The sequence below is a fragment of the Sphingomonas sp. P4_D12 genome, assembly GCF_056401895.1.
The window spans coordinates 1-113,961 of the sequence record NZ_JBFUIL010000009.1 but is presented as its reverse complement, the minus strand read 5'-3'; the positions used below and the strand labels follow the sequence as shown (position 1 = coordinate 113,961).

At 65.0% G+C, this 113,961-nt stretch carries 103 protein-coding genes and 1 tRNA gene (1 of these 104 only partly in view); 54 read left to right on the top strand and 50 right to left on the bottom strand.

Annotated features, from left to right (window positions below):
• Positions 1-50 carry the start of a hypothetical protein gene (locus AC1DSD_RS17845; protein WP_478031971.1) on the bottom strand. Its footprint begins 625 nt before the window's first position, so the window shows 50 of its 675 coding nt (coding positions 1-50); the start codon lies at positions 48-50; its stop codon lies beyond the left edge, outside the window.
• A 134-nt stretch (positions 51-184) separates the two neighbouring features.
• Between AC1DSD_RS17845 and AC1DSD_RS17840 the strand changes: the two genes are divergently transcribed.
• Positions 185-787: an LmrA/YxaF family transcription factor gene (locus AC1DSD_RS17840; RefSeq protein WP_478031969.1), complete on the top strand. Its 603-nt coding sequence runs from the start codon at positions 185-187 to the stop codon at positions 785-787.
• Positions 788-931: 144 nt separating this feature from the next.
• On the top strand, positions 932-1,312 hold the full coding sequence (locus AC1DSD_RS17835; protein ID WP_478031968.1) for a VOC family protein: 381 nt from the start codon (positions 932-934) through the stop codon (positions 1,310-1,312).
• 9 nt (positions 1,313-1,321) lie between these two features.
• On the opposite strand, the gene AC1DSD_RS17830 is transcribed toward AC1DSD_RS17835, so the two are convergent.
• Positions 1,322-1,474, bottom strand: coding sequence for a hypothetical protein (locus AC1DSD_RS17830; RefSeq protein WP_478031966.1), 153 nt, complete (start codon positions 1,472-1,474; stop codon positions 1,322-1,324).
• Between the two features lie 77 nt (positions 1,475-1,551).
• Between AC1DSD_RS17830 and AC1DSD_RS17825 the strand changes: the two genes are divergently transcribed.
• The 15 genes from AC1DSD_RS17825 to AC1DSD_RS17755 all read left to right on the top strand — a co-directional run bounded on the left by AC1DSD_RS17825 (position 1,552) and on the right by AC1DSD_RS17755 (position 18,720).
• Entirely contained in the window at positions 1,552-2,286 is a 735-nt protein-coding gene (locus tag AC1DSD_RS17825; RefSeq protein WP_478031965.1) for a prolipoprotein diacylglyceryl transferase family protein, read from the top strand.
• Positions 2,231-3,688, top strand: a complete 1,458-nt coding sequence (locus AC1DSD_RS17820) for a radical SAM protein (protein WP_478031964.1) — start codon at positions 2,231-2,233, stop codon at positions 3,686-3,688. The genes AC1DSD_RS17825 and AC1DSD_RS17820 overlap by 56 nt, the downstream gene beginning before the upstream one ends.
• Positions 3,685-3,921 carry a hypothetical protein gene (locus AC1DSD_RS17815; RefSeq protein ID WP_478031963.1) on the top strand — a complete coding sequence of 79 codons (237 nt, stop codon included), beginning with the start codon at positions 3,685-3,687 and terminating at the stop codon, positions 3,919-3,921. The genes AC1DSD_RS17820 and AC1DSD_RS17815 overlap by 4 nt, the downstream gene beginning before the upstream one ends.
• Before the next feature lie 83 nt (positions 3,922-4,004).
• Positions 4,005-6,281 (top strand): bifunctional salicylyl-CoA 5-hydroxylase/oxidoreductase, encoded by a 2,277-nt coding sequence (locus AC1DSD_RS17810; protein ID WP_478031962.1) that lies wholly within the window; start codon positions 4,005-4,007, stop codon positions 6,279-6,281.
• Positions 6,278-7,027 (top strand): SDR family NAD(P)-dependent oxidoreductase, encoded by a 750-nt coding sequence (locus AC1DSD_RS17805; RefSeq protein WP_478031960.1) that lies wholly within the window; start codon positions 6,278-6,280, stop codon positions 7,025-7,027. The genes AC1DSD_RS17810 and AC1DSD_RS17805 overlap by 4 nt, the downstream gene beginning before the upstream one ends.
• Complete coding sequence (locus AC1DSD_RS17800; RefSeq protein ID WP_478031958.1) at positions 7,021-7,488, top strand: MarR family winged helix-turn-helix transcriptional regulator; 468 nt, start codon at positions 7,021-7,023, stop codon at positions 7,486-7,488. Before AC1DSD_RS17805 ends, AC1DSD_RS17800 begins: the two co-directional genes overlap by 7 nt.
• A complete protein-coding gene (locus AC1DSD_RS17795) occupies positions 7,485-8,297 on the top strand; it encodes an enoyl-CoA hydratase family protein (RefSeq protein WP_478031957.1) in 813 nt (270 codons plus the stop codon). Before AC1DSD_RS17800 ends, AC1DSD_RS17795 begins: the two co-directional genes overlap by 4 nt.
• The gene (locus tag AC1DSD_RS17790) at positions 8,297-9,946 is read left to right on the top strand and encodes an AMP-binding protein (protein WP_478031955.1); all 1,650 of its coding nucleotides are present in this window, start codon (positions 8,297-8,299) and stop codon (positions 9,944-9,946) included. Before AC1DSD_RS17795 ends, AC1DSD_RS17790 begins: the two co-directional genes overlap by 1 nt.
• Entirely contained in the window at positions 9,939-10,343 is a 405-nt protein-coding gene (locus tag AC1DSD_RS17785) for a RidA family protein (RefSeq protein ID WP_478031953.1), read from the top strand. Before AC1DSD_RS17790 ends, AC1DSD_RS17785 begins: the two co-directional genes overlap by 8 nt.
• A gap of 87 nt (positions 10,344-10,430) precedes the next feature.
• Entirely contained in the window at positions 10,431-11,111 is a 681-nt protein-coding gene (locus AC1DSD_RS17780; RefSeq protein ID WP_478031951.1) for a response regulator transcription factor, read from the top strand.
• Positions 11,102-12,505 carry a sensor histidine kinase gene (locus AC1DSD_RS17775; RefSeq protein ID WP_478031950.1) on the top strand — a complete coding sequence of 468 codons (1,404 nt, stop codon included), beginning with the start codon at positions 11,102-11,104 and terminating at the stop codon, positions 12,503-12,505. The genes AC1DSD_RS17780 and AC1DSD_RS17775 overlap by 10 nt, the downstream gene beginning before the upstream one ends.
• A 209-nt stretch (positions 12,506-12,714) precedes the next feature.
• Positions 12,715-13,449, top strand: a complete 735-nt coding sequence (locus tag AC1DSD_RS17770) for a phosphatase PAP2 family protein (RefSeq protein ID WP_478031949.1) — start codon at positions 12,715-12,717, stop codon at positions 13,447-13,449.
• A 26-nt stretch (positions 13,450-13,475) separates the two neighbouring features.
• Positions 13,476-16,010 carry a TonB-dependent receptor gene (locus tag AC1DSD_RS17765; protein ID WP_478032036.1) on the top strand — a complete coding sequence of 845 codons (2,535 nt, stop codon included), beginning with the start codon at positions 13,476-13,478 and terminating at the stop codon, positions 16,008-16,010.
• Between the two features lie 333 nt (positions 16,011-16,343).
• Positions 16,344-17,723, top strand: a complete 1,380-nt coding sequence (locus AC1DSD_RS17760; RefSeq protein WP_478031948.1) for a glycoside hydrolase family 28 protein — start codon at positions 16,344-16,346, stop codon at positions 17,721-17,723.
• Positions 17,724-17,940: 217 nt separating this feature from the next.
• Entirely contained in the window at positions 17,941-18,720 is a 780-nt protein-coding gene (locus AC1DSD_RS17755; protein WP_478031947.1) for a helix-turn-helix domain-containing protein, read from the top strand.
• A gap of 46 nt (positions 18,721-18,766) precedes the next feature.
• Here AC1DSD_RS17755 and AC1DSD_RS17750 read toward each other — a convergent pair whose 3' ends face one another.
• Complete coding sequence (locus AC1DSD_RS17750; protein WP_478031946.1) at positions 18,767-19,981, bottom strand: DUF1501 domain-containing protein; 1,215 nt, start codon at positions 19,979-19,981, stop codon at positions 18,767-18,769.
• An 18-nt stretch (positions 19,982-19,999) separates the two neighbouring features.
• Entirely contained in the window at positions 20,000-21,613 is a 1,614-nt protein-coding gene (locus AC1DSD_RS17745; protein WP_478031945.1) for a DUF1800 domain-containing protein, read from the bottom strand.
• Positions 21,614-21,863: 250 nt separating this feature from the next.
• Here AC1DSD_RS17745 and AC1DSD_RS17740 point away from each other — a divergent pair, with 250 nt between their 5' ends.
• The 4 genes from AC1DSD_RS17740 to AC1DSD_RS17725 are packed head-to-tail and all read left to right on the top strand — an operon-like array spanning position 21,864 to position 22,884.
• Positions 21,864-22,082, top strand: a complete 219-nt coding sequence (locus tag AC1DSD_RS17740) for a hypothetical protein (RefSeq protein WP_478031943.1) — start codon at positions 21,864-21,866, stop codon at positions 22,080-22,082.
• A 57-nt stretch (positions 22,083-22,139) separates the two neighbouring features.
• Positions 22,140-22,265, top strand: a complete 126-nt coding sequence (locus AC1DSD_RS17735) for a hypothetical protein (protein WP_478031941.1) — start codon at positions 22,140-22,142, stop codon at positions 22,263-22,265.
• Positions 22,265-22,579, top strand: a complete 315-nt coding sequence (locus AC1DSD_RS17730; protein ID WP_478031940.1) for a hypothetical protein — start codon at positions 22,265-22,267, stop codon at positions 22,577-22,579. The genes AC1DSD_RS17735 and AC1DSD_RS17730 overlap by 1 nt, the downstream gene beginning before the upstream one ends.
• Complete coding sequence (locus AC1DSD_RS17725; protein ID WP_478031939.1) at positions 22,576-22,884, top strand: hypothetical protein; 309 nt, start codon at positions 22,576-22,578, stop codon at positions 22,882-22,884. Before AC1DSD_RS17730 ends, AC1DSD_RS17725 begins: the two co-directional genes overlap by 4 nt.
• Before the next feature lie 54 nt (positions 22,885-22,938).
• Here the strand turns inward: AC1DSD_RS17725 and AC1DSD_RS17720 are convergent, their stop codons facing one another.
• Positions 22,939-23,664, bottom strand: a complete 726-nt coding sequence (locus AC1DSD_RS17720; RefSeq protein WP_478031937.1) for a DUF6629 family protein — start codon at positions 23,662-23,664, stop codon at positions 22,939-22,941.
• 195 nt (positions 23,665-23,859) lie between these two features.
• Between AC1DSD_RS17720 and AC1DSD_RS17715 the strand changes: the two genes are divergently transcribed.
• On the top strand, positions 23,860-25,656 hold the full coding sequence (locus AC1DSD_RS17715; RefSeq protein WP_478031935.1) for a retropepsin-like aspartic protease: 1,797 nt from the start codon (positions 23,860-23,862) through the stop codon (positions 25,654-25,656).
• Between the two features lie 353 nt (positions 25,657-26,009).
• Here AC1DSD_RS17715 and AC1DSD_RS17710 read toward each other — a convergent pair whose 3' ends face one another.
• From AC1DSD_RS17710 to ptsP, 7 genes are all read right to left on the bottom strand, one after another.
• Positions 26,010-29,732 carry an NACHT domain-containing protein gene (locus AC1DSD_RS17710; RefSeq protein WP_478031933.1) on the bottom strand — a complete coding sequence of 1,241 codons (3,723 nt, stop codon included), beginning with the start codon at positions 29,730-29,732 and terminating at the stop codon, positions 26,010-26,012.
• Positions 29,733-29,881: 149 nt separating this feature from the next.
• Positions 29,882-31,300 (bottom strand): AlbA family DNA-binding domain-containing protein, encoded by a 1,419-nt coding sequence (locus AC1DSD_RS17705; RefSeq protein ID WP_478031932.1) that lies wholly within the window; start codon positions 31,298-31,300, stop codon positions 29,882-29,884.
• 405 nt (positions 31,301-31,705) lie between these two features.
• Positions 31,706-33,667 (bottom strand): ATP-dependent zinc metalloprotease FtsH, encoded by a 1,962-nt coding sequence (gene ftsH / locus AC1DSD_RS17700; RefSeq protein ID WP_478031930.1) that lies wholly within the window; start codon positions 33,665-33,667, stop codon positions 31,706-31,708.
• A 69-nt stretch (positions 33,668-33,736) separates the two neighbouring features.
• Positions 33,737-34,726 (bottom strand): tRNA lysidine(34) synthetase TilS, encoded by a 990-nt coding sequence (gene tilS / locus AC1DSD_RS17695; RefSeq protein ID WP_478031928.1) that lies wholly within the window; start codon positions 34,724-34,726, stop codon positions 33,737-33,739.
• Entirely contained in the window at positions 34,704-35,660 is a 957-nt protein-coding gene (locus AC1DSD_RS17690; RefSeq protein ID WP_478031926.1) for a tetratricopeptide repeat protein, read from the bottom strand. Before AC1DSD_RS17690 ends, tilS begins: the two co-directional genes overlap by 23 nt.
• A 121-nt stretch (positions 35,661-35,781) precedes the next feature.
• The gene (locus tag AC1DSD_RS17685; RefSeq protein WP_478031924.1) at positions 35,782-36,768 is read right to left on the bottom strand and encodes a helix-turn-helix domain-containing protein; all 987 of its coding nucleotides are present in this window, start codon (positions 36,766-36,768) and stop codon (positions 35,782-35,784) included.
• Positions 36,769-36,881: 113 nt separating this feature from the next.
• A complete protein-coding gene (ptsP, locus tag AC1DSD_RS17680; RefSeq protein WP_478031923.1) occupies positions 36,882-39,158 on the bottom strand; it encodes a phosphoenolpyruvate--protein phosphotransferase in 2,277 nt (758 codons plus the stop codon).
• 224 nt (positions 39,159-39,382) lie between these two features.
• On the opposite strand from ptsP, the gene AC1DSD_RS17675 reads away from it, so the two are divergent.
• Genes AC1DSD_RS17675 through xth form a run of 3 tightly spaced genes read left to right on the top strand, consistent with a single transcriptional unit; the run spans position 39,383 to position 41,624 of the window.
• Positions 39,383-40,636 (top strand): NRAMP family divalent metal transporter, encoded by a 1,254-nt coding sequence (locus tag AC1DSD_RS17675; RefSeq protein ID WP_478031922.1) that lies wholly within the window; start codon positions 39,383-39,385, stop codon positions 40,634-40,636.
• A gap of 17 nt (positions 40,637-40,653) precedes the next feature.
• Entirely contained in the window at positions 40,654-40,848 is a 195-nt protein-coding gene (locus AC1DSD_RS17670; protein ID WP_478031921.1) for a hypothetical protein, read from the top strand.
• Positions 40,848-41,624: an exodeoxyribonuclease III gene (gene xth, locus AC1DSD_RS17665; protein ID WP_478031919.1), complete on the top strand. Its 777-nt coding sequence runs from the start codon at positions 40,848-40,850 to the stop codon at positions 41,622-41,624. The genes AC1DSD_RS17670 and xth overlap by 1 nt, the downstream gene beginning before the upstream one ends.
• An 18-nt stretch (positions 41,625-41,642) precedes the next feature.
• On the opposite strand, the gene AC1DSD_RS17660 is transcribed toward xth, so the two are convergent.
• Genes AC1DSD_RS17660 through hrpB form a run of 3 tightly spaced genes read right to left on the bottom strand, consistent with a single transcriptional unit; the run spans position 41,643 to position 44,861 of the window.
• A complete protein-coding gene (locus AC1DSD_RS17660; protein ID WP_478031918.1) occupies positions 41,643-42,023 on the bottom strand; it encodes a nuclear transport factor 2 family protein in 381 nt (126 codons plus the stop codon).
• Entirely contained in the window at positions 42,020-42,301 is a 282-nt protein-coding gene (locus AC1DSD_RS17655; RefSeq protein WP_478031917.1) for an NADH dehydrogenase ubiquinone Fe-S protein 4, read from the bottom strand. Before AC1DSD_RS17655 ends, AC1DSD_RS17660 begins: the two co-directional genes overlap by 4 nt.
• Positions 42,302-42,311: 10 nt before the next feature.
• Positions 42,312-44,861 (bottom strand): ATP-dependent helicase HrpB, encoded by a 2,550-nt coding sequence (gene hrpB, locus AC1DSD_RS17650; RefSeq protein ID WP_478031915.1) that lies wholly within the window; start codon positions 44,859-44,861, stop codon positions 42,312-42,314.
• A 90-nt stretch (positions 44,862-44,951) separates the two neighbouring features.
• Here hrpB and AC1DSD_RS17645 point away from each other — a divergent pair, with 90 nt between their 5' ends.
• Complete coding sequence (locus AC1DSD_RS17645; protein ID WP_478031914.1) at positions 44,952-45,986, top strand: cation diffusion facilitator family transporter; 1,035 nt, start codon at positions 44,952-44,954, stop codon at positions 45,984-45,986.
• 211 nt (positions 45,987-46,197) lie between these two features.
• On the opposite strand, the gene AC1DSD_RS17640 is transcribed toward AC1DSD_RS17645, so the two are convergent.
• Complete coding sequence (locus AC1DSD_RS17640) at positions 46,198-46,470, bottom strand: hypothetical protein (RefSeq protein ID WP_478031912.1); 273 nt, start codon at positions 46,468-46,470, stop codon at positions 46,198-46,200.
• A 266-nt stretch (positions 46,471-46,736) separates the two neighbouring features.
• Here AC1DSD_RS17640 and AC1DSD_RS17635 point away from each other — a divergent pair, with 266 nt between their 5' ends.
• Positions 46,737-46,955 carry a hypothetical protein gene (locus AC1DSD_RS17635; RefSeq protein WP_478031911.1) on the top strand — a complete coding sequence of 73 codons (219 nt, stop codon included), beginning with the start codon at positions 46,737-46,739 and terminating at the stop codon, positions 46,953-46,955.
• 248 nt (positions 46,956-47,203) lie between these two features.
• On the opposite strand, the gene AC1DSD_RS17630 is transcribed toward AC1DSD_RS17635, so the two are convergent.
• The gene (locus tag AC1DSD_RS17630; protein ID WP_478031910.1) at positions 47,204-48,220 is read right to left on the bottom strand and encodes a polyprenyl synthetase family protein; all 1,017 of its coding nucleotides are present in this window, start codon (positions 48,218-48,220) and stop codon (positions 47,204-47,206) included.
• Between the two features lie 102 nt (positions 48,221-48,322).
• Between AC1DSD_RS17630 and AC1DSD_RS17625 the strand changes: the two genes are divergently transcribed.
• Positions 48,323-48,607 (top strand): chorismate mutase, encoded by a 285-nt coding sequence (locus AC1DSD_RS17625; RefSeq protein WP_478031909.1) that lies wholly within the window; start codon positions 48,323-48,325, stop codon positions 48,605-48,607.
• A gap of 240 nt (positions 48,608-48,847) precedes the next feature.
• Here the strand turns inward: AC1DSD_RS17625 and AC1DSD_RS17620 are convergent, their stop codons facing one another.
• The 6 genes from AC1DSD_RS17620 to AC1DSD_RS17595 form a co-directional block, all read right to left on the bottom strand.
• Positions 48,848-49,855, bottom strand: a complete 1,008-nt coding sequence (locus AC1DSD_RS17620) for an aldo/keto reductase (protein WP_478031908.1) — start codon at positions 49,853-49,855, stop codon at positions 48,848-48,850.
• A complete protein-coding gene (locus tag AC1DSD_RS17615; RefSeq protein WP_478031906.1) occupies positions 49,852-51,195 on the bottom strand; it encodes an MFS transporter in 1,344 nt (447 codons plus the stop codon). Before AC1DSD_RS17615 ends, AC1DSD_RS17620 begins: the two co-directional genes overlap by 4 nt.
• Positions 51,196-51,316: 121 nt before the next feature.
• Positions 51,317-51,712: a Zn-ribbon domain-containing OB-fold protein gene (locus AC1DSD_RS17610; RefSeq protein WP_478031904.1), complete on the bottom strand. Its 396-nt coding sequence runs from the start codon at positions 51,710-51,712 to the stop codon at positions 51,317-51,319.
• A complete protein-coding gene (locus tag AC1DSD_RS17605) occupies positions 51,709-52,863 on the bottom strand; it encodes a thiolase domain-containing protein (RefSeq protein ID WP_478031903.1) in 1,155 nt (384 codons plus the stop codon). Before AC1DSD_RS17605 ends, AC1DSD_RS17610 begins: the two co-directional genes overlap by 4 nt.
• The gene (locus AC1DSD_RS17600; protein ID WP_478031902.1) at positions 52,860-54,512 is read right to left on the bottom strand and encodes an AMP-binding protein; all 1,653 of its coding nucleotides are present in this window, start codon (positions 54,510-54,512) and stop codon (positions 52,860-52,862) included. The genes AC1DSD_RS17605 and AC1DSD_RS17600 overlap by 4 nt, the downstream gene beginning before the upstream one ends.
• 209 nt (positions 54,513-54,721) lie before the next feature.
• The gene (locus AC1DSD_RS17595; protein ID WP_478031900.1) at positions 54,722-55,876 is read right to left on the bottom strand and encodes an acyl-CoA dehydrogenase family protein; all 1,155 of its coding nucleotides are present in this window, start codon (positions 55,874-55,876) and stop codon (positions 54,722-54,724) included.
• Between the two features lie 168 nt (positions 55,877-56,044).
• Here AC1DSD_RS17595 and AC1DSD_RS17590 point away from each other — a divergent pair, with 168 nt between their 5' ends.
• From AC1DSD_RS17590 to AC1DSD_RS17570, 5 genes are all read left to right on the top strand, one after another.
• Positions 56,045-57,055, top strand: a complete 1,011-nt coding sequence (locus AC1DSD_RS17590; protein WP_478031898.1) for a fumarylacetoacetate hydrolase family protein — start codon at positions 56,045-56,047, stop codon at positions 57,053-57,055.
• 169 nt (positions 57,056-57,224) lie between these two features.
• Complete coding sequence (locus AC1DSD_RS17585; RefSeq protein WP_478031896.1) at positions 57,225-58,511, top strand: thiamine pyrophosphate-dependent enzyme; 1,287 nt, start codon at positions 57,225-57,227, stop codon at positions 58,509-58,511.
• A gap of 166 nt (positions 58,512-58,677) precedes the next feature.
• Positions 58,678-59,682, top strand: a complete 1,005-nt coding sequence (locus AC1DSD_RS17580) for an alpha-ketoacid dehydrogenase subunit beta (protein WP_478032034.1) — start codon at positions 58,678-58,680, stop codon at positions 59,680-59,682.
• A gap of 5 nt (positions 59,683-59,687) precedes the next feature.
• The gene (locus AC1DSD_RS17575) at positions 59,688-61,064 is read left to right on the top strand and encodes a dihydrolipoamide acetyltransferase family protein (RefSeq protein ID WP_478031895.1); all 1,377 of its coding nucleotides are present in this window, start codon (positions 59,688-59,690) and stop codon (positions 61,062-61,064) included.
• Positions 61,065-61,165: 101 nt separating this feature from the next.
• Positions 61,166-62,005 carry an EF-hand domain-containing protein gene (locus AC1DSD_RS17570; protein ID WP_478031893.1) on the top strand — a complete coding sequence of 280 codons (840 nt, stop codon included), beginning with the start codon at positions 61,166-61,168 and terminating at the stop codon, positions 62,003-62,005.
• 8 nt (positions 62,006-62,013) lie between these two features.
• On the opposite strand, the gene AC1DSD_RS17565 is transcribed toward AC1DSD_RS17570, so the two are convergent.
• The gene (locus tag AC1DSD_RS17565) at positions 62,014-62,988 is read right to left on the bottom strand and encodes a hypothetical protein (RefSeq protein WP_478031892.1); all 975 of its coding nucleotides are present in this window, start codon (positions 62,986-62,988) and stop codon (positions 62,014-62,016) included.
• 122 nt (positions 62,989-63,110) lie between these two features.
• On the opposite strand from AC1DSD_RS17565, the gene dapF reads away from it, so the two are divergent.
• Positions 63,111-64,070 (top strand): diaminopimelate epimerase, encoded by a 960-nt coding sequence (dapF, locus tag AC1DSD_RS17560; protein ID WP_478032033.1) that lies wholly within the window; start codon positions 63,111-63,113, stop codon positions 64,068-64,070.
• An 18-nt stretch (positions 64,071-64,088) separates the two neighbouring features.
• Here the strand turns inward: dapF and AC1DSD_RS17555 are convergent, their stop codons facing one another.
• Complete coding sequence (locus AC1DSD_RS17555; RefSeq protein ID WP_478031890.1) at positions 64,089-64,925, bottom strand: J domain-containing protein; 837 nt, start codon at positions 64,923-64,925, stop codon at positions 64,089-64,091.
• Positions 64,926-65,213: 288 nt separating this feature from the next.
• Between AC1DSD_RS17555 and AC1DSD_RS17550 the strand changes: the two genes are divergently transcribed.
• Both AC1DSD_RS17550 and AC1DSD_RS17545 read left to right on the top strand, forming a co-directional pair.
• A complete protein-coding gene (locus tag AC1DSD_RS17550) occupies positions 65,214-66,344 on the top strand; it encodes an OmpA family protein (protein ID WP_478031889.1) in 1,131 nt (376 codons plus the stop codon).
• 434 nt (positions 66,345-66,778) lie between these two features.
• Entirely contained in the window at positions 66,779-68,080 is a 1,302-nt protein-coding gene (locus AC1DSD_RS17545; protein WP_478031887.1) for a UDP-glucose dehydrogenase family protein, read from the top strand.
• 50 nt (positions 68,081-68,130) lie between these two features.
• On the opposite strand, the gene ygfZ is transcribed toward AC1DSD_RS17545, so the two are convergent.
• The gene (gene ygfZ / locus AC1DSD_RS17540; protein WP_478031885.1) at positions 68,131-68,847 is read right to left on the bottom strand and encodes a CAF17-like 4Fe-4S cluster assembly/insertion protein YgfZ; all 717 of its coding nucleotides are present in this window, start codon (positions 68,845-68,847) and stop codon (positions 68,131-68,133) included.
• Between the two features lie 77 nt (positions 68,848-68,924).
• On the opposite strand from ygfZ, the gene pyrC reads away from it, so the two are divergent.
• Positions 68,925-69,950 carry a dihydroorotase gene (gene pyrC, locus AC1DSD_RS17535; protein WP_478031884.1) on the top strand — a complete coding sequence of 342 codons (1,026 nt, stop codon included), beginning with the start codon at positions 68,925-68,927 and terminating at the stop codon, positions 69,948-69,950.
• Between the two features lie 173 nt (positions 69,951-70,123).
• Here pyrC and AC1DSD_RS17530 read toward each other — a convergent pair whose 3' ends face one another.
• Positions 70,124-70,867, bottom strand: coding sequence for a DUF1134 domain-containing protein (locus AC1DSD_RS17530; RefSeq protein ID WP_478031883.1), 744 nt, complete (start codon positions 70,865-70,867; stop codon positions 70,124-70,126).
• Between the two features lie 162 nt (positions 70,868-71,029).
• Between AC1DSD_RS17530 and AC1DSD_RS17525 the strand changes: the two genes are divergently transcribed.
• Positions 71,030-71,119, top strand: a tRNA-Ser gene (locus AC1DSD_RS17525).
• A gap of 76 nt (positions 71,120-71,195) precedes the next feature.
• Here the strand turns inward: AC1DSD_RS17525 and cueR are convergent.
• Complete coding sequence (gene cueR / locus AC1DSD_RS17520) at positions 71,196-71,585, bottom strand: Cu(I)-responsive transcriptional regulator (RefSeq protein WP_478031882.1); 390 nt, start codon at positions 71,583-71,585, stop codon at positions 71,196-71,198.
• The gene (locus AC1DSD_RS17515) at positions 71,582-73,933 is read right to left on the bottom strand and encodes a heavy metal translocating P-type ATPase (protein ID WP_478031881.1); all 2,352 of its coding nucleotides are present in this window, start codon (positions 73,931-73,933) and stop codon (positions 71,582-71,584) included. Before AC1DSD_RS17515 ends, cueR begins: the two co-directional genes overlap by 4 nt.
• Before the next feature lie 332 nt (positions 73,934-74,265).
• On the opposite strand from AC1DSD_RS17515, the gene AC1DSD_RS17510 reads away from it, so the two are divergent.
• The 6 genes from AC1DSD_RS17510 (at position 74,266) to AC1DSD_RS17485 (ending at position 79,397) form a co-directional block, all read left to right on the top strand.
• Entirely contained in the window at positions 74,266-74,547 is a 282-nt protein-coding gene (locus tag AC1DSD_RS17510) for a hypothetical protein (protein ID WP_478031880.1), read from the top strand.
• On the top strand, positions 74,544-74,984 hold the full coding sequence (locus AC1DSD_RS17505) for a periplasmic heavy metal sensor (protein WP_478031878.1): 441 nt from the start codon (positions 74,544-74,546) through the stop codon (positions 74,982-74,984). Before AC1DSD_RS17510 ends, AC1DSD_RS17505 begins: the two co-directional genes overlap by 4 nt.
• Positions 74,981-75,550 (top strand): RNA polymerase sigma factor, encoded by a 570-nt coding sequence (locus AC1DSD_RS17500; RefSeq protein ID WP_478031877.1) that lies wholly within the window; start codon positions 74,981-74,983, stop codon positions 75,548-75,550. Before AC1DSD_RS17505 ends, AC1DSD_RS17500 begins: the two co-directional genes overlap by 4 nt.
• 122 nt (positions 75,551-75,672) lie before the next feature.
• A complete protein-coding gene (locus tag AC1DSD_RS17495) occupies positions 75,673-77,598 on the top strand; it encodes a copper resistance system multicopper oxidase (protein WP_478031875.1) in 1,926 nt (641 codons plus the stop codon).
• Positions 77,595-78,788, top strand: coding sequence for a copper resistance protein B (locus AC1DSD_RS17490; RefSeq protein ID WP_478031874.1), 1,194 nt, complete (start codon positions 77,595-77,597; stop codon positions 78,786-78,788). The genes AC1DSD_RS17495 and AC1DSD_RS17490 overlap by 4 nt, the downstream gene beginning before the upstream one ends.
• Before the next feature lie 33 nt (positions 78,789-78,821).
• Positions 78,822-79,397: a c-type cytochrome gene (locus AC1DSD_RS17485; RefSeq protein ID WP_478031873.1), complete on the top strand. Its 576-nt coding sequence runs from the start codon at positions 78,822-78,824 to the stop codon at positions 79,395-79,397.
• Between the two features lie 180 nt (positions 79,398-79,577).
• Here the strand turns inward: AC1DSD_RS17485 and AC1DSD_RS17480 are convergent, their stop codons facing one another.
• Together AC1DSD_RS17480 and AC1DSD_RS17475 are read right to left on the bottom strand one after the other, a co-directional pair.
• Positions 79,578-80,462, bottom strand: a complete 885-nt coding sequence (locus tag AC1DSD_RS17480; RefSeq protein WP_478031871.1) for a hypothetical protein — start codon at positions 80,460-80,462, stop codon at positions 79,578-79,580.
• 69 nt (positions 80,463-80,531) lie between these two features.
• Positions 80,532-81,761: a S8 family serine peptidase gene (locus AC1DSD_RS17475; protein WP_478031870.1), complete on the bottom strand. Its 1,230-nt coding sequence runs from the start codon at positions 81,759-81,761 to the stop codon at positions 80,532-80,534.
• Between the two features lie 105 nt (positions 81,762-81,866).
• On the opposite strand from AC1DSD_RS17475, the gene AC1DSD_RS17470 reads away from it, so the two are divergent.
• Positions 81,867-82,331: an RNA polymerase sigma factor gene (locus AC1DSD_RS17470; RefSeq protein ID WP_478032031.1), complete on the top strand. Its 465-nt coding sequence runs from the start codon at positions 81,867-81,869 to the stop codon at positions 82,329-82,331.
• Positions 82,328-83,008: an anti-sigma factor family protein gene (locus AC1DSD_RS17465; RefSeq protein ID WP_478031869.1), complete on the top strand. Its 681-nt coding sequence runs from the start codon at positions 82,328-82,330 to the stop codon at positions 83,006-83,008. Before AC1DSD_RS17470 ends, AC1DSD_RS17465 begins: the two co-directional genes overlap by 4 nt.
• Before the next feature lie 30 nt (positions 83,009-83,038).
• On the opposite strand, the gene AC1DSD_RS17460 is transcribed toward AC1DSD_RS17465, so the two are convergent.
• Both AC1DSD_RS17460 and AC1DSD_RS17455 read right to left on the bottom strand, forming a co-directional pair.
• Complete coding sequence (locus AC1DSD_RS17460) at positions 83,039-83,332, bottom strand: hypothetical protein (protein ID WP_478031868.1); 294 nt, start codon at positions 83,330-83,332, stop codon at positions 83,039-83,041.
• A 488-nt stretch (positions 83,333-83,820) separates the two neighbouring features.
• A complete protein-coding gene (locus AC1DSD_RS17455; protein WP_478031866.1) occupies positions 83,821-84,861 on the bottom strand; it encodes a glycosyltransferase family 2 protein in 1,041 nt (346 codons plus the stop codon).
• A 192-nt stretch (positions 84,862-85,053) separates the two neighbouring features.
• Between AC1DSD_RS17455 and AC1DSD_RS17450 the strand changes: the two genes are divergently transcribed.
• The 3 genes from AC1DSD_RS17450 to AC1DSD_RS17440 are packed head-to-tail and all read left to right on the top strand — an operon-like array spanning position 85,054 to position 90,014.
• Positions 85,054-86,205 carry a glycosyltransferase family 2 protein gene (locus AC1DSD_RS17450; RefSeq protein ID WP_478031865.1) on the top strand — a complete coding sequence of 384 codons (1,152 nt, stop codon included), beginning with the start codon at positions 85,054-85,056 and terminating at the stop codon, positions 86,203-86,205.
• Positions 86,202-88,214, top strand: coding sequence for a glycosyltransferase family 2 protein (locus tag AC1DSD_RS17445; RefSeq protein WP_478031864.1), 2,013 nt, complete (start codon positions 86,202-86,204; stop codon positions 88,212-88,214). Before AC1DSD_RS17450 ends, AC1DSD_RS17445 begins: the two co-directional genes overlap by 4 nt.
• Before the next feature lie 6 nt (positions 88,215-88,220).
• Positions 88,221-90,014: an ABC transporter ATP-binding protein gene (locus AC1DSD_RS17440; protein WP_478031863.1), complete on the top strand. Its 1,794-nt coding sequence runs from the start codon at positions 88,221-88,223 to the stop codon at positions 90,012-90,014.
• Here the strand turns inward: AC1DSD_RS17440 and galE are convergent.
• From galE to AC1DSD_RS17425, 3 genes are all read right to left on the bottom strand, one after another.
• On the bottom strand, positions 89,992-90,996 hold the full coding sequence (gene galE / locus AC1DSD_RS17435; RefSeq protein ID WP_478031861.1) for a UDP-glucose 4-epimerase GalE: 1,005 nt from the start codon (positions 90,994-90,996) through the stop codon (positions 89,992-89,994). The genes AC1DSD_RS17440 and galE overlap by 23 nt on opposite strands.
• Positions 90,993-91,994, bottom strand: a complete 1,002-nt coding sequence (locus AC1DSD_RS17430) for a UDP-glucuronic acid decarboxylase family protein (protein WP_478031859.1) — start codon at positions 91,992-91,994, stop codon at positions 90,993-90,995. The genes galE and AC1DSD_RS17430 overlap by 4 nt, the downstream gene beginning before the upstream one ends.
• A gap of 297 nt (positions 91,995-92,291) precedes the next feature.
• Positions 92,292-92,978, bottom strand: coding sequence for a class I SAM-dependent methyltransferase (locus tag AC1DSD_RS17425; protein WP_478031858.1), 687 nt, complete (start codon positions 92,976-92,978; stop codon positions 92,292-92,294).
• Positions 92,979-93,713: 735 nt separating this feature from the next.
• Here AC1DSD_RS17425 and AC1DSD_RS17420 point away from each other — a divergent pair.
• Positions 93,714-93,902, top strand: coding sequence for a hypothetical protein (locus AC1DSD_RS17420; protein ID WP_478031857.1), 189 nt, complete (start codon positions 93,714-93,716; stop codon positions 93,900-93,902).
• 117 nt (positions 93,903-94,019) lie between these two features.
• On the opposite strand, the gene AC1DSD_RS17415 is transcribed toward AC1DSD_RS17420, so the two are convergent.
• The 9 genes from AC1DSD_RS17415 to AC1DSD_RS17375 all read right to left on the bottom strand — a co-directional run bounded on the left by AC1DSD_RS17415 (position 94,020) and on the right by AC1DSD_RS17375 (position 103,788).
• The gene (locus AC1DSD_RS17415; RefSeq protein WP_478031856.1) at positions 94,020-95,285 is read right to left on the bottom strand and encodes a glycoside hydrolase family 5 protein; all 1,266 of its coding nucleotides are present in this window, start codon (positions 95,283-95,285) and stop codon (positions 94,020-94,022) included.
• Between the two features lie 514 nt (positions 95,286-95,799).
• A complete protein-coding gene (locus AC1DSD_RS17410) occupies positions 95,800-96,336 on the bottom strand; it encodes a UDP-N-acetylglucosamine--LPS N-acetylglucosamine transferase (RefSeq protein WP_478031855.1) in 537 nt (178 codons plus the stop codon).
• A gap of 10 nt (positions 96,337-96,346) precedes the next feature.
• Complete coding sequence (locus tag AC1DSD_RS17405) at positions 96,347-96,904, bottom strand: polysaccharide biosynthesis/export family protein (RefSeq protein WP_478031853.1); 558 nt, start codon at positions 96,902-96,904, stop codon at positions 96,347-96,349.
• Positions 96,905-96,948: 44 nt separating this feature from the next.
• The gene (locus AC1DSD_RS17400; protein WP_478031852.1) at positions 96,949-98,076 is read right to left on the bottom strand and encodes a glycosyltransferase family 4 protein; all 1,128 of its coding nucleotides are present in this window, start codon (positions 98,074-98,076) and stop codon (positions 96,949-96,951) included.
• 84 nt (positions 98,077-98,160) lie between these two features.
• Positions 98,161-98,766 (bottom strand): exopolysaccharide biosynthesis polyprenyl glycosylphosphotransferase, encoded by a 606-nt coding sequence (locus tag AC1DSD_RS17395; protein WP_478031851.1) that lies wholly within the window; start codon positions 98,764-98,766, stop codon positions 98,161-98,163.
• Positions 98,767-99,055: 289 nt separating this feature from the next.
• Positions 99,056-99,787, bottom strand: a complete 732-nt coding sequence (locus AC1DSD_RS17390; RefSeq protein WP_478031850.1) for a P-loop NTPase family protein — start codon at positions 99,785-99,787, stop codon at positions 99,056-99,058.
• Position 99,788: 1 nt separating this feature from the next.
• Positions 99,789-101,153 (bottom strand): GNVR domain-containing protein, encoded by a 1,365-nt coding sequence (locus AC1DSD_RS17385; RefSeq protein WP_478031849.1) that lies wholly within the window; start codon positions 101,151-101,153, stop codon positions 99,789-99,791.
• Positions 101,154-101,167: 14 nt separating this feature from the next.
• The gene (locus tag AC1DSD_RS17380; protein WP_478031847.1) at positions 101,168-102,478 is read right to left on the bottom strand and encodes an ATP-binding protein; all 1,311 of its coding nucleotides are present in this window, start codon (positions 102,476-102,478) and stop codon (positions 101,168-101,170) included.
• 59 nt (positions 102,479-102,537) lie between these two features.
• Positions 102,538-103,788, bottom strand: a complete 1,251-nt coding sequence (locus AC1DSD_RS17375; protein WP_478031845.1) for a hypothetical protein — start codon at positions 103,786-103,788, stop codon at positions 102,538-102,540.
• A gap of 427 nt (positions 103,789-104,215) precedes the next feature.
• On the opposite strand from AC1DSD_RS17375, the gene AC1DSD_RS17370 reads away from it, so the two are divergent.
• Genes AC1DSD_RS17370 through AC1DSD_RS17355 form a run of 4 tightly spaced genes read left to right on the top strand, consistent with a single transcriptional unit; the run spans position 104,216 to position 108,167 of the window.
• A complete protein-coding gene (locus AC1DSD_RS17370) occupies positions 104,216-105,391 on the top strand; it encodes a Gfo/Idh/MocA family protein (RefSeq protein WP_478031844.1) in 1,176 nt (391 codons plus the stop codon).
• 4 nt (positions 105,392-105,395) lie between these two features.
• Positions 105,396-105,887: a glycosyltransferase gene (locus AC1DSD_RS17365; protein ID WP_478031843.1), complete on the top strand. Its 492-nt coding sequence runs from the start codon at positions 105,396-105,398 to the stop codon at positions 105,885-105,887.
• 11 nt (positions 105,888-105,898) lie between these two features.
• Positions 105,899-106,777: a hypothetical protein gene (locus AC1DSD_RS17360; protein ID WP_478031842.1), complete on the top strand. Its 879-nt coding sequence runs from the start codon at positions 105,899-105,901 to the stop codon at positions 106,775-106,777.
• Between the two features lie 34 nt (positions 106,778-106,811).
• Positions 106,812-108,167, top strand: coding sequence for an outer membrane beta-barrel protein (locus AC1DSD_RS17355; protein WP_478031841.1), 1,356 nt, complete (start codon positions 106,812-106,814; stop codon positions 108,165-108,167).
• 18 nt (positions 108,168-108,185) lie between these two features.
• On the opposite strand, the gene AC1DSD_RS17350 is transcribed toward AC1DSD_RS17355, so the two are convergent.
• From AC1DSD_RS17350 to AC1DSD_RS17330, 5 genes are all read right to left on the bottom strand, one after another.
• Complete coding sequence (locus tag AC1DSD_RS17350) at positions 108,186-109,646, bottom strand: lipopolysaccharide biosynthesis protein (protein ID WP_478031839.1); 1,461 nt, start codon at positions 109,644-109,646, stop codon at positions 108,186-108,188.
• Between the two features lie 153 nt (positions 109,647-109,799).
• Positions 109,800-110,825, bottom strand: a complete 1,026-nt coding sequence (locus AC1DSD_RS17345) for a hypothetical protein (RefSeq protein WP_478031838.1) — start codon at positions 110,823-110,825, stop codon at positions 109,800-109,802.
• On the bottom strand, positions 110,825-111,073 hold the full coding sequence (locus AC1DSD_RS17340) for an acyl carrier protein (protein ID WP_478031837.1): 249 nt from the start codon (positions 111,071-111,073) through the stop codon (positions 110,825-110,827). Before AC1DSD_RS17340 ends, AC1DSD_RS17345 begins: the two co-directional genes overlap by 1 nt.
• Complete coding sequence (locus AC1DSD_RS17335) at positions 111,070-112,974, bottom strand: HAD-IIIC family phosphatase (protein ID WP_478031835.1); 1,905 nt, start codon at positions 112,972-112,974, stop codon at positions 111,070-111,072. The genes AC1DSD_RS17340 and AC1DSD_RS17335 overlap by 4 nt, the downstream gene beginning before the upstream one ends.
• Positions 112,975-112,988: 14 nt before the next feature.
• Positions 112,989-113,961 (bottom strand): MBOAT family O-acyltransferase (locus AC1DSD_RS17330; protein ID WP_478031833.1); only part of this gene is annotated, 973 nt, incomplete at its 5' end.

Sequence of the window (113,961 nt, the reverse complement as noted above, 5' to 3'; positions counted from 1 at the left end):
GCCGGACGCCGCCTTTGCCTGTCCGAAAACATGATCTTGCGCTCGAACATGCCTTTAATCCGTGATGTCGCGGCAATGATGGACGCCGATAGTTAATCCTTCGCAAAGGTCGGGTGGCGCCTCGAACCGACCGGTTGCCCGGTATCTATCCTGGCGATATGGTCAGCAGAAAGGAAAGGGCGGCATGACTAGATCGAAAATCCGCACCAACGATCCGATCGGGTTGCGCAATCGCGTGCTCGACGTTGCGGCGCGATCGTTCCAGTCGTCGGGTTTCGCCGCGACCAGCACGCATGACCTGGTGCGCATGGCGGGGGTTACCGGCGGAGCGCTCCATCATCATTTCCCGACCAAGAAAGCGCTCGCGCTGGCGGTGATCGGCGAGCGGGTCGCGGCCGAATTGGGCGAAACCTGGGTGGCCACGGTCCGCGATGCGCCGAGCGCCGCCGCCGGCATCCTGCAGGCATTCGACACGGTCGCCGCCGCGCTCGATGCGCAGGGCTCCGTCTCGGGCTGCCCGCTCGGCAATCTCGCGCTCGAATTGTCGCTGGCCGATGCCGATCTACGCGATGCGCTGGCGAGCGAATATCGCGTCTGGCGCGACGCCATCGCCGACCGCATCCGCCGCGACCGTGCGGCGGGGGAGGCGCTCTATGCTCCCGATCCAGAGGCTTTCGCCAACGTCGTCATCGCCCTGTTTACGGGCGCGATGACCATCGCCAAGGCCGAACAGGATAGTACCGCGCTCAAGGCTGCGGCGGATCAGCTGCGGGCGATCATGCGATAGGGGCGAGCGGCGGAGATCGATAAGCTCCGTTTATCCGGATGCTCGCGACGTTGATTTGTAAACCACGGACAGCCATGCCTAAACTGCTCGCGATAATAGGGCAGAGGCGTCTGCCTGCCTCATGCCCGCATTGGAGATGTTGTCGTGCATAGATCGCGCATCAATGGCATTCTGATCGACTGCAACACGGACGATATCGACGCCGCCGCGCACTTCTGGGCGGAAGCGCTGGGCCGGCCGGTCGACCCCGATCATCCCGGTACGCGGGGCAATTACCGGATGCTGGCAACCCCGGAGGGCGAGATCAGCGTGCAGATTCAGCGCGTCGAGCATGACAGCCGGATCCATCTCGATATCGAAACCGACGACATTCCCGCCGAAGTCGAGCGTCTGCAGAAACTCGGCGCGACGATCGATAAGCAATTGGAGCGCTGGGTGGTGATGCGCGCGCCGAGCGGCCAGCGCTTTTGCGTGGTCCGCGTGCAGCGCGACGGGTTTTCGGACGACGCGATCAGTTGGGAGTAATGCCCCCTTCTAAGCCTTCAGCCAGACCACCGCACCGGCGATCAGCGCGATAGGCAGGACGCACATGATAACGGCGACTGCCCACGCCGCCGCACGCCCGAACCTGTCATCGACCTGGTGGATGAGAGTTTCGGCCAACGAGATGAAGACTATGTCTTCCATCAGACAACTATAGCGAGGGTCGTCGCGCCCGCAAATAGGGCTGGCTCTCTCGCCTCTTATGTCGATCATGCTACCCAATGCGCGTGATCCATGTCCTGACCGCGCCTTGGTACCATTATGTCGGCGATCTCGCTGCGTGGGTCGCGGCGTTCCTTGGTGCGCGGTGGGTCTATCGCCACCGTCGCGCCAGCGTTGATGGGCTCGCGAGTCAGACTGCTCCAGGCTATTTCGTCAACCTTGCGGTCGGGGGCGCGCTCGGTGCCTGGTTGCTGGGTTCGCTCAACACGCTTCGCGATACGCGCCCGGTCGTCTCGCATTCGATCGCCGGCGCGCTGGCGGGGGCGATCGTCGCGGTTGAGCTGTGGAAATGGGCGCGCGGGGTGCGCGGGTCGACCGGTGGGCCGTTCGTCATCCCGCTCGCGCTCGGCATCGTCGTCGGCCGCTGGGGGTGCCTGTTCGCGGGGTTAGGCGACCAGACTTATGGTGTGCCGACCGCGCTCCCCTGGGGAGTCGATCTTGGCGACGGCGTATCGCGCCACCCGGTCGAGATCTACGAATCGCTGGCGATGGCGCTGTTCCTCGCACTTTATTGGCGCGCGCTGGTCCGCCATCGCCGCTGGGCGGTCGAGCACGGCTTTCACGCCTTCGTCCTCTTCTATGCCGTCCAGCGATTTGCCTGGGAGTTCCTCAAGCCCTATCCAACATTGATCGGCCCGTTCAACGTGTTCCACTTCGTGATGATCGGACTCAGCGCCTATGCACTCCTCTGGATCGCTCGCGGACGCGCCGCTCCACTCCCCGCCCGACCGTAAGGCGGCGCCCTATATCTTCCACGGCCAGACCACGAGCCTGTGCGAGACCTGCCTCGAGACCGTGCCGGCCAAGGTCATCATCGAGGATGAGTGCGTCTATTACCTCAAGCGCTGCCGAACGCACGGCGTGCAAAAGACGCTGATCAGCGACGACCTGGCCTATTGGCGCTCGCAAAAGGACTGGCTCAAGCCCGGCGACCGCCCCTTGCATACCCAGACAAGGACCGAGGCCGGCTGCCCGTTCGATTGTGGTCTCTGCCCCGACCACGAACAGCATAGCTGCCTGGCGATCGTCGAGATCAATTCAGCCTGCAACCTCGCTTGCCCGGTCTGCTTCGCCGATGCCGAGGACATGCATGGAGGGCATCTGTCGCTCGAGGTGATCGAAGGGATGCTCGACGCGTTGGTCGAGAGCGAAGGCGAGCCGGATCTCGTTCAGCTGTCGGGCGGCGAGCCGACGCTTCACCCGCGCTTCTTCGACATTCTCGACGCGGTGAAGCGTCGCCCGATCCGCCACGTCATGATCAACACCAACGGCCTGCGGATCGCGCAGGAACCGGAATTCGTCGATCGGCTGGCCAGCTACGCGCCGCGGCTCGAAGTCTATCTTCAGTTCGACAGCCTCAATGACGACGCGCTGATGAACCTGCGCGGCGCGCGCCTCTCGCGCATCCGCCAGGCCGCACTCGAGCAGCTCGAGCGCGTCGGGCTGTCGACCACGCTCGTCGCGGTCGTGAAGCGCGGGGTCAACGATCAGGAAGTCGCCGCGATCGTCGACCATGCGCTCGACTGGTCGTGCGTGCGCGGGGTCACCTTTCAGCCGGTCCAGGATGCCGGGCGCAATGAAGGGTTCGACGCCAAGGCCAACCGCGTACTGCTGTCGCAGATCAGGCGCGAAGTGGCCAAGGCGGGTGTGTTCGGGATCGAGGACATGATCCCCTTGCCGTGCAATCCCGACCAGATCTGCATCGGCTACGGCCTGCGCGCCGGGCGCAGCGTGACGCCGATCACCTCGCTCTTGCCGCGCGAGCTGATCCTCAATGGCCCCAACACGATCAGCTACGAAGCCTATCCGGCGCTGCGTCAGGGCGTGCTCGACCTGCTCAGCCTCGCCACCACGCAATGCAATACCGAGGAGAAACTGGCCGGCGTGCTGTGCTGCTTGCCGCAGGCGCTGGTGCCCGAGCAGCTGGGCTATGCAAACAGCTTCCGCGTCGTCATCCTGCAATTCCTCGACCGCTACAATTTCGACCTGGCGACGGTGAAGCGCAGCTGCGTCCATTTCGTCACGCCGAACAAACAGATCATTCCGTTCGACACCTACAACACTTTCTACCGCCCGGGCGCGGAAGGCGCCGCGGTCGTGGCTAGGGCACGGCAAGACGCAAGGAGGGATCGATGAGAGGGTTGTTCGGCGGCCTGCTGCTCGGCGTCGGTATCCTGATCATGACGTGCAGCGGGCTGTGCTCGCTGGTGGTCGTGTTCATGGGGTTCAGCGAAGCGATGCGCGATCCCTCGATCATCATGCTCCCGTTGGTCGTCGGCGGCGTCCCGTTCGCGATCGGCTTCGGCCTGTTCTGGTGGGGACGGTGGTTGTTGCGCACCGATCCATCGAGGACGCCGCCGGAGCCGTAAGCGGCGTTTACCGGCGAATATTTTATACTTGAAACTTTTGCCCGACAGGCCGACCCTCCCGCGATAATCAGGCGAGGAGTCGAATGCGGATCGCGATTGTCGGCGGGGGCCCGGCGGGACTCTATTTCGCGATCAGCATGAAGCTGCGCGATGCGCGCCACGACGTGACCTTGTTCGAGCGCAATCGCGCCGACGATACATTCGGCTGGGGCGTCGTCCTGTCCGAAGAGACGCTCCAGAACCTCGCCGCCAACGATCCGGTCAGCGCCGAAGCGATCCGCGCGCATTTCGCGTACTGGGACGATGTCGCGGTGGTGCATCGCGGCACCCGCACTGTCTCGACCGGGCACGGTTTTTGCGGAATCGGACGGCGGCAATTGCTGTTGTTGCTGCAGGAGCGCGCGCGCGGCCTGGGTGTCGAGCTCGAGTTCGAGAGCGAGGTAGCCGATGTCGCCGCGCTGGCGGCCAACTACGACCTGGTGGTTGCCGCCGACGGGCTCAATTCGCGCGTCCGCGAAGCGTTCGCTGACACGTTCCGCCCCGACGTCCAGCTCTATGCCAACAAGTTCGTCTGGCTCGGCACGCACCAGACGTTCGGCCAGGCCTTCACCTTCATCTTCGAGCCGACCGAGCATGGCTGGATGTGGGCGCATGCCTATCAATTCGAGCCCGGCACCGCGACCTTCATCGTCGAATGCTCGGCCGAGACCTGGGCGCGTGCGGGGTTCGGCGACATGAACCGCGAGCAATCGATCGCGGCATGCGAGAAAGTGTTCGCCGCGCATCTCGGCGGCCATTCGCTCATGTCCAATGCCGGCCATTTGCGTGGTTCGGCCTGGATCAGCTTCCCGCGCGTGCTGTGCGAGACGTGGCGCCGCGGCAACATCGTGCTGATGGGCGATGCCGCGGCGAGCGCGCATTTCTCGATCGGCTCGGGGACCAAGCTCGCGCTCGAAAGCGCGGTGGCGCTGGCCGACCAACTCCATGCCGATCGCGCGCTCGACGACGCGCTGGTGCGCTATGAGGACGCGCGGCGGATCGAAGTGCTGCGGCTGCAATCGGCGGCGCGCAACTCGGCCGAATGGTTCGAGGAAGTCGAACGCTATCTCGACCTCGACCCGGTGCAGTTCACTTATTCGCTGCTCACCCGCTCGCAGCGCATCAGCCACGAGAATCTCCGCCTGCGCGACCATGCCTGGCTCGGCGCTGCCGAAGGCTGGTTCCAGCAACAGGCCGGCGCCGGCAACGCCCCGCGCGCGCCGATGTTCGCGCCGTTCACGCTCCGCGGCATGACGCTCGTCAACCGCGTCGTGGTCTCGCCGATGGCGCAGTATAAGGCCGTCGACGGCTGCCCGACCGACTGGCATTTCGCGCACTACGCCGAGCGCGCGAAAGGCGGCGCGGGGCTGGTCTATACCGAGATGACCTGCGTTAGCGCCGACGGACGGATCACGCCGGGCTGCCCCGGTTTCTACGCCCCCGAGCATGAGGCGGCGTGGAAGCGGCTGGTCGATTTCGTCCACGCGGAGACCGAGGCGAAGATCTGCGCCCAGCTCGGCCATTCGGGCGCCAAGGGCTCGACCCAATTGGGCTGGGAGGAAATGGACGCGCCGTTGGCGTCGGGCAATTGGCCGGTGATCGCGGCATCGGCGATCCCCTGGTCGCCCGCCAACCAGGTCCCCAAGGCGATGGACCGCGCCGACATGGACGCGGTGCGCGACCAGTTCGTCGCCGCCGCGCGCATGGCTGGCCGCGCCGGGTTCGACATGATCGAGCTCCACATGGCGCACGGCTATCTGCTGTCGAGCTTCATCACCCCGCTGACCAACCGCCGCGACGACGACTATGGCGGCAGCCTCGACAACCGCATGCGTTTCCCGCTGGAAGTGTTCGCCGCGGTGCGCGCCGAATGGCCGCAGGACAAACCCATCTCGGTGCGCATCTCGGCGAGCGACTGGGTCGGGGAGGATGGCGTGACGCCGCAGGAAGCGGTGGCGATCGCGCGGATGCTGAAGGCGGCGGGGGTCGATATCGTCGACGTTTCGGCCGGCCAGACCTCGCTCCAGGCACGCCCGGTTTATGGCCGCATGTTCCAGACGCCGTTCTCCGACCGTATCCGCAATGAGGTGGGCATCGCGACGATGGCGGTCGGCAACATCTATTCGCCCGACCACGTCAATTCGATCCTGATGGCGGGGCGTGCCGATCTCGTCTGTCTGGCGCGGCCGCACCTCGCCGATCCCTATTGGACGCTCCACGCCGCCGCGCGGCTCGGCGACCAGGGAACGCGCTGGCCCGACCCGTATCTCGCCGGGCGCGACCAGCTCTATCGCCTTGCTGAGCGCGGAGAAATGTCATGACGATCGCAGGAAGGCATGCGCTGGTCACCGGCGGCGGCAGCGGGATCGGCCGCGCGATCGCGCTGGCGCTGGCCGAAGCGGGCGTCGAGGTGACGATCTGCGGCCGCCGTCAGGACGCGCTCGACGCGGTCGAGCATCCGCGTATCCATGGCGTGGCCGCCGACGTCACTGACCCGGCCTCGATCGCCGCACTGTACGAGACCGCGCCACTGGCGCGCGGGCCGTTCGATATCGTCATCGCCAATGCCGGTGCCGCGATGAGTGCGCCCGCCGCGCGGGTGACGCTGGACGACTGGCAGGCAAGCCTCGCGGTCAATCTCACCGGCGCGTTCCTTTCGGTCCAGCCGGCGATCGCGCCGATGACCAAGGCTGGCAGGGGCCGAATCGTGTTCATCGCCTCGACCGCCGGCTTGAGGGGCTATGCCTATGTCGCGCCTTATGTCGCGGCCAAGCACGGCGTGGTCGGGCTGATGCGCGCGCTCGCCGCCGAGACCGCGAAGAGCGGCGTCACCGTCAATGCGGTATGCCCGGGCTTTGCCGAGACCGAAATGCTGACGCGGTCGCTCGATGCGATCACTGCCAAGACCGGGCGGTCGGAGGAGGAGGCGCGCGCCGCGCTCGCCAATCCGCAGGGCCGTTTCGTCACGCCCGAGGAAGTCGCCGCCGCCGTGCTGTGGCTGGTCAGCGATGGTGCCGGATCGGTCACCGGCCAGGCGATTTCGGTGTCGGGCGGCGAGACATGGTGAGCGCGGTCGCCCGCGTCGCCGACGACGACCGCGCGCGGCTTCGGCTGTGGCTGCGCCTGTTGCGCACGACGCGCGCGATCGAGCGCGAATTGCGCGAACGCCTTGCCAATGTGTTCGACACCACCTTGCCGCGCTTCGACGTCATGGCCGCGCTCGACCGCGCGCCCGAGGGAATGATGATGGGCGAATTGTCGCGCTTCCTGCTCGTCTCCAACGGCAACGTCACCGGGATCGTCGAGCGCCTCGTCGCCGACGGATTGGTTGTACGCAGCCATCGCGACGGTGACCGCCGCGCCGCGATCGTGCGGCTGAGCGATGCCGGCCGCACCGCCTTCGCCGCGATGGCCGCGGCGCATGCGCGCTGGATCGACGAATTGCTCGGCCCGATCGACCCCGATGCCGCGCGCGACCTCAGCACCACGCTCGCCACGTTCCGCAGCCAATGGGAGAATGACGCATGACCGCGATGGCGGAGTTGAAGCCGGCGCATTTCCGCTGGGACGTGGCCGATCGCATCGCGCGCATCCGGCTCGACAATCCGGCGCGCAAGAACCCGCTGACCTTCGACAGCTATGCCGAATTGCGCGACACGTTCCGGTCGCTGGTCGATGCCGACGATGTCGACGCCGTGGTGATCCTGCCCAATGGCGGCAATTTCTGTTCGGGCGGCGACGTCCACGACATTATCGGCCCGCTGGTGGGCATGGACATGAAGGGCCTGCTCCGCTTCACCCGGATGACCGGCGATCTGGTCAAGGCGATGATTGGCTGTGGCAAGCCGGTGATCGCCGCGGTCGACGGCGTCGCGGTCGGCGCCGGGGCGATCATGGCGATGGCGAGCGACCTGCGCCTGGCCACGCCCGCGGCCAAGACCGCGTTCCTGTTCACCCGCGTCGGGCTCGCCGGCTGCGACATGGGCGCGTGCGCGATGCTGCCGCGGATCATCGGCCAGGGTCGCGCCGCCGATCTGCTCTATACCGGCCGCACGATGAGCGCCGAGGAAGGCGAGCGCTGGGGCTTCTACAACCGGCTCGTTGCCGCAGATGCACTCGAGGACGAAGCGCTGGCGCTCGCCGCGCGCATCGTCGCCGGACCGACCTTCGCGCACGGTATCACCAAGACCCAGCTCAACCAGGAATGGTCGATGGGGCTCGACCAGGCGATTGAGGCGGAGGCACAAGCACAGGCGATCTGCATGCAGACGCGCGACTTCGAACGCGCCTATCGCGCCTTCGTCGCCAAACAGCAGCCGGTGTTCGAGGGCAACTGATGGCGCTCGGCCCCACCGGTCATGTCGACGGCTTCGCTCGCGCCAATCTGCCGCCGCCCGAGCAATGGCCCGATCTGTTGCTCGACGGGTTCGATTATCCAGATTGGCTCAATGCCGGGGTCGAATTGTGCGATGCCCAGGTCGTCGCCGGGCATGGCGACCGCGTCGCGCTGATCGGCAATGGGCGCGCGCGGACGTACAAAGAGCTCGCCGACTGGTCGAACCGGATCGCGCATGCGTTGGTCGAGGATTATGGCGTCGTGCCGGGCCATCGCGTGCTGATCCGCGGCCCCAACAACCCGGCGATGGTCGCCTGCTGGCTCGCCGCGACCAAGGCGGGCGCGGTGGTGGTCAACACCATGCCGATGCTGCGTGCCGCCGAGCTCGCCAAGATCGTCGACAAGGCGGAAGTGAGCCTGGCGCTGTGCGATACGCGTGCGCTCGACGAACTCGTCGCCTGCGCCAAGGGAAGCAAGTTCTTGAACAAGGTGATCGGCTTCGACGGCACCGCCAACCACGATGCCGAGCTCGACCGCGCCGCTTTGTCCAAGTCGGTGCGCTTCGACGCGGTGCGCACCGGGCGCGACGACGTCGCCTTGCTCGGCTTCACTTCGGGCACCACCGGCGAGCCCAAGGCGACGATGCATTTCCACCGCGACCTGCTGATCATCGCCGACGGCTATGCCCGCGAAGTGCTGGGAGTCACGCCAGACGACATCTTCGTCGGCTCGCCGCCGCTCGCTTTCACCTTCGGACTTGGCGGTCTCGCGATCTTCCCGTTGCGCTTCGGGGCGGCCGCCGCTCTCCTCGAACAGGCGTCGCCCGCCAATATGGTCGAGCTGATCGAGCGCCACCGCGCGACGATCAGCTTCACCGCGCCGACCGCCTATCGCGCGATGATGGCGGCGATGGAGGAAGGTGCCGATCTATCCTCATTGCGGCTCGCGGTGTCCGCGGGCGAGACCTTGCCCGCGCCGGTCTATGAGGAATGGGCGCGGCGCACCGGCAAGCCGATCCTCGACGGCATCGGTTCGACCGAATTGCTCCACATCTTCATCACCAACCGGGTCGACGATCGCGCGCCGGGCGCGACCGGCCGCGCGGTCGGCGGCTATGAAGCGCGGATCGTCGACGATGCGATGCGCGATGTGCCGGTGGGCGAAGTCGGCCGCCTCGCGGTGCGTGGCCCCACAGGCTGCCGCTACCTCGCCGACTCGCGCCAGCGCGATTACGTTCGCGACGGCTGGAATTTGACCGGTGACAGCTTCCGCCAGGACGAGGACGGCCGCTACCATTTCGCCGCGCGCTCGGACGATATGATCGTCTCGGCCGGCTATAATATCGCCGGGCCGGAGGTTGAGGCGGCGCTGCTCGCGCATCCGATGGTGCGTGAGTGCGCGGTGATCGGCGCGCCCGATCCCGACCGCGGCCAGATCGTCGAGGCGCATGTCGTGCTGATCGAGGACGCCGCGCCCGACGCGCGCACCGTCAAATTGCTGCAGGATCACGTCAAGGCAGTGATCGCCCCGTACAAATATCCGCGCGCGATCCGCTTCGTCGACGCTTTGCCCAAGACCGCGACGGGCAAGATCCAGCGCTTCCGGCTGCGCCAGGCCGCCGCCGCTTCGCGAAAGGCCGATCATGCATGACATATTGCAGCCCGCCGGTTGGGCGCCCCCGCTCGGCTATGCCAATGGCATCGCGGCGGAAGGGCGGCTGATCGCCGTCGGCGGTCAGATCGGGTGGAACGCCGAGCAGCAATTCGACAGCGACGACCTGGTCGATCAGGTGCGCCAGACGCTGGCCAATGTGGTCGCGGTGCTCGCCGCCGGCGGCGCCGTGCCCGAACATCTCGTCTCGCTGACCTGGTATGTCACCGATATCGAGGACTATGCCGCGCGCCAGAAGGACATCGGCCGCGCCTATCGCGACACGATCGGCAGGCACTTCCCCGCCATGGCGCTGGTCCAGGTCGTCCGCCTGGTCGAACCACGAGCCAAGGTCGAGATCCAGGCGATGGCAGTGGTGCCAAGCGACCCGGCCTAACGTCGGAGCGACCGCAAACCGTCACTGTGCTGACATCGGCCTGTCACATGGCGGACGCAACGAAGGATCCGGACGACGGAGACGGGCGTGCGCTTCCTGATAGTCGAGGACGATCCGGTGATCGCCGAGCACATTGTTGCCGGACTGGGCCTGCATGGCCACGAGACGACGCTCGCCCAGACCGGGTCGGAGGCGATCCTGATGCTCGACCGGCGGCCGCACGACGCCATCGTCCTCGATCGCCTGTTGCCCGACATCAATGGCCTGTCGGTGATCGATCATGTCCGGCGCCAGGGCAATGCGGTCCCGGTCCTGATGCTGAGCGCATTGGGCTCGGTCAAGGATCGGATCGAGGGGCTCGAGGTCGGCGCCGACGATTATCTGGCCAAGCCGTTCGACATGGACGAGCTCGCCGCGCGGCTGAGCGCGATCGCGCGCCGCAACGTATCCCGGCCAGAAGGATCGCCGCTCCAGGTCGGCCGGCTCGAACTCGACCCGAGCAGTCACCGCGCGCGCTACCGCGACACTTCGGCCGCGCTCAACCGCAAGCAATATTCGCTGCTCGCCCATCTGATGCGCAATACCGATCGCCTCGTCACCCGGTCGATGCTGCTCGAAAGTGTCTGGGCCTATTCCTTCTCGCCGACCACCAACATCGTCGAGAGCAATATGAGCAGGCTGCGCACCGCGTTGCTGGGCCTCGGCTGCGACCCGATCGAGACCCAGCGCGGCGCCGGCTATATCTTGCGGTCGGATCGGTGCGCTTGATCCCGCGCGCGTTGTCGCGGTCGCCGCGTGTCGGCCGGCTCGCGATCCAGTTCGGTATGGCGTTCGCGATCGCGATGCTCGCGGTCGGCATGATCGGATTCAGCGCGGCGGATTCCTGGGTGTCGAGCCGCATCGACGCGTCGTTGCGCTATCACACCGCCAAATATCTCCAACCGGTCGACGGCCGTGGCGCGGACGATGCCGCGGTGGCGGCCAAGATCCTCGATTGGCAGCGCCGCAAGGTGCTCAGCGAGCGGACCTATGTACTGTTCGGCCGCGATGGCGCGCGGATCGCGGGACGGCTCGACATCGGGCCGCTGCCGCCGGGCTTTTCCGATGTCCGTTTTCTCGGCGGCGGCCGCAATTATCAGGAAGGGCGCGCGCTCGCGACGCGGCTACCGAGCGGCAGCTTGCTGGTGATCGTCCAGCATAGCGAAGCGGCGGCCAGCCTCCACGCGCTCTTGCCTGGCGTAGTGCTGGCAATCTCGCTCGTCGCGCTGGTGATGGGGGTATCGGCGACCTTCCTGTTCGCGCGGCTGACGGCGAATCGGCTCGCGGAGACGCAGAGCACGGCGGACGCCATCGCTGCGGGCGACCTCAGCCGGCGCATTCCCACCGACCGGCTCGACGGCATGTTCGCGGTCCAGGCCGACAGCCTCAACCGCATGATCGACCGGATGGAGGAACTGGTCCGCGCCCAGCGCCTGTTCTCGAGCAACCTCGCGCACGATTTGCGCACGCCGCTGACCCGTTTGCGCGGCACGCTCGCGCGCGGTGTCGCCGATGGCGACCCGGCCCTGTCGGGCACGTTCGAGCGGGCCGAACGCGAATGCGCGTCGATCATCGCGATCTTCGACGCGTTGTTGCGCCTCGCCGAGATCGAGACCGGCCGGCATCCTTCGGCGATGGCCGCGCTGTCGCTCCGGCCGCTGATCGAGGATGTCGCCGACACGATGGACCCGGTGATCGCCGATCGCGGCGGCACGCTCGAAGTCGGGCGGCTCGACGACGTTTCGATCACCGGCGATTCGGACCTGATCAACCAGTTGCTGATCAACCTGCTCGAAAATGTAGCCACGCACACGCCCGCTGGGACGCGCGCGCGGCTGTCGCTCGAACGCGATGCCGATGGCGCGGTGATCACGATCCGCGACGATGGGCCGGGCCTGGCCGCCGCCGACCTGGTACGGGTGACTCGCCCGTTCGAGCGCGGGGCGAGCGCGTCGGCCGCGCGGGGCAGCGGGCTCGGGCTCGCCATCGCGCAGGCGATCGTCCGCTTCCACCACGGGCGGATCGACCTGGCCGACGCCGCGCCAGGGCTCGAGGTGCGCGTGCGCATCCCCGCCAACGATTCGCCCGGCCCCCTCGCCGACGCCGGCGCTGCGGCTGCCTGATCCATATTGTCGTTGGCGCTGGTCCGATTTGACACCGGAGATGTGACAAGCCGGTGATGGCAAAATTCTAAGTTTGCAATGTTGCCACTTTCGACCCGGTCGCGGGCCGCAGAGTCACGGAACCGTCATCACGCGCACCTAGCGGCCGCTCATGACGTCGGCGCTTTCGGGCACCGTCGGTCCCAGGGGTGACAACGAAGGAAGCAGTGATGATCGCCAGATATTGGGTGCCGTCCGCGCTCGCGGCGGGCCTAGCCGTGTCGTGCGTCCAGGCGAGCCCGTTGCCGCCGCAAATGGCTGCAGCGCCCGCCGCCGCCGAGAAGGACGCCACGCCGCCGCTGCTCGACCCCACCGAATTCGCGCCTGACCGCACCTTCGCGCCCCCGCCGCCACGCAATTCGCGGCTCGAAGCGCTCGAGCTCCAGCGGGTGAAAGCGTTGCGTGCCGCCGCCTCGCCCGAGCGCCTCGCCCAGGCCGAGCGCGACGGCGAAACTGAAAATCCCACCGCGTTCGATCAGGCGGCGGGGCGCGACCTCGCCGAGCTTCCCGCGACGTACGCGCTGCTCACGCGGATCCAGCGCGAAACCAACCGCGTAGTCAGCGCGGGCAAAGACTATTTTCGGCGGCTGAGGCCTTATGGTGTCGACCCGCAGATGGCGCATTGCGGCAAGGGGAAGGTCGCCGATCGCGGCTATCCCAGCGGCCATGGCGGCATGGCCTGGTCGGTCGGCTGGGCGCTCGCCCGGCTGATGCCCGACCGCGCGCCCGCCATCATCGCGCGGGCGCAGGATTATTCGCTCAGCCGCGAAATTTGCGGCGTCCACTTCCAGTCCGATCTGGAAGCCAGCCACGGCGTCGCGGTGATGATCGCCGACCGCCTGCTCGCCGATCCGCGCCTGGCCGATCAGGTCGCCGCCGCGCGCCGCGAACTCGCCCGACCGTAACCGACCTATTTGCCGAACTGGGGATGATGATGAACCGACGTGTTTTCCGTGCCACCTTGCTCGCGGCCGCCGCGACCGGCGCCTTCCTGCTTCCCGCGGCCGCGATCGCAGGCCCCGATGCCGCCGCGCCCGTGGCCAAGGATGCCAATGCCAACGCACCCGCCAAGGACGCGTCGACCCCCGCTGCCGACGACCAGTCGACCAGTGCCAACCAGAAGGGGCAGGCCAACGACAAGCAGTCGCTGACCTCCTCCGACATCATCGTCACCGGGTCGCGCGCCGCCGAAAGCGCGCCGATCACCGCGTCGCTTACCACCACCCAGCCGCAATCGGCGGTCAGCCGCGATTATATCGACAATGCGACCGCGACTTCGGACTTCAACGAGCTGATCGCGCTGACTCCGGGCGTGTCGATCTCGGGTGCCGGCAACGGCTATGGCCTGGGCGAGACCAAGGCGACGATCCGCGGGTTCCAGGATGGCGAATATAACGTCACTTACGATTCGATCCCCTTCGCCGATACCAACAATCCGACCCACCATTCGACCTCGTTCTTCCCGTCGAACACGATCGAGACCGTCGTCGTCGACCGCGGTCCGGGCAATGCCAGCCAGCTCGGTCAGGCCAGCTTCGGCGGCAACATCAACATGTATTCGCGCGGCGTGAAGGACCAGATGGGCGGCCAGGTCGAGGCGATCCTGGGCAATTGGAACACCTTCGTCGCCCGCGCCGAGCTCCAATCGGGCAAGATCGACAGCCTGGGCGGCACGCGTATCGTGCTGACCGGCCAGTATCTGCGCTCCGACGGCGCGCTGACCTATTCGCCGGTCGGCTCGAAGAACCTCTATGCCAAGGCGGTGGTGCCGATCGGCAGCGCCAACACGCTGACCATCATGAGTACGTGGAACCGCAACCATTATTATCAGTCGGACGTGCTGAAAGGTGCGACCTGCGGCAGCGCGCAAAAGGGTTACACGACCGTCGATCCCGTCACCGGAAAGACGGTAACCTTCGCCAATGCGGCCCTCGGCGCCGACGGCCAGCCGCTGTCCCAATTGACCGGGGAGAATTGCTCGACCGCTTCGAACGTCGGAGTCTATGGCCGCAATTACGGCCTGGGCAACGATCCGACGCAGCAGGATTACTGGAAGTACAACCGCACCGACAAGACCACCGATTTCTCCTACCTGCGGCTGCAGAGCGATCTCGGATCGGGGTTCTCGATGGACAACCGTGCGTACATGTACGGCTACACCAACAATACCTGGTCGGGAAATACCGGCAATGTCGTCACCGGCTTCTCCGGCGCGGGCACGCCCGCCTCGCCATACAAGGCGGTGGCGGGGCCGGCGACCGACATCCTCGGCTATAGCAAGATGAACAAATATCGCGTGTTCGGCTATATCGGCCAGCTCAACTACGATTTCTCGATGGGCAAAATTCGCGTCGGCGGCTGGTATGAATATGCCGTCACCGACCGCCACAATATCGATTTCGATCTCACGACGGGCCAACCGAGCTATAATGAGAAAGCCAATCTCGGCACCCCCGCGACGAGCGCGCTGCCTCCGACGACACTTGCCAACATCGGCTACGTCCAGCATTCGACATGGAACCAGTATCAGCTGTTCGCCGAATTCGAATTCCGGCCGATCGCCAGCCTGTCGATCACCCCAGGCGTCAAATACGTGCATTTCAACCGCTCGATCGATGCCGCGGTCAACCAGAAGTCGCGCCTGCCGCTCGATACCTCGGCGACCTGGACCAAGACGCTGCCGTTCCTGACGGTCAATTGGCAGGCGATGACCAACTGGTCGTTCTACGCGCAATATGCCCAAGGCATGTACGTCCCCGATCTGTCGAGTTTCTATTCGTCCTCGGGCCAGCTTTCGACCGCGCTCGATAGCCTCAAGCCGCAGACCACGACCAATTATCAAATCGGCACCGTGTGGCACGGCAGCAAGTTCTCGGTCGACGCCGACGGTTATATCATCAACGTCAACAACAAGATCGGCACCTGCACCACGGTCGGCTGCGACACGACCCTGCTCGTGAATATCGGCCAGGTCCGGTACAAGGGCGTCGAGGGCCAGGTCAGCTATATGCCGCTCACCGGCCTGACTCTGTTCGCCAACGGATCGTACAATTATGCGCGTAGCGTTTCGACCGGGGCGCAGATCGCCAAGGCGCCATTCTCCACCGCGGCGGCGGGGTTCATCTATCGCAACGGCGGCTTCCGCCTGTCGTTCAATCAGAAATATACCGGTCCGCAATATGCCACCGAGTTCAACGGCAACCCGAACCTGCGGCTGTATCGCATCAAGCCCTATAGCATCGGCGATTTCGCGATCAGCCAGGAGATCGGCAGGAACCTGCGGCTGGGCGTAACCGTCAACAACGTGTTCAACAGCCGCGCTGTCACCGCGATCGCCAACAGCTCGTCGGGCGCGCCGACCGTCACGATCAACGGCACCAGCTATCAGAGCGGCTATGGTCAGCTCGACCAGTTCAATTACCTGCCACCGCGCTCGTTCCAGGTCTCGGCGCGGCTGAAGTTCTGATCGCGCGCCAGCGCCCTGCGGCCGGCCGTGCAAAAAGAGCCGGCAAGCAAAAAGATCGGCACGCCGCGCCGCGCCTCCGGTCTTTTCCGGACTGCAGCCGGCTGGTAAGGTCAGGTAGATCGAGGGTCGGTCAGTTGCCCGGGTACTCGCGGCTGTGGGGGCACGCGAGATGGGCGGACCAGTCACGATCGGTCGGCGCGGGGTCGCATCCGCTGCTCACTGGGCGTTGCTCATTGGGCGTCCCCAGTTCGGGCGCGCCGACCGACACGTATAGGGTCCGGGCGCGGCGACGGCCAAGGTCGTTGCGCACTGCCCGGCAGAGGGTGGGGTTTGATGGTCAATCGCCGCGCGGTCGTCGCGGGATCTCTGGCATTTGCCGCCGCGGCGCGCGCCGGGATCGGCCGTGCCGCCGATCCTCGCTCCGATCCGCGCGATATCGCCCGCGACGATTGGGCTCCGGTCGACGCGATCGTCGCGCGGATGCGGGCGCCGGTCTTCCCCGCCGTCACCTTCTCGATTCTCGATCACGGCGCCAGGCATGGCACCCCGGCGCACCTCGCCGTCCAGGCGGCGATCGATGCCTGCGCGGCGGCGGGCGGCGGCCGCGTGCTCGTCCCGGCGGGGGTGTGGCGGATCAACGGCGCGATCCATCTCCGCTCCAATGTCGATCTTCATCTCGATCGCGACGCCGTGCTCCGTTTCGGCAAACCGGGGGAGATCGTGCTGCCGATCGTCCTCACCCGCTGGGAAGGGATCGAGGTCTATAATTACTCGCCGCTGATCTACGCGCGCGATTGCACTAATGTCGCGATCACCGGACAGGGCGTGTGCGACGGCCAGGGCGGGCAGGGCTTCTTCCAATGGCGCCCGCACCAGGATCGCGACAAGGCGGCGCTGCGCGACATGGGCGAGGCCGGCACGCCGGTCGCCGATCGTCGCTTCGGTCCCGGCCATTTCCTGCGTCCGGCCTTCGTCCAGTTCTTCCGCTGTACCAATGTGCTGATCGACGGGCCGAAATTCGTCGATTCGCCGTTCTGGACGATCCACCCGGTCTATTCGACCAATGTCATCGTGCGCAACGTCACGGTGATCAGCCACCACCTCAATTCGGACGGCTGTGACCCCGATTCGTGCCAGGACGTGCTGATCGAACATTGCCGCTTCGACGTTTCCGATGACTGTATCGCGATCAAATCGGGCCGCGACCAGGACGGCTGGCGGGTCGGTCGGCCGACCCGTAACGTCGTCATCCGCGATTGCCAGATGTCGACCCATATCGCCGGCGCGATCGCGATCGGCAGCGAGATGTCGGGCGGCGCGTCCAACATCTTCGCCGAACGGCTGGAAGTCCACCACGCCAAGCAGGCGCTGTACTTCAAGGCCAATCTCGACCGCGGCGGCACCATCGCCCAGGTCCGCGTGCGCGATGTGAAGGTGCGCGACAGCGACACGCTGATCGATTTCACCACCGCCTATCACCATAGCCGCGGCGGCAACGCGCCCCCGACCTACAAGCAATTCACCGTCGAGCGCGTCGATTGCCACAATACTGGCCGCGCGCTGCGCATCGTCGGCGTGGAAGCGGCGCCGGTCGAGGACGTGCTGATCCGCGACGTGACGGTCGGCAAAGCGCGCGAGCGGAACGTGATCGCGCATACCCGGGACCTGCGGCTCGACGGCGTGCGGGTGAATGGACAGGTGTTGGTGGCCTAGAGTTTGTTTCAGCAAAGCTGAAACGGTAGCGGTGCCGGCCCTCTCCCCCACCCGACCTCCCAATCAGGGTATTCTATGGGAGGCCGGGTGGGGGAGAGGGCCGGCACCGATTCAGCGAAGCTGAAAAAGACTCTAGGCGATTGCCGGACTGGCGTCGCTGAAGGTACGAATTTTTCGGGGTAGCTGCGACCCTATACCCGGCTTAGGCCGGTGAGATATGAACATGGCGGTGAAAGACGGCTTTGGCGCCCTGACCGAGAAGGAAAAGCAGACCCTTCGCCTGATCGTCCGCGGTCACGACGCCAAATCGGTTGCGCGCAGCCTTGGCCTGTCGGTCCACACGATCAACGAACGACTACGCGACGCGCGCCGCAAGATGGCGGTGTCCAGCAGCCGCGAAGCCGCGCGCTTGTTGTTCGAATCCGAGGGCGGCGCGTCCGCCTCACCGACCCCCGATTTGTTGGGGGACGCAAGAATCGGGGAAGCCACGAGCCGCGTTGGCGTGGATCAGGAAGGGGCGCCGAACAGCGGCGCGGGGCGGGTCACCCGCCATCCCTGGATCGTCATCGGAGTGCTGCTCATGACCTTTGCTCTCGGACTATTGGCGTTTGTCGCTTTGCCTCAGGCCGCGTCGCCCCCGCTGGCGCCAATTGCCGCCGACACGAAGTCCAATGCGGACGTCATGGACGCGACGCGGCAATGGCTGGCGCTGGTCGATCAGGACCGCTGGGCCGACAGTTATCGGATAACCGGCGCCTCCTTCCGCAAGATGAACACCGTGCAGGTCTGGACCGACGTGTCCGAAAAGATGCGCGCCTCCCTCGGCGCGGTGATGTCGCGGACGTTTCTCAGCGAGGAGTATCTCCCCGCGCCACCTTATGGCTATGAGGTCGTAAAGTTCCGAGCCCGCTATGCCAACAAGGCCGACGCGGTGGAGACAGTCACGCTCGTGCGCGAGGACGGCGCCTGGCACGTGGTGGGCATGATCATCGAGTGAGGGAGAGGCGGCGCCCAGAACCCGCGCCGCCGAACCCGCCCCGATTTCAGATGAGCAGCAAGTCGACTGGTTTGGCCGCCGGGAATACCGTGCCAAGCCGGTCGCCGGCCAGGCCATATTGCCGCGCCGCGAGCCCGCCGATCATCGAGCGGTAATCGGTCAGGACGGGAAGGTCGCGGCCCTGGTTGAGTGTCGCTTGCGACAGCGCGACCTGGGGGCCCGCCATGCGCCCGCCATTCACGCCGCCGCCCATCACCCAATAGATGCTGCCATGACCGTGATCGGTGCCTTTATCGCCATTCTCGTGAAAGGTGCGGCCGAATTCGGATACGACCACGACCGTCGTGTTTCGCCAGGCATCGGGGCCAATCTCATCGGCAAAGCCGGCAAGGCCGCGCCCCAATTCGCCGATATGCGTCGCCAGATAGCCTTGTGCGCCGCCCTGATTGACATGCGTATCCCACCCGCCGACATCGACAAAGGCGAGGTTGAACTGGTCGCGCATCAGCCGCCCGATCCGCCGCGCCGATAATTCGAAGCCCTTGGGACTGACCGCGCCGCGGCTCGCCTGTTTCATTTCCTCGTCGACCGTCTTGAACACGGTGTCGCGCACCTGAAACCCCGCGGCGACCGAGCTGCCGAGATCGTTCGTCCCGCTATGCTGCCCCTTGTACATGGCGGTGATCAAAGCGGCGTCCTTGGGCGGCACGGCGGGCTTCGATCCGACTGCCGCCAGGGCAACGTTCGGAATCACCGGCCCGCCGCGAAAGCATAATGGCAGCTGATCGGTGAACGAGATCGGCTTGTCCTGGCCGAGCGCCGCGGCGAGCCGCGCCATGAAACCGGAATTGTAATTGCGATGGCCGCCGATCGGCTGGCCGAGCTCGATCGTGTCCTGGGTCTCGAAATGGCTGCGGCTCATATCGTCGGTGCCGACAAAGGGCACGAAGGCGATCTGCTTCTTCTGCCACAGCGGATAGATCGAGTCCTTGAGCGCCGGGTGCAGGCTCCAATCGGCGTCGAGCGCGATCGGCGCGTCGGCGTCGGCCGGATCGGGCTTGCCGAGCGCGATCGTTGGGCGCGAGGCGTGATAGAAATCGCTCCCGGTCGGCGCGATGACATTCGCGGCGTCGTAAGCCCCGCGCAGGAACACGACGAGCATCCGGCTGCCCGCTTGCGGCGCGGCGAAGGCGCGCCCGGCGACGATTAGCGGAGCCAGCGCGGCGGCACCGGCGATAAGGTCACGGCGATCGAGCAACATAAGCCTTCTCCGTTAGCGTCAGCGATGCATGAATTCGGGCGACGACAGGAACAGCGCATTCCATTCCTGCGGCGAACTTGCCTGGGTCAGCGCCGTCCTGGTCTGCCCGGCCAGCGCCGGTGCGATGGCGCTGTAGTAAGCGGCATTCTGCAGCTTGGGGAGCGCCGGTATCGGAACAGCCGGCGGCGCCGGCGAAGCGGTGAGGGGAGTGGTGGCGGTCGCCATGTCCGACGCCATCGGACCGGCCATCGCTGGCGCCGATGCCCCGCTTATCCCCACGGCAGCCACAGCGGCAGGCGGAGCGGGAGGCTTGAACAGCCCAGCCGCGCCGCCGCCGATCTGCCGCGCGATCTCGAACCGCACCGACATCTGGCCGGGTCCGGTCCAGGCGGCCGAGGCCATCGGATAACCATCGGGCGTTTCGCGCGCGTACAGGCCCTGGCCCATGCGGTTGAGCCAGCCGATGATCGGCTGCGCGTTCACGATCACCTTGTCGCCGTACATCAGGCGCACCGACGAAACCGCATAATGGACCGGGTCCTTGAACACGGTACCGAGCGATTGCCGGAATTCGGGCGCGCGGATCATCGTGCGCAACACTTGCGCGATATCGCCGTCGCTCTTTTGCCAGGTCGCGGTCATGCGGTCGACCACGGCAGCAGGCGGATTGTCGCCCATGAAATAGGTCGCGAGCTGTTCCGAGACATGGTGCGCGGTGGCCGGCGACTGCGCGATCAGGTCGAGCGCTTCCTCCACCTCGCCAAAGCCGCTGCCCTTGATCGTGTGGCCAAGGAATTGCTTGTCGCCGAAATCGTGGCGGTTGGGATTGAACTCGAACAGCCCGGCGCGGACGTAGAGCGGCTGGCGCTGCGGGCTGAGCTTGGGCGCGTTGGGGCTGAGGTCGACGCCCACGCCGGTCAGGATCCGCGCCAGTTCCTGCACATCCTTTTGCGTATAGCCCGACCCGACGCCCATCGAGTGAAGCTCCATGATCTCGCGCGCATAATTCTCGTTGATATGGTTTGCCGCGTTCTGATCGTTGTCGAGATAGCGCAACATCGCCGGATGCTTCAGCGTCGCTTCCAGCAGGTCGCGGAACTTGCCCAGCGAATGGTCGCGGATCGTGTCCTCGTAATCGCCTACCATCGCGCGGATGTCGCGCTTCTGCGCCTGGACGTTGAAATGGTTGAACCAGAACCAGGTCAGCTGCTCGCGCAATTGGTCGGGCGCGTAGAGATCGCGCAGCAACGACCGCGTCGCCGCTTCACTGGCGAGCGCGTTCATGTCCTGCTGATACGCCTTGCGCGCGGCGTCGCGCTGGGCGGGGTCGGTGAGCTTGTTGGCATAGCGGCTCGCCGCATCCTGCTCGACCACCAAAGCCGCCAGTGGCTTACGGCTGATCCTCATCGCCGCGATCTGGGCGGCGGCCTCGGGCGGCAAAGTATCGTCGGGATGTTTGAGCTGGGCGTCGAGCCAGCGGCTGCTGCCGGCCTTTTCGCGCGCGTCGTCCGCCGCGGACGCCCCCCAGGTCAGGCGGTTCACCCAGGCAGCCGTCTCTTGCGCCGGCGGGGCGGCCAGCGCGGGCGTGGCGAGTGTCGCTAACAGCAGAACGGAGACGGAGCGTGCGCGCATATCGGCCATCCTTCGGGAGTCCACTACGCTTCAGATCCTGAACCGCTCCTGTCGTCGACGAATAATCGTCGTTTTTAATCGACTTGCCATGATTGGCTGAGGGAGGGCGCGGCCAAGCTGCGGCGGCCGCGACAGCTGCGTCATTGCGCCTGCCGCTCATCGCCCCCATATAAAGGCTATCGCATCGACGCTCCGGGCACGATGTCGACTGAGAGACGAGACGCTCCCGCTCAACCGCCGAGGAGGTCACATGTCTCGCGCCATCAATCTCAACGTTCCTTTGGCTGAGGTGACTGCCTTGTGCGGCCGCCGCAAGGTACCGATCAGCGCGATCGAGAGCCTGTTGGACGGCGGCACCCGCGTGGTGCTGATGAACATGGACGACACCGCGATCATCGCCCGCGCCTTCAAATCGAAAATCATCAACAAAACGGCACGGCGCGTGCCCGTTTTCTCGCGTCACCGCTGATCGATCGCTACCGCGCCCGCGCCGCGGGCCGGCATCATTATCAAGAAGGAATATTTCATGGCCAAGGCCCAGAAACGCAGCAATCGCGAAATCCGCAAACCCAAAAAGGTTGAGGCCAAGCCCGCGACGCCGCTCGCGGTCGACAAGAACGCGGTCAAGGTGACCCTGGGCAAGAGCTCCTGATGGCAAAGGCCGCCGCGCCCCAGCAGCCTGTGGTCGCGGCGGACGAAGCGCCGCAGTCCGAACAGGCGCCGAAGAAGCCCTTCTTTCGCAGCCGCCGCGATCGACCGCGCCTGACGCCCGAACAAATCGCGCGTCAGGGGCGCGTCGTCTCGTTCGCGCTGCAATCCTTCGCGGGGCCCGCCGCCGCGATGGAGTATCTCAACAGCGATCAGGCCGGGCTGGGCCGGCCGCTCGATTTGGCGATCGAAAGCGCCGAGGGCCTCGCCGCGGTCGAACAGGCACTGGCGCTCCGCGCGCGCCGGACTGACCGATGATGGATCGCCTCGTTCCCTCCGGAATCGTCGAGCAGTGGATGACGCATTTGCGGCTGCAACGCTCGCGCGCCAACGACATGATCTGGCTGATCGAACAGGGCGCCACCCTGCACGACGGCAGGAACGGCGAGCCGCTCCACGACGCGACCGACCGCTGGCTGACCGAACAGCGCGAGGTGGTGGCCGACGTCAACCGGCTCGAGGAATTATACAAGGATATCAACGAGCGCGGGGCGTTTTTCGGCCGGGGGGAGTCATCCGGCGGCACGGCCGGTCCGGGGAAGAAGAAGCCGTCCCGGCATTGACGGGGCGGTTTCCGGCGGGTTGGAGGCGATATCGGCCCCTCCCGCCATGGGCAGTCAGTCAGCCCTCGTCCCACCCGCCTTCGTCAGGCGCAGGATGGGGAAGAGCAAGGCTCTACGAATCGGCGACATGCCATTGGGCGTCTCGACATCGATCTTCAGCCGCCTGAATTGCCAATAGATGATCACGCTCATGATCGCGGCGTAGAAACACCAGACCGAGGCAAAGGCATATTGCTTGACGATCTCCGCGATCGTCAGCGCGACGACATTGATCGCGCCATACCATCTGACGACGCGATGGGTCGACAAGAGCAACGCGCCGCACGTGGCGAGGACATACAGGCAGGATATCCAGAAATTGCCCGTCATGTGGTTGCGATAGGCGATCGAATCCTGCTCGATGAAGCACCGGCTGGGCAGGAAGATCAGCCCGGTAACATCCCACACGCAGACGACCGCGCCGATGCCCGTCAGCGCCAGAATGGCGCCGCGACGCCAGCCGGGCGGCTCCATCAGCGCGACCGCGGCCGGCATCAGCAGCGGCAGGATGCCCTGGGCATAGAGCATGAACAGGAAGGCGACATGGTCGAGCGCAAGCTTGCCGATCCGCCCGTCAAGGCCGAGCCAGACCCATCCTTCGGTAAATTGATGGAGCGCGAACAGCATCGGCACGGACGCGAACAGCAGGGCACGCGGCTCGCGCACGTGGCGAAGCGTCGCAACGCCGATCGCCCCGATCACGCCAGAGGCGATGAAGCTGGACGTGGCCGAAAAGCACATGCGATTTTCTCCGGCCAATGGACGAGAAACCGTGTGGAGCTATTCCCCGCATATAGCCAGCCTGTTGGCGAGCAGGGGTTCGGGGCGCGGCCAGTCGCTCGCATCGACCGGCAGGCCCGGCACCGTAAGTCACGTTAATCCCGTTCAAGACCGGAGGGGTGAGCCCGCGCTATCGCGTCTGCCAAGGAGACGAACATGGTGCGGATGAATTGGATGATCGCCGGCGCGGCATTGCTGCTGATCGGGAGCGCGCCGGCGGCGAAGTGGCAACCCCACGAGACGCTGGTCGCGACCGGGACGATCGCCGCCGAAGGACTGAACGGCGATTGGCGATCGGTCAACGACCTGGGCGACGGCCGCTTCGCCACGCGCACCGACCTGAAAGCGTTCAAGACCGCCGACATTTACGACGGCCGCACGCATTGGCGGATCGGACGATCGGGCGGCAGCCACAAGCTCAACAGCCCGTTCGCTGAGCGGCGGACGCGGACCAGCGCCTGGCTCGCCCGGTTCGGCTGGATGCAGGCCGGGTTCGGCGGCGCACAACGCGCGGCGGCGGTGACGCGGACCGACAAGGGACGGCTTTATTCGGTGCTCACCGCCACCCCGCGCGGCGGCGAGCCGGTCGAATTGTGGTTCGATGCCGCGACCGGCGAGCTGGCGCGCGCGGTCGAGCAGGACTGGTTCTACAAGGTAGAGACGCGCTACGCCGATTACCGCGCGGTCGCGGGGCGGCGGCTGCCCTTCTCGATCGTGCACTCCGACGGCAATAACGAAGAGCGGATCACCATCGACGCCTATCGCCTGCTTCCCCGGGCGCCGGCGGACAGCTATGCGGCGCCGCGCCAGCCCGACGATCACACGATCCCGGCCGCGGGCACGACGGTCGCCGCGACGGTCTTTCCCCAGCTCGAAATCGCGGCCAGCGTCAACGGCCGGCCGATGCACTTCCTGTTCGACACCGGCGGACACAGCATCCTGTCGCCCGATGCGGCGCGCGCGCTCGGGCTCACGCCGGTCGGCGGGACGCGCAGCGGCGGCAGCGGCGCGGGGACGCTCGCGGAGCAATTCACCCGCGTGAAGGAAGTCCGCATCGGCGACGCGGTGATGCGCGATCAATTCTTCTCGATCCTCGATCTCGGCTATTCGACGTTCGAGCGCGGCGCGCAACCGCCGCTCGACGGCCTGCTCGGGCTGGAAGTGGTCGAGCGCTTCATCGTCCGGATCGACTATCGCGCCGGCACGATGACCCTGCTGCCGCGCGACCAGACGCCGACCTGCCCCAGCGGATGGGTGGCGGCTCGGTTCACCAGCGACATGCCGACGATCGAGGGACAGCTCGACGGCATCCGCGCGCCGTTCACGATCGATACCGGCAATAACGGATCGCTGCAGCTCTATGCCCATTGGCTGCAGCAAGCGGGCGTCACCGCGCGCTACAATCGCGGGGTAGAGGCGGTGTCCTATGGTGCCGGCGGGCCGTCGCGAAACTGGGTGAATTACGCGCAGACCTTCGCCGTCGGCGGCGGAACGGTGCGCTATCCGATGATCCGCACGACCGACGACAAGGGCGGGGTCGCTCTGTCGATCAGCGAGGCCGGCAACCTCGGCACCAATATATTGGCGAACTACACGATCACGTTGGATTACGGCCGCTCGCGCGTCTGCATGGACTATGTGCCGGGCTATGCGCCGGTGCCGTTCAGCCGCGCCGGGCTGCGCGCGCTCAAGACCGACCCGGAGACGATCCTGGTGAGCTTCGTCAACGACGGCGGACCGGCGGCGCAAGCGGGCCTGCGCAAGAACGACAAGCTGCTCAGCGTCGATGGCCGCAGCGCGCACGAGCTCGGCGGCGGCGACCTCACGCGGGCGTTCACGCAGGCGCCGGGGACGCGCGTGCGGGTGCGCTATGCCAGGGATGGGCAGGAGCGCGATGCGGAGATTGTGTTGCGGGAGATGTTGGTGGTGCCGGGTGGGGGAAGGGGTGGGTGAGGGTTGGGTTGGGCAGGCGCTGGATAATCTAGGCTCGATTTTTCCGATCGCGTCAGCGCTTGGCTGACCTGAACGCTCCGCGAATTTAGTAAATTGTCACCGTAACCCCGTAACCCCTAATATGCCCCTGGTTCGACCAGGCGCACGCGCCGCCGGACGGCGCGACCGCGACGCGCAAAGCCCTCAGGCCAGCCGCTGTTTGATCATGGCTGGTGATCCTCTCAGGTGTGCTTTGCGCGCGACGACTGGTGCCGCGGGGACTGTCTTACGTTGACGTAAGTTTCGGGAGGGGAGTCAAGTTGATATAACCGGACCGCTCGATGTTGCGCGTCCGCGTGGACCATGTTGGGGAATTAATGCACGAACCACTTTTCCCGCTCGGCGATCTCAAGCAACTTGACCGCTTGCTCGCCAGCTGCGGAGCGCAAGGTCGAATCTGCAAGCGCGAGAATAGACAGCGGTAGCTCATCAAGTGATTCCGAAACTTCCGCAGCGACGGACGGCGGCATAAAAGCATCTCGCTCCGCGCGAAACTGGTACGAGGTCGCCCCGCCACCATAGAGTCGTTTCGCTCGGGGGAGAGCGGCCTTCCAGCGCCGCTCGTCACTGCAATAATTGATGATCGATTGCAGCGCGAACTCGCCCTCCGGCGCGTCGAAGTCAAAATCGCGATCAGCCAATTTCAGAGATAGGGAATAGCGCGTCGCGGAGTCACACCGTAGCCCGACATACATCGTAAGTCGTGGACCCAGTCGAGAAACGGCCGCGACCTCTGCTGCCGTCAGAATAGAGGGTTCGCGTCGGGCCGAAAATTGGATCAGGCGAAAGTCGTTCGTAAGAATCGACCAGTCCTCTGAATCAAGATCGTTTAGTATTTGATCGAGTCTTTCAGCAATCTTAATGATTGTAGATGTCGTTCCCCACAATAATAGTAGTAGTAATAGTCGTCGTCTCTCTGCCGAGCTGTCTTCGGTCAGCTGTTCGAGCCACCAGCGCGCCGCTCCCGAACGTAGTCGAGCGTAGCGAGCCGCGCTGACTAGATTCCACGCATCACGCAACCGCTCGTAACGCCCGGAAATTCCTTTCGCCCGAATGCCAGCGCCTATGAAGGCAATTCTGTCGATCGCCGGGCAATCTCCAAGCGCCTTTCGTAATTTTGATACCAAACTCTCCCAGGGTTCTATAGAAGTTCCGAGAAATTGTCCGCGGGTTTCCATGAATTCTCGATATTCGATTACTATATTTCGGTCGTGCTCGCTTAATACTGCTAATCTGTTCTCAAAATCGTCCTCAAAGTATGAGGGTGGGTTTCCAAAGCGCTGCTGAATAGCTGAGTGAAGAGGTAGACCGGTATCATCGTGTAGAGCTAACGCGTACTGATAAATCCCAGTGACCGTTGCCAACCAATCTAAACGCCCAGTCGGCCTGTGCTCCCCGCGAAAAAAAGGTAGAGGATTGTGCCGGAGAATAAGATAAAGCGCTCGGTCATCTGCAGCTCGACCCTCTAGTAGTTCGAACCTCTTCGCCGAAAGTAGAAAACGAATCGCGAGATCGGCCAAGTCAGCGATCGATCCGCCTAAGTCCGATAAGGACGCGTGGTCAAATACTCCAAGTAATTCACCGGCACGAATCCAGCAGTCATCCGAAATTGAGGTCAAGCAGCTTTTCCATCTGCCAATTATGTCGCCGATCGGTGCGTTGCGTTTGATGGCATTTGCTAGTGCTCGCTGCTCATCGTAATGTTTAGTTTTGATAATCCTTTCCCATAAGATTTCTACAAAGTCGTTCCGCCCGCTCCGCTCGGGCAAGCCTGACCATAACGGCGACCCTTCTTCATCGTTGGCGAGCATCTGACGCAGTTGTGGATACTCCGTAATGTACGAAATTACGTGCTTAACGGCGGGCTGATACTGACTAAAAACCCAATCTCCCAGAAGCATCAGCGCCACGCCGCGCGAATGACTGGTAAGTCTATACCTATCATCTATATCTAGAGTGGTGAGTTCGTGTACGAGAGTCAAAATCTCGCCCTTATTAAAACAGCCGCCGTAAAACCTCGCCACGTTGAGCCAATACGGATTTCCAATAAGAGCCTTAAACCGCTCAAACTTATCGCCTGTAATCTCTCGCTCGTCGGTCGGATATGGCGACGTATCGTATAAATGCCGCGCAACAAAATACTCTCTGAGCGGCTGTACCTCAAATTCGTAGGTTTCCTGAACACGTGAAACTAGCGCGCCAACACGTTCAATAATACCGTTAAATAGTACATCAACGATGGCGGTGTCTTCTCCTTCACGGTCAAGATAAGAGAATAATGTGGCTCTTAATGTTCCGTGCTCTATGCTGCCGTCGCCGCCTGCCTCAGCGTCAGTCTGAAGTTTCCAGGCCAGATAGCGGTGAATGTCTATCAGTAAATCCCGGTTGTCCCGTACCACCTCGCTCTTTTCTGATTCTCGGCTGAAGAACATATCCATGTAAGCGTCATACATACTTGTACGCTTTTCCGGGAGAGACGCCCCTCTGCTGTGTATAAGCGATAGTAGAATGGTTAATTGCATGGGGTTTTTAGCTAGGTACTGGGTGTGTGGTTCACGAAGCTTGGTATCTAGAATTTTCTTCAGCGCTGAGGACTCTGCGTGTTTTAAGCCTTTCGCCTTCGTCCATTTTGCTGTGTATTGATCAATATGGGATCGCTCGAGCGGGAGTAACTCAAAGTAGGACCACTCTTCGTGCGGAAAGCGCACGGACTTGGCAAATGCAGCGGGGCGGCTGGTTACAATTGTTTGCACGGAATATCCGCCCGCATTGACCAACCGGCTCGTTGCCTTTGTAATTTCGCTTACAAGCAGTTCTCGCGTTGTAACGTCTGCCACCTCGTCAAAGCCGTCGAGTGCGAGTAGCAGATGACTCGCCTTCGCGATGGCAGTTAGGTCTGAGACGTTGAAGGTATGGCCGCCAGACAAGGACCGTACTTGGCCGGCTAAAAACCCTTCGAGAGAGCGCGCTTCACCTTCGCCTAATGGTTTGTCACGGGCTTGAAAGGGATCAATGCCCAAAATCCACTTCGCGAGATCTCGCAGGTCAACGCGAAACGGTATCCGGGCTTGGGCTTGCCGGAACTGCTCGGGTAACTGCGCTAACTCCGAATGTTTATCCAGTAGCTGCATTCGAAGCACTTGGCATGCAAACTGAGTAACCGTGGATTTCCCCTGGCCCGGAGCGCCTTCCAGTACGACTTGACTGGGTCCACGGCGCCCCTGCGTTCTTACGAAGTATTCTGCCGATGGACATGCATCCCGGCTTCCGTCGGCGAAGTAAATAGGCCGCGCCCATTTTGGAGTCAGTCGCGGCTCAACGATATAATGATGCTTTCCTCGAGTGTAGTACAGCTCCGGTGATGGTTGAACAGCGGTCATCGGCAGATCAACGAAAAGCTCAGCAATTGTGCTTCGCAGCTCGGTTTGTTTGAATTTCAATTCTTGATCATCGTCATACTGTGATGTCAGGTATGCCCTGATTGCATCTCGCCTTCTCTCCTCTTCCTCGCCTAAAAGGCCGCCAACCAGTTTTTCCAGCAAGTCCGTGGCCTTGAGAATCTCTGGGTAGCTCCACTTAATCGCCGGAGCATTGTCTAAGTGCCGGTCGATATCGTCTCTCCACCAGCAATAGGAGTCGACACCTAGCGCCTTGCTAAGGACTGCATTTATACGGTCAATTGAGCCGGTTCCAGGGTGCGCGGTTCCCTTTAAGTTTGTAATAAGAATATACTTGAACTTTCCCAATTTCTTAAGTTGTTCGACTTTCTTGAGTTCGCTTTTTGCCACGCTCTCAATCATGTCGCGCTCAGATCGGGAGTCTTTGGGATTGCGAACGTACTTGACCTGGAAAACTAGGGATTCCGCCACTGGATCCGCGGTTTGGCGGTGCCGAAACAGATATTGGGTTACAAACGCGTCTCGGCCGCCGTCAGGCTGACCGATGGGAAGGCATTGTGCAGTTGGGAAACTTGCCGAGATCAACGCTTGGCAGAATTCTTGGAATCGCTCCGGCCCGAGCGCGTCGTAATGATACATCGTAAGCTCTCCCCCGCTGGAAGGTTGCGCCACGATATTCGGGACCGCAAGCGTAGGAAGGTTCAAATTGGTGCGAATCTGCCTTCGAATACCGGCCGCTTCGAATTACAGTGGCGGGTGAAACATGCCCCGCGGCCTCGCGATATAGTCTAGTGGGTTCGGCGCTGTCGTTTGTGATCTTCGATCATTGTAATCTGCACGGCGAGGGCGCGGCGGCCAGCCTTTTGAAGTTCGACGGAATAATCAGTCGAGGTTTCTCGCTCCGGATCGACATCTATCCACCCCGGCACACCAAAGGCCTGGGCGATCAGCTGGAAGAGCGAGATGCTGTCGAAGATGACTTGATCGATATCGGTGTTGGCACCTTCGAATGCATCGATCAGATGAAAGGTGTCTGGCCCTGTCCCCGTAAAGGAGGTCACATTCTCCTCTAAGCACACCGGTATCCCATGCACCTCGAAATCGTCGAGGACCGCGGGAATGTCGAGAAAGGGAACTACGCGCCACACGTTCAGCAATTGCGCCTTGGCAGCATATCGGTGCGTCCAGCCCGCCCGTTTCAGCAACCGGTTCTGCGTCTCGACTACGCCGCATAGTACATTGAAAATCATGTTAAGGTCGACGACGCGCGGGTTCTCATGGTTATGCTTGGCTAAAATTTTCGCGAAGCGTTCGATATGCTCGTAGTCTCGAAGTGAATGGCAAAACTGTCTCAGGTCGCGGGCTTCTTGAAACTTGAGGGGGATGAGGATGTCGCTCACGAGCGACGGACGTAAATTCCAGGTCAAGCCAAGATGAAACGGATCGTTGCCTGCCAGCTGTCGCGCAACGAATCCACGACTGGTTGTGTGGACGCTATCGAATGGGATCGAACTGAGGATCGGCTTGTTCGTCCCCATCAAAGCACGCATCTCTGACAATTCAATATCAATCGAGGCATCGCGATCCCGCCAAGGGTCGGCGATCAGCATTAGCCGCAGATACGGACCCTTCTGCTCGTCTTTCGAGAAGTCCGGACGGCGTTCGACGAACGCGCGATAATCCTCACGCAGTTGGTCCGAGCGACGGAACAATTGATCGAGTACGAACCGGTCGCTCTCGGGCTTCGGCTCGGAGCCGTCGGCGACCCTGCGGTAGATCTGTCCGCGCTGGTGAACGTGCGGCGCATTTGTGCCCTGAGGGATTTGGACAGCGATCACGGCATAATCGGCAGCGAGCCCGGTAATGGCGCAAGGCCCCCATATCACTTTTGTTTCGAAGTGGGCGGATGGGTTCATTCCCGTTGCCACAGCCTGCCTGATCCGCTGAAGCGCTGTATCGACATCAGCTCGTGCGATCCCGGGAAATGTGCCAGCGACGGCATCCTCCTTGGACTTCTCCTCAACGCCATAGAAAACCCATCCGCCATAAGTGTTGGCGAAAGCTGAGATCGACTTGGCGATGTCGGCAGCATTGGAAAGTTCGCGCTTGTACTCGACGTACCAACCCTCGGTGACGTTTCGCAGGGCATCGAGGCTTTTCGTCTCGAGATTTTTTAGCTCTTGGTCGAATGGCGAATAAGCAGGCATGATTGGCTCGGTAAATGCGGAAGGGCGTGCCAAGATCGGCGCTAGGAATCGCGGATAACCCTCAATCTACTCACTTCGCAGTAAGCGGCCATATATTGAAATCTTGAGATTGGTAGACAGGCAACCCGATTCATCCAGGTTGCCGCGCAGCTCCGCCTGCCGCCCGATTGTAGCCGCAAGTTGGGAGCCCGGACGAATGTCGGCATTCGGGAATGTCATTCGGAGGCCTGAACGGCGACAATTGGGCGCAAGGACGGCAGGCTGCTTCCAAAGCGATCACGGCAGGCAACGTACGGAGGCCAGCTAGGCCAAAACTAAGACGCCACGCCGACGTACTCACCGAATAGAAAAGCCCTCCCCGCTCACACGGGAAGGGCCTCTCGTATCCCACCAGTCTTCGAACCCTTACGCCCCAGCCGGCGCCGGATTCCCGAACGGCCCCGACGGGCGCCGCGTCTTCGGGATAGACGTCCCGCTGCTCGGCAGGGTCGACGCCGTCGCCCCGGCATCGGGCCGGTTGATGTCCTCGCCCGCGGCGATCTGCTTGATCTCGTCGCCGGTCAGCGTCTCATATTCGAGCAGCGCGCCCGCGATGCGGTGGAGCTGGTCGACATTCTCGCTCAGCACCTGGGTCGCGCGCTTGTGGCCGCCGTCGATCAGCGACTTGATCTCGCTGTCGATCATCAAAGCGGTCTCGTTCGACATATTGTGCCGCTGGGTCTGCGAATAGCCCAGGAACGTCTCGCCCTGCTCTTCCTCATATTCGAGCGGGCCGAGCTTGTCGGACATGCCCCAGCGCATCACCATCGCGCGCGCCAGCTTGGTCGCCTGCTTGATGTCGCCGCTCGCGCCCGACGAGACCTTGTCATAGCCGAAGATGATTTCCTCGGCCGCGCGCCCGCCCATCACGGTGGCGAGGTCGGCGTACATCTTGTCGCGATGGTACGAATAATTGTCGCGCTCGGGCATCGACACGACCATGCCGAGAGCCCCGCCGCGCGGGATGATCGTCGCCTTGTGGATCGGGTCGGACGCCGGCTCGTGGATGCGGACGAGAGCGTGGCCGGCCTCATGATAGGCGGTCATCTTCTTTTCCTCGGGCGTCATGACGAGCGATTTCCACTCGGTGCCCATGATCACGCGGTCCTTGGCGAGCTCGAACTGCGCCATCGCGACCAGCCGCTTGCCCAGCCGCGCCGCCATCAACGCGGCTTCGTTGACCAGATTGGCGAGGTCGGCGCCCGACATGCCCGGCGTGCCGCGCGCGAGCGTGCGCGCATCGACGTCGGGGGCCAGCGGCACCTTCTTCATATGGACCTGGAGGATCTGCACGCGGCCCTCGATATCGGGCAGCGGCACCGTCACGCGGCGGTCGAACCGGCCCGGGCGCAGCAATGCGGGGTCGAGCACGTCCGGCCGGTTGGTCGCGGCGATGATGATGATGCCTTCGTTCGCCTCGAACCCGTCCATCTCGACCAGCAACTGGTTGAGCGTCTGTTCGCGCTCGTCATTGCCATTGCCCAGCCCGGCGCCGCGATGGCGGCCGACCGCGTCGATCTCGTCGATGAAGACGATGCACGGCGCCGATTTCTTGGCCTGTTCGAACATGTCGCGCACGCGGCTGGCGCCGACGCCGACGAACATCTCGACAAAGTCCGAGCCGGAGATGGTGAAGAACGGCACGCCCGCTTCGCCCGCGATCGCGCGCGCCAGCAGCGTCTTGCCGGTACCGGGCGAGCCGACCAGCAATGCGCCCTTGGGGATCTTGCCGCCGAGGCGAGCGAATTTGGTCGGGTCCTTCAGGAACTCGACGATCTCCTGCAATTCCTCACGCGCCTCATCGATGCCGGCGACGTCGTCGAACGTCACCTTGCCCTGTTTCTCGGTCAGCATGCGGGCACGGCTCTTGCCGAACCCCATCGCGCCCGATCCGGACGATTTCTGCATCTGGCGGATGACGAAGAACGCGATCGCCAGCATCAGCACGAACGGCAGCGACTGGACGAGCAGATATTGCCAGATCGAGGGCGTCTCCTCGGGCTTGGCGACGACCTCGACATTGTTGTCGATCAGGCGCTGGACCAGATTGGGATCGGGCACGCCGGCATTGGTGCGGAAGGTGGTATTGTCCTTCAGCGTGCCGTTGATCGCGGTGCCGGCGATCTCGACCTTCTTGACCGATCCGTCCTTCACCTTGGCGACGAAGCCCGAATAGGACAATTGCTGGCCCGCGGGCGTCGACGCGTTATTGCCCAGCATGGCCACCAGCACTGCCAGCGCAACCGCGATACCCACCCAGAGCAACAGGTTCCGGGCCCAGTTGTTGTTGCCGCCGTCCGGGCCGGGCTGCTTGTCGTTGTCGTTCATCGTCGCAAGATACCTTTCGTGCCCTTAAAGATAAGGCACCAAGCCTTAATGGCAATGGAACAACGTCGATCAGAGCAATCGACGCGGTGGGGCTTTGCGAAAACGCCACGCCGCCGGCGACAACGCCACCGCCGCCACGTCGCCCAGCATCGCAGTCTCGCCCGATTCCAGCGCCTTGACCATCCGTACCAATGCGGAGCCGCGGATCTCGGCCGTGGCGTCGATCTGGCGGACGCAATGCTCGACCAGGCGGCGGACCAGCTCGAAGGGTAGGTCGCGCGCGTCGAGCAGCAGCGAATCGCCCTCCGCCGCGATGCGATCCGTCCCAAGCTGACGCACCATCCAGCCGATCGCCTCCTCGGCATCGGCCAGGGCGGCCGCGCTCGCCGCGACTCGCGAGGGGTCGATCCAATCGATCGCGGCGAGGTGCTTGCGCAGCCGCGCGCGGTCGAACCGGTCGCTGACATTGCTCGGATCGTCGACCGCGACGATCCCCGCCGCCGTGACGATCGCGCCCAGCTCGGCGCGGCGCCAGCCGAGCACGGGACGGATCACCCGCCCGCTTTTCGCGCGTACCCCCGCAAGCCCGCCGACTCCGGCGCCGCGGTTCAGCCGCATGATCAGCGTCTCGACCTGGTCGTCGGCATGGTGCGCGGTGGCGATATGCGTCGCGCCGACGGCATCGGCATGCGCTTGCAGCAGCTCGTAGCGCAGCGCCCGCGCCCGCGCCGACAGATTGGCGGTATGGCCCGTCCGCTCGGGCAACTCGCCGCGCAGCACGGCATGATCGATCCCGCGCGCCGCGCACAGATCGGCCACCCACGCTGCCTCGTCCGCCGCTTCGGGGCGCAATCCATGGTCGACCGTCGCCGCGACGCAGCGCTCGCCGAGCAATGCGTGGGTCAGCAGCAGCAGCGCCAGGCTGTCGGGCCCGCCCGATACCGCGACCAGCACGCGGGCGCGCGCCGGATCGCACAATGCCGACAGATCGGCGGCGAACCGCGCGAGTGCTACCGGGTCGACCGCGCGCGTCAGCTCAGGTGCATTTATTGGCGGCACGGCCCTTGTCCGCGTCGGCCTTTTGCGCCGCGGTCAGCTTGGCGCCATAGACATCGCCCAGCTCGGTATAGACGCGGCAGATATCGGTGCGCGGCTTCTTGAGCACGGTCAGCGCCTTGGCCAGGTTGAGCAGGCTGTCGGCGGCGCGCTCGCCATCGGGCAGCTTGGAATAATTCTCGTAATAGATTTGCGCGGCCAGATTGGGCTTGCCGTCGTCCATATAGATCGTGCCGAGCAGATTCTGCGCGCGGCTGACCAGGCGGTGGCCGGGGAATTTGCCGGCATAGCCCTGCAATTGCGCCTCGGCCTCGGGATAGAATTGCGCCTGCCACAGACGATAGCCGTAATTGTACGCGTACATCGCCTTGTCGACCGCGTCCTTGCCGGCGGGCTTGGGGATCGCGGCGACTGCCTTGGCGCGATCGGGGTCATTGGCGGCGGCGGCAGGCTTGGGCGCGGGGCCGGCAGGCTTTGGGCCGGCCTTGACCGGACCTGGCGCCGGACCATCGGTGACCGCGGCGGGATCGGCATCGCCCGGCGGCGGCGCGGCGCGATCCTCCAGCGCCTTCAGACGCGCATCGGTCGCGCGCTTGTAGGCGGCGAAATCGGCCTCGAGCTGCTGCATCTTGTGCTCGTCGGTCTCCAGCCGCCCGGTGAAGCCGGTCAATTCGCTCTCGATCGAGCTCACCCGCTGTTCGAGATCGGCGAGCGGCGCGCTGGCCGGCGTGCCCGCCGCGGTGACCGGCGTATTGTCCGGACCGATTTCGGGCTGCACCAGCGGCCCCGACGTGCGCGACACCACGCGCTCGACCGTGTTCATCCGCTTTTCCAGCTGGCCCAGCCGCGCATCGACCGACCGGTCCTGCGCGTGCGCCGGCGCTGTGATCGCCAGGCTCGCCGCCGCGATCATGACCGTCGTCAACAAACTACGCATACTCATCCCCAGATTGTCCCGCTGTGGTTAACCTACCCCGGAACGCCGGTCCGCGCCACTAGATGTGGTTGGCGTCATTGCCCGATTTGACTCCCCGCGGGCGGGGTTTCGTCCGGCCGGCCTAAGGCGCCGTTGTCGGCGCCGCGGCGGGCAAGGATACCGGGTCGGGCGTCGCTACCGGTCGCGGCGTCGAGGACGCAGTCGGCTTGTCGCTGGGCTGGCGGAAGAAGTCGGGGACTTCGTTCGATCCCGACCGCTTGCTCGGCTTCGCTTCGGTCGTCGGGGCAGCGGCGGCCGGAGTCGGCACGGCGGCAGGCGCCGCGGCATTCCCGCGCGCCTGCAACGCCGCGGCGCTGATCGGCACGTCCTTGATCGCGCGCTTGCCGTCGCCCAGCGCCGGCACCGCCGATCCGTTGATCGTCACCTGCAATTTGTCGGGTCGGCCGATATTGATCATCGGGTTGGCGGCGTCGTTCGGCAGCGAATATTGCTCGCCGGGCTGCATCGTCTTCTGGATCAACGTCTTGCCGGTCGCGTCATAGACGCGCAGCCACACCGCATCGGTCGCGGTCAGCACGACCTGGCCGCCGGCAACCGGGGCGGGAGTCGGCTCGGGCGCGGCGGCGATGCTGGCCGTTGCATCGGGCGTGGCGAGCGCCGCGGGCTCCTCGCCAGTGCCGCGCAGCCAGGTCGTCCCGTACCAGATGCCAACGCCGACCAGCAGCACCACGGCGATGATCGCGGCGATCCCGGCGATCCCGCTCGACGGCACGCGGCGCGGATCGGTCGGCTCATATTCCTCAAACCGCGTCGTCGGCGACAGCGGCATTTGCGGGCTCTGGCGCAACTCCGCGGCGATCGCGCGGTCGTCGAGCCCGACGGCGCGCGCATAGGTCTTGGTGAAGCCGATCGCATAGGCCGGCGACGCCATCCCCTCCATCCGGTTATTCTCGATCGCTTCCAGGTGGCGCATCGGCACGCGCGTCTTGTTGGCGATGTCGGCCAGGGTCAGTCCCAGTCCCTCACGCGCCTCACGCAGCTTGTCGCCCACGGTCTTGGGGAATAGCGACGCCTGATCGGGTGCGCCCGTCGCTTCGTCCTCGTCCATTACCTTCTCCGGCGAATAGGGGGTTGCGACCTTGAATCGCCATCCGCCGGTGACGGCTGTCGGCCAAAGCGGGTAAGACTGTCAACGGCTCGTTAGCGCGTTTTCGCCCCGGCTCAGGCCAGCTCGACATGGTTTTCGGCTGCCCAGTCCGTCAGCACCCCGCGAATGTCGCGCGGTGGCTTGGCCAGCAGTCCGTCCATGAAGCGCATCGCCTTGCCGCGATCGAGGCTGCGCACCATCGCCTTGATCGGGCCGACCGCCGCCGGGGTGATCGACAGCCGGTCGATTCCCAGCGCGATCAACGCCATCGCCTCGAGCGGCCGTCCGCCCATCTCGCCACACACGGTCAGCGCGACGCCGGCTTCATCGCAGGGCGCCACCACGCGCTTGAGGAAGCGCAGGATCGACGGCGACAGCCAGTCGTAGCGCTCGGCCAGCTTGGGATTGGCGCGATCGGCTGCGAACAGGAATTGGGTCAAATCGTTGGTGCCGACCGACAGGAACTGGATATTGGGCAGCAACAGGTCGAGCTGCTCGGCCAAGGCCGGCACTTCGAGCATCGCGCCATAGCGGATCTCGCTCGGCAGCCGCTTGCCGCGCTTGCCCAGCCACTCGCGCTGCGCCTCGAACAGCGCCTTGGCCTCGTCGAGCTCCCAGGCTTCGCTGACCATCGGGAACATGACGTTGAGCTGCCGACCCCCGGCCGCCTCGATCAACGCGCGGGCCTGTGCCTTCATCAACCCGCCGCGTTCGAGCGCGAGCCTGAGCGCGCGCCAGCCCATCGCCGGATTCTCCTCATCCTCGTCGTGATGATTGAGATAGGGCAGCGCCTTGTCGCCGCCGATATCGACCGTGCGGAACACCACCGGCTTGTCGCCCGCCGCTTCGAGCACGTCCTTGTACAGCCGCAATTGCCGCTCGCGCCGCGGCAGGGTCGCCGACACCAGGAACTGGAATTCGGTGCGGAACAGGCCGATCCCATCGGCGCCGGTGACGTCGAGCGCGGCGACATCGTCGCGCAGGCCGGCATTGACCATCACCGTCATCCGCTCGCCGTCGAGCGTAATCGGCGCTTCCGACTTCAGCGCCGCGAACACCGCGCGGCGTTTCTGGCGGACCAGCAATTTGGCGTCGAACGCCTCTTCCATCGCCTGGGACGGACGGACCAGCACCGATCCCGCCTCGGTCACGTCGAGCAACAGCAGGTCACCGTCGGCGATCGTCTGGCGGACATTGCGCACGCGCCCCAGCACCGGCACGCCCATCGCGCGCGCGACGATGGTGACGTGCGCGGTCAGCGACCCTTCCTCGAGCACCACGCCTTTCAGCCGCCGCCGGTCATATTCGAGCAATTCGGCCGGGCCCAGGTTGCGCGCGATCAGGATCGTATCCTGCCGCAATCCCAATTGCGCCGCGGTCCCCATCTGCCCCGACACGATGCGGAGCAGCCGGTTGGCGAGATCCTCGAGATCGTGCATCCGGTCCTGGAGCAGGGGGTCGCCGATCTGGCGCATCCGCATCCGCGTGCGTTGCTGTACGCGTTCGATCGCGGCTTCGGCGGTCAGGCCGGAATCGATCGCTTCGTTGATCCGCCGCGACCAGCCTTCGTCATAGGCGAACATCTTGTAGGTCGCGAGAACCTCTTCATGCTCGCCATCGACGCCGAATTCGGCCTGTTGCGCCATGCGGTCGATCTGCTCGCGCATCTTGTCGAACGCGGCATAGACGCGGTGGCGCTCGGCCTCGGTATCCTCGGCGACGGTATGTTCGATGGTGATGCGCGGCTGGTGATAGACGGCATGGCCGATCGCCATCCCCTCGACCAGCTTGAGACCCTCCAGCCGCGTCGCCGCGGTCGATTGCGGCCGCGTCGCCGCGTCGCCGCGCTGGTCGATCAGGCCGGCATTGGCGATCAGCTCGCTGAGCACCATCGCCACCGTCTGCAGCGCCTCGATCTCGACATCGTCATATTTGCGCGGCTCGGCATGCTGCACCGCCAGTACGCCGACCGCTTGTTCGCGGCGGATGATCGGCACGCCGGCGAAAGAGTGGAACTCGTCCTCGCCGGTTTCCGGACGATAGGCGAAGTCGGGATGCGACGCCGCTTCGTCCAGGTTCAGCGTCTCGACATTCTGCGCGATCGTGCCGACCAGGCCCTCGCCCAGCGCCATCTTGGTGACGTGGACCGCCGCCTGGTCGAGCCCGCGCGTGGAATAGAGTTCGAGCAGCCCTTCGCGCAGCAGATAGATCGAGCAGACCTCGCTATCCAGCGCCTCACCGATGATCCGCGCGACCGCGTCGAGCTTTGCCTGCGCGGACGATCGCGCCGCCATCACATCATGCAGGCGGACCAGGATTTCACGAGCGGACGCAGCGGCGGTAAGCGGCATGTCGAAGCGCTAGCAGGTTGGCGGGGGCGGCGCCATGACCCGACATTCGAAGAATTTGTAATGCGCGGCCAAGTATCAAAGCTGCCATGCCGCGCTCCTCCCGGCGTTCCGGGTGCAGCAAGCGCTGCATTCGCCGTCGTCAGCCCCGCCAGCACCGATCGATCATCATCGCGGAACCGGATGCGCCGTCAAATGCTGTGCTGCTGATACAAATGGGGATTGGTATGGACTTGAAGGGCTTCCTCAAAAAGCTTGGTCCCGGCCTGGTCACCGGCGCGGCCGACGACGATCCGAGCGGTATCGCCACGTATTCGCAGGCCGGCGCCGCTTTCGGTCCGGTGCTGCTATGGACGATGGTGCTGACCTATCCGTTGATGAGCGCGGTGCAATTGATCAGCGCGCGGGTCGGTCGCGTGACGGGACACGGGCTCGCCTGGAATCTCCGCCGCGTCATGCCGCGATGGATCGTGATGGCGCTGGTCGGGCTGCTGTTCGTGGCCAATACGATCAATATCGGCGCCGACCTTGCCGCGATGGGCGACGCCGCCCAATTGGTCGCCGGCGGCGGTGGCCATCTCTTCACCATCAGCTTCGCGGCCGTCTCGCTGCTGCTCCAGCTCTTCATTCCCTACCGCAAATATTCGTCTTTCCTGAAATGGCTGACGATGGTGCTGCTCGCTTACGTGGCGCTGATCTTCATCGTGAAGGTCGATTGGGCGGCGGCGCTGCACGGGATGGTCGTCCCGACGATCCCTGATGCAGCGGCGGTGACCGTTGTCGTCGCCATCTTCGGCACCACGATCAGCCCGTATCTGTTCTTCTGGCAGGCGTCGCAGGAAGTCGAGGAGATCGACGTCGTCGAGGAGCGCGAGCCGCTCAAGAAATCCCCCGATCAGGCGGCGGACGCCGAAGTTCGGATGCGCTATGACACGTTCGTCGGCATGGCGATTTCGAACCTCGTCGCCATCGCCATCATGCTGGGCACCGCCGCTACCCTCCACGCCTCGGGCAAGACCGACATCCAGACCGCCGCCGATGCGGCCAAGGCACTTGAGCCGATTGCCGGCCAGTTCGCCTTCGCGCTGTTCAGCCTCGGCATCATCGGCACCGGCATGCTGGCGGTGCCGGTCCTGGCCGGATCGACCGCTTATGCGATCGGCGAGACCGCCGGTTGGAAAACCGGCCTCGAGCACAAGCCGCGCAAGGCCAAGCTATTCTATGCCGTGATCGGCGTCGCGATGGCGCTCGGCGTCGGCATCGACTGGTCGCCGATCAGCCCGATCAAGGCATTGTTCTGGAGCGCGGTGATCAATGGCGTCGTCGCCGTGCCGATCCTGATCGGAACGATGCTGGTCGTCTCCCGGCGGTCCACCATGGGCGACTTCACGGCGTCGACAATGTTGAAGCTGTTCGGCTGGGCGAGCACCGCCGTCATGGCGGCGGCCGTCATAGGAATGGCCGTCCTGCCGTCCAGCTAGCGAGGAAGGAGGAAGTGATGGATTGGCTGACCGCTCTGATCGGGCCCGATGACGGCAGTGCCGCGACATGGCAATTCTGCGTCCGGGCGGTGCTGCTGCTGCCTTATGGCATCCTCTGCATTCGCATCGCCAGGCGGCGGACCTTCTCGAACCTCACGCCGCTCGACAATTTCGTGGCGATCGTGATGGGGTCGAAGGCGCGCGAGGCTTGATGCGGATCGCGACCTACAATGTGAACGGCGTCAATGGGCGCCTCCCCGTCCTCCAGCGCTGGCTGTCCGAGGACCTTCCGGACGTGGTTTGCCTCCAGGAATTGAAGGCGCCGGACGAGCGTTTCCCGGAAACGGCGTTGAACGACTTGGGTTACACCGCGATCTGGCACGGCCAGAAAAGCTGGAACGGCGTCGCGATCCTCAGCCGAGTGGGCGAGATCCACGAAACCCGTCGCGGGTTGCCCGGCGACCGCGCGGACGATCAGAGCCGCTATCTCGAGGCCGCGATCAACGGCGTCATCGTCGCCTGCCTCTATCTGCCCAACGGCAACCCGCGGCCCGGACCCAAGTTCGAGTTCAAGCTTCGCTGGTTCGAGCGGCTGACGCGGCATGCGCAGTCGCTGCGCGACGCTGGCGTGCCGGTCGTCATCGCCGGCGACTTCAACGTCATGCCGACCGAGCTCGACGTCTACAAACCCGAAAGATGGCTCGACGACGCGCTGTTCGCGCCCGAGGTCAGACGGGCTTATGCTGGCTTATTGGAACAAGGCTGGACCGACGCGCTTCGGTCGCGCCGCCCCGGCGAGCACATCTATACCTTCTGGAAGTATTTTCGCGGCGCGTTCGAACGCGACGCCGGCCTCAGGATCGATCACATCCTGCTCAGCCCCGATCTGGCGCCGCGGCTAATTGATGCGCGGGTCGAGAAGCGGGTGCGGGGTTGGGAGAAGACGAGCGATCATGCGCCCGTCTGGATCGAACTCGCGAACCCGTGAACGGGTAAAGCCGCCCGGTCAGGCCTTCGGCTTGGCGGCCGTCTTTTTCACCGGCGTGGCAAACGTCGCGCTGTCCCAATAGCCGCGTTGAAGCGCGATGCGGCCGTCGATCACGTGGAAGAAGCCGCAGCCGAGCCGATCCTGCGGATCCTTCCATTCGAGGATCGCCCATTCGCCGTCCTCGAACAGGTTGACCGGCAGGCATTCCATAGCCGCCGCGGCGAATTCTTTAGCGAAGCGCTCGCGGATCGCTGATCGGCCCTGGATCGGACCGATCGCGACCTGATGGTTGATGGCGTCGTCATGATAGAGCGCGGCGAGCGCATCGGGATCGGCGGCATTGAACGCCGCGATCCAGCGCCGCACCACGCCCTTGGGCGTAGCAATGGGAAGGCTCATCGGAAGTTGTCGGCGTAGCTCTGCAGCTTGAGCGTGCGCGCGGGCGCCGGCACGATGTGGAAGGCAAGCCCGACCTTCTCGGCATAGGCCTGCGCGGCTTCCGCGGTGGCGAAGGTCAGCCGGACCTGTTCGCGCGTGTCGCCCGACCCGGCCCAGCCGGTGAGCGGATCCGGGCGCTTGGCCTCGGCGGGTTCGAATTCGAGAATCCAGCGATCGGTCCGGTAACGTCCGGACTGCATCGCGTTCTTGGGACGCTGATAGATACGGGCGGTTGGCATGATCTTTCCCTTATCCTGACTTTCCGAACCTTGCATCGGCTTTTTTGGTTCGGAGTGTCGGGTTTGCGGCGGCGGGGTCGTCGGGCCAGGGATGTTTGGGATAGCGCCCGCGCATTTCCTTGGCGACCGCGGACCAGCTTCCGGCCCAGAAACCGGGCAGATCGCGCGTCGTCTGGATCGGGCGACCAGCCGGGGAGGTCAGGCTGAGCACGAGCGGCACGCCATTGGCGATGGTCGGATGCACCGCAAGCCCGAACAGGGCCTGGGGGCGGAGCTCGACAGTTGGGCCGGCTTCGGCGGCATAATCGATCGCGTGACTCGATCCCGCCGGCGTGTCGAGCCGGGCGGGGGCGATACGGTCGAGCGCGCGCATAGCGTCCCAGCCGGCGAGATTGCGCAGCGCCTCGGTGAGATCTGCGTCGGAGAGCTGCGACAGGCGGCGCTTGCTGTCGAGCAACGAGGCGAGCCAATCGTCGAGCCGGGCGGCGAGCGTCTCGTCGTCGAGCGCGCCGTCCCAGCCATGTGCGGCGGCGAACGTCGCGCGGTCGCGCAGTGCGGCAGACGCCTCGCCCCAGGGCAGCAAGTGCAGGCCATGGTCGCGGACGCCCTCGATCAACGCGGCCGCGATCGCGACCGGATCGGCGTTGGTATCGGGCCCGCGCGACAAAGCGATCGCGCCCAGGCGACGTTCGCGCACGGCTTCGACGCCGCCGGTCGCGGGATCGAACGCGAATGTGCGGCGCGTTTCGATCTTGTCGGCGAACAAGGCTTCGACCGTCGCCTGATCGATCGCTGCCGCCGACAGGATGCGCGCGCCGGCCGCGATACCCTGTGTCTCCGCGACGGCGAGCCATTGCGCGGTGGCGAGGGAGTCGGCCGCATCGAGCTTGAACCCTCGGCCGCCGACCGAGGCCCAACGTTCGCCGGAAGCGTCGCGGCGCCGGGAAACGCGGTCGGGGAAGGCGAGGGCGATGGCGATGGCGATGGCAATCTCTTCTCCCTGCACTTCCCCCCTCCCGCTTGCGGAAGGGGTCGGGAGAGGGCGTGTCGCGTTCTTCCCACCGTTTTCGACAGGCCCTCCCCTGGCCCCTCCCGCAAGTGGGAGGGGAATATTGGCCCACCGCTCAGCCAGCCGCCTTGCACTCTCAGCACGCCGGCCGCGTTCGGTGCGGAATCTGCGGGCGCGGGTTTCGAGATCAGTCCCCGGACCACCCAATCCGCGCTCTCCCAACAACACCGCAACTTCGGCCGCTTCCGTTGCCAGCCCCATCTCTCCCGCCCGCACCAGCATATGCGCAAGCCGCGGCGGCATCGGCAGCTTCGCGATCGCGCGGCCGTGCGCGGTCGGCCGGCTATCGGCGTCGAGCGCCTCGAGCGTTGCCAACCGTGCGCGTCCTTCCGCCACCGCGGCTTCGGGTGGTGGATCGAGCCATGCCAGCGTGCGCGGATCGGCGACTCCCCAGATCGCGCAATCGAGCACCAGCCCTGATAGATCGGCTTCGAGGATTTCGGGCGGGTCGAAGCGCGGCAACCCTGCCGTCGCCGCTTCTTCCCACAACCGATAAGCGACACCCGGTCCTTGCCGCGCCGCTCGCCCGGCGCGCTGGGTCGCGGCGGCCTGGCTGGCACGTTCGGTGACCAGCCGCGTCATCCCCGCCGCGCGATCGTAGCGCGGGCGGCGCGCGAGCCCCGAATCGACCACCACCCGGATGCCGTCGAGCGTCAGGCTGGTTTCGGCGATGCTGGTCGCCAGCACGAGCTTTCGCATGCCGTCGGGCTCGCCGGCGATCGCCGCGCGCTGGTCCGCTGGCGCGATCGTTCCGTGAAGGCGATGGAGGCGCACTCCGGGGAGGTCGCCGAGCCGCTCGGCGGCACGCTCGATTTCGGCGACGCCGGGCAGGAAGGCGAGCACGCCGCCTTGTTCTTCGCGCAGCGCCAGCCGGATCGCGGCGGTGACCTCGTCCTCGATCCGTGCCTCGCCGCGACGGCCGAGATAGCGGAGGTCGAGCGTGTGACTGCGGCCTTCGCTCTCGATCACCGGCGCGTCGCCGAGCAGCTTGGCGAAGCGCGTGCCGTCGAGCGTCGCCGACATGGCGACAAGCCGGAGGTCGGGGCGCAGCGACCCTTGCGCGTCGAGCGCCAGGGCGAGGCCGAAATCGCTGTCGAGATTGCGTTCGTGGACCTCGTCGAACAGCACTGCCGAGATACCGGCGAGTTCGGGATCGGCCTGGATCCGCGCGACGAAAATGCCTTCGGTCACTACTGTCACGCGGGTCGCGGCGGAGCGCTTGCTGTCCATCCGCGTCGCATAGCCGAACGTCTTGCCGACCGGCTCGCCCGCCAGCATCGCCATCCGTTCGGCCGCGGCGCGCGCCGCGATCCGGCGCGGGCTGAGCAGCAGGATTTCGCCGCCGCACCAATTTTGGCCGAGCAGCGCGGGCGCGACCGCGGTGGTCTTGCCCGCACCGGGCGGCGCGACCAGCACCGCATTGGGCTCGGCGTCCAGTGCCGCGAGCAACTGCGGAAGGACGGTTTCGACGGGAAGGCTGGGCGGTTGCATCGGCGATCGCGACACGTGGCAGAAACTTTCCACTGATGACAGCCCAGTGTCCTAGTATCTCCCCCAATTGCAGTGCTAGGCAGGTCCAGCATGCACGACCATAGCCACGACCACGCGCACGATCATGAGCATGATCACGCGCACGACCATAAGCACGGTCATGGCCACAAACATGGACACGGCCACAAACATGGACACGGCCACAAACATGGACACGGCCACAAACATGGTCATGGGCACGGCCATGGCGGCCACAATCACGGCCCGCTGACCTTCGATCGCGCCTTCGCGATCGGCATCACGCTCAATATCCTGTTCGTCGTCGTCGAATTCGGTTTCGGCTTCGTTGCCCATTCGGTCGCGCTGATGGCGGACGCCGGGCACAATCTGTCCGACGTGTTCGGGCTATGCGTCGCCTGGGGCGGCGCCACGCTGGCGCGGCGCGGTCCGTCGAAGCGCTTCACTTACGGGCTCAAGGCGTCGACCATCCTGGCCGCGTTGATCAACGCATTGCTGCTGATGATGGCGATGGGCGCGGTCGTATTCGAAGCGGTGACGCGGATCGGCGATCCCGCGCCGGTCAAGGGCGCGGTCGTCGTGGTGGTCGCCGCCGCCGGGATCCTGGTCAACGCGGCGTCCGCCTGGCTGTTCGCGCGCGGGCAGAAATCGGACATCAACCTGCGCGGCGCCTATCTGCACATGGCGGCCGACGCGACGGTTTCGGCCGGGGTGATGCTGGCCGGCGTCGTGATCTGGTTCACCGGCGTGGAATGGATCGACCCGGTGGTATCGATCATCGTGTCGGCGATCATCTTCTGGCAAACCTGGGGCCTGCTCCGCGAGACGATCGAGATGTCGCTGAACGCGGTGCCGCGCGGGATCGACTATGACGAGGTCAAGGCCGCACTCGCGGCGATGCCCGGCGTCAGCGCGACGCACGACCTCCATATCTGGCCGATGTCGACCACCGAGACGGTGCTGACCGCGCATTTGGTGATGACCGAGGAAACCGGGCCGGCATTCCTGGGCAATGCCGCGGCGATGCTGCAGAAGCGGTTCGGCATCGCGCACACGACGATCCAGGTCGAGCGCGCCGCCGATGCCGATTGTGGGACCGATTGCTGACCCGGAACTCGGTACCGGATATCTAAAACCGATCAGACAGGCTGCTTGACCGGCGTGCCTTTCGCCGTCGGGTTGGAAGCGTTGAGCTTGGGCGGCTCCGGCTTCTTGGGCTTGCGGACTTCCTTGTTGCTCTTGCGCTGGCCTTTTGCCACGTCATTTCTCCTCGATCGGTTGCACGGTACGATGGTGGCGGCGCGTATACCGCCAGGGTTCACCGCACCACGCGCGCCCAATGCTCGCGCGTCACCGTGCCGGTCAGGATCTTGTTGCCGAACACGCGGCGCATCGCCTCGGCATCGTCGCCATTCATCATCACGACGCGCGTCCCGCCCTTGGGCAGCTTTTCGATCGCGCTGATCTTGGTCTGATGCTTCACGCACAGAGCTTCGACCGCGGCGCGATCGAGCGAGACGTTGATCGCGCGACCGGGACCCGGATTGCTCCAGCTGTCATGGCCATTGGTAGCGGGAATAGTCGGCATCATCGGTTTGCTCTCCTTGGATTAGCGGGAGCACGAACCTCTCTCAGTCGCGCCGATGCTGGGGCGGGCAGCGCGATAGGGAGCCTTTAGGTTGTATACCGCCGAAAAGCCATGTATTTCGCCCCGACACTGTCTGTTGCCGCATAGATCGGCGAATTGATGCGAGGCGGCCGGCAAAGTGTGCTATTAGAAATCATCACCTGACCGATTTCGCAGGCATCTTGTGACCGTGAGCGCTTGCGCTTTCGCCTGCTGACGAGGCGTGCCCTTTGGACACCAATTACCTTCTGCACCGCGAGCAGATCTCGCTGATGATGGCTCGCAAAGCCGGCTGTTCCTCATCGCGCCTGGCGCATGCCGGGCTCGCACGGGCTTATGGCAAGCTGCTCGCCGCCGGGACGTTTCCGCACCGCAATTTCAACCTCATCCCGGCCAATGACGCTCTCGACCCGAGCGAATCTCCCGATCGCGGCCGCGCCGACGCGTGAACGACCGGTCCGGGGAGCAGTTATCGACCGTCGAGCGCGCGTTTGAACTGGCGCGGTCGGGCAGTTGCGCCACGGTCGATGATATTCGGCGCGTGTTGACGGCCGAGCGATATCCGTCGGTTCAACCGCATCTGGCGGGGCCGTCGATCCGGCGCGCCTTGCTCGCTCTATGCAAGGCAGCAAGGGCCGCGAACGACCCCGACGCCGGTTGACGCTGGCACGTCCGCCTTTGGGCGGACATCCTCCCTTTAATACGCTCTCGCCACCGCGAATTCGACCGCTTCGGTCATCGCATCGCGCGCCTGGCCGGAGGAGAAGCCGGCGATCGCATCGATCGCGCGCTGGCCGTAATGGCGCGCCCGCGCCAGCGTGTCGTCGATCGCGCGCGTCGTGCGGACCAACTCGACCGCATGCGCGAAATCCTCGTCTGAGGCGCGATGGCCCAGGATCGCGTCCTTCCAGAACTTGCGGTCCTCTTCATTGCCGCGCGCATAGGCCAGGATCACCGGCAGGGTGACCTTGCCTTCACGGAAATCGTCGCCGGTATCCTTGCCCATCGTCCCGGCGTCGGACACGTAATCGATCGCATCGTCGACGAGCTGGAACGCGACGCCGAGGTTGCGGCCGAACGCGTCGAGCGCCTGCTCCTCGCTTTCGGGCCGTTCGGCGACCACTGCGGCGATCCGGCAGGCGGCAGCGAACAAGGCGGCGGTCTTGGCGCCGATGATATCGAGATAGCGTTCCTCACCCAGGTCGACGCGGCGCGCGGCAGTCAATTGATCGACCTCGCCTTCCGCGATCACGGCGCTGGCGTTGCTCAGGATCTTGAGCACCTTGAGGCTGCCGTCCTCAACCATCAATTCGAACGCGCGGCTGAACAGGAAGTCGCCGACCAGGATCGACGCGGGATTGCCCCAGATCAAATTCGCCGTGCGCTTGCCGCGGCGCAGGTCGCTGCCATCGACCACGTCGTCGTGGAGCAGGGTCGCGGTGTGAATGAACTCGACCGCCGCCGCCAGGCGATGGTGGCGGTTGCCGGTATAGCCGAGCAATCGCGCGCTCGCGAGCGTCAGCATCGGGCGCATGCGCTTGCCGCCGCCCGCGATCAGATGGCCGGCAAGCTCGGGGATCAGCGGAATGTCCGACTGCATGCGGTCCAGGATCACCGCATTGACCATGTTCATGTCCGACGCGACGAGTTGCATCATCGGCTCGAGGCTGGGCTGCGGCCGGGTCGGATCGAGGCGATAGATCGTGGCGCTCATCTCAGCGGAGCCTCTGGCCGAGAGGGGCGCGGAAGGCAAGCACGGGTTGCGCATCCCGGCACGGATGCGCAGAAGGCCGCCACGAATCGAGGGAGCCGCTAGATGAGCGACGACGTGCTGGACGCCTATCGCAGCAGCATCGACAATATCGATGCTGCGCTGATCCACATGCTCGCCGAGCGGTTCAAGGTGACCCAGGCGGTTGGCCGCTACAAGGCGCAGGCCGGCCTGCCGCCGGCCGATCCGAGCCGCGAGGAACGCCAGATAGCGCGGCTGCGGCATTTGGCCGAGGAAGCGCGTCTCGACCCCGAATTCTCGGAGAAGTTCCTGCGCTTCATCATCGACGAAGTCATCCGCCACCACGAACGGCTGCGCGACGAAGCTTAGCGTTTTCCTTGACTTCGCCGACCGACGTCAAACTGGCCAAAGCGCGCGAAAAGAGTTAAAAATACCGAAGGCGCGATCCCATGCCGGAAGCAGAGCAAAGGCGCGCCAGGGAGAGGTGCGATGCATGGCTTCCACGCGTCGGAGAGCCAGTGCAATTATGGTCTGACGATGCATCTGGTCAGCTTTGCGCTGGCCGGGATCATCTTGGGTGTCGTGCTGCTGATCGGCTAGCCCGATCGCTCAGGCGGCCAGTTCCTCGCCAGGCAGGATCTCGGTATCGATCTGCGCTTGCATCGGCGCGAGATAGCGCGGGCCGCGGATCGTGCCGTCGAACACGGCGTCGACCGCCTTCACCAGATCGTCGGAAACATTGACCGTCGCGGCGCCGACATTCTCTTCGAGATGCGTGAGGCTGCGCGTGCCGGGAATGGCGACGATATGCGGTCCGCGCGCCAGCACCCAACCGAGCGCGAGTTGCGCCGATGTCATTCCGGCATCGGCCGCCAGCGCGTCGAACTTCGCCACCACCGTCAGGTTGTGCCGCAGATTGTCGCCGAGGAAGCGCGGCATATGGAGTCGGATGTCGCCCGCTTCATAATTGTCGTCGTGCACACCCCGCGCCAGCATGCCGCGCGCCACCGGCGAGAAGGCGACGAAGCCGATGCCGAGCTCGCGACAGGTGTCGAGCACGGCGACGTCGGGATTGCGGACCATCGGCGAATATTCGCTCTGCACCGCGGCCACCGGATGGACCGCGTGCGCGCGGCGGATCGTAGCGGCACCCATTTCGCTGAGGCCGATCGCACCGATCTTGCCTGCTTCGACCGCGCGCTTGAGCTCGCCGACCGACTCCTCGACCGGCACTTTCTTGTCGAGCCGGTGGAGGTAATAGAGATCGATATTATCGGTCCCGAGCCGTTCCAACGCCCCCTCGAGCGTGCGGCGGATCGATTCGGGGCGGCCGTCGAGCACGCGCTTACCGTCGACCGCGTCGAGCACGCATTTCGAGGCCAGCGTGAATTCGGCGCGGCGATGCATCACTGCCTTGCCGACCAGCCGCTCGTTGGCGCCCAGGCCGTAAAGCGCCGCGGTATCGAGCAAGGTGACGCCGAGATCGAGCGCGCGGTTGAGCAGCGCCGTCCCCTCTTCATCGCTCGGTCGCCTACCATAAGCATGGCTGAGATTCATGCAGCCGAGCCCGATCGCCGAGACGGTAAGGGGGCCGATCTGTCGGGTCGGGAGCGTCATGCCGATTCGCTTTCGGGAAGGAGAAGGTCGTCGCTCACTATCGCCGCGACCTTGCGCTGGCGAGGTTCCCGCACGCGAAAAATCAGCAGCAGGACCGCGAGGCACAGGAACCCGAACGACAGCCACAGCACCGGCGGATAACCGAGCTTCCACGCCATCAGCCCACCGAGCAGCGGGCCGATCGCCGAGATCGTGCCCTCGATCGTGGTCGACAGAGCGAGCCGCATCGCGACATCGGCACGCTCGCCGAATTCGAGCACCATCGTCTGCTGGCTCATCTGATACCCGCAATTGCCCGCGCCGAGGCAACAGAAGGAAGCGAACACCGCCCAGGGATGGTGGACCGTCAGCAGCAGCGCGATCCCGCCCGCCCACAGCGCCGCCGCCAGCGTGAAGGTCGATCGATAGCCGGTGCGGTCGCCGAGATGCCCCCAGGCGAGGTTGGAGACGGTATCGGCGCCAAGATAGGCCAGCGACAATTCGCCGATGACGATCCCCGACAAGCCGAGCTGGCTACCGGCATAGAGGATGTAGAAGGGCGCACCGATCCGCGCGCAGACGCAGCACGCCTCGGCCAGGATGAACCAGCGATAGCCGCGATCCTCGAGCAGGGTCGGGAAGGTCTTCACCCGATCGACGAAGCGCATCGGCGAGCGCACCACCGGCGGGATCGGCTCGACCATGCGCAACTGAAGCACGGTCAGCCCCAGGCTGGTCAGCACGAAGGCGAGGAAGAAGGTGGTGGCATACCCATTGCCGAGCACGTCGTTCTGGATCAGCCAGCGCCCGGCGACATAGGACAAAGCCGCCGCGATCAGGCCGCCGGTGATGTTGCGATAGGCCTGCAACCGCCCGCGGCGATGGATCGGAATCACTTTCGCCATCAGCATCTGGAAGGCGACGCGCTGGGTGCCGTTGAATGCACCGAGCAGGAAGAACAGGCCGAGCGTCACGAGCAGCAGCGCCTCGCCGCGCAGGAACCAGCCGGCGAGCGCGAGGCCAAGGATCATGATGCGCATCATCGTGCCGGTGCGGATGGCGTAGGGCAGGATGCGCTGCTTGGTTTCGAACCGCGAGGCGGCGAAGATCGGCGAGAGGATTGCGCCGAACTGGAGCAGCGCCGTCCCGAGACCGACCAGGGCGTCGGAGCCGGTCAGGCGGTGGATATAGGTCGGGATGAAGGTCGGCGCGTAGATCAGCCGGAACCCGGTCATGCCGAGCATGCCGTGGATGAAATGCGCGGTGTAGTTGCGGCGCAGGTTCGCTTCGACGAACGCGGCGTAGTCGGCTTCGCGTTCGGCGGGAGAGCGGGGGTCGGCTGCGTCCTCCGTTGTCGTCATGCCGGGCTTGTCCCGGCATCCACCATGCAGCGAGCGCTGACCTTGAGGGGCGAGGACTCAGCCTGCGGCACGGTGGATCCCGGCACAAGGCCGGGATGACGGAGTAGAGGGGGCACCGTTACTACCCCACGTCAGGCGCGAACATCGGGACCGGTGGGCCACCCTCGGTCGGCGTGAACTGCACCCGCACCCGCTGGCCGATCTTCAACGCATCGTGATCCTCGGTCGCGATGTTGGTCAGCACCGCCGGTCCTTCGTCCAGCGTCACCCACGCCAGCGTGTACGGCGCGCCGGCCCCGCGCCGCATGGTCGACAGCGAATAGATCGCGCCTTTCCCCGCACTCTCCACCCAGCGGCTTTCCGCCAGGCAGAACGGACACAAAGCACGCGGATAATAATGCGGTTGGCCGCAGCCGTCGCACTGGCCGATCAGCAGCTTCCCTTGCGCCGCGGCGTCGAAGAAGCGCTGGTTCTCGACATTGGGCTGGGGCGCGGGAATCTTGCGGGGTTCCATCATTGCCGCTCCAGGATCAGGGTCGCGGCGCCATGCCGTGCACCGAGCGCGCCGCCGATGCCGGTGGCGACGGCGAGACCGCAATCGGGCACCTGCACCGCCGGATGCGCCTCGCCGCGCAATTGGCGCACCGCCTCGATCACCTTGGTGATGCCGCCGCGATTGGTCGGGTGGTTGTTGCACAGGCCGCCGCCATCGGTGTTGAACGGCAACCTGCCGCTGCCCGAGATGAGGTTGCCGTCGGCGACGAAACGGCCGCCTTCGCCTTTCTTGCAGAAACCCAGATCCTCGAGCTGGATCAGCACTGTGATGGTGAAGCTGTCGTAGATCGAGGCATATTGGATGTCGGCCGGCGTCACGCCTGCTTCGGCAAACGCTGCCGGCCCGGACACCGCCGCCGCCGACGTCGTGAGGTCGAGGTTCATCCCGCCGCGCGGGCCCTTCACATGTTCGCCCGCGCCGCGCACCGCGACCAGCGGTCGCTTGAGCGACTTCGCCACCTCGGGCGACACCACCAGCAAGGCGCCACCGCCGTCCGATACCACGCAGCAATCGAGCCGGTGGAGCGGGTCCGAGATCATCGGCGAATTGACCACATCCTCGACCGTGACGACGTCGCGCAGCATCGCATGCGGATTATGTTGCGCGTGGGTGCTGGCGGCGACCTTGATCCAGGCAAGCTGTTCCGACGTGGTGCCGTACTCGTGCATGTGGCGCGCCGCGCACATGCCGTAGCTATTGTGGGTCGATTGTCCGACCCAGCCTTCGAACGGCGCTTCGGGGGCATTGCCCAGCTGACGCCCGAACGGCTCCGATCTCGGGCGCCCGGCGAGCGTGATCAATGCAACCGAGCATTTTCCCGCGGCGATCGCCTGCGCGGCGTGGCTGACATGGAGGATGTAGGACGAGCCGCCGGTTTCGGTCGAATCGACATGGCGGACGTCGAGGCCGAGATAATCGACCATCGACATGCCGCCAAAACCCGGCGCGTCGCCCGCGCAGAAATAGCCGTCGATATCTTTGAGGCTGAGCCCGGCATCGGCGAGCGCCCCGGCAGTGCATTCGGCGTGGAGCTGCGGCGCCGACTTGTCCGGCGCCAGGCGTGTGGGATGTTCGTACGCGCCGGAAATATAGGCTTTGTTCCTGATGCTCACGCCGCCCCCTGTATCTCGCCCGATGTTGTCCCAAATGCCGCCAGCGCGCGCTCCTTGACCGCCTTGTAATCGAGCTTGCCGTTGGGCGCGCGGGCCACGCTGTCGACCACCAGCACATGGCGCGGAGCCTTGTAGATCGCGAGTTGCCCCTTCACATGGTCGCGCAACTCGCCCTCGTCGGCCGCTGCGCCCGGATGCGGCTCGACCAATGCGACGATGCGCTCGCCGAAGCGGATATCGGGCACGCCGGTCACCGCCGCGTCGCGCACCGCCGGGTGGCGTTTCAACGCTTCCTCGACTTCCTCAGGGAAAACCTTCTCGCCGCCGGTATTGATGCATTGCGAGCCGCGGCCGAGGATCCGGACAATGCCATCGGCATCGACCGTCGCCCAGTCGCCCGGCATCGACCAGCGCTTGCCTTCATAGGTCGGGAAGGTCGATTCGGTCTTGGCCGGGTCCTTGTAATAGCCGAGCGGGATATGTCCGCCGACCGCGAGCCGGCCGCTTTCGCCCGAGCCCGGCTCGATCCGCCGTCCATCTTCGGTGAAGATCGCGCAATCGGGGCCGAGCGCGAAGCTCGCCGTGGCGATCTCGCCGCTGGCGTTGGTGGTGGAGATGCCCATGCCGAACGCCTCGGACGAAGAATAGCTATCCATCAGTTGGACCTGGAGAATGTGGCGGATCAGCCCGAGCTTGTTCTCGCGGTTCCACATCGCGCCCGATGAGCCGATCACGAACACCGATGACAGGTCCCAACGGCCCGGATTGGCGTCGAGCGCTTCGAGCAACGGTTGGGCGAAGGGCTGGCCGACGATCGTGATCCGCGTCGCGCGCCACTGTTCGACCGAATCCCACATCGCCTCGGGATCGAACTTGCCATGGGGCAGCAGGATCACCGTGCCGCCAAAGCCGAGCGCGCCGAACGCGGCGATCAGCCCGGTCGCGTGCATCAGTGGCGGCGCGATCAGCGAGCGCGGCTTGATCGGCGTGGCGAGTGCGCGCGGCCCGGCATCCTCGGGTCGGTCGAGCGGCGGGATGCCGAGCAGGGGATTCGCACCGTAGCCACCCTTGGCGAAAAGGTCGCCTTGCCGCCACATCACCGCTTTGGGCATGCCGGTGGTGCCGCCGGTGAAGATCAGCAGCAGATCCTCGTCATGACGCCCCCAAGGTGCGACGACCGGGCGCTGGGCGGGGACGGCGGCCGCGAGCGTGGCGAACTCCTGCGCCCAATCGGGCACCGCCTCACCGGCGCGCGCGACAGCGATCCAGCTCTTCATGCCTGGCATCTGTCCGCGCACGCGGTCGAGCAACGGCGCGAACCCCGCCTCGAACACCACCGCCTCGGCATCGCCATTGTCGAGCAGATAGCGGACCTCCTCGGGCCCGTAGCGGTAATTGACGTTGAACGGCGCCAGCCCTGCCTTGAACGCGGCGAAGCAGGCGATCAGATATTCGGGGCAATTGGTCGTGTAGACCGCGACTTTCGACTGATGCGTCAGCCCGGCGGCAAGGAAGTGCGCAGCGAGCGCATCGGCGGCGGCATCGAATGCGGCGAAGCTGACGATGCGGTCGCCCTGGACGATTGCGGGCTCGTCGGGGATCGCAGCGGCGACCGCTTCCCAGACATTGGCATAGGTCCAAGCGGTCACTGCTCGGAACCTCGGGTACGGAAGGCTGGCATCCGACTCTCCCAGTTACCGTGCTTCTTTCCTGACGCTACGGCTTCTTGGGAATGCGATTGGAAGATCGGGTATGGAGCGTCAAGAGGGCAGGGCGAAATAATCGCCGTTCTGGTCGGAGCGGGATTTTCGGGAAAGTCGAGGTGCGGCGCGCGACCCTTGGAGCGCGGACGGTCGCCTTACAGCGATCGCCCGATCAGCTCCTTCATGATCTCGTTGGTCCCGCCATAGATGCGCGACACCCGTGCCGCGCGCCACATCCGCGCGATCGGATATTCGTTCATATAGCCGGCGCCGCCATGCAGCTGGAGGCACTTGTCCATGACCTCCCATTGCAGCTCGGTGTGCCACAGCTTCGCCGCCGCGCCTTCGGTCGGGGTCAGCTCGCCTTTGAGATGCCGCTGGATCGCCCAGTCGAGATGCGCCCAGCCGACCTGGAGCTTGGCCTTGAGGTCGGCGAGCACGAAGCGCGTATTCTGGAAATCGAACACCATCCCGGCGAACGCCTTGCGCGTCTTGGTGAACTCGACCGTTTCGTCGAACGCCTTTTGCGCCGATGCCTGCGTCCCGATCGCGATCGACAGCCGCTCCTGCGGCAGCTGGCTCATCAGGTAGATGAAGCCCTTGCCTTCCTCGCCCAGGCAATTGGTCATCGGCACGCGGACGTCCTCGAAGAACAATTCCGACGTGTCGGCGGCGTCCTGGCCGATCTTGTCGAGCTTGCGGCCGCGCTTGAATCCCTCGCGATCGGCCTCGATCAGGATGATCGACATGCCCTTATAGGCGGGCTGGATGTCGGGATCGGTCTTGGCGACGACCAGCACCAGGTCGGCATTCTGGCCGTTGGTGATGTAGGTCTTGCTGCCGTTGACGACATAATGGTTGCCGTCCTTCTTGGCCGAGGTGCGGATCGCCTGGAGATCGCTGCCGGTGCCCGGCTCGGTCATCGCGATCGCGGTGATCGTCTCGCCCGACACGAGGCGCGGCAGCCACTGCGCCTTCTGCTCCTCCGAACCATAAGCTTCGAGATAGCCGCACACGATGTCGGATTGCAGCGAGAAGCCGGCGGGAACGCCGATATAGGACATCTCCTCATCGACGATCGCGTTATAGCCGAAATCGAGTCCCAGCCCGCCATAAGCCTCGGGAACGGTCGGGCACAGCATCCCGATCTCGCCGGCCTTGCGCCAGAAGGCCTTCGGCACCAGCCGGTTCTGCTCCCACTCGTTGACGTGCGGCACGCCTTCCTTCTGCAGGAAGGAACGGACGGTCTGGCGGAACGCCTCATGATCCTCGTTATAGGCGAAGCGGCCGGGCACCGAATCCGGGGGCATGATACGTCCTCTCCTGCAACCTTTTGGGCAAGGTGCGGGGAGTTTACGCGGGCGTCAACCGTCGCCGTTCGTGTCGAACGACGCCGAGACACCGTTGAGGGGAGCAAAGGCTTCTCGACTTCGCTCGAAGCGAACGGGTAAGGATGGGCAAAGTTTTCAGGAGAGCGCATGAAACTCGCCAGCCTCAAGCACGGCCGTGACGGCAAACTGGTCGTCGTGTCGACCGACCTCGCCTGGTATGCCGATGCCGGGCATATCGCGCCGACCTTGCAAGCCGCGCTCGACGATTGGGATCGGCTGTCGCCCGATCTGCAGAATCTCCAGACCGACCTCGATCACGAAGTCATCCCGCGCCAGCGCTTCCACGAGCACGACGCTGCCTCGCCGCTGCCGCGCGCCTACCAATGGGCGGACGGCTCGGCCTATGTGAACCATGTTGCATTGGTTCGACAGGCACGAAACGCCGAGATGCCGGAGACCTTCTGGCACGATCCCTTGATGTACCAGGGCGGTTCGGACGGTTTTCTCGGCCCGCGCGATCCGATCCCGCTCGCCGACGAAGCCTGGGGCTGCGACCTCGAGGCCGAGGTCGTGGTGGTGACCGGCGACGTGCCGCTGGGCGCGACGCGCGACCAGGCACTCGACGCGATCCTGCTGGTCGGGCTGACCAACGACGTGTCACTGCGTAACCTCATCCCGGGCGAACTCGCCAAGGGATTCGGCTTCTTCCAGTCGAAACCGGCCAGCGCCTTCTCCCCGGTGTTCGTCACGCCCGACTCGCTCGGCGATTGGTGGCAGGACGGCAAACTCCACCGCAAGCTGATGGTCGACCTCAACGGCCAGCCGTTCGGCCGTGCCGAGGCGGGCGAGGACATGACGTTCGATTTCGGTACCCTGGTCGCGCACGCGGCGAAGACGCGTCGGCTCGGGGCGGGGACGATCATCGGGTCGGGCACCGTTTCCAACCGCGACGCGGATGGCGGTCCGGGCAAACCGATCGCCGATGGCGGGGTCGGCTATTCGTGCCTCGCCGAGGTGCGCACGGTCGAGACGATTCAGACCGGCGCGGCCAAAACGCCATTCCTCAAGAAAGGCGATACGGTGCGCATCTGGGCGGAGGACGATCGTCACCATGCAGTATCGCGATGCCGCTTGAGACCCCAGCTTTCGCTGGGGTGACGGTAGTTTGTACTAGTGACGAGCATCTAATCCGCTCGGCACAGCTTGGTCGCCGAGCGGACCATCGACCCGCGCCACGCAAGACTCGCCAAGTCCGTTGAAATTTTATAACAACGCGCCAAAGCCCGCGCCCAAGCGTTGCGGCTGGTGAGTCGAACCTGGAGAGAGCATGGCCAGCGATCATCCGCGCGCCAATTTGAAGCCCCTGTCGCTGCACGTGCCGGAACCCAAATTCCGCCCCGGCGACACGGTCGATTTCGGCGAAGTCGACGTGCCCCCCGCCGGATCGGTGCGGCGTCCCGATACCGCCGATAAGGCGCAGGACTTCGCCGACCTCGCTTACACCATGGTCCGCGTGCTCGATGAGGACAATCGCGCGGTCGGCCCCTGGGACCCCAAGCTTTCGCCCGACGCGCTGCGCCGCATGCTTCGCAACATGGCATTGGTCCGCGCGTTCGACGAGCGCATGTTCCGCGCCCAGCGCCAGGGCAAGACCAGCTTCTACATGAAGAGCCTGGGTGAGGAAGCGGTGTCGATCGGCGCCGCCGCCGCGCTCGCCGATGACGACATGTGCTTCCCGAGCTATCGTCAGCAAGGCATCCTGATCTCGCGCGGTTGTCCGCTGGTCGACATGATGAACCAGATCTATTCGAACAATGGCGACAAGCTCCAGGGCAAGCAGCTGCCGATCATGTATTCGGAGCGGCGGTTCAGCTTCTTCTCGATCTCCGGCAATCTCACCACGCAATATCCGCAAGCGGTCGGCTGGGCGATGGCCTCGGCGTCGCGCGGCGACACGCGGATCGCCTCGACCTGGTGCGGCGAAGGGTCGACCGCGGAAGGCGACTTCCATTCGGCGCTGACCTTCGCGACGGTCTATCGCGCGCCGGTCATCTTCAACGTCGTCAATAATCAATGGGCGATCAGCTCGTTCTCGGGATTCGCCGGGGCGGAAGCGACCACCTTCGCCGCGCGCGCGATCGGCTATGGCATTGCTGGCCTGCGCGTCGACGGCAACGACGCGCTCGCGGTCTATGCCGCGATGTCCTGGGCGGCGGAGCGCGCGCGGACCAACCAGGGCCCGACCCTGATCGAGCATTTCACCTATCGTGCCGAAGGGCATTCGACCTCGGACGACCCGACGCAATATCGCTCGGCAGGCGAGCCGACGGCCTGGCCGCTCGGCGATCCCGTCACGCGGCTCAAGGACCATCTCATCGCGATCGGCGAATGGGACGAGGAGCGCCATGTCGCGCAGGACAAGGAGCTCGCCGAAATGGTGCGCGACGCGCAAAAAGAGGCCGAGAAGAACGGCATCCTCGGCCACGGCCTGCACCAGCCGCTCGATACCTTGTTCGACGGCGTGTTCGAGGAAATGCCATGGCATCTGCGCGAGCAGCAGCAGCAGATGATGAGCGAAGAAGAAGCATCGGGGCGGCCATGGGCGCGCAAGTGATTGCCTTCAGCAACGCCGTCATCCCTGCGAAAGCAGGGATCTCGTGCCGCCAGCGCGCGCTCTATTTTCATGAGACCCCAGCGTTCGCTGGGGTGACGGAGTTGGTCTGGTGAGCGACGTCATCGAAACCGAAGCGGGCGCGGCCGATACCGGCACCACCTCCCGCATGAACATGATCCAGGCGATCAACTCGGCGCTCGACGTGATGATGGCGCGCGACCCCAGCGTGATCGTGATGGGCGAGGATGTCGGCTATTTCGGCGGCGTGTTCCGTGCGACCGCCGGGCTGCAGAAGAAGCACGGCAAGACGCGCGTGTTCGACACGCCGATCACCGAATGCGGCATCATCGGCGTCGCGGTCGGCATGGGCGCTTATGGCCTGCGCCCGGTGCCGGAGATCCAGTTCGCTGACTATATCTATCCCGCGCTCGACCAGCTCGTGTCGGAAGCGGCGCGGCTGCGCTATCGCTCGGCGGGCGAGTTCATCGCGCCGATGACGATCCGCTCACCTTATGGCGGCGGCATCTTCGGCGGGCAGACGCATTCGCAATCGCCCGAGGGCATTTTCACCCACGTCTCGGGCGTGAAGACGGTGATCCCGGCGACGCCGTACGACGCCAAGGGCCTGCTGATCGCGGCGATCGAGGACAATGATCCAACGATCTTCTTCGAGCCCAAGCGTATCTATAACGGCCCGTTCAACGGCCATTGGGACCGTCCGGCGGAGAATTGGTCGAAACATCCCGGCGGCGAAGTGCCCGAGGGCTATTACAAGGTGCCGCTGGGCAAGGCGAACGTCGTCCGCGCCGGCGAGGCGCTGACGATCCTCTGCTACGGCACGATGGTCCATGTTTGCCGGGCCGTGATCGAGGAAGCCGGCGTGGACGCCGAGATTCTCGATTTGCGCACGCTGGTCCCGCTCGACATCGAGGCGATCGAGGAGTCGGTCAAGAAGACCGGCCGCTGCATGATCGTCCACGAAGCGACGCGCACCTCGGGCTTCGGCGCCGAATTGTCGGCGCTGGTCCAGGAACGTTGTTTCTACCATCTCGAGGCACCGATCGAACGCGTCACCGGGTTCGACACGCCTTACCCCCACAGCCTCGAATGGGCCTATTTCCCCGGCCCGGTCCGTATCGGACAGGCGCTCAAAAAGATCATGAAGGACTGATCCGCATGGCCCGGTTTGAATTTCGCTTGCCCGACATCGGTGAAGGCATCGCAGAAGCCGAGATCGTCGCCTGGCACGTCAAGGTTGGCGATGCGGTCGAGGAAGACCAGCAGCTCGCCGACATGATGACCGACAAGGCGACGGTCGAGATGGAAAGCCCGGTCTCGGGAACCGTCGTGTCCTTGGCGGGCGAGGTCGGGGATCAGATCCCGATCGGCTCGACCCTTGTGGTGATCGAGACTGCGGGCGAGGCGAGCGCCGAGCCTGAGACGAAGGTCGAGGAGGTCGCGGAGGAGATCGAGGCGGAGACGCCCGGCGCAGCCGATGCCGAAGGCAAGACCCCGGCGTATGAAGCCGAATCTCCCCTACCGCCTGCGGGAGTGGCCGGGGAAGGGCATGTCGCCAGTCCCGCCGCCGAAGAAACAAGCCCTCCCCTAACCCAGGTCAGGGTGGACGATGCCCCGCATCGTCCAGGTCAGGCCGGGGGCCTGACCGACCCTGACCTCGCAAGCGGGAGGGGGACTCCCGTCCTAGCCACCCCCGCGGTCCGCCAGCGCGCCAAAGACCTCGGCGTCGACCTAAGCCAAGTCAAAACCGACGGCGACCGCATCCGCCACGCCGATCTCGACGCCTTCCTGCGCTACGGCTCTGGCCAGGGCTATCATGCCCCGCACGCGAGCCGCGCGCGCGAGGACGAGGTGATCAAGGTCATCGGCATGCGCCGCCGCATTGCCGAGAACATGCAGGCGGCCAAGCGCAACATCCCGCATTTCACGTATGTCGACGAGATCGACGTGACCGCGCTCGAGGACATGCGCGCCGACCTCAACGCCAATCGCGGGGGGCGGCCCAAGCTCACCATGCTGCCGTTCCTGATCGTCGCCATTTGCCGCACCCTACCCGATTTCCCGATGCTCAATGCGCGCTACGACGACGAAGCCGGCGTGGTGACGCGCTCGGGCCGGGTCCATCTCGGCATGGCGACGCAAACCGATGCCGGGCTCACCGTTCCCGTCATCCGCGATGCGCAGGACAGGAACGTGTGGCAGCTCGCGACCGAGATCACGCGGCTGGCCGAGGCCGCGCGCGCCAACAAGCTCAAGCCTGACGAAATGGGCGGCGGCACGATCACCGTGACCTCGCTCGGGCCGTTGGGCGGCATCGCGACGACGCCGGTGATCAACCGGCCCGAAGTGGCGATCATCGGCCCCAACAAGATCGTCGAGCGCCCGGTATTCCGTGGCGACGACATCGTCCGTGCCAAGCTGATGAACCTGTCGATCAGCTGCGACCATCGTGTCGTCGATGGCTGGGATGCGGCGAGCTACGTCCAGGCGGTGCGCAAATATCTCGAGACGCCGGTCCTGCTGTTCGCCGACTGACCAGCTGCGCCGGCGCCAGCGCGGCCGTTGCGGCCCGACATAGTTGTGCGACAAAGCGCGCCTAGCGTCCTGCCCTTGAGCGTTGGGGCGGAGTATCGGCGATGGGTTTCTGGTTGGGATTGATGTTGATGGCGGGCGGGCAGGCGGTGCCACCGATACCGCCTTTGGCCGGTAAGCTGCCCGACGACGACAAGCCTGCCGCCGCCCCGCAGGACAGCCCGCGCGGCCGGCTGTTCATCAGCCCGATGGGCGAGCCGTTTCGCGGCCCCGATCCTGTGGGAATGTGGTTCGACGGCGCCGACACCAATCATGACGGCGTGGTGACGCTCGCCGAGTTCACCGCCGATGCGGACCGCTTCTTCCTGCGGCTCGATCGCGGGCATGACGGCGAGATCGATCCCGACGATATCGACTATTACGAGACCGTGCTCGCCCCCGAAATCCGTACCGGCGGTGAAGGCGGCATGGCCGCCGGCCGGCCGAGTGGCGGTGCGCGTCGCGGCGGTGGCGGCCGACATGGCGGCGGCGGCGGTGGTGGGGGTGGAGGCCGCGGCGGCGGTCGCATGGGCGGTGGCGGTGGTGGCGGCGACGCCCAATCGACCAGCAGCGACGCGCAGCCACGTTATTCCGACGTCAAACGCGGTGCGGCGCGCTTCTCGTTCTTCGATTATCCCGAGCCGGTCACCGTTGCCGACACCAATTTCAACCGTGGGGTCGATCCCAAGGAGTTCCGTGACGCCGCGGCGGATCGCTTCGCGATGCTCGACACCAAGCATGACGGCAAACTCACCCGCGCCGAACTTCCCAAATTGAGCGCGCCGGCGGCGGGCCAGTTCGGCGGCAAGGGCAAGCGGAGAGGCGGCAGAGGTTGGTCGCGCGGCGACGCCACCGGCAACGGCTCGCCCCCGGCGGACAAGGATGGCGGCGACTCCGCGCCCTGAGGCGCCGGTCAGAAGCGCGACCGGCTGTCGAGCAATCCGGTCTCGGTCATCTTGCGGCGCGCGTTGGCGACCAATGCGGTTTGCTCCCTGACCGCATCGTTCCAATCGGTGATCGTTCGGTTGAACGTGCCGACATCGCCCTGATTGTAGAACATGAACTGGCCGCCGACCGCTTTCCAGCGATGCGTCGCGAGGAACGTGCACAACCGGCCGCCGATCTCGAGTTGCTGGCGCTGCAATTCGCTCGACCGGCGCGAATTGGCCAGATTGCTGTCCAGTCCCTTGTCGAACGCCTTGATCAACTCGCGCCGGGTCGCCTCGTCCTTGACGATCTCGCCCAGCCGCGTGTGGACCCGCGCGATCGCCGCGGTCACGCGGCGATCCGACTGGTCGATTTTCGGTTCAACCCGAACAAATCTCGCGCAATCCTTGAGCATCGCCGGCGTGTTGCTGACCATATAGGCGTCGTGCAGCCGATCCATGCCCATCACCTGGAACATCGCCTCGCGCTGGTGCCGTTCGGAGGTCATGTCGCGGAGGAAATCGAACATCGTCCGCGTGATCGGGCCGACCGCCATGCCCGGTGGCAGGCGGGGCTCGCCGGTCTCGTCGATACGGATTCGCCGGACGTTGGCGGCGTCCATCCGCAGCGCGATCGTGTCAAAGGCGATCGCGGCGGCAACGGTGAGCAGGGCGATGCCCCATAGGACCGCCGCTACGCCGATTTTCCAGCCCGTCGTGGCGTGGCGGAGCGTCAGGAACCAGGCGCCGCCCCAGACCAGTGCCGCCAATATCGTCGCTACCGCGAGCGCGCCCGCGCTATGCGTCGATATGTCGACCGGCGACAGGTTGATCGCGACGATCGCGATCAGCAGGATCGCGCCGGCCCCCGCCAGCATGGCGATCCACGGACGGCCATCGGATTGCTCGAGTGCGGCTTCCCATTCGTCGAGACCTTCGTCTCGCCATGTCGACGATATCATGCGCGGCCCCCGCTTTCCCCGCCGGCAACATGTCGTGCGCCGTGTCGCGCGGCAAGGGGCGAATGCGCCATGCCGGCACGCGATGGTTTGAACCGCGCGCGCGACGGCGCTACAGCGCGGCGATGCGGTTCGCGTTCGTCAAATGCCATGGTTCGGGCAACGATTTCCCGATGATCGATGCGCGTGCCATCGAATTGCCCGACGCTGCCTGGGCCCAGGTCGCTCGCGCGCTGGCCGATCGGCGCGGGCCGGTCGGCGGCGACGGCTTGCTGCTGCTGACCGCGGGCGATGCGCGGCACGATTTCGGCTTCCGCATGTTCAACAGCGACGGGTCGGAGGCTGAGACTTGTCTCAACGGGCTGCGCTGCGTCGCCCGCGCCGGGTTCGATGTGCTGGGGATCGACCATGCGCACGTCCATCTCAAGACCTCGGTGGTCGAGGTGACGCGCGATCCCGATCTTGCGCCGGGCGTGGTGACGGTTCGCGAACTGGCCGGTCCGGCATCGCTCGATATCGTCGACTGGCCGATGACGATCGACCGGCAACAGAATGTTCAGATGGCGATTCCCGGATTGCCCAGCGATCGGCCGTTCACCGCGGTCTCGATTCCCAACCCGCATCTGATCGCGTTCGTCGACGCGGTCGATGAGCAGGAACTCGTGGCGGTCGGTCAGCTGTGCGAATCGGCGCCCGACTGGCTGCCCAACCGCGCCAATGTCAGCTTCGTCGAAACGCGTCCCGGCGGCCTGTTCGTCCGCACGTTCGAACGCGGTGTCGGGCTGACCGACAGTTGCGGCAGCGCGATGGCGGCCTCGACCTTCGCCGCCTGCCTGACCGAGCGCGCGCGCTTCGATACCGAAATCACCGTCTGGAACGCGGGCGGGTTGATCAGGGCCTGTGCCGATCCCGATGGCATGGTCCGGCTATCGGGCAATGCCACTTACGAATGGGAAGGGTCGGCCGACGTCGATCTCGACCGCGCTTTGGCCGGCGAGCTCGTCGTGACGCGGCATTTCAACGACGAGATCGCGGCCTGGGCGGGGGTAGCGGACCAGGCGATCGCGGCACCTCGACCGGCCTGATCGCGGACCGGCTGCAGGTTACTGCCGCTTGGGGAACGAGGCTGTTCGGTGAAGCTGGGCGCGGATTTGCCCAAGGCGCGTCGTCGCGGCCGTGGCTGGGATGCCGAGCCGGACGTAGCGCGCCGCCGATGCTGTCGTATCGCGCCCGGCGGCCATGTCGAAGGCAGCGCAGAAATCGTCCGATTCCCACCGTGCCAGGCTGGCCGCGCGCTGGGCGCAGCCGCGGCTATAAGCAGCGATTCCTGGCTGGCCGTCGCGGCGGACGACGCGGCTATATTGGCGGACGGCAAGGCGGATGGTCGCGTGGTCGATCTGCGGCGCGGCGACCGGGGTCGGCGGCGATGTCGCTGCCGACGTCGGGATAGCCGGACTCGCGGCAGCGCTGCCGGCCCCGAATCCGGCGGGCGTGAGCAGGCGCCGCACCTGGCGGAAACTCGACCGCGCGAAGCTCGCGGCCGACCCGCTATCGCCCCCCGGCAGCATCGCCGCGACCTGTCCGGGCACGCCGGGCAGAGTGATCGCGACCGCCGGCAACCCGACAAAGGCGAGGATCAGCACCAGCGTGGTGCCGGCTCCGCGGCGCGGCGGCATCGGATAGGGCGACGCCCAGCCGGGTCGCGTCTCGTCATCGGGCGGTGCCGCGCGTTGCAGGTCATAGGCGATACGGCGGTTGTTATTGCCCAATACCGCCCAGGCCGCGTTGAACGCGCGGGTACGGTCGTCGGCGTCGGGCACGCCATGCGCGGTATCGGGATGGTATTTGCGCAACAGCGCCTTCCACGCGGCGCGGATCACGGCGTGGTCCGCGTCGGGCGTTACGCCGAGCATCGCGTAATAATCGGGCGCTGCCGCCATCGCCAATATTTGCGCCCAAAAGGCGAACTCGGCAAGCGTGGGATGCGCGATCCTGGCCGGGCTGATCGCGCTGTTGGCGCCGTCCGTCGCAGGCGGTTGGCGGACGATGGTCGCACCGCTCTTTCCGCCGTGCCGCCAAGCGGGCGGGAAACCCGAAACCGACGGAAAACCGGGTAAAAGTGTTGCTCCGCCGCCACAGCGGATCAGCTTTGTTTCGCTTGCGTGGAAACGAACCTTTGGGTAGGGAGTTTGCGCTGTCCGTAGTGACAACCGTGAAAGGGGATACAGATGCGCAAGCTTGCCATTGCCGTGGCGCTCGCTTCAACCGCACTTGCGACGCCCGCGCTTGCGCGCGATAAGGCGTGGTATGTTGGCGTCGAAGGCGGCGCGATGATTGTCGAAGACATTCACTTCGACATCGGTGCGGCGCCAGACGCCATGAAGATCGACCATAACTACGGTTATGACGTCGGTGGCCAGGTCGGTTACGACTTCGGTATGTTCCGCGTCGAAACCGAAGTTTCGTACAAGTCCGCCAATGTCGACGCGATCAGCTCGAGCCTTCGCATTCCGGCGTATAACAGCGCTGGCGCTCTGGTTCAGTCGAACGCCGGCAGCTATAGCTATGCCGGGGGCAAGACCACCGCGTTGAGCTTCATGCTGAACGGCATGCTCGACTTCGGCGACGATGATGGCCTGCAGGGCTTCGTCGGCGGCGGTGTCGGTGTCGCTCGCGTCAAGGCCGACAAGTACGCGCTCAACACCTACGGCTCGTTCCTGAACGATTCGGACACGGTGTTCGCGTGGCAGGCGATTGCGGGTATCCGTGCGCCGATCACCAACCATATCGACGCGTCGCTGAAGTATCGCTTCTTCAACGCCGAGAACGTCAAGCTGGTCGACGTGACCGGCCGGACGCTGGACGGACGCTTCCGTACGCACAGCATCCTGGGCGGCTTCACCTACAACTTCGGCGAACCGCCGGCTCCGCCGCCGCCGCCGCCGCCTCCGCCTCCGCCTCCTCCGCCGCCGGAACCGCCGGCGCCGCCGCCTCCGCCGGCCGTGGTCTGCTCGCCGGGACCGTTCATCGTGTTCTTCGAGTGGGACAAGTCGGATATCACGCCGGAAGCGGCGTCGATCCTCGACAACGCGATCAGCCAGTACGCGAACTGCGGCAATGCCCAGGTCATGCTGGCGGGTCACGCGGACCGTTCGGGTTCGGCCAAGTACAATGTCGGCCTCTCGCAGCGTCGTGCCGACGCGGTGAAGGCTTACATGGTCGCCCATTCGGTTCCGGATGGTGTCATCAGCGAGCAGGCGTTCGGCGAGAGCCGTCCGCGTGTCGAGACCGCCGATGGCGTCCGCGAGGTCCAGAACCGTCGCGTGGAGATCACCTACGGCCCGTCTTCGGGTCAGTAAGTCTCCAACGACTGAAAGATTTGGGGAGGTCGGTTCGCCGGCCTCCCTTTTTCTTTGCGTGTGAGCGGAAGGGAATAGCGCAGCTATTTCCACCAGCGAACACGCACGGCCGGCGGGCGTGAGGCGCCCGACCGACGACGCGGCTTTGCCGCGGCGGTTTTCCCGAGCTTAGCCCTCTCCCGTTTACGGGAGAGGGTTGGGTGAGGGTCTTCTTACTTCTCCTGGCCCGACACTTGCCTTGAAGAAGTAAGAAGACCCTCACCCTCCCACCGCTTCGCGGCGGGCCCCTCCCTCTCCCGCACGCGGGAGAGGGGGCGACGGTTCACGGCTCAGGCCGGCTCACACAGGGATGGCAAAGCCCCCTACTTGCGATAGAGCACGCGGGTCACGATCTGGCGGGTCGCCGGACATGCCGTCTGCACCGAGGGACTAGAATGAAAATCACGATGATCGGATCGGGCTATGTCGGCCTGGTGTCGGGAGCCTGCTTTTCCGATTTCGGCCACGACGTGGTCTGCGTCGACAAGGATGCGGCCAAGATCGAGGCGCTCCAGGGCGGTCGCATGCCGATCTACGAACCCGGCCTCGACCAGCTCGTCGCGACCAACGTCGCCGCCGGGCGCCTGACCTTCACCACCGATCTCGCCACCGCGGTCGCGGGCGCCGATGCCATTTTCATCGCGGTGGGCACGCCGTCGCGCCGCGGTGACGGCCATGCCGACCTGACCTATGTGTTCGAGGCGACCAAGGAGATCGCCGCGGCGGTCACCGGGCCCACCGTCGTCGTCACCAAGTCGACCGTGCCGGTCGGCACCGGCGACCGCGTCGAGGAGATTCTGCGCGAAGAACGCCCCGATATCGACATCGCAGTCGTTTCCAATCCCGAATTCCTGCGCGAGGGCGCCGCGATCGGCGACTTCAAGCGGCCCGACCGTATCGTCATCGGCAGCGAGGATGCGCGCGCCCGCGAAGTGATGCGCGAAGTGTATCGCCCGCTCTATCTCAACGAGAGCCCGATCCTGTTCGTCAGCCGCCGCACCTCGGAACTGATCAAATACGCCGCCAATGCCTTCCTCGCGACCAAGATCACCTTCATCAACGAGATCGCCGATTTGTGCGAAGCGGTTGGCGCCAACGTCCAGGACGTGTCACGCGGGATCGGGCTCGACAATCGCATCGGCGCCAAGTTCCTCCATGCCGGACCCGGCTATGGCGGCTCGTGCTTCCCCAAGGACACGCTGGCGCTGCTCAAGACCGCCGAGGATCACGAGAGCCCGGTCCACATCGTCGAGGCGGTGGTGAAGGTCAATGACAGCCGCAAGCGCGCGATGGGCCGCAAGGTACTCCACGCGCTGGGCGACGAGCCCCGCGGCAAGTCGGTCGCGGTGCTGGGGCTGACGTTCAAGCCGAACACCGACGACATGCGCGACGCGCCCAGCCTGGCGGTGGTGCAGAGCCTGCAGGACGCCGGCGTGACGGTGCGCGCGTTCGATCCCGAAGGGATGGAGGCGGCCAAGGCGATGATGCCCGGCGTCATCTTCTGCAAAGATGCCTATGAGGCCGCGACCGGCGCCGACGCGGTAACGATCGTGACCGAATGGGACACGTTCCGCGCGCTCGATCTGCGGCGGCTGGCAAGCGTGATGACCGCGCCCGTGATGGTCGATCTGCGCAACGTCTATCGGCCGGATGACGTTCGCAAACTTGGCTTCGCTTATTCCTCGGTCGGGCGCTGACGATCAGGCGGCGGTTATCTCCCCTCCCGCAAGCGGGAGGGGAATAAGCGTCAGATCAGCGCCGTCGCCAGCCACGGTGCGACGATCGCATCGCCCAGGGCCTCGACCCGGCGTAGTTCGACCATCAGGCCGAGATCGGGATAGACCGCGCGCGTCCGGTCGCCCGCGGGCGCGATCGGCGCGACCACCAGCCGCCGGTTGACCTTGGCGCGATAATGCATCCGCGCGGTATTCTCCTGCCCGACATAACAGCCCTTGGCGAAGCTCACGCCGTTGAGTTCGCTGGCATTCGCCTCCAGCCACAAGGTCTTGTCCTGGCCAAGCTCGGCGACCCCCTCCGTCACGCCGAGCGACAGGCGGTGCGCGCGCCACCCTTGCGCCGGCTCGCTTGGCATCCCCAGCCAACGCCGACCCAGTTCCGGCAAGCGCGGGTCGGGCACGCCCAACGCGCTGTCCCGCGCCCAATGCACTGCGCCCGCGACGCGTTCGATCGTGATCGGCCGTCGCAGCCGGTACATCATCAGCCGCCGCGCCAACGCGTCGGCCTCGGCCGCCTCGCAATCGATCAGCACCGAATCGCCGTCCGCCCAGAGCAGGAAGTCGAACAGCGCCTTGCCTTGCGGGGTCAGTAGCCCCGACCAGCGCGGCGCAGCGGGGTCGAGCGTCAGCACGTCCTGCGTCACCAGCCCTTGCAGGAAATCGCGGACGTCGTCGCCGGCCAGGCGGATCAGTGCGCGGTCGTCCAGCATGGTTCCAGTGTCGCTCATGGTGCCAAACTAGTGCGCGCCCGCCCGAATCCAAGCCATGCTGGCGGATCGCGGCGCACGATTGTAGGGCGATTGTCATGACCGATCGCCTGACCATCCGCCGCCCCGACGACTGGCATGTCCATCTGCGCGACGGCGCGATGCTGGAGGCGGTCGTCGCGCACACCGCGCGCCAGTTCGCGCGCGCCATCGTGATGCCCAACCTCACGCCGCCGGTCACCAACGTCGCCGCGGCCGAAGCTTATCGCACGCGCATCCGCGCCGCCTTGCCCGCCGGCAGCGACTTCACGCCACTGATGACCTGCTATCTGACCGACGGTGCCGACCCTGCCGAGATTGAGCGCGGGCATGAAGCGGGCGCGTTCACCGCGTGCAAGCTCTACCCCGCGCACGCCACGACCAATTCCGCGCATGGCGTCACCGACATCCGCGCATTGGGCGCGGTGCTCGAAACGATGCAGCGGATCGGCATGCCGCTGCTGATCCACGGCGAGGTCACCGACCGCGATGTCGACATTTTCGACCGCGAGGCGGTGTTCATCGATCGCACGCTGGCGCCGCTGGTGCGCGACTTCCCCGCGCTCAAGATCGTGCTCGAGCACATCACCACCGCCGAAGCCGCTGAATTCGTGGCCGACGCCGGTCCGCTGGTCGCCGCGACGATCACGCCGCAACACCTCCACCTCAACCGCAACGCTTTGTTCGACGGCGGGCTGAGGCCGCATGCTTATTGCCTGCCAGTGATCAAGCGCGAGCGCCATCGTCTCGCGGTGCGTGCGGCGGCGGTGTCGGGTTCGCCCAAATTCTTCCTCGGTACCGACAGCGCGCCGCATGCGGTCGAGCGCAAGGAAATGGATTGCGGCTGTGCCGGCATCTTCAACGCGCCGTTCGCGCTCGAAAGCTATGCCGCGGTGTTCGAGGAAGAAGGCGCGCTCGACAAATTCGAGGGCTTTGCCTCGGAACATGGCCCGCGCTTTTATGGACTGCCGCTCAACGAGGGGACGGTGACGCTGGAGCGCGTGGCGACCGAGGTGCCGGCGCGCGTCGCGGGGCTGGTGTCGTTCCATGCCGGTGAGACGCTGGAGTGGCGGTTAGTGGTATAGCTCCGGAATACCCTCTCCCGCTTGCGGGAGAGGGAGGGGCCCGCGAAGCGGGAGGGTGAGGGTCTTCTTCAACTTGCGACGCGGGCAGAGCCCGCGTCGTCGGTCGGCGCTGTGCGCCGCCGGCCGGGCCGATGCGAGTCAGCGGGCGAGGGCGCCCGCTGCCGCATTCGGCCTTAAAACGGCATCCACTTCGATTTGTGGGTGAATTTCATATAGCCGGCATTGACCCCGGCGCGCCAGCCGACGCCCAAGCGGATCGGGATCAGCACGATGTTGCCGCGCCGGAGATAGGTCGCCGAGAATCCGCCGACGAAATAGAGTCGTCCTTCGCCGCTCGGGAAGCGCTTGTAGAGATCCTCGGTGTCGTAGAGATTGTACACCAACACGAACACCTTGGTGGCGTCGCCGCCGACATCGAACCCGACCGATGGGCCGGTCCAATAGATCTTCTGGTCGCCCGCCACCTTGTGGCTGAGCGTGCCCGAGCCGTAGCGCAGTCCGACGACGAACGCGCCCGATGCCTCGCGCCCGGCGATATAGGCGTTGGGCCGCCCCTGATTCTTCAGAGTCTTCTCGATGATCCCGGCCAGACCCTTGGCGCCCTTGCCGAATACGCCTTCAGCCGCGTCGAGCACGTCGTCGTCGCCATAAGTCGGGCCGGTGGTCGGCGGGATCGGCGGCGGGGCAGTGGTGGTGGTCGCGGTCTCGTCCTGCGGCGGCGGCGCCTCGTCATAGGCCGGCACGCTCGGATTGGCGGGCGGCGGCGTGTACGGCGCGGGCTGTGGCGGTGGCGGCGGCGATCGTTGCAGGTCGCCATCGATCGCCTTGTTGGGATCGATCGTGGTCATCTGCGCGGCGACCGGCCCGGTGATCGTCAGCATCGCCAACGACAGAATAGTCAATAAACGGCGCATCATCGCCCCCAACCCCAACCCATACATGCCATACGCTAAGCCCGGCGGAGATTGCCCGGCAATGAACGCAGCGGCGATCCGAGTCTATTCCGCGCCCGACCGAGTCGAAACCCCCGGTTGATCACCTAGGGGACGCTCGCTATAGGCCCGCATTCTGCCGCAACCGGAGACGTGGGTGAGTGGCTGAAACCAACGCTTTGCTAAAGCGTCATACGGGAAACCGTATCGAGGGTTCGAATCCCTCCGTCTCCGCCAAAACGCCGGCACCGTGATCGAGTGCCATTGGCGGCGTCGCGGTTGCAGCCGGCAGTTGCAATGCCATGCGGCATCTTCACTCGCTCGCCAGATTATCGAGGATCGGGCAGTCGGGCCGGGTGTCGCCGTGGCAGCGTTGGGCGAGGTCGATCAGCGTCCGTCGCATCGCCTCGAGCGCTTCGGCCTTGCGATGGAGTTCTCTGGCTCGCGTCGTGGCCAATGCCTTGACTTCGGCGCTCGCGCGGCTGCGGTCGTTCCACAGGTCAAGCAATGTGCGGATGTCCTCGATCGGAAAGCCGAGGTCGCGCGCATTGGCGATGAAGCGCAACCGGTGGAGATCGGCGGGCGAATAATCGCGATAACCGCTGTCGCGCCGCGGCGCGCGCGGGATCAGCCCGATCTTCTCGTAGTGGCGGATCATCCGCTGCGAGACGCCGCTCGCTTCCGAGGCCTGGCCGATGTTCATAGCTTCACCGCGTTGAGTCGGAGCGCGTTCAATACCACCGTGAAGCTCGACAGCGCCATCGCCGCGCCCGCGAACATCGGCGACATCAGGATCCCGGCGACCGGGTAGAGCACGCCCGCCGCGACCGGCACGCCGATCCCGTTGAACAGGAACGAGAAGAACAGGTTCTGGCGGATATTGCCCATCGTCGCATGTGCGAGCCTGCGTGCCCTCACCATTGCCGACAAGTCGCCCTTGGTCAGCGTCATGCCCGCGCTTTCGATCGCGACATCGGTGCCGGTCCCCATCGCCACCCCGACATCGGCCGCTGCCAGCGCGGGCGCGTCGTTGATGCCGTCGCCGGCCATCGCCACGGTGGCGCCCTTCGCCTTGAGTTCGCCGACGATGCGCGCCTTGTCCTCGGGCTTGAGATCGGCATGGACCTCGTCAATCCCGCCGATCTGGCGGGCGATCGCCTCTGCCGTGCCGCGGCTGTCGCCGGTCAGCATGACGATCCTGAGCCCGTCGCGGTGCAGCGCGGCGATCGCGTCGCGGGCCGATTCCTTGAGCGGGTCGGCGACCGCGACCAGACCGGCCAGCCGTCCCTCGATCGCCACCAACATGACCCCGGCGCCTTCGCTGCGATGACGTTCGGCGGTTTCGTCCAACGCCGCCGGATCGATTCCGACGCGCCGCATCTGTGCGGCATTGCCAACGACTACCGCGCGCCCGCCGACGCGCCCGCTGATCCCGAGACCGGTCTGCGATTCGAAATCCTCGACCGGCGCCAGCTCCAGGCGTCTCGCCTCGGCCGCCTCGACGATCGCGCGCGCCAGCGGGTGCTCCGAACGGCTCTCGACCGCCGCCGCGGCGGCGATCAGCGCGTCTTCGCCCAGGTCGCCGAGCGGCTCGGCGGCGATCAGCTTGGGCCGCCCCTCCGTCAGCGTTCCGGTCTTGTCGATCACCAGCGTGTCGACCTTTTCCAGCGCCTGCAACGCCTCGGCATTCTTGACCAGTACGCCGGCATGCGCGCCGCGTCCGGTCCCGACCATGATCGACATCGGCGTCGCGAGCCCGAGCGCGCAGGGGCACGCGATGATCAGCACCGCGATTGCGTTCAACAGCGCGTGGCCGAAGCGCGGCTCGGGACCGACCAAATTCCACACTACGAACGTGGCGACCGCGATCGCGACGACCAGCGGCACGAACCATCCCGAGATGCGGTCGGCTACCGCCTGAATCGGCGCCCGGCTGCGCTGTGCCTGCGCGACCATCTTGACGATCCGGGCGAGCACCGTGTCGGAGCCGATCGCCCGGGCTTCGATCACCAGGCTGCCGGTGCTGTTGACCGTGCCGCCGGTGACCCGCGCCTGCGCCTCCTTGAGCACCGGCGCGGGCTCGCCGGTCAGCATCGATTCGTCGACCGGGGAACGGCCCTCGATAACCATGCCGTCGACCGGGATCGCTTCGCCCGGGCGCACGCGCAGCCTGTCGCCGACCATGACTTCGCCCAACGGCACTTCGCTCTCGCCGCCGTCGGCATCGATCCGGCGCGCCGTTTTTGGCGCGAGGTTGAGCAGCGCCCGGATCGCGCGCCCGGTCGCCGCGCGGGCGCGGAGTTCGAGCACTTGTCCCAGCAGCACCAAGGTCACTACGACGCCGGCCGCCTCATAATAAACCGGGATCATCATGCCGTGTTGCCGGAAGCTGGGCGGAAACAGGCCAGGCGCGACCGTGGCGACCAGGCTGTACGTGAACGCCGCGCCAACGCCGATCGCGATCAGTGTGAACATATTATAGTGGCGGGTCTTGAGCGACGCCCAGCCGCGCTCGAAAAACGGCAATCCACCCCACAGCACGATCGGCGCCGTCAGCAGCAATTGCACCCAGGGCGACCACTTCGGATCGACGAGGCGGATGCCGAGCATTTCGGCGCCCATCGAAATCGCGAGTAACGGCAAGGTGAGCACGCCCGACACCCATAGTCGCCGCGTGAAGTCGACCAGCTCGGGATTGGGCGCATCGTCGAGCGACGGCTCTTCGGGCTCGAGCGCCATGCCGCAGATCGGGCACGTGCCCGGACCGTCGCGACGGATCTGCGGATGCATCGGACAGGTCCAGATGGTGCCTGGCGCCGCCTCGGGCTCTGGGCGAGCGCCACCCAGATAGGATTCAGGGCTGGCCACGAACTTGGCGCGGCAGCCGGCGCTGCAGAAATGATAGCCTTGACCGTCATGCTCGGCATGGTGCGGCGTCGCGGCCGGATCCACGGTCATGCCGCAGACCGGGTCCTTCACCTGGCCCTCGGTCAGGGCGTGACCGGAACAGCAGCCGCTTGCGGGATGGGCATGGTGGTCGGCGTGATTCATGTAACGGTCCTCCGATGCCACCCCATGTCGGGTCTGACATCATGTCAGGGTCAAGCCCCGAATTTATGCCGCCCCGGCCCGGCGATCTCGATCGGAGTGGGCATAAGCCGCAACCGGCGCAACAAGCAGCACGGCCGCGCTGATCGGGGCAAAACGCAAAAGCGGCATTCTCCGGAGGGCCGACAAGACGTCGGCAATCAGGAGTACGCATCTCGCCCCAGCAACCCCTCATCAATCAGCACAGAAATTTTGCGATTCGGGGCCCGCACGTTTTTTTTGAGGGATTGCTTCGCCCGGCGCGTAAGAGCGAGAAAGGGCGAGCGGAGATGGTTATGGAACAGGATCTGGACGCGGCCCTTCGACGGCTTTCGACCATACCGGCGCACCCGGGGCTCATGTCGATCGAAGGCGCGGTGCTCGGGCGGTTGCACGACCGTGCAGGCACGACGACCGTACACGGAATTGGAATCGGAGCCGTCGCCGTTGTCGCGGCGCTGACGCTCGGGATTATAAGCGGCGGTTCGCTTCAGGCGAAGGCGGCACCTGACACGCTTTCGCCGTTCGGTCCCTCGAGCCCGCTCGCACCGTCGACCCTGCTGACGGCCAGCCAGTGAAACCGCTGCGCTGGACGATCGTCATCGCGGTGGTGGCGTTCCTGGCCGGCATCGCCGGGGTGTTTATCGGCCGCGCGCTGGTTCCCGTGCCGCAAGACGAGGGCACCGAACTCCATGGGGTGCTCCACCATCAACTACATCTCGATCGGGGGCAGGAGGTTCGGCTCGACGCACTTGAGCAGCGCTTCGCGATCCGCCGTCGCGCGCTCGAGCTCGAGCTACGCGCCGCCAATGCGCGACTCGCGGGCGCAATCCAGGCCGAGCACGGCAATGGTCCGCAGGTCGCCGCCGCGGTCGATGCTTCGCATGCCGTGATGGGCGAGCTCCAGAAGGATACGCTCGCGCATATCTTCGCGATGCGACAAATACTGCGGCCGGATCAGGCGGCGAAGTTCGATCAGGCGGTGGTGAAGGCGCTGACCGTCGACGCGCGGTGACGCTCGATCTCACCGCGCTGACCGACGGCGAGCTGGCCGCGCTCAGCATCGCCGGGCGCGACTCCGCCTTCGCGGAGATCATGCGCCGCCACCGCGAGCCCCTGTATCGCATCATCGCGAACAATATCGGCGATACCGACGAGGCGCTCGACCTCGTGCAGGAAAGTTTCGTTGCCGCGCACCGCGCGCTCGTGCGCTACGAGCCCGACCGCCCGATGCGGCGCTGGCTCGTGACGATCGCGCTCAACAAGTGCCGCGATTGGCGCCGCCGGCGCGCGGTCAGGCGATTGTTCGCGTTCGCTCTGCCGCTTGATGACACCAGCAACCAGATCGCCGAGGATCGCACGCTCCCCGACGCGGAGGCCGCCGGCCGCGAGGAAATGGCGCGCCTCTCGCGTGCGATCGCCGAGCTTCCGGCGGCGCTCCGCGAGCCCCTGATCCTGCACACGATCGACGAGCTGAGTCAGGGCGAGACCGCTGCAATATTGTCGATCAGCGAGAAGGCGGTCGAGACACGCATACGCCGCGCGCGCGCCAAGCTTGCCGAGCGCCTCGGCAGAGGCTGAATCGCGGTGCTTGACCCTGACATAGTGTCAGACCCCATGTTGTCCGGGAAAAGTGAGGGGCACGCGCACGACGTGCGTATGCCTTTCAGACGCCCAAGTTGAAGACGGGACCCAGGACCAGCATGACCGACACCATCGACCGCCGCCAGTTGCTGCGTGGCGCCACGTTCGCGGGAGGCGGCCTCGCGCTGGCGGCGTGGTTGCCTGCCTGGGCGCAAACCAATTCGGCTGGCATCGTGCGACCGCTCCCGACGCTTTCCGGCGAGGATATCACGCTGACGATCGCGCGCCAGACAATGGTCATCGACGGTCGCAGAATGAGCGCGATCGGGGTCAACGGTGCCGTGCCCGCGCCGCTTTTGCGATTGCGCGAAGGGCAGAAGGTCCGGCTCAACGTGGTCAACGCGCTCGACGAGGACAGCTCGATTCACTGGCACGGCATGCTCGTGCCGACCCAGTTCGACGGCGTGCCCGGCGTTTCCTTCCCCGGCATCAAACCGCGCTCGACCTTCAGCTATGAATTTCCGATCCGGCAATCGGGCACCTATTGGTACCACAGCCATTCCGGGTTGCAGGAGCAGCTCGGCCATTATGGGCCGATCGTCATCGACCCGGCGGGCACCGATCCCGTGCACTATGACCGCGAACATGTGCTCGTGCTCGCCGATCATAGTGCGTTGTCGCCGGCGGAGATCTTCCGCCGGATCAAGGTCGATCCGGGTCACTTCAACTTTCAGCGCCAGACGCTCTCCGGGCTGCTTGCCAAGCGCGACCAGCCGATCAAGGACCGGATGGACTGGGGCCGGATGCGAATGGATCCGACCGACATCCTCGACGTGACCGGCTCCGCCTATACCTATATCGTCAATGGCTTTGGCCCACGCGACAATTGGACTGCGTTGTTCAAGCCCGGCGAGCGCGTGCGGCTGCGCATCATCAATGCCTCCGCCATGACCAATTTCAACGTCCGCATTCCCGGCCTGTCGCTGTCGATCGTCCAGGCGGACGGCCAGAACGTCCATCCCGTTGCGGTCGACGAATTCCAGATCGGTGTCGCTGAGACTTACGATGCAATCGTCATACCGTCAGAGGACAAGGCCTATTCGATCATCGCGGAAGCGGTCGACCGATCCGGGATGGCGCGCGCCACGCTGGCACCTCGCCCCGGAATGGTCGGCGAAGTCCCGCCGCTCAGGAAGCGCCCGGTCGCGACCATGAAGGACATGGGGATGGACATGTCGAGCATGCCCGGGATGGAGGGCATGGACAATTCGGGCGGGATGGCGCCGCAGCGCGGCATCGATCCGAGCGCCGAGCAGAACCGCTCGGCGAGGCTGGCAACGTCAGGTGCCGCCTTGTCGGCTGCACCGCAAGGGACGGACGCGATGCCCGGCATGGCCTCCGGTGACATGGCCGGCATGGACCATGGCAAGATGGCGGGGATGTCCGGCCAGAATGGCGGCGCGGATATGGGCGGCGCGAACATGGGTTCGATGAAGATGCGCGATTTCTCGAACGCGCCCCAGGTCAAGAAAGGCCCGGGCGTCCAGACGATCGCGCCCATGCCGATGGACCGCACCGGCGAACCCGGCCAGGGGCTAGAGGACGCGGGCCACAGGGTGCTGGTCTACAGGGACCTGATGGCGCTCGACCGCAATCCCGACGTGCGTGCGCCGTCGCGCAGCATCGACATCCACCTGACCGGCAACATGGAGCGGTTCATGTGGTCGTTCGACGGCGAGAAGATGTCCGACGTGCACGACCCGATCCCCTTTATCGAGGGCGAGCGGGTTCGGGTGAACCTCATCAACGACACGATGATGAGTCACCCGATCCATATCCATGGCCACTTCTTCGAATTGGTCACGGGACATGGCGATCACGGCCCCCGCAAGCACACGGTCCTCGTTCAGCCCGGCGGCAAGGTGACCTGGGATTTCACTGCCGATGCCGTCGGCGACTGGGCGTTCCATTGCCACCTTCTGTACCACATGATGGCGGGCATGATGCGCATCGTCAGCGTGCGGCCGAAGGGAGAGGCGGCATGAGCCGCCGCCTCACCGCCGCGTTCGCGACCGCCGCCGCTCTCGTGCTCACCGCCCCCGCTGTCGCCCAGACCATGCCGGGGATGAACATGCCCGGGATGAAAATGCCCGCACCGGCGGCAAAGAAGCCGGCCGCAAGGAAGCCCGTCACCAAAAAAGCCGCAGCGAAGAAGCCAATCGCGCGGCGCAAGGCTGCGCCCCGCACCAGGCCCGCGGGGCCCGCGCCGGCGATGGACAGATCGATGCCGGGCATGGCGATGCCGCCCGCCAAGCCCGGTGCGCAGCCCATGCCGGCAATGCCCGGAATGACGCAGCCTGAGCCAAGCGGCGGGCCGGCCGCCCAGCCGGCGATGCCCGGGATGGACATGTCGAGCGACCACAAGGGGCACGACATGGGCGCGATGCCGGAAATGGCGATGCCGGGCATGGAGCAGACGGGCACCGCGCTTCCTGCGGGCAACGCACCCGCACCGACCCCGCCGATGGATCATTACGCCGACCGCCTTTTCCCCGCCGGGGAAATGGAGCGCGCACGCATGCAGGCGATGCGCGAACAGGGTGGCGGGACATTCTACCAGGTGATGTTCAATCTCGCTGAATATCAGGCGCGCGAAGGTCGCGACGGCTACCGCTGGGATGGCGAGGCATTTGTCGGCGGCGACATCAATCGGCTGTGGCTCAAGTCCGAAGGCGAAGGCGCGTTTCGCGAGGGTGTCGAAACTGCCGAAGTCCAGGCACTCTACAGCCATGCGATCGGACCCTATTTCAACCTGCAAGCCGGGGTACGGCACGATTTCCAGCCGTCGCCCACGCGAACCTATGCCACGGTCGGCTTCGAAGGCCTCGCCCCCTATATGTTCGAAGTCGAAGGTGCGGTCTTCCTCAGCAACAAGGGCGAGTTGCTCGGTCGCCTCGAAGGCTATTACGACCAGCGCATCACCCAGCGCCTGATCTTGCAGCCGCGCGTCGAGCTCAATCTATCGGCGCAGGATGCGCCCCAGATTCGGCTTGGCTCGGGGCTGACGGACGCCGAGCTCGGGCTGCGGCTGCGCTACGAGATCAGCCGCCAGTTCGCGCCTTATATCGGCGTCTCGTACGAGGCGAAGACCGGCCGCACCGCCGACTACGTGCGCGCTGACGGCAAGGATCCGACAACCACGAGCTTCGTCGCCGGCATGCGCTTCTGGTTCTGAGCGATCGTCGGCGGCGGCAACAGGAGGAAGATGATGGACAGAGAGACGATGCGGCGCCACCTACCGAGCATCCCGTTCGTCGGCGTGTTCGCTGCGCTGGGGCTGATCCTCGCCGCCGCCTTCGTCTATTTCGGTATCTACAATATCGCGGCCGATGCACCGCACACACCTGTCGTTCATTCGCTGATCGAAAGCCTGCGCGACCGCTCGATCGCGGTTCGTGCGCGCGGCATCACACCGCCCGCCGATCTGAATTCGCCGCAGCGCGTTGCGGCGGGAGCCGGCCTTTACGGCGAAATGTGCTCGAGCTGCCATCTCGGCCCCGGCGTCGAGCGGTCGGAGTTGAGCCAGGGTCTTTATCCGCAGGCGCCCGATCTTGCCAAAGCGCAGGACCTGAGCGCGGGCGAGCAATTCTGGATCATCAAGCACGGCGTCAAGCTGAGTGCGATGCCGGCCTGGGGCAAAACCCATCCGGATCCATTGATCTGGGACATGGTCTCGTTCGTGCGCCGGCTGCCGGGCATGTCGCCCGAAGAATATAAGCGCCTCGTCGCCAGTGCACCGGAGGACCATGACGAGATGATGAAGGACATGCCCGGCATGAAATGATCATCGCGGCAAAGGGCAGGCGATCCCGGATTGGAGGCATGATGACGAAGAACGCCTGTGCAAGCGCGGGTCTGAAGGCATGGATCGCGGGCTAGAGAAACGGCGCGCCCAGCTTGGTGCTGGACGCGCCGTCAGGATGCGGGCCGCGTGCTATCCAGGGGCGCGACCCGTACCGTTCGGCTATTGAGCGGCGTCCTTGACGTCGCCCTTGCCCATCGCCGAGACCAAAGCGCTGCCCGAGCCCGAGAAGTTCGCGGCCGGCAGATCCGCCGTCTTCTTGCCGACGCGGACCAGCACGCTTTGTACCGTACCGCGAGCGGTCGAGCGCACCGACTGAACGGTCCCGATCGTACGCCCCTTGGCGTCGGTGACGGCCATCCCGGGGTTCACCGGGAAGGCGCCCGCATTCGCCGCGCCGCTGCCGGCCAGGGCCAGATTGCCCGTGCCCGAGGCCGCGCCGCCAAGTCCGGACAGCGTGCCCGCGCCGGCGGCGCTGCCGCTGCCCGACGCACTGCCGCCGAGCGACCGAGCGCTGGACGACAGATTGCCGGCTGTACCGCGAGCGCGCTCGGCCGCCGCGCCGGTGGCGTTCCGAGTCCGATCGACCGCGTTGCGCGTCGCGTCGGTCGCGCGCGAGGCGGTCCCGCGAACAGCATCCGTGCCGACCAGTTGTGCGTCGATGCCGGTGCCGGCGCTGCCCGCTGCCGATCCGCTGCCGGTCAGCGCGTTGTCGCCGATCAGGCTGCTGTTGCTCGCATTCGTGTCGGTCGAACTCGCATTGGATGCGCTGACCTTGCCCTTGCGGGTGTCGACGCTCTTGTGCGTCCTGCTCGAACTGCGCGTCGAGGTGGCGGTGTCGGTATCGACCGGCATGCGATCGATCATACCGCCCAGCGAGCCATTGCCCGAACCGCCGAGCGATCCGCTGGCCCCGCCGAGCGTTCCCCCAAGCGTTCCGCCGAGGGTGCCGCCAAGACCGCCGCCGCCGCCAAGCAGCTGCGCCGAAGCCGGGGTCGCGGCGATCGCGATCGCGAGCGTTGCCGCACCAAACAGGATCTTCATCATGACCATTCTCCTTGTTTCTGCCCGGAGAACGGCGCCCGACACGGTTTTAATCCCGCGGCTGCGGAAAAATTATTTCGCGGGCGTTCGACACTCACCGCAGACCAGGCCCCGGCCATAAATTTTGTCGGGCCCGCGCGGTCCCAGGTCACGCGACACCGTGTCGACGCGTTTGAGCGCGGCGCCAATCGCGGTGGGCGAAGGCGACGGATAGAAGCGAGCGATCGTCGCCGCGACCAAGGGCGCCGCGAAAGACGTTCCCCGCGCTCGAAAGACCCGACCGGCAATCCCCGCCGCCAGCATGTCCGCGCCGGGCGCCGCATAATCGAGATGACTCGCGCGCCCAGCCTCGATCAGCACGCGGTTGCGCCCATCGACCCCGGTCACGGCGATCACGCCCGGATACGAAGCGGGAAACCCCGGCGGCGCGGCGGGGCCGTTATTGCCGACCGCCGCCACGATCACGAGCCCGCGCGCCTGTGCCGCCGCCACCACCTTGGCCAGCAACGGATTGGCGGGTCCGACCAGGCTGATCGTCACCACCGGCACGCGCTGCTGAACCATCCAGCCCAGCGCTTTCGCGATCGCGGTTGCATTGCCGCCCGCGGGATCGCTGCCATAGACATCGGCCGAAGCGATCCGCGCGCCAGGCAAGCCGCCGCGCACATTGCCCGACCCGCCGATCAACGATGCGACGGCGGTGGCATGGTCATTGTCTCGCGGCGCGCCGGCGGCGAATCCGGTCGAGATGGCCGCCCCGGCAACGCCGCCATCGATCACGCCGATCAGCGTGCCGTCGCCGCTTGCCACCGGAGCGGGGCGACCGTTCATGGCTCCACTCGGCATGTGGAGTTGATCCGCGCTGACCTCGCCGCCGAGCCTGCGAATTTCCCTTATCGCCGACGCGAGAGACTGTTGGCCGGGCACCGCAAGGCGAGCGAAACCCACGCCCAGCACGTCGCCACGCTCGATCACGCGATATCCCTTGGCAACGGCCGCGGCGATCACGTCATCCTTCGGATCGTCGATAACGACTTCCCCGGCGCGCGCCGGAAAGCCGTCCGGGTCGAGCGCGATACGGTCCGGATTGTCGTGGATCAGCCGCGCGATCGTGGCGCGGCGCGCCTGGTCGAGCATGCGTGCGGCGTCCGAGGGCGCGCGGAGTACGTCATCGGCCAAGCCTCGTGCGACCGGCAGGCCCGGCACGTCGATCGGGAGAGCGGGAAGCCTGGGCACGAGTTGCGCGCCCGCCGCCGTCGCGCCGGCGAGCAAGATCAGGGCAATGACCATGTGACGCAGCACGCAAATCCTTTCGCCTGGCAAAAATCATTCTGCGTGGATTAAACGGGCGACGCCATCCGTTTCATCCAGACGAAGGGAATTGGCTTGGCCGCTTTCGAAAACGAGATGCTTGCGTTGCTGCCGCGCCTGCGGCGGTTCGCGCGTGCGCTCGCCCGCGACGCGGCGGACGCCGACGATCTGTGTCAAATGACGGTCGAAAAGGCGTTGCTTGCGCGCGGATCGTGGCAGCCTGGAACGAGATTGGACAGCTGGATGTACCGGATCATGCGCAATGCCTGGATCGATACCGCCCGTGCCCGCGGCAGGGCGTCGGAGACCTTTGTCGATGCCGAGGCCGGGGCGGGAGTGGGCGGTGACGGCGGAGCCGAGGCGCGTGTCGCGCTTGGCGAGGTCGACGCGGCGATGCGGCGATTGCCGGATGAACAGCGAGAGGCGGTGGCGCTCGTGCTGGTCGAGGGCCTGGCCTATAAGGAAGCGGCCGAGGTGCTCGATATCCCGATGGGCACGCTCACCTCGCGGCTGGTGCGGGGCCGACAGGCGCTGATGCTCGATCTTGGAGAAGCGGCGTGACGATCGAGCCCGAAATGCTGATGGCCTATGCCGATGGCGAGCTTGATCCGCTCAACGCCAAGCGGGTCGAGCGCGCGATGGCCGGCGATCCGGCGCTTGCCCAACAGGTCGAACGCCACCGCGCGCTGCGCAAGCGGATCTCGGATAGCTTTGCGCCGATTGCCGACGAGCAGGTTCCCGACCGGCTGGCCGCTCTGTTGAAAAGCAATGTCGTCGACTTGCCGGCGCCCGGGACGCGCCCGATCCTGACGCGATGGCGCGCGGCGGCGGCATTGGCGGCGTGCCTGGTGCTTGGCCTGATGATCGGAATGAGCATGTCACGCGGACCCGTCTCCTCGGGAGCAGGCGGGCTATATGCCTCGGGATCGCTCGCCGCTGCTCTTGATAATCAAATCGGTGGCGCCGACGGGGCGGTGAAGGTGGCTGTCAGCTTCCGCGACAAACTGGGTGCTTATTGTCGGGTGTTCAGCTCGAGCGCGACCGACGGCATTGCCTGTCGCGACGCGTCCGGCTGGGCGCTGCGCCGCACGCAGCAGGGATCGACGACACAGCGTGGCGACTATGCGCAGGCCGGATCGCCCGATCCCGACCTCATGGCGGCAGCGCAGGACATGATGGCCGGCGAGCCGCTCGACGCAAAGGCGGAAGCAGCGGCGCGCGGCTCGGGGTGGCGCTAAGGGCCACCCGCGCCTAGAGGCGGCGACGCGTCAGTCGCGTCGCAGTGCGACGAGCCGCGCGCCGCGCACGGTCGGAATAACCGCCACCTTGTTGAGCAACGTTTCCGCGCGCGGGTCCTCCAGCCGGCCGAGGTCGATCGAGAGTTTGAGGCTGGCGCGGTGCCGGGTGAGCGCGATGCCGTACGGGATCTCGTCGAATTGCGCGACAAGGCCGAGCAGGCGCGGCAGCAGATTGGGGCAGACGTCGCCACTGACATGCAGGCGGACGAGGTTTGGACGAGCAGTTTTGGGCGCACGTGGGGCGCGAGTTTGACCAGGAAGCACGCTGAATTACTTTCAAGAAGCTGGGCAGGAACGGCGGGGCGCTCGATCACGCCCGGCCGACGACGCGCCGGATCAGCCGATCCGGCTGATGCTAATTCGCGCCTGGGTATCCCGCATTCGTGCGCGCGCAAGGTCCGGGCGAAGACGCCCGGCCGCTACGTCGAGAATCGCGCGCATGGTCATGCCGACCATATAGAATCGCATTTTCGCTTTGACCAGCCGGATGTCCGCAGATGGATGCTCCTCGCGCGAAGGAAGGCCTGCTTAACTGAAGGATGCTGGATGCCCCGTGAGGATTCGAACCTCAATTGACGGAGTCAGAGTCCGTTTCTACTCACGCATTTCTACAGGTTTCTGGCTTCATATTTGCATTGGTGTTGCAGGCGATCAGTGCGGCAGGAAGCCGCTTAGCACCACCGCCGACCCGATAACAAACGCCATAAGGTTGATGACGGCGGCTAGCGAAATTCGGTCTCTCCGACGCGCCGCTAACGGAGGCAGTCGGCGCTATCAGGTCGAGAAAGATTGCCATTCGGCCGAGCCGGCGGAGCCTTGCAATAGAAAGTGCGTTGGAGCGACGCTAGCTCGGGGGCCTGAACGCAAGTCTCCCGCAGATAGTGCGAGCCCCTTCCCGATGCGTAGCGCGCCCGCAGCGTCATGAGGGTGCTTGCGGGCAGCTTTCCGAGCAACCTTATCAGGAACCCAGGATCATATCGCCCGATCGCGGCCGCTAGCGACGCGACTTCGCCGAAACGCCGCCGAGCGATCGAACGATGGAAGAGCGCGCGGCTCAGCCGGTTGCGCCCTTCGCGGAATCGACTTTCAAGCGCCGGATGGCGCGGCAGCAGGTCGGCAATGCACAGATCGCGCGATCGCAACATCTGCAGCCCGTCGCTGGACATGTTATTGTGGGTGTGGCGGTATCCGGTAAGCGCTTCCGGAACCAGCGCGAAATGGTGACGTTCGGCAATCTCGAAATAGAGCTTCCAGTCCTCACATCCCTGCCCGCCCCGTGCGCGCAACGTCGCGTCGAAGCCGCCGACCTCCTCGATCGCGGTGCGGCGAATGAGTGGCGAGCTGCCATTGCCGATGAAGTTGTAATAAGCGAGCGGATCGAGCACGTCCCCTTCGTGACGTATCTGCGGCCCCCACTTGATTATGCGCGACTGGCCATCGAGCAGCGCGAACCACGTATATACCAGCGCGACCCGAGCATCGCTCCTGGCGAATACCGCTAGTTGCTGCTCGATCTTGCGCGGGGCCCAGAGATCGTCGGCGTCGAGAAGGGCAACAAACTCTCCCTCCGCCGCCGCAACGCCGGCGTTGCGCGCCGCGGCCACGCCGGCATTGGCCTGGCTGATAACCGAGACGCGCGGATCCTCGGCACCATGCGCCGCCGCCACTGCCGCGGTATCGTCCGTCGAGCCGTCATCGACGACGATGATCTCGAGATGGCGATGAGACTGGCCACGCGCACTCGCCAGTGTTTGATCGAGTGTCTGCCCGGCGTTGTACGCAGGAATAACCACTGAAACCTTGATCCCGCTTTCTCCCACGCTGCTTCCTCGAAGGGGTACCCCTGCCTATCGACACAAAATACCATGGAAGAGGGCGCTTTCGAGGCGGCGCCCGTCGTGCCCCAGGACCGCATTGCCGCAATCGGCGCCAATGCGACGTTGTTGATGCACCCTTCGTCGGACAAAGAGTCGATGGAGAAGCTTATGCCCCGAATCCAGATCGAGCACATCGATGCCGCAGCGGGATTGCAGCCTCTCCTCCGCATCGAGGCCGAAACCCTGCTCGTCTTTTGGCGGGGCGATAGACCGGTGGGGCAGGTAATCGATCAGGGTCCCCCCGGAACACTCATCGATCTGTCACGACATTGGGCACAGCTGGCAGAGACGGCGCCCGATGCCGGCGCATACCGCTCGGCGAGATCCCCATCGACGGGTGCGACGGCATCGCTCGTCATCTGCACGCGCGATCGACCGGAAGAACTGATCCGCTGCCTCGCTTCGCTGGAGAAACAGACGCGGACACCAGATGAGGTAATCGTCGTCGACAATGCGTCGCGCGATGGGCGAACGCGCGCCGCCGCAGAGGCCGCGCGGGTGATCTATGTCCGTGAGGAGCGCCCCGGCCTTGATATCGCCCGCAATGCCGGCGTGCGCGCCGCGCGTGGCGATATCATCGCCTTCACCGATGACGATGTGCGATTGCATCCGTCCTGGTTCGAATGGCTGACGGGCGCGCTTGAGGATGGGACGGCGATGGCCGCGACCGGGCTCGTCCTTCCAGCCGAGCTTGAGACTGAGGCGCAACAGATTTTCGAGCGACACTGGGGTTTCGGGCGCGGTTATGATCCGCAGTTGTTCGGCGCCGAATTCTTCGCCGCCGACACGAAGACAGGCAGCGAGGTTTGGAAGATCGGGGCGGGCGCGAGCATGGCGTTCCGCCGTGCGGCCTTCGATCGGGCGGGGCTATTCGACGAAAGACTGGATGTGGGCGCGGCCGGCTGCTCCGGCGACTCCGAATTCTGGCACCGGATACTGAGCAAGGGCGGCGTCTGCCGCTACGAGCCGGCCGCCGTCGCCTTTCACTATCACCGCCGCGATCTCGCGGGGCTCAGCTCGCAGATCTACCATTATATGAAGGGGCATTCGGCCGCGTTGCTTGTGCAATATGAGCGCAGCCGCAATCGCGGCAACCTGTGGCGCGCGTTCAATTTTCTGCCGCGCTATTATGCGGGCCGCAGCTGGAAACGGCTGCGCTACGGAGAGCGGCCCGAGAACCGGTTTCTGCGACAAGAGATTGCGGGGTTCGTCGCGGGGATCGCATATTATCTGCGCCGCGCACGTTCGAACCGGGGATGAGCGCGGTTTCGATCATCGTTCCGGCACGCGATGCGGCCCATACGCTGCCGGCCGCGCTGGACAGCGTCATCGAACAGCGTTTCGGCGATTGGGAGGCGATCGTAATCGACGATGGATCTACCGACGCCACCATGGAGATAGCGGACCGCTACGCTACCCGCGATCCGCGTTTTCGCATCGGATCCACTCCGGGCACCGGCGTATCGGCGGCGCGTAACGCAGGGATCACCATCGCGAACGGGCGGCGGCTGCTCTTCCTCGATGCCGATGATTGGCTCGCACCCGATCAGCTCGGCCGGCTGTTCGATGCCGCGGAGGCCGCGCCGGATGCCGTGGCGAGCTATTGCGGCTCGATGCGCGTCGCGGCGGGCGGGCATGGCTTCCTCCCGCGTTTCAGCCGGGAGATCGCCGACGCGGGGCAGCTTTTCGCCCGGCGCAACGGCCTTGCCGTGCATGCGGCGCTCGTCTCGCGCGACCATGTCGAAGCGATCGGTGGCTTCGACCCCGATCTCCAAACCTGCGAAGACTGGGATCTATGGCAAAGACTGGCGATCGAACGGGGGGCTTTCGTGCCCGTGCCGGGGCTGCACGCCCCGTATCGGTTGCATCCCGGTTCGCTATCGCAGCAGGTCGACCAACTCCACGCCGACGGACTGACCGTGATCGGCCGGGGTTTTGCCGCACTCCGCGACAAGGGCGCGCAGGCGGAACTCGCGCAATCCGCCGCGGAGCAGGCGTCGGCGCATTTCACCCTCTGGTGCGCGACGATTGCGGCGGCGCGAGGCAAGCCGCTGGGCGCGCCGTTTCGTACCTCCATCGCGAACGGCGAGGCGGGGCCACTGGCATCGATGATTCTCGAAGCCCTGTGCGTGGGCGCATGCTGCTCACCGGCTGCGCTCGCGGCGCGTGCCGACTGGATGGAGGATATCGTCGATGGCCTGTTGGCCAAGCTCGACGATCTTGGGCTGCGCCGCGCGGTTCGGAATAGCCTGCACAGGTCGCTCGGCATCGGTGGCACCGATGCTCCGCTCGTGAGCGTGGTCATTCCCGCCTATAACGGGGAAGGGACGATCGACGAAACCCTGCGCAGCGTGCGAGCGCAGACTCATCGCCAGCTTGAGATCATCGTCGTCGACGACGGCTCGCGCGACGGCACGGTCGAAACCGTGCTGGCCCATGCGACGGTCGATCCCCGCGTCAGCGTGATGCGGCAACCTAATGCCGGCGTAGCGGCGGCGCGCAATACGGGATGGCGATCCGCGGCGGCCGACCTGATCGCCTTTGTCGATGCCGACGACCTCTGGGCACCGATGAAGATCGCGCGCCAGCTCGAAGCGCTCGACGCGGCCGGGGGGCGGGCGGGGCTCGCTTACACTTGGTATGCGCGGATCGATCCGGACAGCCGCGTTATCAGCGTCGGCCATCGGCCCAATGCCCGAGGACAGGTGCTGCAGGACATCTTCAGGGGCAATTTCATCGGCAACGGCAGCGCGGCGCTGATCCGGCGCGCCGTGTTGGAGGAGGTTGGCGGTTTCGACTCCGGCTTGCGCGCGCGGGGAGCGCAGGGCTGCGAGGATTTCTCGATCTATTTCCGCATCGCCGAGAATTACGACTTCGCGCTCGTTCCGGAACCGCTGACGGGCTATCGGACGCTGCCCGGCAATATGTCGAGCGATATGCTCCAGATGTTGCGGTCGTGGCGCATCGTCGCCGACGAGATGGTCGAGCGCCATCCGGAATCGCGAGCCGCGATTACCGAGGGCCTCGCAAATTACCTCGAATGGTGCGCGTTATCGGCGGCCGAGCGCGGTGACTTCAGGTTGGTGTGGCGTTTTTTCCTTGATCTAATTTGCACCTCGCCGGGGCAGGCGCTGCGACTCGTCGTCGGTCCTTTGGCCCGTCGGCTTGCGAAGGGAGCACGGCATCGCCTTGGCCGTTCGCCGCGCTGGAAAACCCACTACGTGCGGTTCGCAATCGGCGATCCCGACCACGCCATGGCCGCAGCATAGCCGGGCATGCGCATCGGCAGCATGATCACCGGGCGCCTATCGACACTACGGGATCTTCGCGCACTGCTGGACATCGTCCCGGCGGCGCGGCGGGCGGCACCATTGCTGATCTTCCTCGGCCTCGCCGCGTCCCTGGCGGAGACCATCGGCATCAGCCTGGTCATCCTCTTCCTGTATGTGACGATGGGCCGGCTGGGCAGCGGCAATGGCATGACGCGGATGTTCGGCCCCGCCGCCGAATGGGCAATGCACCTGCTTGGTGGCACCGCGCCGCTGGCAGTGGCGATCTTCGCGTTGATCGTTCTGCGCGGGTGGATCGCTTATTGGTATAGCCGGATATCAGCAGCGCTGAGCGCGCAAATCAGCGAGGCGGCGCGCAATGCAATCCACCTCCAATATCTCGAAGTGTCCTACGATTTCATTCGCCGGCACAGCCAGGCCGAGCTGATGGACGTTCTGGGCACGGACAGCTGGGCTGTGGCGAGCGCCTACCGAGCGTTTACGCGGATCATCATCAACCTGTCGGCGATCCTCGTCTTCGCCGCGTTCATCCTGGTGCTGTCGTGGCAGATCACGCTTGCCGCCGCGATCTCGGCTATCCTTGTCTCGGTCTGCATCGGCCGACTTTCGCAGCCCGTTGCCGCTTTGGGGGCCACGGTGAAGGCTGAGCATCAGTCGATGGGCGGGCGGATGCTGATGACGCTGCAGGGAATGCGCGCCATCCGCGCCTATCGCCGCGAGGCCGCGCAGCACGCCCATTTCGTCGAATCCTCGGCTGCCGCCCGCGAGGGCCTGACGCGCGTCGAGCGACTGTCGGCCGCGATCGGGCCCGCAACGGAAGTGGGCTACCTCGCCATCCTGTGCCTGATCGTGGCGAGCGCGGGTCTGTTGGCGATCGATTTTCAAACGACGCTTACCATCGTCGCACTGTTGTATCGGCTCCAGCCGCACCTGCGGGAGTTCGAGGACAATCTGCTTTATCTATCCCATACCGAACCACAGATTCGCGCGGTCCGTGCGATGGTCGACCGGGCCGACAAGACCTTCCCGGAAGACGGGCACGAGCCGCTTCCCATCGACTATCCCGCGATCATGCTGGAGGGCGTCGACTTTGGCTATGACGGCCAGCCCGTGCTGCGCGATGTCAGCCTGACCATTCCGCGCGGCAAGGTAACCGCGCTGGTCGGGGCGAGCGGATCGGGCAAGACGACTATCGTCAACCTGCTGCTGCGTCTTTACGAGCCAGATCGGGGCCGTTTGACGGTTGGCGACACTCCGCTCGCTTCGGTGCGGCGCGCCGATTGGCTGGGGAAGATCGCCGTCGCGGGCCAGGACATCGATTTGGTCGAGGGCACGGTACGCGACAATGTCAGGATGGCGCGTCCCGATGCCGACGAAGTCGCGCTGGCGCACGCCTACCGGCTGTCAGGGCTGGGCGATTTCCTGGCGGGGCTGCCACACGGTGATGAAAGCTGGATTGGGCAGCAGGGGCTTAATCTCTCGGGCGGGGAGCGACAGCGCGTTGGCATCGCGCGCGCGGTACTGCGCGAGCCCGATTTGCTCATCCTGGACGAGGCAACCAGCGCGCTCGACGGCGCACTGGAAGCGCAGGTGCGGGCAGGCCTGCATGCGCATTTCGCGGGCCGCACGATGCTGATCATCACGCATCGTCTGGAGACGGTTCGCACCGTCGATCATGTCGTTCGACTGACGGAAGGACGTGTCGTCGGCGCCGGGTCGCCGGATGACATATTGCGTTCGGCGGATGCCGGTCCGGTCAGAGTGGTTGAGGCGGGTTAGCGGATCGGCGGGTCCGCCGGTGCCAGGCGAGCGCGGTCCGGACGATGGTGTCGATGTCCGACCGTTCGGCTTTCCAGCCCAGTTCGCGTAGCGCCTTGGTCGGATCGGCGATCAATATCGGCGGATCCCCCGCGCGCCGCGGACCGGTTTTGATGGCGCGGTCCGAACCGCATGCCGCCGCCACGGCATGGGCGATTTCGAAGACGGTCGTGCCCTTGCCGGTGCCGAGATTGAAAGCGTGAAAGCCTTTGTTTCCGGCGATCCATTCGCCCGCCAGCACATGGGCCCGCGCCAGATCCTCGACATGGATATAGTCGCGGACGGCACTCCCATCGCGCGTGTCGAAATCGGTCCCAAACACCGTGAAGGGCCGCTCTCCGTCCAGCGCGCCTTCGATCGCCAGCGGAATCACATGTGTTTCGGGATCATGGCATTCCCCGATCAATCCGTCGCTGTCGCAACCGGCAGCGTTGAAATAGCGCAGCGCGACGCTGTCCAAGCCATAGGCTACGGCATGATCGGCGAGCATGCGTTCCACGAACAGCTTGGACCAGCCATAGGGGTTGATCGGCGATTGCGGGTGATTCTCGTCGATCGGCACGACCCGCGGCACGCCATAGGTCGCGCACGTGCTGGAGAAGATCAATTTGGAAAGACCCGCCGCGCGCATGCAATCGAGCAATGTCAGCGAACCCAGGCTGTTGTTGCGGTAATAGAGATCGGGCTGGCGCACCGATTCCTCCACATAAGCAAAGGCGGCGAAGTGCGCGACCAGATCGGGGCGAACCTCGTCCAGCGCCTTGTCGAGTGTCGGCGCGTCGAGGATGTCGCCATGGATCAGCGGTCCCCATCGCACCGCATCGGCATGGCCGCGCGAAAGGTTGTCATAGGCGACCACCTTCCAGCCCGCCGCGGCGAAGGCCTTGCAACAATGCGCACCGACATAGCCGGCACCGCCCATTACCAGCACGGTGCGCCTCATGTCGGCCGGCCCGAGACCGGCTCCAGCGTCCGGAAATAGTCGACGGTGCGGGTCAATCCCTGTTCCAGCGGCACCGTCGGTTCCCAGCCGAGAAGCGTGCGTGCGAGTGTGATGTCGGGCTGGCGCTGCCTCGGATCGTCCAGCGGAAGCGGCCGGTGCTCGATCGGCGATGTGCTGCCGGTCAGCGCGAGGACATGGTGGGCAAGCTCTGCCATGGTGAATTCGATAGGATTGCCGATGTTGATCGGGCCGGTGACGTCATCGCCGGTTTCCATCAGGCGAATGAGGCCGTCGATCAGGTCGTCGACATAGCAGAAGGAGCGGGTCTGCTGCCCGTCGCCATAGAGCGTGAGCGGCTCGCCGCGCAGTGCCTGCATGATGAAGTTGGAGACCACGCGTCCATCGTCGGGCTGCATGCGCGGACCATAAGTGTTGAAGATGCGCGCCACCTTGATCGGCATATGGTGCTGACGCCGGTAATCGAAGAACAGCGTCTCGGCACAGCGCTTGCCCTCGTCGTAGCAAGAGCGTGGCCCGATCGGATTGACGTGGCCCCAATAGGTTTCGGGCTGGGGATGCATCTCAGGATCGCCATAGACTTCGGAGGTCGAGGCCTGAAGAATCTTCGCGCCGGTCCGCTTGGCGAGGCCCAGCATGTTGATTGCGCCATGGACGCTGGTCTTGGTCGTCTGCACCGGGTCGTATTGATAGTGGATCGGGCTCGCCGGGCAGGCGAGATTGTAGATCTCATCGACTTCGACATAGAGCGGGAAGGTGATGTCGTGGCGCAGCAGTTCGAACTGCGGGTGATCGATCACCGCCATCAAATTGTCGCGCGTGCCGGTGAAAAAGTTATCGGCGCAGACGACATTGTGGCCCTGCTCGAGCAGCCGTTCGCACAAAAAGGATCCGAGGAAGCCCGCGCCCCCGGTCACCAGAATTGTTTTGCGCCGCGACGGCGTTCTACGCGGGCGCGCCGTCAAAGCGTGCAACGCCATGACCGACATATGTCTCGGTGCTGCAACGCAACATCAAAATGCATGCTGCTAGAAGCGACGACGGCCCCGCCGGTTCCCCGACGCCGCAAAAATTGAGTCGAAATCCGTTGAGGCGCGTTTCAATCAGGTCAGTGAACGGCCGCTTCACCGGCGTTCCGCCCGGCGGCCTTTTCGGTCGGATGTCGCAGTTGCGAACTCCGGCGGTCTGAAGAGACTCGGAAATCCACTTAACGGCCACAAATTTCGATTGTTGGCGGTCAGGCCTGCATAAAAAGTACCGGCGCCGGAGCGGCATCTCTATTCTATGTTTGGCAGGTCGGTGATCCGCCATAGGGAGATCTGGAATGGCACATCGGCGTGATGATCCTTCTGTCTGTCGAGCGGCGGTGGGAAGTGAAAAGGTGCCAGTGACAGGTTCAGATGTCGCCAACTCGCACCCGTGAACTTGTTGAGATTCCTCCCGGCGGAAGGCGTGTCGCTGACCAATAGCCACGTCGCGCCCGACCGGCGGAAGTTCTCCAGCATCGCCGCGATATCCTGAAAAGACAGATGCACCCAGCAATCCCTGCACAGGATCAGGTCGCTTTTCGGCAGCGGGTCTTTCGCGAGATCGGCCAGGATGAACCGTACTCCTGGGCGCGCGTATCGCGACTGATTGTCATCGATCACGCTCGGGACGATGTCCGCCCCGATATACTCTACCTCACCGAAATCGACGAGGCGCATCCAGTTCCAATCGCCGCACGGGGCATCCAGCACGAGCTTGACCCCGAGCCGGCCGACCAGGTCGGGGAGATAGGAACGCAGATCATCGGTCGCGGCGATCTCGGAACCGCATCCCGAGCCACTTTCCGCGCTTCCCCACAGCCGTTGCGAATAACATCTCTCGAACACGTGCTGACGGCTTCGCAGCTTGCGCAATATTTGCTGAACCCCGGGGGTATCTGCAATCGCATCGACTGTGCTTGTTTTGATACCGAACATGCTGTGCCCCCGCCGCTAGCAAACCGCGAGCGTTATGCGGAAATATCTTAGGCCCAGCGCGAAATACGGCCACGGAAAAGAAGTAGATAATCCCTCTCGTGGGAATAGGTGCTAGCGCCCGAGGCGCGTGTAACGGCCGTTCATTGGCGTGCGAGCAATATTCACAGTTGGACCAATAGGTTGCCGATGCCTAACGGCGCACCGAACCGGTAGCCGCACCTTGAGTGCCGCCCGTGTCCGGAGGCATCGGGCCGCCACGATCCTTCCCCGGAGACCGGTGTCTGATATCCGGTCGGCACAAGGGTGGAGCCTGGTTGAATTATCTGAGCGGCCCATAGCAGATGCGGTTAAGGAGCTTCTGGCGGTGCGGTATCCCACCAAGACCGACGATAACGGAGCCGTTGCGAAGGCGGGTTTGGTCGCCATCGATCCGCGGAGTTTGTCCTTCCTTTGACGCGACAACGAGCGTTGGCCGCCGAATGCCTGGCCCGAAAACCGGTGTCAGCATCAGGATTGATATCGAGATCGACGCCGATCATGAGGCGAATGTGTGCCTACCGCTTTGTGGGGATTTTAAGAGCCACATTTTCTGCTAAGGAAAAGTTACACCTCTTTGGCAACCAATTGCCGTTGACCTATCTGATCGGCCAACATGCGAACGTGTAATACTTAAGTGGTAGCTTCAGTGCGTAAGTATATGTAGCTTTCACGGATAAACATATAGAGTACGCGACCATGGATGTGATCGATATTCAATCTCTGCTAAATGGCCTGGGCATTGTCAGTAGCGTTTCCGGAACGGATCTTTCCTGTATCATCGAAGGTCTGTGCATGTGCGCACTCAGCGATGACGAAATGGGTCTGGCGGAATTGAGCCGTCTACTTTCCTGGCTACTGGGGAACACGCCGTCGCCGCTGAACTGAGCGAGTCGTCGGTGATGCTTTGGCGATAGGGGTCATGCTTGCCCTGCGGTCCGGACGCGAGCGCTGCCCGCAGGCATCGGCCGTCGGTACCTCAGGGTGCTCGGCGATCGGTGGCGATCACATGATCGCCTTGATGATCAACTTATCTGCTCCAACGATCGCTCCCGTGGAATCGGTCTGCGGGAAGACATTCATCGTATAGCTGTCGTTGGGATAGGGTTCGTCCTGATGCACGGTCATCGGTAGACCGACAGCGTTGACCGCGCTGACAAAGTTCTGAACGATCGGCATCCACTCGGTGCGATTGGGCGCGCCGAACTCGCCGATATGGCCCTTCGCTTCCAGGCCATGTTGTGCGAGCCATGATAGGAACGGGGTCACGCGCTGCACGCCGAGCTGAGTATTGCTGGGCGCCGCCTCGCCTCCACCGCCATAGACGCCGCTGGAATTGGCGTCGAAATATTGATGCGCGGAAAAGATCGTGCGGCCGGCCGGGTCGCTGAGCTGATGGATCGTCGGATTGTTCGATGCCCAGGACTCCGCGCTCGCCCATCCATAGCCATCGATGAAGATCGAGATCGAGGTGTTGATCTTGCGGATAGCGGTGATGGCGCTCTGGCATGCGCTCTGCCAGCCACTGGACCCGATCGCCAGATCGTGCGGCTCGTTCATCAACTCGATGCCCATGACCGCGGGATGACTGCCGAAGGTTTGCACGAGTTTGACGCAATAGTCGACAAAAGCATCGACGGGGAGCTGGGCGGACCCCAGTTGCGCCTGGGTCTTGCTCGCCCAGGTGCCGTTATAGCCGACATAGCGGCGACCATAATTGTGCGCGAGATCGAGGATCACACGAAGGTTGTTCCGCGCGGCGAGATCCAGATAGCGGTTCACCAGGTTGACGGGGTTGCGCAACGGGTTGTTGGGATCGGAATAATGGTCGAGCAATTGCTCGCCCAGGGCGCCGTTGAGACGAGGTTGCAGGCGTTCCCAGCTGCCTTGCAGCCGGACGTGGTCCATCCCGACGCTCGTGTAATATGTGAAGTGACCGTCGGGTATGACGAATACCTCGCCGTTGAGATAGCCCGGCAGGTGGTCGGGCGTCCCTTCGATCGACGACAGATTGACGCCACGACGGAGGCTGGCTGTCGGCGTAGGTGTTGGCGTCGGCGTGGGCGTGGGCGTGGGTGTAGGAGTTGGCGTAGGGGTCGGGCTGGGCGTCGGCGTTGGGCCCTTCGCGCCGCTCTTCCCCGGCGCCGTGCCGGTCTTGCCTGACGCGCCTCCGCAGCCTGTCAGCACGATGGCGGCGCCGGCGCCCAGCCAATGCAGCATCTTGCGACGGCTCGGCGGGGCATCGTTACCGGTCTCACGTTGAAGTGTCACTGCCCGTCTTCCTCATAAATCAAGTAAAATCATCAATTATCAAGAAGAAACCCAATGATAATCGAAATAGGTAAGTAAATTGTCACTACGCATCGCGACTGGCGGCCTGCGCAACGCAAGCGCCATTGCAACGGCGATGTTGATCGGAATCTCCGGCAAGAAGAAGCAGTTGTCGGTATGTCGCCGCCCAGACGGGCGCACCACAGCAGCGAAGCCGCTTGCGGAATCCGCCAGACTGGCTATCGGAGCGACGCGCCACTTCCATAGCGTGCAAGCATAGAGCGCGCTATTTTTGTGATGACTGGCCGAAAATTAGGGATTAGATCGTTGGAGTGAGATTGTCGGTGACCCTTACTATTTTGCGTTCTTGGACGCTACTTAGCGGAGTGGCCGTACCGAGCAAGTAATCCGAAAGAGGTAGGGTCGCGGGCCGTCGCGCGCCGACCCATTGGTCAGGCATCGTCGCCGGGCTTTGATTGACGCAAGTTAAGCAACCTGGGCGCGCGCCGCGACGTCAGATAATATTCCCCCAGAATTCAATGCCTTCATCTGCGGCGACATTGGGCCATTGCGCCAGGCAACGATGCGCGAACCGCTTCGCGATACGGCCCGAAGTCGAGATATGTTCGGCATTGGCGATGCTGTCGATCCAGATTGTCTTTGCGGCGAACAGACGCCCAAGAACGATAAATGGCAGCATCGGCGCCGATCCGGTAGTGAGGATCGCCGCCGGACGCTCCTTCCACAGGATCAGCAGCGCGCGGACAAACACCGGCGCGAAGGTCTTCAGCCGAAAGCGCGACGCATCCGGTACGGTGTAGTAACGCTGGCCGGCAACCACCTCGGCATAGCTGTCGAACGTCGAGACATAGGCGACGTCGAATCCCGCAAAGGCCGGGCGAAGCCGCAGCAATTCGATCCAGTGCCCGCCGCCGGACGCGCCGACCAGCAGCCGAGGCGGATTCCCGGCGATGCGGCTTCCGCCGCGATCACGCGGTGCCGGCGGCGACCGGCCGCGCACCGCTGTCGGCGAAACCGGGCCCGGCGTCATGTTCGCCAACTCAAAGCCGGCGTTCGGCGATGCGCACGGTGTCGCCGGGGCGCACGGGCGTCGACGGCGTCAGCGGGACCGTGATCTCGCTGTTGGTCAGGTCGCGGGTGATGAAGATTGTCTTCTCATTGGCGCGATAAGTGAAGCCTTGGGCGGTCGCGACCGCCTTCAGCACAGTGAGGCCGTTGGTGAAGGGGTATTGCCCCGGTTTGCCGACTTCGCCGAGGATGTAATAGGGTCGATATTCGATGACTTCGGCCGATACCCTGGGATCACGCACGATCTTGCGGTCAAGCAGTGCATTGGTGATCTTTGCCTGCAGTTCGACCGGCGTCGCGCCCTTTGCCGAAATCGTCCCGATCAGCGGCAGCGCGATGGCGTTGTCGGCGCCAATGATGAACTCGCCGCTCAGATTCTCGAAACCGAAGGTCGTCACGCGGATCTTGTCGCCGGCGCCCAACGTGTAGGCGGTGGCCTGTGGCGGCGGCCCGACCGGCAGCGACTCGGCGGCGCATCCGGCGACCGCGACTGCCAGTGCCGGCGCGATGAACGTTCGATAAATCCTCATGACACTCTCCCCATGAAGCCGTCACGACGTGGCGCGATCCCGCATCAACTCGGCGGAACCGCGATGCCGCGATGGGCCTCCTCCACAAAATGATCTGGCCGTGCCGGCGTTTTCGCCCGGGGGGCGAGCGCGGCGCGGTAACAGGCTTCGACATCGCGTAGGACGCGCGGCCAGCCGAATGTTTCAAGGCGATCGTCGAGGCGGTCGCGCTCGGCGTCGTCGCACGAATAGTAGGAAAGGTCGGTCAGGAACCGATCGACGCCGTCGTCGCGGTCGAAATCGATCGCGGTGCCGAAGCCGATCCGATCGAGCGTGCGGCGGAACGCCGGAATGTCGCTCAGCAGGGGATAGAGACCGGCAGCGATGCCCTCGACCGCCGCCAGGCCGAACCCTTCATAGGTCGACGCGCAGACATAAACGCGCGACCGCGCGATCAGCGCGGACAGTGCCGCGTCGCTCGGCGATACGTGAAATTCCACCATCCGGCCGATCCCCAGGTCGTCGCACAGCGACCGCAGCGACGCCTGCGAAACGCCCATCGCTTTACCCGCGACGATCAACCGCCATTCGGGATCGCGAGCGGCAAGCCTGGCGAACCAGCGGAGCAGCTGCTCGAGCCCTTTGTTGGGCGCCAGCCGGCCAAAATAGATCATGGTCTTTCCGGTGCGATTGGCGAGTCCGGTGAAGCGCTCGGTATCGACCGCGTTCTCGACGACATGGACGCGGTCGGGTGCGATCCGACGGAAGGTTTCGGCATCCTGCACGCTCGATGCCAGGACTGCCGCATAGCGGCGCAGCGTGAAGCGCGTGAGGGTGTTGAACCAGAGGCGCTTGATCGTATGCGCGAACTGGGTGTGAAAAAACCCGCCGTGCGTCGAAACGACCATCGTCGATCGGTGCAGCCACCGCGTCCAGCTCAAATAGTCGGCGGCGAATTCGATGCCATGGACATGGACCATGTCGGGCCGGCCGAGCTGGCGAAGGATGCCCGGGGCGAGCGGATAGCGAATGCCACCGACAAAACCGACGCGCCGGATTTCGACGCCGCCGCGCAAATCGACCGGGGGCAGAGTAGTGGTTGGGCCGTCGAAGATGCGGTTGAGCGTCACTACTCGGACGCGGTGCCCTGCCGCGGCCTGGCGCTCGGCGAGCGCCCGAACGAAATTCTCCATGCCGCCGATCCCGGGAGGATATTGCCGGACCACATGCGTGATTCGCAAGCCGGCCGGCCCAGGCATGCCGCCGTGCATCACCGATCAATACGCATGCGGGTCGCCCAGCATGCGCGGCAGCGTGAGCAGGATGATGCGCAGGTCGCAAGCCAGCGACCAACTCGCGATATATTCGCGATCGGCGCGCACGCGCCGTTCCATCGAATACAATTCATCGATCTCGCCGCGCAGGCCGCGTATCTGGGCAAGGCCGGTGATGCCGGGTTTGACCATGAACCTTTTGGCATAGCCGTGGATCAGCGAGCCGTAATGCCGATCGTGCGCCAGCGCATGGGGACGAGGGCCGACCAGCGACATGTCGCCGCGCAACACGTTGATCAGTTGCGGCAGTTCGTCGATGCTGGTTGCCCGCAGTATCGCGCCGATCCGCGTGACGCGGCTGTCGCCTCGCATCGCGTGCCGGATATGCTCGCCATCTTCGGCGACATGCATCGTCCGGAACTTGAACAGTTCGAACGGCTGTCCGCCCAAGCCGGAGCGATGCTGACGGAAGATGATCGGACCGGGGCTGGTCGCCCGGATCAGGAACGCTGCGACGGCAAAGATGGGCAGGAAAAGCAGCAGCGCGAGCAGAGACGCGACGATGTCGAGCGCCCGTTTCGGGCGGGAATAAGCCGGCCGCGCTGGCATCGACCTGCCCAACGGCTCGAGGTTCGCCTTATATGTTTCGCGCCGTTTGTCGCGAGTGTCACCCAAATATTGGTGTGACGATATGCTGCCGATATTTGCCATTAGGTCACCGGTCTATTGAGAGGCGTAAATCATGCTCGCCTCTATTGGTGATTATGAAAGTATCACGTAGCCGGTAGTTAACAAATCGTTCATAGGAATTAGCTGAAGGGGCTGCCTAATCCTTAAGGGCCGAGTCTTCAGGACAACTAGTCGGGAGCAATCGGGCAGCGCCGAGTCGAACGCCGTTTCAGCCGACGATCAGGGTACCGACAACGCGTGTCTTCATGTCGCCCAGACGACCGACCAGATGCTGGATCGCGGCGATGGTGGTGCGATTGCGCCGGACGATGAGCACGGCAGCATCGAGCGTTTCGCAAAATGCCGGCGGATCCTCGAACACCATGCCGACATCGACGATCATCATCCCGAAACTGTCGAGCAATGGCATGACACGGCCATGGAACCGTTCGCCATCGAGCAGCAGTGCCGTGTTTTGGCTGGCGGTGCCGACCGGCAGAACGAAAAGATTGCGGACCCGCGTGGCCTCGATCGCCGATAGCGCATCAACGTCGCCGTTGAGCACCGCAGTGAGGCCGTAGCCCTCGCTTACGCCGAGCAGTTCGTGATGCAGGGCATCGATGGCGGTGGCGTCGATGATCACCGTGCGAACGTTGCCTTGAGCATAGGTGATCGCCAGGTTCGCGGCGAGTACCGAAGCCTCGAACGATGCGTCGATGTTGAGGACAGCGACGCATCGAATGGGCGCGGCACTCGTCGCGGCGCTGGAGATCGACATCCTGATCGATCGGGCGGTACGCGACACCGGATCGTCAGGGTCGAAGGCCGCCTTGGCATAGGAGCTCAGCTGGCCATTGCCGGGGGTGAACAGCATGTCGCGGACGGCGGCGGTATCGTCGTCGAGGCCGGTTTCATGCCCGGCCAGTTTAACGGCACTGCCTTCGCTCGATCGGATACGCATCTCAGATTCCCCTCAAGGCTAGCGCGGGCTCCGGCCGGAAAGTCGCGAAGGTGAAGTTCCCCAGCACGGGAAGGCCGGTCGAGTCGAACAGTCCGCCGGCCGAGCGGACCAATGGCGACCGCCATTCGCTGATCATCGCCGCGATGATCCCGAGCACCAGCCCGCCGAGCAACGCCAGCAACGCCAGCAGCGGCACGTTTGGGCTGGCCGGCAGCAACGGCCGCGTGGCGCGGTCGATCTGCTGGACATTGGTGGTCGGCAAGCCGCTTTGCAACCGCATCAGGTTGAGGCGCTGGGTAACCGCGTCATAGGCGTTTTGTGCCGTCGTCACATCGCTTTGCAGCGCCTCGAACTGGCTTTGAAAACCGGTCAGTTGAAGCATGCGGCCGCGCTGGCCGTTGACCAGGCCGCGCAGCTGCCCCTCGCGCGAGGAGGCGGCCGAGCTTGCAATCCGCACCGCCTCGCTGGCGACCGCGGTCGCATTGCCGAGTTCTGCCCTGAGCGTGGTCAGTTCCGACCGCGCGGCCACCAAGTCGGGGTGGTTGTCGCCGTAGGTCGATGACAGCAGGGCGACTTTCGCGTCGGTGGAGGCTATCTGCTGGCGCAAGCTCGCGACGACCGCGCTGGACTGGACGTCGGGAGAGCGCGAGACCCGCGTCCCGGCGCGCGCGCGCAGATCAGCGGCACTACTTTCCGCGCTCGCCAGCTGGGTCGACAGAGAGCTGAGGCGGTCGGCCTCGAGCGCCAGGCTGTTGCCGCTGACCATGCCATGGCTGCGCTGGAAATCGCCGAGTTTGGACTGCGCGGCTTCCAGGTTGCGGCGGACCTCGGTCGTGCGCTGCTGGAACCAGCTGGCATATTGCTTCGCCGCGTCGGTGCTGATCTGCAGCCGGGCCGAGACGAATTGCTGCGCGAAGCTATTGGCCATCCGGGCGGCGAAGGCAGGATCACCCGATTTGAAGCCGACGGCGAGGACGTTGCTGTCTTTCTCCGGCGTCACCTCGACGCTGGCGAGCAAATATTGCACCAGCCAGGAATCGAATGGCCCCTTGGCGCCGGACTGCCTCCACGCCGCTGTCAGGGCAGCGTTGCCGGAGAGGCGGTTGGCGATGGCCACGCGGTGAGCGACCGAACTGCTCTTGATGAGGTCGGCCTGCGTGCCCAGCAGCGATTGATTGTCCTTCGCTGCGCCATTTTCTTGAACCGACGGATTGGGTCCGCCGTCGAACAGCAGCGACGCGCGTGCGATATAGACGCGCTGAGTGGTCGCTACCCACAAGGCGGCGAGCGCGGCGGTGATCGTCATGACGAGTACGACCAGTTTCCAGCGCGCCTTCAATGCCAGCATCATGTCCGACGAGAACATCTTCTCTCCCTCCCTCAAACCGCGATCGACAGCGGCAACGACGGCAGATCGCCATCATCCGGATCCGAACCATCCCTCGCGTCGTCTGCCTTGGTGTTCGCCAGCGCGCGTTCGAGCGCCATCATCGCCAGCAGGAATTGCGGCGCTGTGCTGTCGCGAAAGACGTATCGGCCGGCGCTGCCGCCTGGGACCAGCGCGTCGCCGAGCAGTTCGGCGGTCGCCGCGTCGGGGCACAGGCTGTCCTTGCCGGCCGCTTCGCGCGCGGCCAGTTCGGCGCGCGCGGCATCCGCGGCGTTCGACGTGGCGAGCGCCAGGAAGCGGTTATGATCGTCCTGATTGAGCATTCCCCAGGCCTCGCACGCCCGCTCGAGGCCTTTCCGCAGGATGGCGAGATCGACGGTATCCGCGCCGGCCTTCGTCGCCTCGATCGCTGCGACATAGCAGAACAACTGGGCGTGATAGGGCGAGCCGCAGGCCAGCGTGACGATCTGCGTCTTGACGGCCTCGTCAAACTCGATCCGCGCTCGCGCGGCGCCGCTGTCGATCAGTTCGATCACGTCACGCTGCGAAATGCGGCCGATCGGAATCGACATCAGATGACGACGCAGCGACGGATGGCAGTTGATCAAGTCGTCGAGTGTGTGGGCGATACCGACGATGAGCAGCTGGACGGGCACCTGCGCGTCCGACAAGAGCTTCATCAGCGTTGCTACTTGCTGGTCGACATCGGAATTCTGGACGCGATCGAACTCGTCGAAAATCATGATGACCTGCCGTTCGGGGGACAGGCGGGACAGGAAATCGACCACCTCGCGCGGCCCGAAGGCGCCCGAGAGTGCCTCACGGTTCCGCTCGAAATTCGCCTTCTCGCTGAACGGTACGCACGAATCGGGGACGAAGGCGAAATAGGGCCGCAGCAGATCGGCGAAGGACGCCGAGGCTTCGCACGCGGCGTAGATCACGACCGCCGACCGCTGATCGGCATAGTCGCCGAATACCTGCGCCAGCGATGTCTTGCCCGACCCTCGCGCGCCATGGATGATCGCATGCTGGCGATTGAACAGCACCGCTTCGAACAGGAGCTCGAGCTTGTCGTCGCGGCCGTGAAGGTCCTTGCGCTGCCGCACCGGATGGGCCGAATCGAACGCGGTGATGATCCGCAACATCGCGGTGCGCGGGTCGGGCGGGACATCTCGCGATCGCGGTGGCCGCGCGGGCGGCTCGACGCAGGGCGGTCCCGGCTCGGGCAGTGCGACCGGACCGACCGAGTCGGACGGCCTCCCGAGCAGCCAATCGCTCAGCCAAACGATGAAGCGTCTCAGCATGGTGTGATGCGTCCTTGACGACGATGGGCCTTGGCGACGATGGGCGAGACGGCGACCGATCATGTCGTTGCTCCCGCGGTTGAAACGATCGGCGATCGGACCGGCCGGATGGCGCGCCGTGCCGGCGGCGTGACGGCGGCGCGGAAGTGCGACGATCGCATGTGGCCGGCCAGCAGCCAGAGCGGCGCGGCGATCTTCATCGCGAAAACGGCGTTGCCGGCGACCAGCAGATTGATGAAGAAGAACGCCGACAGGCCCCAGGCGCAGCGGCGCTGCTCATCGGACCGGAACGGAACGATCAGGGCGACGTAGAGCCATAGGCAAAGCGTGCCAACGATCGAGCTCGAATAGAGCACGTAGGAATAGCCGCTGTCCGGAAAGGCGTCGGCTTCCAGCGCCCGCCCGCCAAGTGCGGCCTGCAAATCGGTGAGCGACAGCAGATGGACCGACATCCCGATCCGGCCGGCCAGATCATCGTTTTCGGAAGGGCCCATCGCCAGGGTCAAGCCCACCGCCATCGCCAACAACAGCAATGGCAAGGCGAGCGTTCCGCGGCTGGGCAGCCGTGGAAAGAGGAAATAGCCGGCAAGCGCGATCAGCGCGAAGGTCGACGACATGCGGGTATTGTTCGACAGCAGCGCGATTACCGTGAAGGCGAGCAGGAAAAAGCGCGCCGATGTCGGCAGCGCGCGCCACCGCGCGATCAGATAGATGGCGGTCACACTGGCGAAATTGGCCAGCGAGGTCTGCTCCAGGAAGATCGACGAGGTGCGCGGCGTCTGGAAAAGGCCGTAGCTGAAGCGCCCGTCGAAACCGAGCGCATTGGGGAACAGGCCGAGTTCGTTGACGGTGTCTTCGCCGATCCCGCGCGTGTTGTGGTAATAGGATTGCGGCGCGAACAGGGTCGCGTAGCTTTGTACGGCGACCAGCTCGTAGAGCATACCCGCAAAGACGACCGCGACGGCAACGATCGCAAACCGGCGTACCGTGCGCGCGTCGCAACGGTGGCCCAGCATCGTGAACAGCACGATGATGGCGGCATTGCGCAGCGCGGTCACGACCAGAAAGCCGTTGATGAAGGACAAGATCAGCGCCCCGAGGACGAACAGGGTGCCGAGAAGGACCGGGGCGATGTCGTTCCGCCGCAGCCCCGACCGTAACAAGACCAGTGCGAGCGCCGACAGCAGCACGAATTCCGTGATCGCGACGTGCGTCATGGCGAGCGGCCTGACGTGCGCGTTCACGATCGCAAGGCCTGCGTTGTAGAGCATCGCCACGAGCCCGAAAGCGATGATAACCGTGCTGGGCAACCGCACATCGCGCGCGTCCGGGATGAGCGGATGTCCGGGAGCGGCCGAGTCCCGGCGTCTGGTGAAGCCACGCGCAGCCTCCACCTCATTTATCGCGTTTATTGAACGAAGTGGCCACATCTCCCCACCTGACCTTCATTCGAGAAGGTTTGAACCTTTCATCGTTGGGTCGGGCGGGCAACAATGCATAAGTAAAAGACGTTCGATCAAGTATTATGCTCGATTTGATTCCAGCGATAAATCAGTAATCCTAAAGATAATATCCGCTTCACCATTGCGTGATTCAGCGCGTGGTGTCGGCGGGCGCTCAACGGTTGTAATACCAAACAGGGTAAACCCGCTCTTAAGGGCGCTTTGACTCCCCGGGCCCGAAAGTTAGCGTCGGATCAGGGACTCGTATCGAACGTCGCAATCAGGGCGAACGTCGATGCGGCACGGACGCGGGCATTTCCCGACCGTCCCGCCACTGGGGGAAGCAATGCAGACCGACTTCAATATTGCCATCGTGGGTCTCGGCAAGATGGGCGTCTCTCATCTCGCTATCGCGCGCGAAACCCCGGGGCTGACGGTCATCGCGGTGTGCGACAGTTCGTCGCTGCTCGGCACCATGGTCGAGAAATATACCGGGATGAAGTTTCACTCCGACTATCAAGCGCTGATCGCGCAGCCGGAGCTCGACGGCATCATCATCGCCACCCCGACGCGCTTGCACGTCTCGATGGTCCAGCAGGCGCTCGATCGCGGGCTCCACGTCTTCTGCGAAAAGCCGTTGACTTTGACCGCGTCGGACAGCGCCGATCTGTCGCGGGCAGCCCGGCAAGCCGGTCTGACCGCCCAGGTCGGGTATCATAATCGCTTTCTCGGCACGTTCGCCCGCGCGAAGCAGATTGTCGATGATGGACTGATCGGCAAGATCCGCCACATCCATGCCGAGGCCTATGGCCCGGTCGTGCTCAAGCCGGCGAGCCGGACCTGGCGAAGCGCGGCGGCTGAAGGCGGCGGCTGCCTCTACGATTACGCCGCGCACCCCATCAACCTGATGAACTGGTATCTTGGCCGTCCGATTGCCTGTTCGGGAGCGCAGCTCACGCAGCAATGGTCGCGCGAAGTCGACGACGCGGTCTACGCCTCGCTGATTTTCCCGGACGGTGCCTCGGGGCAGGTGTCGGTCAACTGGGCCGACGAGACCGCCCGCAAGATGTCGACCAGGCTTTCGATCTGGGGCGACTGCGGCAAGATCATCGTCGAGCGGCAGGAACTGCAGGTGTTCCTCGGCGCGCGCGCCGTGCCGACCGCAGAATATCATTCGGGCTGGACGGTGCAATATATCACCGAGCTGACGCCGCACCCCGCATTTTATCTGCGCGGCGAGGAATATTCGGCGCAACTCGAGAACTTCGCCTCGGCGATGCGCACGCCGGAAATGCCGGGCGTCAACGATTTCGGCAGCGCGGCCATGACCGATTTCACGCTGCAGATGATCCGCGACGCGGCCAACAACCGACCGGTCCCCTATGCGCCGACGGCGATGGCCGCGTCCGCGCAGCCGGAATCCAAACGGCGCCGGTTCGCGCTGTTCGGGCGCATGGCGCAGCAGGGCTGATGCGATGATTTTCACATCGGTCGGCTCAATGTTGCCGTTCGATCGGCTGGTTCGCGCGGTCGACGACTGGGCGGCCGCCAATCGCCACGTGCCGGTGCTGATCCAGATCGGCGATGGCACGTATCAGCCGCGCCATGCCGATTGGGTCCGCATGATGCCGCATGACCTGTACGCCCGGCGGCTCACCGAATGCAGTCTGTTCGTCGCGCATGTGGGAATTGGCTCGATCTTCCAGGCGCTCGAGGCGCGCAAGCAATTGCTCATGCTGCCGCGCCTGGCGACGCTCGGCGAGCATACCACCGATCATCAATTGCATACCGTTGCCCGGTTTCGCGGCACGCCGGGCCTGCGCGTCGTCGAGACCGTCCCCGACCTGCACGCCGAGATGACGCGCCTCCTCGACGCCCCGCTCGAAACAGAAGGAGGCCTTTCACCTTACGCGCCCCCCGCGATGACCGACCGGATTCGCGACTTTCTGGGCGCGGGCGTCAATTAAAGGAGGACGACGTGGAGCGCATCCTGTTCGGAGATAATCAGTTTTTCGGCATCAACCACATGTCGGAGGAAAAGGCCCGGCGGCAGGCAATGCAGTTCGCCGATCTGACGCCCGTTCTCGACACGCTCGCGGCCGCGCGCGATGCCGGGATCAACACCTTCATGTGCACCACCCATGATCGCGTGGCCGAGATCGCGGATGCGGTACGACGCTCGGCCGACGAATGGCGGAACTACGCCTTCTATCCGTGCATGCCGTACGCGCACAAATATGCTAATGCGGTCACCGAGCTCGGCTATTTCGACGCGTTGCGCAAGTTCCTGCCGTCCAACGGGTTGCTCGATACGGCGCTGCGCGGCGGCAAGGCAATGATCAAGAGGGACATGGATAGTGTCGCTACGTTGCTCATCGATGCAGAGATGAAGCCATTCGAGGGTCTGTCGACGCCGGTGGTGTTCATCCAGAATGTCGTCACCGACCTGATCCTTGGGCTCGGTTATTTCGGTGCGTTCCGTACCTTCGCCGACCATGTGCGCGAAAAATACGGTGCCGAGGCAGGCTTCATCACGATGAACTTGCCGCGACTGGTCGAAGCGCTGGCCTCGGTCGGACTGCACAATCCAATCGTCTGCGCCAACGTCAACAAAATCGGCTTTCGCATGTCGGGTGGCATCGACGCCTATCGCGAGGCCGTCGCGCGGCATCCGACGCGAGTCATCGCGATGTCGGTGTTCGCCTCCGGCGCCATTCCCGCCGTGGAGGCGATCGAATGGGTGGTCGCCGAACCCTATGTCCGGTCGATCCTGTTCGGTGCCTCCAGCGAGCGCAACATCCGCAACACGGTCGACCTCGTTCGCACCTTCGATCGACGGGAAGCGCTTGCAGCATGACCTGAAAGAAACACTGATCCGTGGGGGAACAGCCGTGACAATATCGTTGATAAGCGTTCGGCATCGGCTCGGCCTGCTGGCTGGGACGGTTGTCGGTTTCGTCGCCGTATTTCCGGCGCAGGCGCAGGAAGTGCCGCTGCCCGACCTGCCGCCGCTCCAGCAGACGGTCTATCTTCCCGATGCCCGGGGCAAGGGCGACGTCGACATGGATGTGCGGACCCGGCATCGGCCCGAATTCGATGCGATCGGTTTTCCACTCGGCATCTGGCGACTCTACCCGTCGGTCGCCGCTGACATAGGCTATGAATCGAACCCGTTCGGCGACGCGCGCAACTCGGACTCGGCGGCGTTCGCCGCGCTGCGTCCGGCGGTTGGGCTCGACGCGGCACCGTCCTGGGGACAATTGGCGTTCGGCGCCAGTGGGCGATTTGTCCGCTTCCTGAACCAGGCCCAGGCCAATGAAGACAGCTACACCGTCAACGCTTACGGCCGCTACGACCTGACGGGCGACACCCGCATCGAGGGCGGTGCGAACTTCGGCCAGCGGATCGAGCGTCGTGATTCCAGCGGCTTTCCCGATGGCCGCGTCCAACCCGTAAGGTATATCCAGACCCAGGTGTTCGCGCGCGCGACGCATCAGTCCGGCGATCTGAGGATCATGGGCGCGGTCGACTATACCCGCTTCAACTTTCGCGACACCAAGGCGCTGACGTCGACGGGAGCCGTCGTCGGCATTATCGATCAGGATTTGCGCGACCAGCATATCCTGCGCGGCACCCTGCGCGGCGACTTCCGCGTCACCCCCGACATGGCGGTGTTCGTTCAGGGAATCGCGCAATCGGTCGATTATCGCGTCGCCACCATCGCGCCGGGCGTGCCCAATCTCGGGGGCAAGGCCTATACGGCGCTCGCGGGCGTCTCCTTTGCCGGCAACCGCCTCCTGCGCGGATCGATCGGGGTGGGCTATATTTGGCGCCAATTCGGCCGCGGTGGCGGGACCGACGCCAACGGCCTGGCGGTCAAGGCCGACGTGGCGTTGTTCGCGACGCCGTTGCTGACGCTATCCGCCAAAGCGTCGCGGAGCGTCGAGGAAGCGGTGCTTCGGGATAGGTCGGGTTATGTCAGCACTGCCTTCAGCATCGGTGCCGATTACGAACTCAAGCGCTGGTTCATCGTTCGCGCGGGCGCCGGCTATCGCTACGACAATTTCCGGACCAACCCGCGCAACGACAAGGTCTTCGATGCCAATGTCGGTGCTACCTACAATGTCGACCGGCACGTCGCGTTCGAGGGCCGGGCAGCTTTCGTCAGCCGAACGGTCGACAACGATCCGTTTGCCGCCAGTTACAAGGACGTCACGGTCAGCCTCGGGATGCGCTACAGCTTCTGACCGGTTGGATAGTCTCGATCATTCGGCCAGAACGGCGCGGTGGAACCGCGCCACGCCGACCGCCCCTAGCACGAGCTCGAACAGCGTTTTGGAGAATAGTCGCAGCGCGGCCAGGTACAGCAGCGCACCCGTCGCGCTCAGTGCCGCGAGCAGCTCGATCGCCGGCAGACCCGCGGGCAGGATGTAACGCACGATCAGCAAGCCGCCGAGCATGACGACCGTTGCCGACAGCGATGGCAGCACAGCATGCCAGGCGTCGCGCCACTTGCCCCCGAAGGCGCGCAACGCGAAGCCGAGCCGCATCGGCACCAGCAGCAATGCCATGATCGAAACGGTAACGGCGAGCGTTACAGGGCCGAAATGCACCACGGCGAGAAAGGCAATGACATTGGTTGCCGCCGCGATGGCGGAGCTCAGCGAATCGAGATGCGACCGCTGAGCGACCAGCAAGGCCGAACTCGCGATGATGCCGAGCGACAGCAGATAGCCGCTGACCGCCAGCGCCGACAGGATCGGCGCGACTGCTGCCCAGCGATCGCCAAGGATGACGTGGACGACTTCCGGGGCTGTGGCCGCCAAGCCCGCAAAAGCGGGCGCGGTGATCGCGCTCGTGAACCTCAGTCCACCGCAAAGCTCGTGGCGGCGATGCTCGTCGTCCCGAGCGCTGGCGAAAGCGGACAAGGTGACTGCCGAGATCGCGTGGACAAGCATCAGCGTGGCCGATAGCAAGATCCGCTTGGCGGCGTTGTAGATGCCGGCAATTGCCGGCCCGAACCAGGCCGAGGCGAAGAACAGATCCGCGTCGTTGCCGATCGACGTCCACACCGCGCTCAGCGAGATGTGGCGGATCGAGTGGTAGGTCTCCTTGATATCGGCCCTGCGCAGCACGGGTCGGGGACGCCAGTCGGTGGAGAACCACAAGGTCGCGAGGCTGATGGCGTTGATGGCAAGCTGCTGTCCTACCAGACTCCACATCTCGAAGCCGTTGAGCGCCATGGCGATACCGATCGCGCCGCCGATCACCACCGATATCGTCGATCGAACCGCGAGCGCCCGAAAGCGCATGTTGCGCACCAGCCATGCTCCGTGGGCGCCGGCGAGGCCGTAGGCGAAGAGGAGGAGCGACAGCACGCGGAGCGGCTGCGCGGCGGTCGGCGTGCCGACCAAGGTCGTGAGCGGTCCGGCAAGCGCGAACATCACCCCCGAGGCGATCGCGCCGACCAGGGTAAGGAGCGTCAGGCTGACATTATAGTCGCGGTCGGTGATATCGGTCTTGGCCGTGAGCGCATAGGTGATCGGATCGATCAGGACGCGCCGCACGATTTCGATCGCCGCGAGACTCACCGCGACCATCCCGAAGCTCGCCTGCGAGACGAAACGGGCGATGAACAGGAAGCTGATGAGCGAGAGGATCTGGCCCGCGCCCTGGCCGAGCACCGCCCATGCGGCGTTCCGCGCGGTTTTGGCGTTCGATGCCATCAGATGCGACCCCCGGGGCATCGGATCACGCCGTCGTCTTGCCGCCGCCGCCGCGCGCGTCGGCGCCCGATGGCTGCTTGCGCGCATCGATACGGCATCCCGCCGCGGGCACGCCGGCTATTCGGGGATGGTCCGGCTTTGGCAAGAACCCCGTCACCGCTGGCCGGGCCCGGCCAGGACCAGCGCCTGTGCCGTGTGGACGCCGGCCCGGGCTCCCGCTTCGGCCAGCACCGAACGCGTGTAGGCGGCCGTCGCCGACCAGCGGATATGGATGGCGTCGTAGAAGGCCCTGGGATCGGGCTGGTGCCGGGTGGCATCATAGCGCGCCCCGGTGCCGACGAGGCTCGTCCGGATCATGTCGGGAAACGCGGTTGCGAACGCCCCGCCGCCGTAGCGGCTGACCCATTCCGGGTGCAGCGGCGTGATCGTGACGTCAAAGGCGACACCCTTGCGCTCGAGCATATGCGCCGTTTGCCGCAGGGCGGCGAAGCAGGCGGGATCGAGCTTCACCGCGCCATAGAACAGCCCGCGCGACCGATCGGGCTGGTTCGGCGCGTCGCCATAGCTGTTCTGGAAAAGCGGTTCGGGCGCGAACATGCTGCCGCGCGCCGTCCGGATCATCCCGGCATTGTACGCCAGCGTCAGCGGATCGAAATAGCGGGCGTAGAAACGCGCCGGCGACGCTTTGCCGAAGACGTACGCATCGGCGTCCAACACGTCGAATTGCGATGGGTCGGCCTTGGTGCAATTCTCGAAATCGAGCGGTGAGGCGATCAGCAGCACGTGCCTGACCGTCGGTAGGCGTGCCGTCAGCCAGGCCGATACCTTGCGTACCTGCGTCATCCGTGCACCACAGAAGCCGGCGTTGAATGGACGCAGCGACGGATCGGCGGCGATCGCTGCGGGGCTGTTGAAGTGTCGCCAGGCGGCCGATGAGCCGACGATCAGCAGATTGGGATCGGCTGGGATGCCCGCCCGCATGCTGTGCAGCTTTTCGTCGATGCAAAGGCTGTTGGAAAATTGCGGCGGGGGGAGCGTGTCATACGCCTTGAGCGAAACCAGAGCGGCCGCCAGCGTAGCGAACATCAGCAAGGCCCCGATGACCATCGCCAGCAAGTAGCGCCGCATCGGCTCCAGTCGTGGCGCGCTTGTTTCCGGCAAGGCGGCGAGCGTCGCCATCAGGTCGGCGCCAGCTTGGAATCGATCAGGCTCACGAAATCGCCGACATTGCGCAGCGATTCGAATTCGGCGGTGCGAAAACGCACGCCAAAGCGCTGCTCGGCCGCGACGATCAGCGTGATATGCGCCTGGCTGTCCCAGCCGGCCACGTCTTGCGCCGTCGTTTCGGGGCCGATGACGATGTCGTCGCGGTCGAAGACGTCGCGCATCACATCGGCGAGCGCCGCATAAAGATCGTCGCTGGTCATGCGGTCGTCTCCAGTTCGAGATGGTGGGCCGGCGCTGGCCGATCGCCGATGTCGAGGCGCCAGAAACGCGCGTCTTCCGCCGCACCCTGTGGCGGCGTGATCGGTGCGAAGCCCAGCTTCTCGTAATGCCGTTCGACCATCGAATTGCGCCCGCTGGGGCGATACTCGCCGACCAGGCTGTTGATGCCACGCTCGACGGCAGCGTCGATCAGGACGGACAGCGCCGCCACCTCGACCTCGCGGCCGAGCACCCGGCAGCTCATGAGCCAGGTGTCGATCAGCAGCGTGTCGTCGGGCCAGGCGGCATCGCGGCGCGCGACGATCACACTGATCAGGCCGTTGTCGCCGAACCGGTCGCGCAGCCGGAAGCACAGACTGATCGCGCCGGGATCGCGTGCTACCTGTTCCAGTTCCGCCTCGTCGCGGCGGATCGTCGTCAGGTTGAATTGGTTGCTCTTGTTGATCAGTTGCGCCGCGCGCGGACGATCGACCGCGACCATCGGCCCGGAAACGAGCTTCATTTCCAGGCTGCGCAGAAAGCCATCCATGTCGGTCGCGTCGTCGAGCGCGGCGGCGCGGAGACTGTTGGCGGCATAGCTTCCGCCGCGTCCGAAATCATCGCGCGTGATCGCCGTGGCCTCGAAATACCCGGCTGCGGCAATCCGCTCTGGATAGAAAGCGACGTCATCCGGGAGTTCGGGAACCGCAACCTGGGGCAGTTCGCGGCGGACGATCGCGCGCTCGGCGGGATTGTCGTCGATGAGCACGAGGCTATCGATGCCGATATTGAGATGTGCGGCGATCGCTCGGATATTCCCCGCTTTGTCGTTCCAATTGGCGACGAAGCAGGCGATGTCGGTATAGGCCAGCTGCATGTCGGGGTGCGTATCGAACACGGCGCGGGCGATGTCGGGATCGTTCTTGCTGCACACGGCGAGGATGACGCCTCTGGCCGCGAGCCGCCGCACATAATATTGGAAGGCGAGAAACGCTTCGCCTTCGGCGCTGCCCTGGCCGAGCTTGAGCTGGTCGATCCCGTCGTCGCCGACGACGCCGCCCCACATCGTGTTGTCGAGATCGAGCACGAGGCACTTGCGCGCCCGCCCCGTGGCGGCGGCGAGGACCTGCGCGACCAACTCGCCATAGAGCGGCGCGAAAACCGGATTGATGAGCTGCTTCGCCTGATACCAGCGAACCGGATCGTAGCGGCGATCGCTGCCATGCTCGCCGGGCATCCGCGTCGCCACGTCGACGAGCAACGCGCCGTCGTCGATCGCCGCGTCGCGGATAGCGGCATTGAGCCGGAGGACCATCGCCGCGGGCGATGCAGGAAGCAGCGCCTCGTTGGACCCGACGAGTGTCGGGGACTGCGGTAACAAGGTCTGCTGGATGGGCTGCGCGTTCCAGCGAGCACGGATACGCTGCCACCAGACGCGGATCGCGGCAACGGCCGCGGCGATCGCGTCGCGGACCTCGCCGTCGTCCGCCGACATCGGCAGGGTCGGGAGGATCGATTCAAGATCGAGCGCGAGCAGAACGTGGGTCGGCGCGAATCCGTCGAGTACCGGGTCGCCAGCCAGCAGCGCCGTGCGATATTGGCCATAATCGCCGATATGCGTCGCGATCGTCAGGCCGTGACGCAGTCCCCCGACCCGGATCGCCGGCGCCAAATGGTCGAGCGTGTGCGACCCCAGCAAGGCGAGCCTGACGGGGGTCGAGCCGGAGACAGGCGCGGCCAGATTCGCGGCGAAGCGATCGAGTCGGTTGGTCTCGATCGCATCGAGATCGTACGCCGCCAGCTGTACCGCCGCCATCGCTCGCTCGGCCGGGTCGAGTCCCTTGGCGGCGCGCAGGTCACTTCCCGGGTCGGACGGCGGCGGCAGCCAGGGCAGGAGCGACATCGGATCGGTCTCCATCAGAACTGGAAATAGAGGAATTCGCTCGGCGCAGAGGACAGCGCGTAGAGCAGGGTGATTGTCGAGACCGCGCCGACCACCAGACCGAGCGCGGGCGTCGGGCGCCACGGCGCGATCGAGGCGAAGCGATCGGTCCAGCTTGGTGTGGGCTTGAAATCGAGCGCCGTGCGGTGGTCTCGCAACCATTGATAGGCGTTCGGAAAGGTCCAGACGACGATCAGGAAGACGACGATACGGACAACGTAGCTCGCCTCGAAATTGTCGAGCGAACCGATCGCAATGCCCATGCCATCGGCCAGCGGCGCGATCAGCGGGATGCGGGCGACCGGACCGGGGAGCGTCACACCGTTCAATCCCGTCATGCCGCGCAGCAGGTCGATCGCGGCGGGAACCGATGGCGCCCGAAAGAAGACCAATGCGACCGTCGCGCACAGGAAGGTCAGCAGAACCGATCCGGCGACGGTGAGCGGAGAGCCGGATTGCAACGGAAGGCCGCGATGCATCTTCCACGCGCGCCACGCGTGCGCGACGACCAGGTAGAAGCCATGTAGCAGGCCGAAGATCACGAATTGCCAGCCGGCGCCGTGCCAGACGCCCGAAATCAGCATGGTGAAACCTGTCGGCAAGGCGACCAGCGCGACGAACGTCGCCGGGGTCATCTTGCCGCGGCGCGGTAGCGGAAGCCCCTTCATCGCCCGTCGCCGCGTGAAGGCGACGACGATCGGATTGTAGATATAGGCGGTCAGGAAGCGCGTCAGCGTCATGTGCCAGCGCGACCAATAGTCGATGATGTTTCGCGCCTTGTAGGGGCTGTTGAAATTTGGCGGCAGCGAAATGCCGAAGAGCAGCCCGAGGCCGATCGCCATGTCGGTATAGCCGGAAAAGTCGAAATAGATTTGCAGCGCGTAGGATAATGCGCCGGTCCATGCCTGGATGAATTGTACGCCGCCGATCTCTGCCTGCACGAAGATC

Excerpts from the sequence above, each read along its gene's own strand:
- AC1DSD_RS17840 (WP_478031969.1), top strand. The coding sequence starts at position 185 with ATGACTAGATCGAAAATCCGCACCAACGATCCGATCGGGTTGCGCAAT.
- AC1DSD_RS17830 (WP_478031966.1), bottom strand. The coding sequence starts at position 1,474 with ATGGAAGACATAGTCTTCATCTCGTTGGCCGAAACTCTCATCCACCAG.
- AC1DSD_RS17825 (WP_478031965.1), top strand. The coding sequence starts at position 1,552 with ATGCGCGTGATCCATGTCCTGACCGCGCCTTGGTACCATTATGTCGGC.
- AC1DSD_RS17820 (WP_478031964.1), top strand. The coding sequence starts at position 2,231 with ATGCACTCCTCTGGATCGCTCGCGGACGCGCCGCTCCACTCCCCGCCC.
- AC1DSD_RS17815 (WP_478031963.1), top strand. The coding sequence starts at position 3,685 with ATGAGAGGGTTGTTCGGCGGCCTGCTGCTCGGCGTCGGTATCCTGATC.
- AC1DSD_RS17810 (WP_478031962.1), top strand. The coding sequence starts at position 4,005 with ATGCGGATCGCGATTGTCGGCGGGGGCCCGGCGGGACTCTATTTCGCG.
- AC1DSD_RS17805 (WP_478031960.1), top strand. The coding sequence starts at position 6,278 with ATGACGATCGCAGGAAGGCATGCGCTGGTCACCGGCGGCGGCAGCGGG.
- AC1DSD_RS17800 (WP_478031958.1), top strand. The coding sequence starts at position 7,021 with ATGGTGAGCGCGGTCGCCCGCGTCGCCGACGACGACCGCGCGCGGCTT.
- AC1DSD_RS17795 (WP_478031957.1), top strand. The coding sequence starts at position 7,485 with ATGACCGCGATGGCGGAGTTGAAGCCGGCGCATTTCCGCTGGGACGTG.
- AC1DSD_RS17790 (WP_478031955.1), top strand. The coding sequence starts at position 8,297 with ATGGCGCTCGGCCCCACCGGTCATGTCGACGGCTTCGCTCGCGCCAAT.
- AC1DSD_RS17785 (WP_478031953.1), top strand. The coding sequence starts at position 9,939 with ATGCATGACATATTGCAGCCCGCCGGTTGGGCGCCCCCGCTCGGCTAT.
- AC1DSD_RS17770 (WP_478031949.1), top strand. The coding sequence starts at position 12,715 with ATGATCGCCAGATATTGGGTGCCGTCCGCGCTCGCGGCGGGCCTAGCC.
- AC1DSD_RS17765 (WP_478032036.1), top strand. The coding sequence starts at position 13,476 with ATGATGAACCGACGTGTTTTCCGTGCCACCTTGCTCGCGGCCGCCGCG.
- AC1DSD_RS17760 (WP_478031948.1), top strand. The coding sequence starts at position 16,344 with ATGGTCAATCGCCGCGCGGTCGTCGCGGGATCTCTGGCATTTGCCGCC.
- AC1DSD_RS17755 (WP_478031947.1), top strand. The coding sequence starts at position 17,941 with ATGAACATGGCGGTGAAAGACGGCTTTGGCGCCCTGACCGAGAAGGAA.
- AC1DSD_RS17750 (WP_478031946.1), bottom strand. The coding sequence starts at position 19,981 with ATGTTGCTCGATCGCCGTGACCTTATCGCCGGTGCCGCCGCGCTGGCT.
- AC1DSD_RS17745 (WP_478031945.1), bottom strand. The coding sequence starts at position 21,613 with ATGCGCGCACGCTCCGTCTCCGTTCTGCTGTTAGCGACACTCGCCACG.
- AC1DSD_RS17740 (WP_478031943.1), top strand. The coding sequence starts at position 21,864 with ATGTCTCGCGCCATCAATCTCAACGTTCCTTTGGCTGAGGTGACTGCC.
- AC1DSD_RS17735 (WP_478031941.1), top strand. The coding sequence starts at position 22,140 with ATGGCCAAGGCCCAGAAACGCAGCAATCGCGAAATCCGCAAACCCAAA.
- AC1DSD_RS17730 (WP_478031940.1), top strand. The coding sequence starts at position 22,265 with ATGGCAAAGGCCGCCGCGCCCCAGCAGCCTGTGGTCGCGGCGGACGAA.
- AC1DSD_RS17725 (WP_478031939.1), top strand. The coding sequence starts at position 22,576 with ATGATGGATCGCCTCGTTCCCTCCGGAATCGTCGAGCAGTGGATGACG.
- AC1DSD_RS17720 (WP_478031937.1), bottom strand. The coding sequence starts at position 23,664 with ATGTGCTTTTCGGCCACGTCCAGCTTCATCGCCTCTGGCGTGATCGGG.
- AC1DSD_RS17715 (WP_478031935.1), top strand. The coding sequence starts at position 23,860 with ATGGTGCGGATGAATTGGATGATCGCCGGCGCGGCATTGCTGCTGATC.
- AC1DSD_RS17710 (WP_478031933.1), bottom strand. The coding sequence starts at position 29,732 with ATGTATCATTACGACGCGCTCGGGCCGGAGCGATTCCAAGAATTCTGC.
- AC1DSD_RS17705 (WP_478031932.1), bottom strand. The coding sequence starts at position 31,300 with ATGCCTGCTTATTCGCCATTCGACCAAGAGCTAAAAAATCTCGAGACG.
- ftsH (WP_478031930.1), bottom strand. The coding sequence starts at position 33,667 with ATGAACGACAACGACAAGCAGCCCGGCCCGGACGGCGGCAACAACAAC.
- AC1DSD_RS17690 (WP_478031926.1), bottom strand. The coding sequence starts at position 35,660 with ATGCGTAGTTTGTTGACGACGGTCATGATCGCGGCGGCGAGCCTGGCG.
- AC1DSD_RS17685 (WP_478031924.1), bottom strand. The coding sequence starts at position 36,768 with ATGGACGAGGACGAAGCGACGGGCGCACCCGATCAGGCGTCGCTATTC.
- ptsP (WP_478031923.1), bottom strand. The coding sequence starts at position 39,158 with ATGCCGCTTACCGCCGCTGCGTCCGCTCGTGAAATCCTGGTCCGCCTG.
- AC1DSD_RS17675 (WP_478031922.1), top strand. The coding sequence starts at position 39,383 with ATGGACTTGAAGGGCTTCCTCAAAAAGCTTGGTCCCGGCCTGGTCACC.
- AC1DSD_RS17670 (WP_478031921.1), top strand. The coding sequence starts at position 40,654 with ATGGATTGGCTGACCGCTCTGATCGGGCCCGATGACGGCAGTGCCGCG.
- xth (WP_478031919.1), top strand. The coding sequence starts at position 40,848 with ATGCGGATCGCGACCTACAATGTGAACGGCGTCAATGGGCGCCTCCCC.
- AC1DSD_RS17660 (WP_478031918.1), bottom strand. The coding sequence starts at position 42,023 with ATGAGCCTTCCCATTGCTACGCCCAAGGGCGTGGTGCGGCGCTGGATC.
- AC1DSD_RS17655 (WP_478031917.1), bottom strand. The coding sequence starts at position 42,301 with ATGCCAACCGCCCGTATCTATCAGCGTCCCAAGAACGCGATGCAGTCC.
- hrpB (WP_478031915.1), bottom strand. The coding sequence starts at position 44,861 with ATGCAACCGCCCAGCCTTCCCGTCGAAACCGTCCTTCCGCAGTTGCTC.
- AC1DSD_RS17645 (WP_478031914.1), top strand. The coding sequence starts at position 44,952 with ATGCACGACCATAGCCACGACCACGCGCACGATCATGAGCATGATCAC.
- AC1DSD_RS17640 (WP_478031912.1), bottom strand. The coding sequence starts at position 46,470 with ATGATGCCGACTATTCCCGCTACCAATGGCCATGACAGCTGGAGCAAT.
- AC1DSD_RS17630 (WP_478031910.1), bottom strand. The coding sequence starts at position 48,220 with ATGAGCGCCACGATCTATCGCCTCGATCCGACCCGGCCGCAGCCCAGC.
- AC1DSD_RS17625 (WP_478031909.1), top strand. The coding sequence starts at position 48,323 with ATGAGCGACGACGTGCTGGACGCCTATCGCAGCAGCATCGACAATATC.
- AC1DSD_RS17620 (WP_478031908.1), bottom strand. The coding sequence starts at position 49,855 with ATGACGCTCCCGACCCGACAGATCGGCCCCCTTACCGTCTCGGCGATC.
- AC1DSD_RS17615 (WP_478031906.1), bottom strand. The coding sequence starts at position 51,195 with ATGACGACAACGGAGGACGCAGCCGACCCCCGCTCTCCCGCCGAACGC.
- AC1DSD_RS17610 (WP_478031904.1), bottom strand. The coding sequence starts at position 51,712 with ATGATGGAACCCCGCAAGATTCCCGCGCCCCAGCCCAATGTCGAGAAC.
- AC1DSD_RS17595 (WP_478031900.1), bottom strand. The coding sequence starts at position 55,876 with ATGCCCCCGGATTCGGTGCCCGGCCGCTTCGCCTATAACGAGGATCAT.
- AC1DSD_RS17590 (WP_478031898.1), top strand. The coding sequence starts at position 56,045 with ATGAAACTCGCCAGCCTCAAGCACGGCCGTGACGGCAAACTGGTCGTC.
- AC1DSD_RS17585 (WP_478031896.1), top strand. The coding sequence starts at position 57,225 with ATGGCCAGCGATCATCCGCGCGCCAATTTGAAGCCCCTGTCGCTGCAC.
- AC1DSD_RS17580 (WP_478032034.1), top strand. The coding sequence starts at position 58,678 with ATGAACATGATCCAGGCGATCAACTCGGCGCTCGACGTGATGATGGCG.
- AC1DSD_RS17575 (WP_478031895.1), top strand. The coding sequence starts at position 59,688 with ATGGCCCGGTTTGAATTTCGCTTGCCCGACATCGGTGAAGGCATCGCA.
- AC1DSD_RS17570 (WP_478031893.1), top strand. The coding sequence starts at position 61,166 with ATGGGTTTCTGGTTGGGATTGATGTTGATGGCGGGCGGGCAGGCGGTG.
- AC1DSD_RS17565 (WP_478031892.1), bottom strand. The coding sequence starts at position 62,988 with ATGATATCGTCGACATGGCGAGACGAAGGTCTCGACGAATGGGAAGCC.
- dapF (WP_478032033.1), top strand. The coding sequence starts at position 63,111 with ATGCGGTTCGCGTTCGTCAAATGCCATGGTTCGGGCAACGATTTCCCG.
- AC1DSD_RS17555 (WP_478031890.1), bottom strand. The coding sequence starts at position 64,925 with ATGGCGGCAGCGCCCGATTATTACGCGATGCTCGGCGTAACGCCCGAC.
- AC1DSD_RS17550 (WP_478031889.1), top strand. The coding sequence starts at position 65,214 with ATGCGCAAGCTTGCCATTGCCGTGGCGCTCGCTTCAACCGCACTTGCG.
- AC1DSD_RS17545 (WP_478031887.1), top strand. The coding sequence starts at position 66,779 with ATGAAAATCACGATGATCGGATCGGGCTATGTCGGCCTGGTGTCGGGA.
- ygfZ (WP_478031885.1), bottom strand. The coding sequence starts at position 68,847 with ATGAGCGACACTGGAACCATGCTGGACGACCGCGCACTGATCCGCCTG.
- pyrC (WP_478031884.1), top strand. The coding sequence starts at position 68,925 with ATGACCGATCGCCTGACCATCCGCCGCCCCGACGACTGGCATGTCCAT.
- AC1DSD_RS17530 (WP_478031883.1), bottom strand. The coding sequence starts at position 70,867 with ATGATGCGCCGTTTATTGACTATTCTGTCGTTGGCGATGCTGACGATC.
- cueR (WP_478031882.1), bottom strand. The coding sequence starts at position 71,585 with ATGAACATCGGCCAGGCCTCGGAAGCGAGCGGCGTCTCGCAGCGGATG.
- AC1DSD_RS17515 (WP_478031881.1), bottom strand. The coding sequence starts at position 73,933 with ATGAATCACGCCGACCACCATGCCCATCCCGCAAGCGGCTGCTGTTCC.
- AC1DSD_RS17510 (WP_478031880.1), top strand. The coding sequence starts at position 74,266 with ATGGAACAGGATCTGGACGCGGCCCTTCGACGGCTTTCGACCATACCG.
- AC1DSD_RS17495 (WP_478031875.1), top strand. The coding sequence starts at position 75,673 with ATGACCGACACCATCGACCGCCGCCAGTTGCTGCGTGGCGCCACGTTC.
- AC1DSD_RS17490 (WP_478031874.1), top strand. The coding sequence starts at position 77,595 with ATGAGCCGCCGCCTCACCGCCGCGTTCGCGACCGCCGCCGCTCTCGTG.
- AC1DSD_RS17485 (WP_478031873.1), top strand. The coding sequence starts at position 78,822 with ATGGACAGAGAGACGATGCGGCGCCACCTACCGAGCATCCCGTTCGTC.
- AC1DSD_RS17480 (WP_478031871.1), bottom strand. The coding sequence starts at position 80,462 with ATGATGAAGATCCTGTTTGGTGCGGCAACGCTCGCGATCGCGATCGCC.
- AC1DSD_RS17470 (WP_478032031.1), top strand. The coding sequence starts at position 81,867 with ATGCTTGCGTTGCTGCCGCGCCTGCGGCGGTTCGCGCGTGCGCTCGCC.
- AC1DSD_RS17450 (WP_478031865.1), top strand. The coding sequence starts at position 85,054 with ATGCCCCGAATCCAGATCGAGCACATCGATGCCGCAGCGGGATTGCAG.
- AC1DSD_RS17445 (WP_478031864.1), top strand. The coding sequence starts at position 86,202 with ATGAGCGCGGTTTCGATCATCGTTCCGGCACGCGATGCGGCCCATACG.
- AC1DSD_RS17440 (WP_478031863.1), top strand. The coding sequence starts at position 88,221 with ATGCGCATCGGCAGCATGATCACCGGGCGCCTATCGACACTACGGGAT.
- galE (WP_478031861.1), bottom strand. The coding sequence starts at position 90,996 with ATGAGGCGCACCGTGCTGGTAATGGGCGGTGCCGGCTATGTCGGTGCG.
- AC1DSD_RS17430 (WP_478031859.1), bottom strand. The coding sequence starts at position 91,994 with ATGGCGTTGCACGCTTTGACGGCGCGCCCGCGTAGAACGCCGTCGCGG.
- AC1DSD_RS17425 (WP_478031858.1), bottom strand. The coding sequence starts at position 92,978 with ATGTTCGGTATCAAAACAAGCACAGTCGATGCGATTGCAGATACCCCC.
- AC1DSD_RS17420 (WP_478031857.1), top strand. The coding sequence starts at position 93,714 with ATGGATGTGATCGATATTCAATCTCTGCTAAATGGCCTGGGCATTGTC.
- AC1DSD_RS17410 (WP_478031855.1), bottom strand. The coding sequence starts at position 96,336 with ATGACGCCGGGCCCGGTTTCGCCGACAGCGGTGCGCGGCCGGTCGCCG.
- AC1DSD_RS17405 (WP_478031853.1), bottom strand. The coding sequence starts at position 96,904 with ATGAGGATTTATCGAACGTTCATCGCGCCGGCACTGGCAGTCGCGGTC.
- AC1DSD_RS17400 (WP_478031852.1), bottom strand. The coding sequence starts at position 98,076 with ATGGAGAATTTCGTTCGGGCGCTCGCCGAGCGCCAGGCCGCGGCAGGG.
- AC1DSD_RS17395 (WP_478031851.1), bottom strand. The coding sequence starts at position 98,766 with ATGCCAGCGCGGCCGGCTTATTCCCGCCCGAAACGGGCGCTCGACATC.
- AC1DSD_RS17390 (WP_478031850.1), bottom strand. The coding sequence starts at position 99,787 with ATGCGTATCCGATCGAGCGAAGGCAGTGCCGTTAAACTGGCCGGGCAT.
- AC1DSD_RS17385 (WP_478031849.1), bottom strand. The coding sequence starts at position 101,153 with ATGTTCTCGTCGGACATGATGCTGGCATTGAAGGCGCGCTGGAAACTG.
- AC1DSD_RS17380 (WP_478031847.1), bottom strand. The coding sequence starts at position 102,478 with ATGCTGAGACGCTTCATCGTTTGGCTGAGCGATTGGCTGCTCGGGAGG.
- AC1DSD_RS17370 (WP_478031844.1), top strand. The coding sequence starts at position 104,216 with ATGCGGCACGGACGCGGGCATTTCCCGACCGTCCCGCCACTGGGGGAA.
- AC1DSD_RS17365 (WP_478031843.1), top strand. The coding sequence starts at position 105,396 with ATGATTTTCACATCGGTCGGCTCAATGTTGCCGTTCGATCGGCTGGTT.
- AC1DSD_RS17350 (WP_478031839.1), bottom strand. The coding sequence starts at position 109,646 with ATGGCATCGAACGCCAAAACCGCGCGGAACGCCGCATGGGCGGTGCTC.
- AC1DSD_RS17345 (WP_478031838.1), bottom strand. The coding sequence starts at position 110,825 with ATGGCGACGCTCGCCGCCTTGCCGGAAACAAGCGCGCCACGACTGGAG.
- AC1DSD_RS17340 (WP_478031837.1), bottom strand. The coding sequence starts at position 111,073 with ATGACCAGCGACGATCTTTATGCGGCGCTCGCCGATGTGATGCGCGAC.
- AC1DSD_RS17335 (WP_478031835.1), bottom strand. The coding sequence starts at position 112,974 with ATGTCGCTCCTGCCCTGGCTGCCGCCGCCGTCCGACCCGGGAAGTGAC.